The 114,041-nt window shown below is 61.0% G+C and carries 106 protein-coding genes (2 of these 106 running past the window's edge); 73 read left to right on the top strand and 33 right to left on the bottom strand.

Going from position 1 to position 114,041, the window contains the following annotated elements; translation table 11 throughout:
• From WBP06_RS25610 to WBP06_RS25550, 13 genes are all read left to right on the top strand, one after another.
• Window positions 1-2,226, top strand: partial view of a LuxR C-terminal-related transcriptional regulator gene (locus tag WBP06_RS25610; RefSeq protein WP_395335238.1) — the 3' portion only. It extends 456 nt beyond the left edge of the window; only the last 2,226 of its 2,682 coding nucleotides appear in the window; the start codon falls outside the window, past its left edge; the stop codon is at window positions 2,224-2,226.
• A gap of 82 nt (window positions 2,227-2,308) precedes the next feature.
• A complete protein-coding gene (locus WBP06_RS25605) occupies window positions 2,309-3,238 on the top strand; it encodes a 3-keto-5-aminohexanoate cleavage protein (RefSeq protein ID WP_395335235.1) in 930 nt (309 codons plus the stop codon).
• Complete coding sequence (locus WBP06_RS25600) at window positions 3,238-4,344, top strand: CaiB/BaiF CoA-transferase family protein (protein WP_133085056.1); 1,107 nt, start codon at window positions 3,238-3,240, stop codon at window positions 4,342-4,344. Before WBP06_RS25605 ends, WBP06_RS25600 begins: the two co-directional genes overlap by 1 nt.
• Window positions 4,345-4,545: 201 nt before the next feature.
• A complete protein-coding gene (locus tag WBP06_RS25595; RefSeq protein WP_395335232.1) occupies window positions 4,546-6,927 on the top strand; it encodes a TonB-dependent receptor in 2,382 nt (793 codons plus the stop codon).
• A 54-nt stretch (window positions 6,928-6,981) separates the two neighbouring features.
• Complete coding sequence (gene cofH / locus WBP06_RS25590) at window positions 6,982-9,321, top strand: 5-amino-6-(D-ribitylamino)uracil--L-tyrosine 4-hydroxyphenyl transferase CofH (RefSeq protein ID WP_395335229.1); 2,340 nt, start codon at window positions 6,982-6,984, stop codon at window positions 9,319-9,321.
• Entirely contained in the window at window positions 9,318-10,148 is an 831-nt protein-coding gene (locus WBP06_RS25585) for an SDR family NAD(P)-dependent oxidoreductase (protein WP_133085059.1), read from the top strand. Before cofH ends, WBP06_RS25585 begins: the two co-directional genes overlap by 4 nt.
• Complete coding sequence (gene npdG, locus WBP06_RS25580) at window positions 10,145-10,804, top strand: NADPH-dependent F420 reductase (RefSeq protein WP_133085060.1); 660 nt, start codon at window positions 10,145-10,147, stop codon at window positions 10,802-10,804. The genes WBP06_RS25585 and npdG overlap by 4 nt, the downstream gene beginning before the upstream one ends.
• A 9-nt stretch (window positions 10,805-10,813) precedes the next feature.
• On the top strand, window positions 10,814-11,551 hold the full coding sequence (gene cofE / locus WBP06_RS25575) for a coenzyme F420-0:L-glutamate ligase (protein ID WP_133085061.1): 738 nt from the start codon (window positions 10,814-10,816) through the stop codon (window positions 11,549-11,551).
• A gap of 58 nt (window positions 11,552-11,609) precedes the next feature.
• Window positions 11,610-12,185 (top strand): 2-phospho-L-lactate guanylyltransferase, encoded by a 576-nt coding sequence (gene cofC / locus WBP06_RS25570; RefSeq protein ID WP_133085062.1) that lies wholly within the window; start codon window positions 11,610-11,612, stop codon window positions 12,183-12,185.
• A gap of 88 nt (window positions 12,186-12,273) precedes the next feature.
• The gene (locus WBP06_RS25565; protein ID WP_133085063.1) at window positions 12,274-13,194 is read left to right on the top strand and encodes a TIGR03619 family F420-dependent LLM class oxidoreductase; all 921 of its coding nucleotides are present in this window, start codon (window positions 12,274-12,276) and stop codon (window positions 13,192-13,194) included.
• Window positions 13,139-14,920: an FAD-dependent oxidoreductase gene (locus WBP06_RS25560; RefSeq protein ID WP_395335224.1), complete on the top strand. Its 1,782-nt coding sequence runs from the start codon at window positions 13,139-13,141 to the stop codon at window positions 14,918-14,920. The genes WBP06_RS25565 and WBP06_RS25560 overlap by 56 nt, the downstream gene beginning before the upstream one ends.
• 810 nt (window positions 14,921-15,730) lie before the next feature.
• Window positions 15,731-16,885, top strand: coding sequence for an oxidoreductase family protein (locus WBP06_RS25555; protein WP_236549398.1), 1,155 nt, complete (start codon window positions 15,731-15,733; stop codon window positions 16,883-16,885).
• A gap of 2 nt (window positions 16,886-16,887) precedes the next feature.
• Window positions 16,888-17,700: an SDR family NAD(P)-dependent oxidoreductase gene (locus tag WBP06_RS25550; RefSeq protein ID WP_236549397.1), complete on the top strand. Its 813-nt coding sequence runs from the start codon at window positions 16,888-16,890 to the stop codon at window positions 17,698-17,700.
• A gap of 86 nt (window positions 17,701-17,786) precedes the next feature.
• Here WBP06_RS25550 and WBP06_RS25545 read toward each other — a convergent pair whose 3' ends face one another.
• Entirely contained in the window at window positions 17,787-20,225 is a 2,439-nt protein-coding gene (locus WBP06_RS25545; protein ID WP_395335221.1) for a TonB-dependent receptor, read from the bottom strand.
• A 383-nt stretch (window positions 20,226-20,608) separates the two neighbouring features.
• Between WBP06_RS25545 and WBP06_RS25540 the strand changes: the two genes are divergently transcribed.
• Genes WBP06_RS25540 through WBP06_RS25530 form a run of 3 tightly spaced genes read left to right on the top strand, consistent with a single transcriptional unit; the run spans window position 20,609 to window position 22,955 of the window.
• Complete coding sequence (locus WBP06_RS25540) at window positions 20,609-21,850, top strand: acyl-CoA dehydrogenase family protein (RefSeq protein WP_159831189.1); 1,242 nt, start codon at window positions 20,609-20,611, stop codon at window positions 21,848-21,850.
• A gap of 22 nt (window positions 21,851-21,872) precedes the next feature.
• Window positions 21,873-22,241, top strand: coding sequence for a hypothetical protein (locus tag WBP06_RS25535; RefSeq protein WP_395335218.1), 369 nt, complete (start codon window positions 21,873-21,875; stop codon window positions 22,239-22,241).
• A gap of 6 nt (window positions 22,242-22,247) precedes the next feature.
• Window positions 22,248-22,955, top strand: a complete 708-nt coding sequence (locus WBP06_RS25530) for a TetR/AcrR family transcriptional regulator (RefSeq protein WP_133085066.1) — start codon at window positions 22,248-22,250, stop codon at window positions 22,953-22,955.
• A 353-nt stretch (window positions 22,956-23,308) separates the two neighbouring features.
• On the opposite strand, the gene WBP06_RS25525 is transcribed toward WBP06_RS25530, so the two are convergent.
• From WBP06_RS25525 to WBP06_RS25515, 3 genes are read right to left on the bottom strand one after another with little or no spacing between them, the layout of a single operon-like run.
• Window positions 23,309-24,388, bottom strand: a complete 1,080-nt coding sequence (locus WBP06_RS25525) for an LLM class flavin-dependent oxidoreductase (RefSeq protein WP_395335215.1) — start codon at window positions 24,386-24,388, stop codon at window positions 23,309-23,311.
• Window positions 24,389-24,448: 60 nt separating this feature from the next.
• Window positions 24,449-25,534 carry an aromatic ring-hydroxylating dioxygenase subunit alpha gene (locus tag WBP06_RS25520; protein WP_395335212.1) on the bottom strand — a complete coding sequence of 362 codons (1,086 nt, stop codon included), beginning with the start codon at window positions 25,532-25,534 and terminating at the stop codon, window positions 24,449-24,451.
• A gap of 14 nt (window positions 25,535-25,548) precedes the next feature.
• Window positions 25,549-26,487, bottom strand: coding sequence for a Rieske 2Fe-2S domain-containing protein (locus tag WBP06_RS25515; protein WP_395335209.1), 939 nt, complete (start codon window positions 26,485-26,487; stop codon window positions 25,549-25,551).
• A gap of 68 nt (window positions 26,488-26,555) precedes the next feature.
• Between WBP06_RS25515 and WBP06_RS25510 the strand changes: the two genes are divergently transcribed.
• Entirely contained in the window at window positions 26,556-27,221 is a 666-nt protein-coding gene (locus WBP06_RS25510) for a TetR/AcrR family transcriptional regulator (protein WP_133085069.1), read from the top strand.
• A gap of 25 nt (window positions 27,222-27,246) precedes the next feature.
• Here the strand turns inward: WBP06_RS25510 and WBP06_RS25505 are convergent, their stop codons facing one another.
• The 3 genes from WBP06_RS25505 to WBP06_RS25495 all read right to left on the bottom strand — a co-directional run bounded on the left by WBP06_RS25505 (window position 27,247) and on the right by WBP06_RS25495 (window position 29,491).
• A complete protein-coding gene (locus WBP06_RS25505; RefSeq protein WP_395335207.1) occupies window positions 27,247-27,750 on the bottom strand; it encodes an ester cyclase in 504 nt (167 codons plus the stop codon).
• A gap of 42 nt (window positions 27,751-27,792) precedes the next feature.
• Window positions 27,793-28,110: a 2Fe-2S iron-sulfur cluster-binding protein gene (locus tag WBP06_RS25500; protein WP_133085071.1), complete on the bottom strand. Its 318-nt coding sequence runs from the start codon at window positions 28,108-28,110 to the stop codon at window positions 27,793-27,795.
• 91 nt (window positions 28,111-28,201) lie between these two features.
• Window positions 28,202-29,491, bottom strand: coding sequence for a sulfotransferase family protein (locus WBP06_RS25495; protein WP_395335203.1), 1,290 nt, complete (start codon window positions 29,489-29,491; stop codon window positions 28,202-28,204).
• 148 nt (window positions 29,492-29,639) lie between these two features.
• Here WBP06_RS25495 and WBP06_RS25490 point away from each other — a divergent pair, with 148 nt between their 5' ends.
• The 12 genes from WBP06_RS25490 to WBP06_RS25435 all read left to right on the top strand — a co-directional run bounded on the left by WBP06_RS25490 (window position 29,640) and on the right by WBP06_RS25435 (window position 40,659).
• The gene (locus tag WBP06_RS25490; RefSeq protein ID WP_133085073.1) at window positions 29,640-30,509 is read left to right on the top strand and encodes an AraC family transcriptional regulator; all 870 of its coding nucleotides are present in this window, start codon (window positions 29,640-29,642) and stop codon (window positions 30,507-30,509) included.
• A 119-nt stretch (window positions 30,510-30,628) separates the two neighbouring features.
• The gene (locus WBP06_RS25485; protein ID WP_133085074.1) at window positions 30,629-31,414 is read left to right on the top strand and encodes an SDR family NAD(P)-dependent oxidoreductase; all 786 of its coding nucleotides are present in this window, start codon (window positions 30,629-30,631) and stop codon (window positions 31,412-31,414) included.
• 63 nt (window positions 31,415-31,477) lie between these two features.
• Window positions 31,478-31,990 carry a VOC family protein gene (locus tag WBP06_RS25480; protein ID WP_133085075.1) on the top strand — a complete coding sequence of 171 codons (513 nt, stop codon included), beginning with the start codon at window positions 31,478-31,480 and terminating at the stop codon, window positions 31,988-31,990.
• 4 nt (window positions 31,991-31,994) lie between these two features.
• Window positions 31,995-32,759 (top strand): tyrosine-protein phosphatase, encoded by a 765-nt coding sequence (locus WBP06_RS25475; protein WP_133085076.1) that lies wholly within the window; start codon window positions 31,995-31,997, stop codon window positions 32,757-32,759.
• Between the two features lie 109 nt (window positions 32,760-32,868).
• Window positions 32,869-34,062 carry a DUF1214 domain-containing protein gene (locus WBP06_RS25470; protein ID WP_133085077.1) on the top strand — a complete coding sequence of 398 codons (1,194 nt, stop codon included), beginning with the start codon at window positions 32,869-32,871 and terminating at the stop codon, window positions 34,060-34,062.
• Window positions 34,063-34,074: 12 nt separating this feature from the next.
• Window positions 34,075-34,530: a nuclear transport factor 2 family protein gene (locus WBP06_RS25465; RefSeq protein ID WP_133085078.1), complete on the top strand. Its 456-nt coding sequence runs from the start codon at window positions 34,075-34,077 to the stop codon at window positions 34,528-34,530.
• Between the two features lie 61 nt (window positions 34,531-34,591).
• Window positions 34,592-35,674 carry a TIGR03857 family LLM class F420-dependent oxidoreductase gene (locus WBP06_RS25460; RefSeq protein ID WP_133085079.1) on the top strand — a complete coding sequence of 361 codons (1,083 nt, stop codon included), beginning with the start codon at window positions 34,592-34,594 and terminating at the stop codon, window positions 35,672-35,674.
• Window positions 35,675-35,676: 2 nt separating this feature from the next.
• Complete coding sequence (locus WBP06_RS25455; protein ID WP_133085080.1) at window positions 35,677-36,804, top strand: phosphotransferase family protein; 1,128 nt, start codon at window positions 35,677-35,679, stop codon at window positions 36,802-36,804.
• Between the two features lie 220 nt (window positions 36,805-37,024).
• Complete coding sequence (locus WBP06_RS25450; protein WP_395335198.1) at window positions 37,025-38,068, top strand: sulfotransferase family protein; 1,044 nt, start codon at window positions 37,025-37,027, stop codon at window positions 38,066-38,068.
• 22 nt (window positions 38,069-38,090) lie between these two features.
• On the top strand, window positions 38,091-38,867 hold the full coding sequence (locus tag WBP06_RS25445; RefSeq protein WP_133085082.1) for an SDR family NAD(P)-dependent oxidoreductase: 777 nt from the start codon (window positions 38,091-38,093) through the stop codon (window positions 38,865-38,867).
• Entirely contained in the window at window positions 38,864-40,129 is a 1,266-nt protein-coding gene (locus WBP06_RS25440; protein ID WP_133085083.1) for a hypothetical protein, read from the top strand. The genes WBP06_RS25445 and WBP06_RS25440 overlap by 4 nt, the downstream gene beginning before the upstream one ends.
• Window positions 40,129-40,659 (top strand): VOC family protein, encoded by a 531-nt coding sequence (locus WBP06_RS25435; protein WP_255490519.1) that lies wholly within the window; start codon window positions 40,129-40,131, stop codon window positions 40,657-40,659. The genes WBP06_RS25440 and WBP06_RS25435 overlap by 1 nt, the downstream gene beginning before the upstream one ends.
• Window positions 40,660-40,733: 74 nt before the next feature.
• Here the strand turns inward: WBP06_RS25435 and WBP06_RS25430 are convergent, their stop codons facing one another.
• Entirely contained in the window at window positions 40,734-41,006 is a 273-nt protein-coding gene (locus WBP06_RS25430) for a PRC-barrel domain-containing protein (RefSeq protein ID WP_133085085.1), read from the bottom strand.
• Between the two features lie 146 nt (window positions 41,007-41,152).
• Between WBP06_RS25430 and WBP06_RS25425 the strand changes: the two genes are divergently transcribed.
• From WBP06_RS25425 to WBP06_RS25415, 3 genes are all read left to right on the top strand, one after another.
• Entirely contained in the window at window positions 41,153-42,472 is a 1,320-nt protein-coding gene (locus WBP06_RS25425; RefSeq protein WP_133085086.1) for an MFS transporter, read from the top strand.
• A gap of 125 nt (window positions 42,473-42,597) precedes the next feature.
• Complete coding sequence (locus WBP06_RS25420; RefSeq protein WP_133085087.1) at window positions 42,598-43,446, top strand: NAD(P)-dependent oxidoreductase; 849 nt, start codon at window positions 42,598-42,600, stop codon at window positions 43,444-43,446.
• Window positions 43,443-43,838, top strand: coding sequence for a carboxymuconolactone decarboxylase family protein (locus WBP06_RS25415; protein WP_133085088.1), 396 nt, complete (start codon window positions 43,443-43,445; stop codon window positions 43,836-43,838). Before WBP06_RS25420 ends, WBP06_RS25415 begins: the two co-directional genes overlap by 4 nt.
• Before the next feature lie 60 nt (window positions 43,839-43,898).
• Here the strand turns inward: WBP06_RS25415 and WBP06_RS25410 are convergent, their stop codons facing one another.
• Window positions 43,899-45,191 (bottom strand): MFS transporter, encoded by a 1,293-nt coding sequence (locus WBP06_RS25410; protein WP_133085089.1) that lies wholly within the window; start codon window positions 45,189-45,191, stop codon window positions 43,899-43,901.
• A 254-nt stretch (window positions 45,192-45,445) separates the two neighbouring features.
• Between WBP06_RS25410 and WBP06_RS25405 the strand changes: the two genes are divergently transcribed.
• The 3 genes from WBP06_RS25405 to WBP06_RS25395 all read left to right on the top strand — a co-directional run bounded on the left by WBP06_RS25405 (window position 45,446) and on the right by WBP06_RS25395 (window position 49,758).
• On the top strand, window positions 45,446-46,324 hold the full coding sequence (locus WBP06_RS25405; protein ID WP_133085090.1) for an AraC family transcriptional regulator: 879 nt from the start codon (window positions 45,446-45,448) through the stop codon (window positions 46,322-46,324).
• A gap of 159 nt (window positions 46,325-46,483) precedes the next feature.
• Window positions 46,484-48,877 (top strand): TonB-dependent receptor, encoded by a 2,394-nt coding sequence (locus WBP06_RS25400; protein ID WP_133085091.1) that lies wholly within the window; start codon window positions 46,484-46,486, stop codon window positions 48,875-48,877.
• 80 nt (window positions 48,878-48,957) lie between these two features.
• A complete protein-coding gene (locus WBP06_RS25395) occupies window positions 48,958-49,758 on the top strand; it encodes an SDR family NAD(P)-dependent oxidoreductase (RefSeq protein ID WP_133085092.1) in 801 nt (266 codons plus the stop codon).
• Window positions 49,759-49,794: 36 nt separating this feature from the next.
• Here the strand turns inward: WBP06_RS25395 and WBP06_RS25390 are convergent, their stop codons facing one another.
• Window positions 49,795-50,160, bottom strand: coding sequence for a hypothetical protein (locus WBP06_RS25390; RefSeq protein WP_133085093.1), 366 nt, complete (start codon window positions 50,158-50,160; stop codon window positions 49,795-49,797).
• A 117-nt stretch (window positions 50,161-50,277) separates the two neighbouring features.
• On the opposite strand from WBP06_RS25390, the gene WBP06_RS25385 reads away from it, so the two are divergent.
• Window positions 50,278-51,510: a cytochrome P450 gene (locus WBP06_RS25385; RefSeq protein ID WP_133085094.1), complete on the top strand. Its 1,233-nt coding sequence runs from the start codon at window positions 50,278-50,280 to the stop codon at window positions 51,508-51,510.
• A gap of 200 nt (window positions 51,511-51,710) precedes the next feature.
• Here WBP06_RS25385 and WBP06_RS25380 read toward each other — a convergent pair whose 3' ends face one another.
• The 5 genes from WBP06_RS25380 to WBP06_RS25360 all read right to left on the bottom strand — a co-directional run bounded on the left by WBP06_RS25380 (window position 51,711) and on the right by WBP06_RS25360 (window position 60,454).
• Window positions 51,711-53,201: an aldehyde dehydrogenase family protein gene (locus tag WBP06_RS25380; RefSeq protein ID WP_159831187.1), complete on the bottom strand. Its 1,491-nt coding sequence runs from the start codon at window positions 53,199-53,201 to the stop codon at window positions 51,711-51,713.
• Window positions 53,198-54,820: a GMC family oxidoreductase gene (locus WBP06_RS25375; RefSeq protein WP_133085096.1), complete on the bottom strand. Its 1,623-nt coding sequence runs from the start codon at window positions 54,818-54,820 to the stop codon at window positions 53,198-53,200. The genes WBP06_RS25380 and WBP06_RS25375 overlap by 4 nt, the downstream gene beginning before the upstream one ends.
• A 441-nt stretch (window positions 54,821-55,261) precedes the next feature.
• Window positions 55,262-56,485: a cytochrome P450 gene (locus WBP06_RS25370; protein WP_133085097.1), complete on the bottom strand. Its 1,224-nt coding sequence runs from the start codon at window positions 56,483-56,485 to the stop codon at window positions 55,262-55,264.
• Between the two features lie 467 nt (window positions 56,486-56,952).
• Entirely contained in the window at window positions 56,953-57,816 is an 864-nt protein-coding gene (locus tag WBP06_RS25365) for an NAD(P)-dependent oxidoreductase (protein WP_133085098.1), read from the bottom strand.
• Window positions 57,817-57,934: 118 nt separating this feature from the next.
• The gene (locus tag WBP06_RS25360; RefSeq protein WP_395335185.1) at window positions 57,935-60,454 is read right to left on the bottom strand and encodes a TonB-dependent receptor; all 2,520 of its coding nucleotides are present in this window, start codon (window positions 60,452-60,454) and stop codon (window positions 57,935-57,937) included.
• Between the two features lie 347 nt (window positions 60,455-60,801).
• On the opposite strand from WBP06_RS25360, the gene WBP06_RS25355 reads away from it, so the two are divergent.
• The 8 genes from WBP06_RS25355 to WBP06_RS25320 all read left to right on the top strand — a co-directional run bounded on the left by WBP06_RS25355 (window position 60,802) and on the right by WBP06_RS25320 (window position 69,954).
• Window positions 60,802-61,629, top strand: coding sequence for a hypothetical protein (locus WBP06_RS25355; RefSeq protein ID WP_395335183.1), 828 nt, complete (start codon window positions 60,802-60,804; stop codon window positions 61,627-61,629).
• Window positions 61,626-62,216, top strand: coding sequence for a cytochrome c oxidase subunit 3 (locus tag WBP06_RS25350; protein WP_395335181.1), 591 nt, complete (start codon window positions 61,626-61,628; stop codon window positions 62,214-62,216). Before WBP06_RS25355 ends, WBP06_RS25350 begins: the two co-directional genes overlap by 4 nt.
• An 11-nt stretch (window positions 62,217-62,227) precedes the next feature.
• Window positions 62,228-62,485 (top strand): cytochrome C oxidase subunit IV family protein, encoded by a 258-nt coding sequence (locus WBP06_RS25345; RefSeq protein ID WP_395335179.1) that lies wholly within the window; start codon window positions 62,228-62,230, stop codon window positions 62,483-62,485.
• A 1,129-nt stretch (window positions 62,486-63,614) separates the two neighbouring features.
• Window positions 63,615-64,187 (top strand): RNA polymerase sigma factor, encoded by a 573-nt coding sequence (locus tag WBP06_RS25340; protein WP_395335177.1) that lies wholly within the window; start codon window positions 63,615-63,617, stop codon window positions 64,185-64,187.
• Window positions 64,180-65,160, top strand: coding sequence for a FecR domain-containing protein (locus WBP06_RS25335; RefSeq protein WP_395335175.1), 981 nt, complete (start codon window positions 64,180-64,182; stop codon window positions 65,158-65,160). The genes WBP06_RS25340 and WBP06_RS25335 overlap by 8 nt, the downstream gene beginning before the upstream one ends.
• Window positions 65,161-65,262: 102 nt before the next feature.
• Window positions 65,263-67,536 carry a TonB-dependent receptor domain-containing protein gene (locus WBP06_RS25330; RefSeq protein ID WP_395335173.1) on the top strand — a complete coding sequence of 758 codons (2,274 nt, stop codon included), beginning with the start codon at window positions 65,263-65,265 and terminating at the stop codon, window positions 67,534-67,536.
• Entirely contained in the window at window positions 67,418-67,831 is a 414-nt protein-coding gene (locus tag WBP06_RS25325) for a TonB-dependent receptor domain-containing protein (protein ID WP_395335171.1), read from the top strand. The genes WBP06_RS25330 and WBP06_RS25325 overlap by 119 nt, the downstream gene beginning before the upstream one ends.
• Window positions 67,825-69,954, top strand: a complete 2,130-nt coding sequence (locus WBP06_RS25320; RefSeq protein WP_395335169.1) for an Atxe2 family lasso peptide isopeptidase — start codon at window positions 67,825-67,827, stop codon at window positions 69,952-69,954. The genes WBP06_RS25325 and WBP06_RS25320 overlap by 7 nt, the downstream gene beginning before the upstream one ends.
• On the opposite strand, the gene WBP06_RS25315 is transcribed toward WBP06_RS25320, so the two are convergent.
• The 7 genes from WBP06_RS25315 to WBP06_RS25285 form a co-directional block, all read right to left on the bottom strand.
• A complete protein-coding gene (locus WBP06_RS25315; RefSeq protein ID WP_395335167.1) occupies window positions 69,945-71,705 on the bottom strand; it encodes an asparagine synthase-related protein in 1,761 nt (586 codons plus the stop codon). The two genes, WBP06_RS25320 and WBP06_RS25315, sit on opposite strands and share 10 nt — an antisense overlap.
• Entirely contained in the window at window positions 71,705-72,376 is a 672-nt protein-coding gene (locus tag WBP06_RS25310; protein ID WP_395335164.1) for a lasso peptide biosynthesis B2 protein, read from the bottom strand. The genes WBP06_RS25315 and WBP06_RS25310 overlap by 1 nt, the downstream gene beginning before the upstream one ends.
• Window positions 72,377-72,450: 74 nt before the next feature.
• A complete protein-coding gene (locus WBP06_RS25305) occupies window positions 72,451-72,570 on the bottom strand; it encodes a benenodin family lasso peptide (RefSeq protein WP_132392713.1) in 120 nt (39 codons plus the stop codon).
• A gap of 169 nt (window positions 72,571-72,739) precedes the next feature.
• Window positions 72,740-73,351 carry a GntR family transcriptional regulator gene (locus WBP06_RS25300; RefSeq protein ID WP_395335160.1) on the bottom strand — a complete coding sequence of 204 codons (612 nt, stop codon included), beginning with the start codon at window positions 73,349-73,351 and terminating at the stop codon, window positions 72,740-72,742.
• Window positions 73,348-74,223: a phytanoyl-CoA dioxygenase family protein gene (locus tag WBP06_RS25295; RefSeq protein WP_395335157.1), complete on the bottom strand. Its 876-nt coding sequence runs from the start codon at window positions 74,221-74,223 to the stop codon at window positions 73,348-73,350. The genes WBP06_RS25300 and WBP06_RS25295 overlap by 4 nt, the downstream gene beginning before the upstream one ends.
• Before the next feature lie 13 nt (window positions 74,224-74,236).
• Entirely contained in the window at window positions 74,237-74,848 is a 612-nt protein-coding gene (locus tag WBP06_RS25290) for an acyl-homoserine-lactone synthase (protein WP_395335155.1), read from the bottom strand.
• An 89-nt stretch (window positions 74,849-74,937) separates the two neighbouring features.
• Complete coding sequence (locus tag WBP06_RS25285; protein WP_395335153.1) at window positions 74,938-75,672, bottom strand: LuxR family transcriptional regulator; 735 nt, start codon at window positions 75,670-75,672, stop codon at window positions 74,938-74,940.
• A 269-nt stretch (window positions 75,673-75,941) separates the two neighbouring features.
• On the opposite strand from WBP06_RS25285, the gene WBP06_RS25280 reads away from it, so the two are divergent.
• A complete protein-coding gene (locus tag WBP06_RS25280) occupies window positions 75,942-76,538 on the top strand; it encodes a transcriptional regulator domain-containing protein (protein ID WP_395335150.1) in 597 nt (198 codons plus the stop codon).
• The gene (locus WBP06_RS25275) at window positions 76,426-76,716 is read left to right on the top strand and encodes a DNA -binding domain-containing protein (protein ID WP_395335148.1); all 291 of its coding nucleotides are present in this window, start codon (window positions 76,426-76,428) and stop codon (window positions 76,714-76,716) included. The genes WBP06_RS25280 and WBP06_RS25275 overlap by 113 nt, the downstream gene beginning before the upstream one ends.
• Before the next feature lie 38 nt (window positions 76,717-76,754).
• Here the strand turns inward: WBP06_RS25275 and WBP06_RS25270 are convergent, their stop codons facing one another.
• The 4 genes from WBP06_RS25270 to WBP06_RS25255 all read right to left on the bottom strand — a co-directional run bounded on the left by WBP06_RS25270 (window position 76,755) and on the right by WBP06_RS25255 (window position 79,090).
• Window positions 76,755-76,928 carry a hypothetical protein gene (locus WBP06_RS25270; RefSeq protein ID WP_395335146.1) on the bottom strand — a complete coding sequence of 58 codons (174 nt, stop codon included), beginning with the start codon at window positions 76,926-76,928 and terminating at the stop codon, window positions 76,755-76,757.
• Between the two features lie 48 nt (window positions 76,929-76,976).
• Window positions 76,977-77,345 carry a hypothetical protein gene (locus WBP06_RS25265; RefSeq protein WP_395335144.1) on the bottom strand — a complete coding sequence of 123 codons (369 nt, stop codon included), beginning with the start codon at window positions 77,343-77,345 and terminating at the stop codon, window positions 76,977-76,979.
• Between the two features lie 158 nt (window positions 77,346-77,503).
• Window positions 77,504-78,247 carry a hypothetical protein gene (locus tag WBP06_RS25260; protein ID WP_395335142.1) on the bottom strand — a complete coding sequence of 248 codons (744 nt, stop codon included), beginning with the start codon at window positions 78,245-78,247 and terminating at the stop codon, window positions 77,504-77,506.
• A gap of 183 nt (window positions 78,248-78,430) precedes the next feature.
• Entirely contained in the window at window positions 78,431-79,090 is a 660-nt protein-coding gene (locus WBP06_RS25255) for a MucR family transcriptional regulator (protein WP_395335140.1), read from the bottom strand.
• A 445-nt stretch (window positions 79,091-79,535) separates the two neighbouring features.
• Between WBP06_RS25255 and WBP06_RS25250 the strand changes: the two genes are divergently transcribed.
• The 4 genes from WBP06_RS25250 to tnpC (WBP06_RS25235) all read left to right on the top strand — a co-directional run bounded on the left by WBP06_RS25250 (window position 79,536) and on the right by tnpC (WBP06_RS25235) (window position 82,792).
• Window positions 79,536-80,156: an SOS response-associated peptidase family protein gene (locus WBP06_RS25250; protein ID WP_395335138.1), complete on the top strand. Its 621-nt coding sequence runs from the start codon at window positions 79,536-79,538 to the stop codon at window positions 80,154-80,156.
• A 132-nt stretch (window positions 80,157-80,288) separates the two neighbouring features.
• On the top strand, window positions 80,289-80,732 hold the full coding sequence (gene tnpA, locus WBP06_RS25245; RefSeq protein WP_395335101.1) for an IS66-like element accessory protein TnpA: 444 nt from the start codon (window positions 80,289-80,291) through the stop codon (window positions 80,730-80,732).
• Window positions 80,729-81,082, top strand: a complete 354-nt coding sequence (gene tnpB, locus WBP06_RS25240; RefSeq protein ID WP_395335103.1) for an IS66 family insertion sequence element accessory protein TnpB — start codon at window positions 80,729-80,731, stop codon at window positions 81,080-81,082. Before tnpA (WBP06_RS25245) ends, tnpB (WBP06_RS25240) begins: the two co-directional genes overlap by 4 nt.
• A 129-nt stretch (window positions 81,083-81,211) precedes the next feature.
• Window positions 81,212-82,792, top strand: coding sequence for an IS66 family transposase (gene tnpC / locus WBP06_RS25235; RefSeq protein ID WP_395337545.1), 1,581 nt, complete (start codon window positions 81,212-81,214; stop codon window positions 82,790-82,792).
• A 30-nt stretch (window positions 82,793-82,822) separates the two neighbouring features.
• Here the strand turns inward: tnpC (WBP06_RS25235) and WBP06_RS25230 are convergent, their stop codons facing one another.
• Window positions 82,823-83,350, bottom strand: a complete 528-nt coding sequence (locus WBP06_RS25230) for a hypothetical protein (protein WP_395335106.1) — start codon at window positions 83,348-83,350, stop codon at window positions 82,823-82,825.
• A gap of 216 nt (window positions 83,351-83,566) precedes the next feature.
• Here WBP06_RS25230 and WBP06_RS25225 point away from each other — a divergent pair, with 216 nt between their 5' ends.
• Window positions 83,567-84,016: a LexA family protein gene (locus WBP06_RS25225; protein ID WP_395335136.1), complete on the top strand. Its 450-nt coding sequence runs from the start codon at window positions 83,567-83,569 to the stop codon at window positions 84,014-84,016.
• A gap of 3 nt (window positions 84,017-84,019) precedes the next feature.
• Window positions 84,020-85,282, top strand: a complete 1,263-nt coding sequence (locus tag WBP06_RS25220; protein ID WP_395335134.1) for a Y-family DNA polymerase — start codon at window positions 84,020-84,022, stop codon at window positions 85,280-85,282.
• Between the two features lie 37 nt (window positions 85,283-85,319).
• Here the strand turns inward: WBP06_RS25220 and WBP06_RS25215 are convergent, their stop codons facing one another.
• Window positions 85,320-86,981 carry a DUF6119 family protein gene (locus WBP06_RS25215; RefSeq protein WP_395335132.1) on the bottom strand — a complete coding sequence of 554 codons (1,662 nt, stop codon included), beginning with the start codon at window positions 86,979-86,981 and terminating at the stop codon, window positions 85,320-85,322.
• A gap of 952 nt (window positions 86,982-87,933) precedes the next feature.
• Between WBP06_RS25215 and WBP06_RS25210 the strand changes: the two genes are divergently transcribed.
• The 4 genes from WBP06_RS25210 to WBP06_RS25195 all read left to right on the top strand — a co-directional run bounded on the left by WBP06_RS25210 (window position 87,934) and on the right by WBP06_RS25195 (window position 91,856).
• Window positions 87,934-89,043, top strand: coding sequence for an ArdC family protein (locus tag WBP06_RS25210; RefSeq protein WP_395335130.1), 1,110 nt, complete (start codon window positions 87,934-87,936; stop codon window positions 89,041-89,043).
• Complete coding sequence (locus tag WBP06_RS25205; protein ID WP_395335128.1) at window positions 89,040-89,444, top strand: DUF2958 domain-containing protein; 405 nt, start codon at window positions 89,040-89,042, stop codon at window positions 89,442-89,444. Before WBP06_RS25210 ends, WBP06_RS25205 begins: the two co-directional genes overlap by 4 nt.
• A gap of 116 nt (window positions 89,445-89,560) precedes the next feature.
• Window positions 89,561-91,453, top strand: coding sequence for a ParB/RepB/Spo0J family partition protein (locus tag WBP06_RS25200; RefSeq protein WP_395335125.1), 1,893 nt, complete (start codon window positions 89,561-89,563; stop codon window positions 91,451-91,453).
• Between the two features lie 193 nt (window positions 91,454-91,646).
• Window positions 91,647-91,856: a hypothetical protein gene (locus WBP06_RS25195; RefSeq protein ID WP_395335123.1), complete on the top strand. Its 210-nt coding sequence runs from the start codon at window positions 91,647-91,649 to the stop codon at window positions 91,854-91,856.
• 356 nt (window positions 91,857-92,212) lie between these two features.
• Here the strand turns inward: WBP06_RS25195 and WBP06_RS25190 are convergent, their stop codons facing one another.
• The gene (locus tag WBP06_RS25190) at window positions 92,213-92,443 is read right to left on the bottom strand and encodes a hypothetical protein (protein ID WP_395335121.1); all 231 of its coding nucleotides are present in this window, start codon (window positions 92,441-92,443) and stop codon (window positions 92,213-92,215) included.
• Window positions 92,444-92,911: 468 nt separating this feature from the next.
• On the opposite strand from WBP06_RS25190, the gene WBP06_RS25185 reads away from it, so the two are divergent.
• From WBP06_RS25185 to WBP06_RS25150, 8 genes are all read left to right on the top strand, one after another.
• Window positions 92,912-93,232, top strand: a complete 321-nt coding sequence (locus tag WBP06_RS25185; RefSeq protein WP_395335118.1) for a DUF736 domain-containing protein — start codon at window positions 92,912-92,914, stop codon at window positions 93,230-93,232.
• Between the two features lie 292 nt (window positions 93,233-93,524).
• Window positions 93,525-93,836 (top strand): helix-turn-helix domain-containing protein, encoded by a 312-nt coding sequence (locus WBP06_RS25180; RefSeq protein ID WP_395335116.1) that lies wholly within the window; start codon window positions 93,525-93,527, stop codon window positions 93,834-93,836.
• Complete coding sequence (locus WBP06_RS25175) at window positions 93,829-94,401, top strand: S26 family signal peptidase (RefSeq protein ID WP_395335114.1); 573 nt, start codon at window positions 93,829-93,831, stop codon at window positions 94,399-94,401. The genes WBP06_RS25180 and WBP06_RS25175 overlap by 8 nt, the downstream gene beginning before the upstream one ends.
• Window positions 94,402-94,502: 101 nt before the next feature.
• Window positions 94,503-95,177, top strand: coding sequence for a lytic transglycosylase domain-containing protein (locus tag WBP06_RS25170; RefSeq protein ID WP_395337581.1), 675 nt, complete (start codon window positions 94,503-94,505; stop codon window positions 95,175-95,177).
• A gap of 99 nt (window positions 95,178-95,276) precedes the next feature.
• Entirely contained in the window at window positions 95,277-95,900 is a 624-nt protein-coding gene (locus tag WBP06_RS25165; RefSeq protein WP_395335112.1) for a hypothetical protein, read from the top strand.
• Between the two features lie 361 nt (window positions 95,901-96,261).
• The gene (gene rlxS / locus WBP06_RS25160) at window positions 96,262-98,265 is read left to right on the top strand and encodes a relaxase/mobilization nuclease RlxS (RefSeq protein WP_395335110.1); all 2,004 of its coding nucleotides are present in this window, start codon (window positions 96,262-96,264) and stop codon (window positions 98,263-98,265) included.
• A gap of 195 nt (window positions 98,266-98,460) precedes the next feature.
• The gene (locus WBP06_RS25155) at window positions 98,461-98,784 is read left to right on the top strand and encodes a lipoprotein (protein WP_395335108.1); all 324 of its coding nucleotides are present in this window, start codon (window positions 98,461-98,463) and stop codon (window positions 98,782-98,784) included.
• A gap of 245 nt (window positions 98,785-99,029) precedes the next feature.
• Window positions 99,030-99,557, top strand: a complete 528-nt coding sequence (locus WBP06_RS25150) for a hypothetical protein (protein WP_395335106.1) — start codon at window positions 99,030-99,032, stop codon at window positions 99,555-99,557.
• 30 nt (window positions 99,558-99,587) lie between these two features.
• On the opposite strand, the gene tnpC (WBP06_RS25145) is transcribed toward WBP06_RS25150, so the two are convergent.
• The 3 genes from tnpC (WBP06_RS25145) to tnpA (WBP06_RS25135) all read right to left on the bottom strand — a co-directional run bounded on the left by tnpC (WBP06_RS25145) (window position 99,588) and on the right by tnpA (WBP06_RS25135) (window position 102,091).
• A complete protein-coding gene (gene tnpC / locus WBP06_RS25145; protein ID WP_395337545.1) occupies window positions 99,588-101,168 on the bottom strand; it encodes an IS66 family transposase in 1,581 nt (526 codons plus the stop codon).
• A gap of 129 nt (window positions 101,169-101,297) precedes the next feature.
• Window positions 101,298-101,651: an IS66 family insertion sequence element accessory protein TnpB gene (gene tnpB, locus WBP06_RS25140; protein ID WP_395335103.1), complete on the bottom strand. Its 354-nt coding sequence runs from the start codon at window positions 101,649-101,651 to the stop codon at window positions 101,298-101,300.
• On the bottom strand, window positions 101,648-102,091 hold the full coding sequence (gene tnpA / locus WBP06_RS25135) for an IS66-like element accessory protein TnpA (RefSeq protein WP_395335101.1): 444 nt from the start codon (window positions 102,089-102,091) through the stop codon (window positions 101,648-101,650). Before tnpA (WBP06_RS25135) ends, tnpB (WBP06_RS25140) begins: the two co-directional genes overlap by 4 nt.
• Window positions 102,092-102,363: 272 nt before the next feature.
• Between tnpA (WBP06_RS25135) and tnpA (WBP06_RS25130) the strand changes: the two genes are divergently transcribed.
• The 3 genes from tnpA (WBP06_RS25130) (at window position 102,364) to tnpC (WBP06_RS25120) (ending at window position 104,876) form a co-directional block, all read left to right on the top strand.
• On the top strand, window positions 102,364-102,822 hold the full coding sequence (tnpA, locus tag WBP06_RS25130; RefSeq protein WP_395334614.1) for an IS66-like element accessory protein TnpA: 459 nt from the start codon (window positions 102,364-102,366) through the stop codon (window positions 102,820-102,822).
• A complete protein-coding gene (gene tnpB, locus WBP06_RS25125) occupies window positions 102,819-103,172 on the top strand; it encodes an IS66 family insertion sequence element accessory protein TnpB (protein WP_395331926.1) in 354 nt (117 codons plus the stop codon). Before tnpA (WBP06_RS25130) ends, tnpB (WBP06_RS25125) begins: the two co-directional genes overlap by 4 nt.
• A 129-nt stretch (window positions 103,173-103,301) precedes the next feature.
• A complete protein-coding gene (gene tnpC, locus WBP06_RS25120) occupies window positions 103,302-104,876 on the top strand; it encodes an IS66 family transposase (RefSeq protein ID WP_395334018.1) in 1,575 nt (524 codons plus the stop codon).
• Between the two features lie 17 nt (window positions 104,877-104,893).
• Here tnpC (WBP06_RS25120) and WBP06_RS25115 read toward each other — a convergent pair whose 3' ends face one another.
• Window positions 104,894-105,235 (bottom strand): hypothetical protein, encoded by a 342-nt coding sequence (locus tag WBP06_RS25115; RefSeq protein ID WP_395331924.1) that lies wholly within the window; start codon window positions 105,233-105,235, stop codon window positions 104,894-104,896.
• Window positions 105,236-105,402: 167 nt separating this feature from the next.
• Between WBP06_RS25115 and WBP06_RS25110 the strand changes: the two genes are divergently transcribed.
• The 6 genes from WBP06_RS25110 to WBP06_RS25085 form a co-directional block, all read left to right on the top strand.
• Window positions 105,403-106,143 carry a DUF5131 family protein gene (locus WBP06_RS25110; protein WP_395335099.1) on the top strand — a complete coding sequence of 247 codons (741 nt, stop codon included), beginning with the start codon at window positions 105,403-105,405 and terminating at the stop codon, window positions 106,141-106,143.
• Window positions 106,143-107,309, top strand: a complete 1,167-nt coding sequence (gene tcmP, locus WBP06_RS25105) for a three-Cys-motif partner protein TcmP (RefSeq protein ID WP_395335097.1) — start codon at window positions 106,143-106,145, stop codon at window positions 107,307-107,309. The genes WBP06_RS25110 and tcmP overlap by 1 nt, the downstream gene beginning before the upstream one ends.
• Before the next feature lie 99 nt (window positions 107,310-107,408).
• Window positions 107,409-107,729: a hypothetical protein gene (locus WBP06_RS25100; RefSeq protein WP_395335095.1), complete on the top strand. Its 321-nt coding sequence runs from the start codon at window positions 107,409-107,411 to the stop codon at window positions 107,727-107,729.
• A gap of 53 nt (window positions 107,730-107,782) precedes the next feature.
• Entirely contained in the window at window positions 107,783-108,565 is a 783-nt protein-coding gene (locus WBP06_RS25095; RefSeq protein WP_395335093.1) for a DUF5131 family protein, read from the top strand.
• Window positions 108,566-108,584: 19 nt separating this feature from the next.
• Window positions 108,585-109,814, top strand: coding sequence for a three-Cys-motif partner protein TcmP (locus WBP06_RS25090; protein WP_395335091.1), 1,230 nt, complete (start codon window positions 108,585-108,587; stop codon window positions 109,812-109,814).
• A 138-nt stretch (window positions 109,815-109,952) separates the two neighbouring features.
• Window positions 109,953-114,041, top strand: the 5' portion of a protein-coding gene (locus WBP06_RS25085) for a sacsin N-terminal ATP-binding-like domain-containing protein (RefSeq protein WP_395335089.1). It continues 174 nt past the right edge of the window; 4,089 of the gene's 4,263 nt are visible here — the first part of the coding sequence; its start codon is at window positions 109,953-109,955; its stop codon lies beyond the right edge, outside the window.

Below are 114,041 nucleotides of genomic sequence, written 5' to 3'. Positions count from 1 at the left end.
GCCCGCGGCGCGATTGGGCTTCCGCTGGCGCGTATGCGCGCATTGGGTTTCCTCAATGAAGTGGGAAATGCCGATCTCTCACTCACGATCGCGGAAGCGGCTCAGCTGGTAACCCAGAGCATCGGAACGCCGATCGACTCCAAGGATCTTCAGGATATCGTGCGGGACACGCAAGGTTGGGTATCCGGCGTTGTGATCGCCTGCGACTTGTACCGCCGCGGCAAACAGGGGGCCGGCAGTCCCAGGTTGACGGGCTTGCGTCCGGAATTTGCAGAGTACTTCCATGAAGAGGTGCTCAGCCGTCAGCCAGAGGACGTTCGCCGCTTCCTTGTCGATACGTCGATCCTGGATGAACTGACCCCTTCTGCCTGCGCGGCGGTCACCGGCGACGAAGATTCTCGCGCGATGCTTGACCATGTGTTCCGCCAGGGGCTCTTCCTGAACGCGATCGATCAGGAACACAGTCGATACGCGTATCACCGCCTGTTTCGTGAGATGGTCCTTGGACGCCTGATGGACAGGGCGCCCGCACGGGCGGGCCTGATGCATTGCCGTGCCAGCGACTACTTCGCCGCCAACGATCAGGCAGTCCTGGCCATCGAGCATGCCCGACTGAGCGGCGATCAAGCATTTCTGGCCCGCCAGCTCGACCAATTGGCGGAACAGCTGACCTATACCGGCTATCTCTATCGCATCGACGAGTTGGGCTCCGCCTTGCCATGGGCGGAACTGGCCCAGCACCCTTATCTGTTGTTGGCTCTGGCATGGCGGCGCATTCGCCAATTGTCTTTCACCGCCGCCCAGCGCTTTATCGACGCAGCGCGCGCTATCCTCGAGACCAAGGTCTCCGAAGGAAGGGTCGATGCGCACGATGCGGATCAGATCGATCTGATGATCCGTCATCGCCTGGTCATGCTGGCCGCCGCGCGCGACGACATGGTCAAGGTTGAAGCGGACGCGGAGCCGCTTTTGGTCGAGATGGCCGAAAGCCATGCCTATCTCAGCTGTACGTTGCTTGCCCAGCTCATGTCGGCACGGCGCGAACTCTACCACTTTCAGGACATGCTCAAGCTGGAAGCGGAAACTCGGCGGGCGCTGTCCAGGCCGGGTTCGGATTTTGCCTCGATTGCGCTCAAGGCCTCCGTTGCCCCGACATTGATGGCACAAGGCAAAACGCCCCTTGCCGAGCGCTTCCTCGAAGAAGCCTTTACGCTTGCGAAAGGGTTACATGGCGAGGGCTCGGGACTGGCTGCCTTGCCAGCGCTCCCGCTTGCGGAGCTGCTTTACGACGCCGGCGATCTAGATCGCGCGGCTGACCTGGTCGAACGGCACTTGCCCGTCGTGCGACAGTGGGGATTCGCCGACCAGATGGCATCCGGTTATCTCGTCGATGCTCGCCTTCGCGCGGCGCGCGGCGACCTTCCCGGCGCGCTTGTCACTCTCAATGACGCGCATCTCGTTGCGATAGAATGCGGTCTTGATCGCATGCGCGCCTTCATTGTTGCCGAAGAGGTCCGTCTGCTCGTCAAGGCGGGCCAAATCGAGGAGGCTGAGCGGCACTTCCTGGCCGGCGATCCGCAGATCGACGGCGAGCCCATACCGACGCTGCGGCCGACGCGTCGTAACGAGTGCAATGCGATCGCCTGGTTGCGCATCGAAATGCAGCATCACCGATTGACCCGGGCGCGCAAGGTGGCCCATCGCTGGCTGGAGTTCGTAAAGCGCGCCGGGGCCATTCGCTCGGCCGTAACCTTCGAATTGCTCCTTGCCGAAATCGCGGTGCTCCAGGGCAATCGCTCCGAGGCTCGCCGCGCTGTGCGTGCGGCGGTGGAAATGGCGGAACCTGCCGGCTGGATGCGCACGTTTATCGACGAGGGCGAAGTCATTTCCGCTCTTCTTACCGAGGCCTATTCCCACGGTCCTGAACTCGAAACACCTGCCGACCGGTTCGCGGTTCACTTGGTCTCCCTGATGCGAAATGGCCCGCAGATCGAGACAGACGAGGACGAGGACGACGATTTCGGGCTGACCGGTCGCCTTGCCAACCGGGAGGTGGACATTCTTACCATGGTGAGCGGCGGTCTGCGCAACCGGGAAATCGGCGATCGGCTGGGACTGACCGAGGGAACGGTCAAGTGGTACATGCAGCAGATCTACGACAAGCTCGGTGTTCGCCGTCGCCCTCAGGCGGTTCTGCGCGCCCGCCAACTCGGAATCCTTCCCTGACGAGCCACCTCACTGCCTATCGAAGGATAGATTGCGGGCGGCGAGCCGGCTGCCATCGAGCGGCTGCGGGAAAGGAAACATCATGGCCAAACGAAAAGTCATCATCAGTTGCGCAATCACCGGAGCGATCCACACACCCTCGATGTCACCCCATCTTCCGGTGACGGCTGACGAGATCGCGGAATCTGCGATTGGCGCGGCCGAAGCGGGCGCAGCGATCATCCACCTTCACGCCCGCAACCCCACTGACGGCCGGCCCGACCAGGATCCCAAGCTTTTCGAACCGTTCCTCAAGGTCATCCGCCAGCGCAGCGATGCTGTGCTGAACCTGACGACCGGGGGACATCCCTCGATGACCGTCCAGGAACGCATCCGTCCCGCCCAGACTTTCGCGCCGGAAGTCGCCAGTCTCAACATGGGCACGATGGGTTTTGGATTGTTCCCGATGCTGGACCGCTTCAAGGAATTCAAACACGCCTGGGAGCCAGCGGCGCTGGAAGCATCGCGGGACTTGGTATTCAAGAATACCTACGCGGATATCGAGCATCTGCTCGGCACGCTTTCGCCTCTCGGCACGCGTTTCGAGTTCGAGTGCTACGACACCAGTCACCTCTATAACCTGAAGTACTTCCTGGACCGGGGCTTGGTAAAGGCACCGCTCTTCATACAGACATGCTTTGGCATTCTGGGCGGGATCGGCAGCCATCCCGATGATATCATGCACATGAAACGCACAGCAGATCGGCTGTTCGGCGATCAGTATCAGTGGTCGGTGCTCGGCGCGGGTGCCCGCCAGATGAGTGTCGTCGCGATGGCTGCGTCCATGGGAGGAAACGTGCGCGTCGGATTGGAAGATTCTTTGTGGGGCGGCCCCGGGCGTCTGGCCGAGACCAATGCTGAGCAGGTGCGCAACGCGCGCCAGATCATCGAGGGCATGGGGCTGGAAGTGGCAAGTCCGGACGAAGCTCGTGCCATTCTCGACCTGAAGGGCGCGGACCGGACAAATATCTGATGCCGGAACGGTCAGGGCCGCTGGTCGGCGTGCGTATCATCGAGATCGATGCGATCGGCCCGGTGCCGCTGGCAGCGATGCTGCTGGCCGACATGGGGGCGGACATCGTTCGGGTCGCGCGGCCTCCCTCCGCTGGACCCGGTGACTGGGAGGACGTGGGCGGTGATATCCTTCATCGCAGCCGAATGGTCACTTATCTCGATCTCAAAAACGAGAGGGACCGCAGCAGTCTGCTCGACCTGATCGAGCATGCAGACGGTCTGATCGAAGGCTATCGGCCAGGAGTGATGGAGCGGCTGGGTGTCGGTCCGGATGTCTGTCTTGCCCGTAATCCCAGCCTTGTGTTCGGGAGGATGACCGGCTGGGGACAGAGCGGGCCGATGGCCATGCGCGCGGGACATGACATCAACTATCTCGCAATCACAGGGGCGCTGCATGCCATGGGCAAGACCGGGGAGCCGCCGCCAGTCCCTCTCAATCTCGTCGGTGATTACGGCGGCGGCGCGATGTTCCTCATATTCGGAATGTTGAGCGCCTTGCTTTCGGCACGGCGGACGGGGGCGGGCCAAGTGGTTGATGCCTGCATCACGGACGGCGTCGCGTCGCTCATGAGCCTGTTCTACGCTTGGCAGCCGAAGGGCCTTTGGAATGATGCACCCGCATCCAATCTTCTTGACGGCGGTGCGCCGTTCTATCGATGCTACGCCTGTGCCGACGGCAAATTCGTGGCCGTGGGCTGTCTGGAACCCAAGTTCTTTGCGCAGATGCTCGAGGGTCTGGGCCTTGCAGGTCGCGGTTACGATCAACATGAGCGGGCGGGGTGGCCTGGGATGGAAGCCGATTTCGAAGCGGTCTTCCGGACGCGTACGCGCGACGAATGGGGCGAGACCTTTGCGTCGACCGATGCCTGCGTGACGCCGGTCCTAAGCATGGCCGAGGCTCCGGCGAGCCCTCACAACAACGCCCGAGATACTTTCGTCACCCTGGGCGGCGTAACGCAGCCGGCGCCATCGCCCCGTCTCACGGGGACTGTCCCGGCAATCACCGCCGGGACTGAGGCCACCATCGCGGACCTCATTCGGGCTTGGGCGCAGCCGCGTTATTGAAACTCGCAGTGACCATACGCCTCGCAGGTGGCGGTGGTAAGTATCGGCGGAGCCCCGGCTGCCCAGTCCATAAAACTGAACAGTTTTGCCCTCTTTTGTATCATTTCCTCTCCGAAGATAGGTGGTGAAAGACCGTGAATAGCGGCCATTCAGAGTGCTTTGAAAAGCCTGCGAAGAGACAGGCGGCGGGAGAGAGAGTTGATGAAATCGCGTTTGCTGAGACTTGCGCTGTTGTCGGCAGGAACGACCTTGGCCGTCCCGGCGTGGGCGCAGGATGAGAACGCTTCTGCCCCTCAGATGGAAAGCGCGGCGACGGGTGACATTATTGTCACCGCTCGCCGGCGCGAGGAGCGACTGCAGGATGTTTCCGTCTCCATTTCAGCGTTTTCCGCTGAAGCGCTCGAGCGCAGCACGGTCCAGACAGTGAGTGATTTGAGGACAATTACGCCAGGGTTCACGTTCTCGGCTGAAGGCGGTAAGGACAACGTGGCGCTGACGCTTCGCGGCATTGGCCAGCTCCCACTGGGTGAAGTAACCCCGGGCGTCGTGATCTACGTGAACGATACGCCGCTCCCGGCTGTGGGATCGAACGTGCCGACTTACGATATAAGCAGCATTCAGGTTCTGAAAGGCCCCCAAGGCACGCTGTTCGGGCGCAATACGCTCGGCGGTGCGGTGGTGATCGGCACGCAAAAGCCGACATACCGTTTCGAGGGCTTTGGCGAAGGCACATACGGCCGCTTCGACTATCGGGAGCTGCAAGGCGCGATCAACATCCCCATCGTCGAGGACAAGGTCGCGTTTCGCGCCGCGGGTCAGATTCGCCGTCAGGACCCGCGAACGATCGCCTTTGACGAGGGCCCCGGGTTCGACAATATCCATCAGGACGCCTTCCGGCTTTCGCTGCTGATTGAACCCTTCGATGGGTTCACCAGCACCACCGTATATGAGTATTTCAAGGGCGACGAGCTGGCTGGCGGGCTCTATCTTTTGCGTCAGAATTTTCCTTTCGCGGCGCTGGGCCTCGCGGCCGTCGATCCTCAAGTCGATGCCGCGTTGGCAACCCAGGCTTCCAATCGGCGCGGATCGTTCGACGGGGGAATCGACGGAGGTGCCTCGTATCGCAAGGCAACTGCGATCACCAACGACACGTCTTACAGTTTCGGCGACATGACGGTTCGGAACATCTTTGGTTATCGGAAGAACTACAGTTACCAGCTGATCAATACGGGCGGCCTGCCGATACTCCAGATTCCCACCGGCCTCTCCGCCCCGCTGCCGGCATCGGTGCCATTCACGCTGTTTACGGCGTCGTCGGTAATTGACCGCCAATATCTCACCAACGAGACACAGCTGCTCGGCAACTTCGGCGCGTTCAATTTTATAGCGGGCGTCTTCTACAACAACGACAAGCCCCACGGGCCCACCGGATCGCAGTTCACCGCGTTCTCGGTGGGCGGGGTTCCCGCTCCTGCGGTCACGTCCCATGTCCGTAACCGAAACTGGGCTATTTATGGGCAGATCGGGTACGACATAACCGACAAGCTGAAATTGAACCTGGGGGGACGCTACAGCTGGGACAAGGTTTCAGCGTGCGGCGGCACTATCGGGACCAGCTATGTGGACGAAGCGACTTGCCTGGCAACCGCGAACACCGGGGCAATTGATGGCGTGGGCACAGTATCGAACAAGGGGCAGGAGCCCAGTTGGACGGTCGGCCTCGACTACAAGGCGACGCCCGATTGGCTGCTCTATATCGTATCGCGTCGCGGCTATCGTGGTGCCAACGTCAACACGCCGAAATTCGAAACCGTCTATACGACTGGTGGAACCGATCCTGCTTGTGTCGCAACCGGAGGTGTTTGCCCCGATCTCCGGCCATTCCAGAAGACCAACGAAGAGACGATTACCGATCTCGAAGTCGGTTCCAAGTATGACTATCGCGTGGGAACCGCGCGGGGCCACCTCAATATTGCAGCTTACTATAGCAAATACAAGAATGCCCTCCAGTTCCTGAATACGCAGACGACCGTTCCCAACGGAACGCCGGATTCTCCTTCGAATGGTTCGCTCGCGGTCAATGCGGCGAACTTGCGGATCTGGGGCGTCGAACTCGAGGCCTCGATAAGCCCGGCACGCAGTGTAACCGTCGGCTTTAACGCGGCCTATACGAACGTGACGGTCGAAAGCCTTACCCTTCCCGCTGATTTGCCGCCGACGATCGTGCTCGGAAAGGATCAGATCAACAAGTATTCACCGAGCTTTTCCGGTACGGCCAGCTTCAACTGGATCCTCCCGGTGCGGCCCGCGAATGGCGAAGTCAGCTTCAATGCCGACGTATTCATGACCGCCGATTACGGTGGCCAGAACGGCGAGAAGCTGCCCGGCTACGAATTGGCGAATGCGCGCCTGGACTGGCGGGGAATTGCGGATACCGGGATCGATCTCGGAATCTTTGTGAAGAACGTTTTCAACGAAAAGTATTTCTCGGCCGCGAGCGTGCTTCTCCCGTCCTTCCCGACGAGTTCCGTTTATGCCGGCGACCCCAGGATTTGGGGCGTGTCGGCAAAGTACACGTTCTAGAGCGGCCGGAGCGACCGGTATGAAAATCGGCCTCGAACTATCACGGAGAATGTTGTGATGCTCGACCAACTGCACCTGAGCCACGATGATGCAAATCGCATTTACAGCGCTCTCACTTCGATTTCCCTCAACGAAATGATGGCCACGGCGGAGGCGATGACGCTCGCCGCCCATGGTCCGCGCATGACATATTCGCGCAAGGTCTTCATCCCGCTGACCAAACTGTGCCGCGACGTCTGCCACTATTGCACTTTCGCCACCACGCCCGGTCGGATCGACAAAGCCTACCTGGCCGCGGAGGATGTACTGGCGATAGCGCGCGCCGGTGTGGCGGCAGGATGCCGCGAGGCGCTTTTCACACTCGGGGATCGACCTGAACTTCGCTACGGAGCCGCACGCGACGCCTTGGCCAGATTGGGGCACGAAACGACCCTTTCCTATCTCGGCGAAATGGCAGCGCTCGTCTTGAACGAAACCGGGCTGCTTCCGCACCTCAATCCGGGGCTGATGGGTGCTGCCGACTATGCCTCACTGCGTCCGCATGCGGCCTCGATGGGCCTGATGCTTGAAAGTAGCTCGCAGCGCCTGTGCGAGAGAGGAGGGCCGCACTTTGGATCGCCCGACAAGGAGCCGGCGCGGCGGCTTGAGTCGATTGCTCAGGCAGGGCTTGCCAAGGTTCCTTTCACTACCGGCCTGCTGATCGGCATCGGCGAAACGTGCCGCGAGCAGGTTGATGCACTTGTCGCCATCCGCGACCTGCATCGCCAATACGGGCACATACAGGAAGTCATAATCCAGAACTTCCGCGCCAAGCCCGGCACGCAGATGGTAGATTTCCCAGAGCCGGCATTGGATGACCATCTCTGGGCCATCGCGGCTGCTCGTATCATCCTCGGCCCCGAGATGACGATTCAGGCTCCGCCAAATCTTCAGGAAAGCCATAATTTCGCTCCGCTGCTTCGCGCTGGCGTCAATGACTGGGGAGGAGTCTCTCCGGTAACGCCTGACCATGTCAATCCGGAAGCGCCTTGGCCGCACCTCGACATGCTCGAACGCGCCACCAATGCCGCCGGGCGCACATTGCACCAGCGCCTTGCGATCGGCCCCCGCTATGCAACGGCCGCAAGGCAATGGGCCGCGCCGCCTGTCGCGGCAACCGTTCTTCGGGCAATCGATGCTCGCGGACTGCCAAAAATCGACGATTGGGCCGCGGGCAGAGGCGATGCTGCGCCGCAGCAGATCTCGGCGGGTGGATTTGCGGTATCCCCGCGCATATCGTCGATACTTGACAGCGTGAAAGCCGGCCACGTGCTGGGCGAAGCGGATATCGTGTCGATGTTCGATGCCGAAGGAGCCGACTTCACAGCGATCGTGAACTTCGCCGATCGCCTTCGCAGGGACGTAGTGGGCGAAACGCTGACTTTTGCGGTCAACCGAAACATCAATTACACCAATATCTGCCTCTACAAATGCGGCTTCTGCGCGTTTTCCAAGGGTAGTACCAAGGCCATGCGCGGGCCGGCATATCGGCTCGATTTCGCCGAGATTGGCCGCCGGTCCGCCGAAGCCTGGGATCGCGGGGCCACCGAAGTCTGCCTGCAAGGCGGTATCCACCCCGATTACGACGGTAACACCTATCTGGATGTACTTCGCGCAGTGCGTCAGGCGGCGCCGGATATCCATATCCATGCCTTCTCCCCGCTTGAGGTGACGCACGGCGCGAGAACATTGGGGCTACCGCTCGAAGACTTTCTGGCCCGTCTGAAAGCAGCCGGGTTGTCGACGCTGCCCGGCACGGCCGCCGAAATCCTCGATCCCGAAATCCGCGACATCATCTGCCCGGACAAGGTTACAGCGGACGAGTGGATCGAGGTCATGCGTGTCGCCCATGGCGTTGGACTGCGCAGCACCGCCACGATCATGTTCGGCCACGTCGAGGGATATCGTCACTGGGCACGTCATCTCCTGTCGATCCGATTGCTTCAGGACGAGACAGGTGGGTTTACCGAATTCGTCCCGCTGCCTTTCGTCCATATGGAAGCGCCGATCTGGCAAAAAGGCCTGGCACGGTCGGGTCCGAGCTACCGCGAGGCGGTGCTGATGCATGCCGTCGCCCGTATCGTGCTGCATCCCGTGATCGCCAATATCCAGGTCTCGTGGGTCAAGATGGGGCCTGAGGGCGCAGCGGCGATCCTGCAGGCAGGTGCAAACGACATGGGCGGCACCCTGATGGACGAGTCGATCACCCGTGCCGCCGGCGGCGTCAACGGGCAAGAATTTGGGCCGACGCAAATGCGGGCGCTCGCCGCTTCCGTCAACCGGCCCGTGCGCCAGCGCACCACTTTGTATGAAGATCCGCCGGTTCGTCACGGCCATTGCATGGAGACGTTATGATCGATCTATCCTTTCCGTTGCGCGACAAGGTGGCTCTCGTCACCGGAGGCGGCAGCGGCATCGGGCGCGCTACCGCCCGCATGTTCGCGCAGCGCGGCGCCATGGTCGCCGTCGCCGGCCTCGACGAGGCGCCGCTGCTTCTGGTTGCCGAGGAAATTGTCGCCGCCGGCGGGCAGGCATTGCCGATTGTCATGGACGTGACGAGCGAAGACGCGATCGCAGGGGGCGTTGCGCGCCTCGCGGATCGCTTCGGCAGGCTGGATATTCTTCACAGCAATGCGGCGCAGACCGGCGAACTGCAGGAGGATGGCCTCATCGATGCAATGGACGCGGACTTTTGGGACCGCACGTTCTCGATCAACCTGCGCGGATCCATGCTTTGCGCCAAGCACGCCATTCCGCTCTTGCTGACGAGCGGGGGGGGCTCGATCATTTTCACCGGCTCCGGCAAGGGTCTCGCCGGCGATCTTGATTACCCGGCTTACGGCACGTCAAAGGCGGCCTTGCTGGGACTTTCGCGCTACATCGCGACCCAGTACGGGAAGCAGGGCATTCGCTCCAATGTCGTTGTCGTGGGCCTAGCCATGACCGAGGCGCTTGACAGGAACATGCCCGAGGCGGCGCAGAAGCTGATGACCGAGCACAATCTGGTCGACCACCTCGGCAGGCCCGAGGACATTGCCGAAGTGGTCGCATTTCTAGCTTCCGAGCAATCCCGCTACATCACGGGAGCAGCGATCGTCGCTGACGGCGGCTTCACTTCGCACTCGGCCGTCTATGCGGACATGCTGCGCTTTGCAGCGATGGATACCGGAGCCAAGGCATGACGCAACCTTCTATTGCCGTCGTTGGCGGCACGGGAAACCTTGGTGCGGCTATTGCCTGGCGGCTTGCCCGAGCAGGTTATGAGGTCGTAATCGGATCGCGAAATGCCCAAAGTGCGCAGGACGCGGCATCGGGGTTGGGGCACGGACTTCGCGGCGCGAGTAATGTCGACGCGGTGGCAGGAGCCGATATCGTGATCGTCACGGTTCCCTTCGCCGCGCAGCAATCGACGCTTGCTGATATTGCGCCGCATGTCGCAGGAAAGCTGGTGGTGGATACTACCGTTCCCCTAGTTCCTCCCAAGGTCATGCGCGTGCAACTGCCCGATGAGGGATCGGCAGCCATGAGAGCGCAAGCGGCTCTTGGCCCCAGTGCCGTGGTCGTGTCGGCGTTCCATAACGTCGCTGCGCACAAGCTCGCTCAGGACGTCGATGTCGGCTGCGATGTCCTCGTATTCGGAGACGACAAGGAAGCGCGCGGACGGATTGTGGACCTTGCCGATGCCATGGGGCTTCGGGGTCTTCACGGCGGCGCGCTTGTCAATTCCGCCGCAGCCGAGGCGCTGACCTCCATCCTCATTTTCATGAACAAGACGTACCGTGTCGACGGCGCCGGCATTCGGATCACGGGCGAGCTTATCCCGCCAGATCAGCAATAGGCAGCGGCGATGATCGAAATAGTCGAACTGAGCGGCATCGGCGAAATCGCGCCCGGCGACGACCTCGCAGCGATACTTCGAGATGCCCTCCAACGGTGTGGATCGCCGCTTCGCGATGGGGATGTACTCGTGGTAACCCAGAAGATTGTCTCGAAGGCCGAAGGACGGCAGGTCGATCTTGAGCAAGTCGAACCGGGTGAGCCGGCCCGCGAACTGTCCCAATTGACGCGCAAGGATCCGCGCATGGTTCAACTGGTGCTCGACGAATCGAGTGAGATTGTGCGAGCGGTTCCCGAAGTGCTGATCACGCGGCACAAATTGGGTCACGTCATGGCCAACGCGGGGATCGATCGTTCCAACATCGGTCCATCACTGGGCGCTCGTGCACTGCTGCTCCCCCTGGATCCTGACGCAACAGCGGCGAATTTGCATAGCGCGCTTGGAGTGCCGGTAGTGATCTCGGACAGCTTTGGAAGGCCCTGGCGCCTTGGTGTGGTCTGTGTTGCCATCGGCGCAGCGGGCCTGCCGGCTCTCCACGATCGCCGCGGCGAACTCGATCGCGACGATCGCCCTCTGGAAGTCACTCAGGTGGCGCTGGCCGACATGATAGCCAGCGCGGCAGGGTTGGTGACGGGTGAAGGCGCAGAAGGCATACCGGCCGTTCTCGTCCGCGGATGCCGCCTTGAGGGGATGCCGCGCAAAGCCGCCGAACTGGTACGCCCGAGGCGCGAAGACCTGTTTGCATGAACGGGGCGCCTGCGCGCGCCTTCGTATTTGCAATTAGCTCCGCCGCAGGACTTGCACGATGAGAAACTGGATCGCTGTGGTTCCCTGGAAACAGGGGAGGGAAACGAAGTCGCGACTGGCCCCGAGCCTGAGTGCGAGAAAGCGGCAGGCGTTGGCCTGCACGATGGCGGCGCACGTCGTGGGCTGCCTTTCCGGGATCGAGGCAATCGAATCGACTTTCGTCCTGGCGCCTGCCAGCGTGGAAGGTTGGCCGGTGCAATGGCTGCGCGACAGCGGCTTTGGTCTCAACGGCGAACTGAACAGGATCCGCGAACATTTCGGCAGTCGGCCGCTCCTTGTTATCCATGCCGACCTGCCTGCGTTGGTCGGTGAAGACGTGGAGGCCCTGCTTGCCGCGGCGCGGGGGACAGGACGCGCATTCGCCCCCGACCGGCATGGCAAAGGCACCAATGCAATCGCTCTTGCGGACTCGGGCTCTTTCACCTTCGCATTCGGTCCTGGCAGTCTAGCACATCACCGGGCGCAGTCGCCTGCTGCCGCCATTGTCGAAAGGGCGGGCCTGGGTTTCGATCTCGATACTCCGGCCGATCTCGAACACGCAGTTTCCCGACGCCTGATCAGGCAAGCCGCATGAGCCTTCGCCGCTCGCTCCCCTTCCTAAGGAAAGGTGCGAGCACGCCGCCGCGCTTCACTATCCGCCCGACATCGTGAGAGGACAGCAGATGAAACTGAACGTCAGTGTGCCCAACAGCATGCACGTGGCTGCGATGACCCAGCCCTGGGAGCATGCCCTGACGGGCGACGATATTGGGCATGCGCTGAAAATTGCAGACGATCTCGGCTTCAACAAGTGCATGCTGGGCGAGCATTTCATAATTCCCCGTGAGCACATCGAACTGTCAGGCGACCATTACGTTCATGGAACAGTGGCTCTCGCATTCCTTGCCGGCCGAACCTCCAGGATGAAAGTCAGCTCTTCGGTCACGATCCTGCCCCTCCAAAACCCGATCGTCCAGGCCAAGGCATGGTCTACGCTCGACTGGTTGAGCGGTGGGCGGGCGACCGCGCTGTTCGGCGTGGGATGGCTCAAGGAAGAGTTCGACATGCTGGGAGTGGATTTCCATAACCGGGGACGAATGGCCGACGAGTACGTGGCTGCGATCATCGAGCTGTGGACCGCTGACAATCCGGAATTCGACGGCGAGTTCGTGAAATTCAGCAATGTCGGGTTCGCACCGAAGCCGGTCCAAAAGCCGGGCCTGCCGATCTGGTTCGGCGGCGACGCGGAAGCTGTTCTCAAGCGCGTGGCAAAGTTTGGCGACGGTTGGTCTCCGTTCAGGACACCGCCCGAAAAATTCCCGGAGTGCCTGGATTTCATCCGGTCCCAGCCCGAATATGACGGGCGCCCCATCGACTTGTTCTTCGCGCTCGAAATGCTCAATGTCGGTGCGCATCACGAAATCATGGACGACCCGCGCGCGCCAGGAACTCGCGACGCGCAGAAGATCATCGACCAGATCGGATGGCTTCGCGACCTGGGTGTCAACGAGACGATCGTCCCTCTGCCGCCAGGGATTGGTGGAATGGATGAATACGTCGAGCGGCTGCAGTGGGTCGCGCAAGAGATCATGCCGAAAATCTGAACTGGGCCGTCGGAACGACGGGTTTGGTGAGCGCCGTTCCATCCAAATCGAAAAACGGGAGGTAGCAATGACCCAGTATGATGTGGTCGTGGTGGGTTCGGGCGCGGCAGGCATGACTGCCGCGCTGCGCGCGGCGGCGGCGGGGAAGTCGGTGATCGTTCTCGAGAAGGCATCGCATTTTGGGGGAACGACCTCGATCTCGGGCGGCGGTATCTGGGTTCCGGTAAGCCCGCAGGCGCGGGCCGCCGGGGTCGACGACAGCAAGGACAGGGCGCGGCAATACGTCCTGGATGTCATAGGTCCCTCGGCCGAGCCGGCGCTCATTGATGCCTACCTCGATGCAGGGCCCCGGATGGTGGAGTGGCTGGAAAAAAACAGCCGGGTCGAATTCCTGCTCTCGCCGCCGAGCAGCGATTGGTATCCCGAAGTTGACGGCGCAGCCGATCACGGTCGTTTGCTCGCCCCTAAGGAGTACGATGGCAAGAAGCTGGGCGAACACTTCGCGCAGCTGAGGCCCGCGCGGGAAGAGTTCAACGCGCCGGGAGGCTTCATGATCGACCTGTTCGATCTGCCATATCTTGCGCAAATGCCCTCGGCAAAATCGCTCGTGCACTTCGGCAAGCTGGCTGCCAAATTCGGGTTCGACAAGCTTCGCCGCTATCCTCGCGGCACGCGTCTCACGATGGGAAATGCACTGGCGGCCCGTCTCCTTCGCTCCGCGCTCGACGCGGGGATTACGCTGCGCACCAATGCGCCGGTCGATCATTTGCTGGTGCAGTCCGGCCGGGTGACCGGCATTCGGGTAGGTGACGAAGAGATCGGTGCAAGGCTGGGCGTCCTGCTGGCATCGGGTGGATTTTCCGCCAGCGAGCAGCTTCGCAAGGCTTATATCCCTTTTGCCGAAAACCATGTCTCGATCCTCCCCTACGAAAACACGGGCGACGGCATGAACATGGGATTGGAGGCAGGCGGCGCGCTTGCCGAGGAAAATCTGGTCAACGCGGTATGGGCGGTGGTCTCCAAGCTCACGCGGCCCGACGGATACGTGGCACGCTATGCCCATCTCATCGATATGTCGAAGCCCGGATGCATAGCGGTCAACGCCAAGGGCGAGCGCTTCGGTAATGAAGCATCTGTGCATTTCGTTGAAGCGATGCACCGTGACGGAGCTGTTCCGGCCCACATCATCTGCGATGCCGATTTCATCAAGAAGTACGGCATGGGCATGGTCTATCCCGGCGGCGGCGGTCTCAAGAAGCTTATCGCAGCAGGCTATGTGACCGAGGGGCGCAGTCTTCGCGAACTCGCAGAGAAAATCGGCGTAGAACCGGACGGCCTTGTCGCCAGCGTGGCCAAGATCAACCGCTATGCGGAGATCGGGCATGACGCCGACTTCGGAAAGGGAGAGACACAGATCGACATCGAGATCGGCGATCCCCGGAACAAGCCCAATCCCTGCCTGGGGCGCGTCGAGCGGGCTCCATTCTATGCGATCAAGATCTACCCCGGCGATGGCTCGACGACCGTGGGCCTCAAGGTCGACGCGCAGTTTCGCGTGGTAGGGGGAGACGGCACACCTGTTCCCGGTCTTTATGCTGCCGGGTTGGATGCCAATTCGATCTGGCGAGGCAAATCGCCTGCGCATGGGTGCAACGTAGGTCCTGCCATGGTCACCGGCTTTATTGCGGGCAATTCGATGGCGCAGGCCCTGACACTCGCAAACTAGCTCTCAAGTCACATACACGGCGCTTCTCGTCCCGGCGGGAAGCGCCCTGTGCTGTGCATTGCCGGAGGGCAGCGGCAATAAGGCTGCCGAGGCGGCCCCCGCGACGCATCGGTTGATTGACCATAATCGCCGCCATCCGGGGCGGAGCGCGCAGCAAGGAACGTGACGAAGGTCGACGGCTAGCGCGCTATGCGGCAACGCCGGTTCATTCGGCACAGAATTTGGGCCGCATCGCCGCACCGTGAACGCTCCCCAGCCTCGTGCCGTCGGACGCGTCCCAATACCCACGCCAGAACCAGACCCGCCCATCGAAGTCCAGATCGAACACCGCCGCGACGAGCGCTGCCGAGCGCCGTCAATCCCAAAGCCGGCGCGCTGTGCCTAACCATTCCGTAGAGACGGGGCCGGCGTCGTGATTTCCCGGACCACGCAGTAACACTCATCGTACAGCTCACTTCGTCGCGCCAGCTCTCGGCAGATCGGATCGGCACCCTGGCGCAGCGGGGCGACTGGAAGGGCCGATTGATAGTTGGCCCTCGGTGGCAAGCGCCACGCGCAATTGGCTTAGGTCGAGATGGGGACCATGGATGAGCGCCAAAACCTGCAAAAAGCCGTATGCCAGGTCTCCGTCGAAGGTCGGGGTGGTCCCTCTCTTCGGGCAGGTTGCGCTTCGGTCGCGCCTGCGATGCTCGGTATCCCGGATGCAGCGTAAAATCGGTCCGCAAAGCCGGCAAGCTCCCTCGGCCCAGGTTCGAGGGCCTTCGCCGGGACGGACGACGCTGTAACACAAGAACACATCAGGAGAGTTCGATGGACCCACAAGCCCAACCGCAATACCGCAATGCGACGGTCGATCCTGATTGTGTGCCTCGTCCTTATCCTACCCGAACTGGTCATCTGCCGACCTCGATGGAGGGGATCGATGCCGCGTGGTTGGGATCGATTATGGCCCACAAGTATCCCGGCGTCGCGGCACGCAGCATGGAAACGGTCCAGCTGCTGAACAGCCACACGACCAAGTGGCGCGTCAAAGTGGATTGGAACGAAGCGGGCCTTGCCGCCGGGCTCCCCGCGAACCTGTGCCTGAAGGCCAACTGGTCGGGCAGCTTCGACAATGTCGATATCCATGCCGTCGAGGCCCGGTTCTATCATTTCCTCGCCAAGGAAATGAAGGTTCCCACCGCGCAGTGCTATTACGCCGACTGGGACGACGATGGCAGCGCTCACGGCCTGCTCGTGCTGGAAGACCTCAATGATCGCGGTGGACACTTTGGTCACAGTACGCAGCACTCCGGCATCGACATGATCGCCTCCAACCTCGAGGGACTGGCTGGTCTTCACGCCAGTCTCTGGGGAAGCGAAAAAATCTCCAAGGCCAATGCCCCGTGGCTGCAGACGCAGATGGATACTCCGGTCGACAGCGACCAGGTCCGCATCATGTGGCAGTGGATCGACGACAATCTGAAGGATCCGAATTTCCGCGCGATCGCGCCAAAGCACTATCTTGACGATCCGCGCCGCGTCGAGCGCGCATTCGACCGGCTGGGCGAACTTGAGCGTGCCTATGACGCGCCCTATTGCATCGCACTGGGTGATTGCCACCAGGGGAACACCTATATCCTGCCTGGCGGGGAAAGGCTTTGGTTGGATTGGCAACTGGTGCGACGTGGACGTCCGTGGCGTGATCTTACTTATTTCCTAGTCGGATCGCTGACCATCGAAGAGCGGCGCGCCCATCACAAGGATCTGCTCAAGCAGTATCTGTCTTACCTGACCGCGACGGGCGTTCCCGGAATTCCCAGTTTCGAGGAGGTCTGGGAGCAGACGCGCTTGTGGGTGATGTACGGAATTCAGGCGTGGGTCGCCAACCACGACTCCTGGGGGCAGAACGGGTTGCCTATGAACGAGCGGTTCTTCGTCGCGGGCGAGGAACTGGGGACCTGGAAGATACTGCTGGGAGAGTGAGGATGGGACTGGTTCAGGGAAAAATCGCCGTCGTCACGGGATCGGGATCCAACATCGGGGAAGCATGCGCTCGCAAGCTCGCTTGCGAGGGCGCTAAAGTGGTTCTGGCAGACATTAATCTGGCGGGAGCAGAGCGCGTGGCGAAGAGCATCCGCGCCGCCGGTGGGGAGGCGATGGCATGTCCGCTCGATCTTGCAGAAGAGGCGAGTATCGCTGCATTGGTCTACGCAGTGATCACGGCTCATGGCCGGATTGATGTCCTGCACAACAATGCCGCCAACACCGCCGTCAACCAAATGGCCGCTGACGGTGCTCTGGTCGATATGGACGCAGCGGTTTGGGATGCAGCGTTTCGTATCAACACGCGCGGCACGATGCTGATGATCAAACACGTCGCTCCCCACATGATCGCCGCGGGCGGTGGGTCGATCATCAATACAAGCACGGGCGTTTCGATCCTCGGGGATGTCTTCAACCCGGCCTATTCTTCCTCGAAAGGAGCGGTGAACAGTCTTACGCGCAACACTGCCGCCCAGTTGGGCCGCCAGAACATCCGCTGCAACGCAGTGATGCCCGGTTTGGTTCTTACACCGCAGGCGCGCGAAATGATGCCTGCAGAACAACTGCGCATGATCCAGCGGCATGTCCTGTTGCCACGAGAAAGCGTGCCTGACGATATCGCCGGGGCCGTGCTGTTCCTTGCCTCGGATCTTTCGGCATTCGTCACGGGCCAAGTCTTCTCGGTCGATGGCGGTATTTGCCACCACACTCCATATTTCGGCGATGTCATGGATATGCAAGCGGCCGCACACTAATGAAAACGGAGCGGTCAGTCGCAGACTGACCGCTCCCCACAAGATTACCTGATCGGCTCCGCGGATAACGCGGAGCCGAATTGATTTCAGAACTGGACCTTGGCAACGACCCCGTAAGTGCGCGGATCGCCTACAGCTACCGAATTGACCGGGAAGCTCTTGAGCAGGACATCCGCAGCCGCGAAATATCGCTCCTTGGTCAGATTGCGGACGAAGAAGCTGAGATCGACGCCAGTATGAGCGATGTTCTCCCAGTCCAGGCGCATGTTGACGAGATTGTAGCCTGGCAGCTTTTCACCATATTGACCACCGAAGTCCGCAGTCATGAACAGGTCACCGCTCAGCACCAGATCACCATCCGCCGGACGGACAGGCAAAGTCCAGTTCGCGCTGAAAGTGCCGGAAAAGGTCGGCGCGTATTTGTTTACGTCGGAAGAGGTGAAGGAAATTCCCTCCACGTCGGGCAGCGTGAGCTTGTCTACCCTCATGTGCGTATAAGCGCCGTTGAAGGAGACCGTCAGGTTTCTGCTGGGGCTGACGGCGGCATCCAGTTCCACGCCATAGATCGACAGGTCTGCGGCGTTCACGCCGAACGAACCGTTGGTGGGACTGTCCGGGGCGGAAGCGGGAATCAATGTTTGCGCGTTCAGAAATTGCAACGCGTTTTTATACTTGCTGTAATAGGCTGCTGTGTTGATGTGACCGTGGGCACCGGCGATGTTGAACGTCCATTTCTCGCCGATCTCGATATCGGTAAGCGTCTCTTTCCCGGTTTTCTGGAATGGCCGCAAATCAACGCATTGACCCGAGCCGGATCCGCAGGCGGGGTCGGTTCCCCCGGTCGTAAAACGCGTTTCGAACAGCGGCGTGTTTACATTGACACCGCGGTAGCCGCGACGGCTTACCACATAAAGCAGGAGGTCAGGCGCGGCCTTCCAATCCGCACCAATCGTCCAACTGGGCGCGGAGCCGCGATTGGATACCACGCCGATGCCGTCGGGAAGATTGAGCTCTGCAAGCGACCGGCAGGTCGAATCCTCGGCATAGGAAGTTCCGATGGCGCCGCCGCAAGCCGACACACGGTCCCAGCTGTAGCGCAGGCCGGCGTTGAGCGTGACGGCGTCCGTCACCTTGTAGGAGATCTGTCCGAACGCAGCGTAGTTGGTGTTCCTGACATTGGCGGTGACGACTGCGGCAGGTGTTCCGGGCGTGGTGAATGCGGAGAATGTCGAACCGGAGGGACCATCGGGTGTGTCATGGCTATAGAAGCCGCCGACAATGAAATTGAATCGGTCGAAGCTGCCAAGGAACTGCACTTCGTCGGTCAGATACTGGCGCTGAATCAGCGCAGCCGCATGGAATACTGTGAAGGGAACATCCACCGGACTGCCCAGTGCGGCGCCCGGCAGGTACATTGGGCCGAGAGCAGAAGTGTTGATCAATTGGTCGCTGCGATTCTTGCGATAACCGAAAATGTTTCGCAGCGTGAATTGGCCGAAACTTGCGGATGTGTCGTTCGAAATGCCCCAGTTGCGACGATTGGCCCGGCCGGATCCCGAATCGTCCGTGAAAGCACCGTAGAAATTCTGCTTCTGCAACGCGAGATACTGCGCTGTCTGAGCATCAAGGGAAGCGCCGATCAGTGACCCCGCAGCCGCGCCGACCGACGGGGCGAACAGGTCCGTAAAGCTGAAGTTCTGGCGAAGCAGATAATACCCTGAAGCAGATTCCCTGGCTTTGAAGTAGTCGAAAATGGTCGTGCTCTTCAGCCAGTCGGCGGGCGTGAAGAGTACCGAGGCTCGTGCGCTGTCCTGACGGACGTCATTGAACCCATCGCCGCCGGTGATCGAATATGTCATCGGATCGCGCCGTCTGATCTGTCCTGCAACGCGGATGGCCAGAACGTCCGCGATGACCGGGACATTGAGGGCGCCCTGAACTTCGCGATAGTCGTAATTGCCGTAAGTCCCCTGCAGATAGCCGCCAAAGTCCTGGCCAGGTGATTGCGGGGATATCAGAACTGCACCGCCAAGGGTGTTGCGGCCGAACAAAGTGCCCTGCGGGCCCTTGAGGACCTGGATGTTGCCGATATCGAACGTCGGCACGTTCGAGCCGAGCGAGGCAAGGGGCACGTTCGCGAAATAGGTAACTACACCGGGCGTGACTTCGCCAGTCGGTATCTGCCCGATCCCGCGAAGTGAAACCGAGGTGTTGTCCTTGCCGCCCTCCGAACTGAATGTAAGACCGGGCGAGATAGTCCGAATATCGGCAATCGTCTGGACGCTGCTACGTTCAAGGGCGGTATCGGAGAATGCTACGACCGATACAGGCACGTCCTGAAGCCGCTCCTCACGCCGCCGCGCTGTGACGACGATCTCGCCGGTCAGGGACGGGGCGGCGGAGGACTGCGCTTCAGCGGTCTGGTCGGGCGTGGGCGGGCCATCGGCGGCCCATGCCTGAACAGGAAGCACGCTCATTGCACAGAGCCCGGTCCCCGCTACGATGCGGACGAATTTAGTTTTCATGTATCGCCTCCCACTTGCGTCCGGCTTCTTGCGCCGCGCGTAGATATTCCCCGCTGCTAAAGAACGGGCAGACGGCGGGAGCTATAGAGATCTATCTCGTTTCGATTCCTATCTTCGGAGGGGGCGAGGCCCAAATTGGTTTCGGTTTTTCTGGCGCAAGGATCTGCCTTCGAAACAAGCAGATTCTGGTCGGTGACGAACATTGAGCAGAACGTCGCTTTGCTGGCTTTCGCTCAGTCTCGGCACTTCGCGCTTCACGGAATATCGGCATTCTTCCCCGTCGAGGTTATGCGCGGCGAGAATTCTTAGCCCGTTCTTGACAACGCTGTTTGCAAATCGCCTGAAATTGAATAATGACGAATTTGTCATTATAGGAGACAGGGATGCAAATCGGCAAGTTTGACACTGGCAAATTGACTGTCGCCTGCGTCGAGAATCCTGTGAACGCGGCTCGCGCATTACGCCCATTGCTCGCAGCAAATGCCGACAGATGCGAAAAGGAACGCCGCATCGTCGCGCCGGTGATAGAGGCTTTGCGCAACTCCGGCTTGTTTCACATTACTGCACCCCGGCGCGCTGGAGGGCCGGGGCATAAACTGATCACCCATATTGAAACGGTGGCGGAACTCGCTCGTGCCTGCCCGGGCACCGGCTGGGCCTACGGTTTGCTGAGCGGAATAACCGGTACTGCTCTTGGATTAGGGCCGTCGATGACAGAGCTGCTTTTTCGTCATGGGGGTGAACTGTTCTGCAGCGCATCGGCGCCCAGCGGCAACGCGACGGGAGTACCCGGCGGTTACCTCGTCTCGGGACGGTGGGGATACGGTTCCGGATGCCTTCATGCCGATTGGGCGCTGAACGGCATCATGCTTGATACAGCGGTTGGCGCGCAGCCAGCCATGGCATTCTTGGACCTTCATGATCCGGCATGTTCCATCGAGGACAACTGGCATGTTGCAGGTATGGCCGGCTCGGGGAGCAACATGATCGTTGCCGAAAACGTGTTCGTGCCGGAAGAGTTGATCCTGAAACCCAGTGATACACCTCCACCAGAAGTGCTCCTCGAGATGGAAGGTCTCGAGGCGCGGGACCGCTGGCCGATGGAGCCGTTGTTCCCGCTGGGCGTGTTGGCGCCGATGCTCGGCGCAGCAATGGCGATGCTGGAGCACGTAGTAGAGGTGATGGACCGGCGGCCGGTCGTAGGCTGGACTTTTACCACTCAGACTGCCTCCGAAGCCTTGATCGGAATGACAGGACGCGCGGCAATGGAAATCGACTCGGCCTGGCTGCACGTCCGTCAAGCTGCCGCGATGCTGGACGAGGCGGCACAGCAACGGGTCTTGACTGGGTACGACAAGGCGCGGATCCAGGCGGACTGTGGTTATGCCATGGAACTACTGCGTGGGGCAGGCGAGCGGCTGATGGACGTGGCCGGACCTGGTGCCTTCGCGTTGTCCAATCCCTTGCAGCGCTTCTGGCGCGACCTCAGCGTGGGCACGCGCCACAACGCGCTCAATAGCCATTTGTCCCTGGAGCTTTACGGGCGGGCAATCACGGGCCGTGCATCGAACATCCGCCTCATTCCCGACATCGGGCCGGTGCCTGTCCTTTCAAACGACCGATAACCCTTTCACCACAGGAGAGAAAATGATGCCCATTCCAACACCTCAGGCAATCGCGACCTTCCTCAAAGAGCAAGCCGAGATGTTCACCGCCGGGCGGCTCGACGATTTTCTGGCGGCGTTCAGGGCTATCGCGCCTGGAGGGTTTAGGGTGCAGGATCCAGCAACAGGTCCGATCCAGGAAGGGTGGGACAAGCTGGAGGCACTATGCCGTGAATATGCGGGCTGGAAGCTTTTCGTGGAAGATGTGAAAGTCAGCGGCAACGAAGCCGTAATCTACGTCCGCAACGAAGGGGAATATCTGGGGCAAGCCATCACTGCGTATAGCATCGAACAGTATGTGTTCAGCGATGATGGCAGCCTGCTTGCGCGCTATTTCCATCCCGTGCAATAGGACAGCATGTCCTCGGTTGCCTCCCACCTTCAAGAGCCGGATCCGCGCAGCAAGGCAGCAGCGCTGCGGCGCGAGCGGATGCGGCAGAGGCTGATTGAGGCGGTACTTGAACTCTACCAGCCAGGCCAGGCCGCGCAGCATGTCCTCATCGACGACGTGATCAAGCTGGCGGACGTCTCGCGTGGGAGTTTCTACAAGTATTTCGAATCCATCGATGCGGTAGTCGAGGAGTTGGCAGAGGCGATGACGGTGGGCATGATCGCCGATTATCGCCGCTTGTTCGAGGATATTTCTGATCCACTGGTGCGGGCCGTGGGCGGTGCGATGATGGTGATGCTGCGCGCGCTACACGATCCGCGGTGGGGAGGCTTTACCTGCCGCATCGACTTTGTGGATTATTTTGCGCGCGAGCGAGCGTTTGACCTCATGGTTCGCGATGCGCTGGAGGGTGCCAGGGATGGTGGCCAGATAATGTTCACATCGGCGGACGCCGCCGTAGACCTCATCGTGGGAATGACTGTCGAAGCTCGGCGGCGCCTCGTTCGCGGAATAAGCGATCCGCATGACTATATGGACGAGATGATCCGATGCACATTCTGCGGGCTGGCGGCAGCCCCCGACGTAGTGGCTCTCGCATGCGAGCAAGTACGGTTTCGCATTTTCCAGGAGGCAACCGAGTTGGACTGGTGGTCAAGTTCGATCGCACATGGGTGATCTGCCTTATTCGATCGCCGTCGGCCGTTCTTGAACCAGGCGTTGGCGAGCCGCACATCCATTCAGTATTTTCGCGTTGAGAGTACGCTTTGCGTCGCCAAAATCCGGTCGCTCCGTCGCCGCCAGCAAACCGCAATCGAGCCTTCATCGCACCAAAGCCTGCCAATCTGATGGTCCGGATTCCGCAGCAGGCAGCGATGACAAGGTGGGCAGCGCACACATCCGCTGCGTACCATGGCCCGGTGGAACCAATTTCGCGTTTCGCCTGCACGGGCATGCGCGGGGGCAATCTTAATCCCCGACGCCGGCCCGTGGCATTCTTTCTCGACAAATGGTGCAATAGGCTACGCTGATCAGGCCGGCGCCGGAATTGCCGTGCCTGCTCGTGTCTTAGCGGCAGCGACCAATTGGAAGAGGCCTGAATTGTACTGGGTCAACTGTTCCAGCGTTAGATCGCGGTAAGGCGTCATCGGGCAAAGCGAATCGACCACCTCCCAGAAGGGTTCGATCTTCTCAAGCACCTCATCGACCGGTCCGCAGGTGACGAACGCCTCCACCATCTCGTCGGAGACATTGCCGATCACTTTTGCAATGTCTCCATGTTCGCCGAGGCTCAGTTGGCAGGCCCGTGCCTGATCTCCAAAGCCGATCGCCTCGAAGAATGGCTCATATTCCTTGTAGCCGGAATAGGCGGCAACCGTAGCCCGGCTGTCGTTGATCGCCTGCTGTTTGTCGTCGTTGACCGCGATCCAGGGCCACGCATTAATCTCGATATCCTGACGTCTGCGGCCGTGCTTTGCCAGTGTCTCATTTATGAAGGGCAATTTGCTCCTGGTATAGGCCGCAGACCAAAGGGCGTGCACCATGAGCCCGTCGCCGATTTCGAGCGCCAGCGCGGTCATCTTGTCCTGGAGCGCCGCGATCCAGATCGGAACGCGCTCGCGAACCGGCGGCGGGGTCAGCATCATTTCCTCGAAATCGGCGGTGAAGTATTCGCCCTTGATCGGATCGAGGCCCTTATGCGCATTGGCGATCACGTAACGGATGACGCCGACGCTCTCCCGCAGGTGCGTCAACAGCTTGCGTTCCGGCTCTCCGTACATGCCGGTCACGCAGCTCTTGATGCTGGAGCCAAGGCCCAGCACGAAGCGCCCTTCGGAGATTCGGTCAACTTCTATCGCCGCATAGGCCGTTTCGAGAGGACTGCGCGTGCCGACGATAGCCACGCCAGTGCCGACCTTGAGGCTACGGGTCAGTGCGGCAGTCGCCGTCATCGGAATGAACGGAGGGCCGTAAATCTGCAGAGAGAAGCAGCCTTGGAATCCGACCTGCTCCATTTGCTGGCCAATGCCGGCCATGATCGGGGCGGAAAGAGTGGGCATGACGCCCCACCAGCGGCGCTCCGCGCCAACGGCATTGACAAGCTCGGGCATGAGTACTCCGAAGATAAAAAAAGGGCGGACACTAATGTCCGCCCAAGGGGAGAGGTCAGGTCAGAACCGGAAGAGTTCGTTGCGAAGTCCGATGATCTCGCTGCAATCTGCGCTGACGTTGTCGCGATAGGCGAAATCGCCGTTGGCTTGCCGATCGGCTAACTCCATCATCGCCATGCGGTAACGCTGACCAGCCTGGTCTAACTTGCTGTGGAGGTCCTTGCGGTCGGTATGACGCATGTAGCGCGGGCTTTGCGGGGAGGTCATGTAGCTGTCCTGGCGCGAGACCTTGTAGCCAGCTTTGGGCATGACATGACGGAACATGAGCCCGGCATTGGTCGTGTTCATCACCATTTCCATGCGCGTGCGATCCCGCGTTTCGGGCGTGCACGGATGGAAAAGAGGGACGTCGTCCCCTGGGCTGAACCGGCCATAGGCGATCGCGCAGTGCGAGCGGAGGTAGATGCGAATGACCTGGCGCACGTTTTGCGTGGGCTGCCTGATGCCGCTGAAGAACTTCATTACCGGCGCGACCGACTTGTTCACGCAGGTGCGAACCATAGTGACTGTTTCGCTGTCGTAGAAGGTTTCCACTGTCTCGCTGTCCGATCGCTCATCCCCCACGACATCGGCATGAAGGAAATCGGCGTGCGTAAGGTCGATCAGGTTTTCGAGGCTGATCGGTGCAGCGCTCTCAAAGCGTACCGTCGCGGTCATGTGCCGCGGAAGTCCGCCGTCCGGCGGCAGGAACGGCAGGCTCGGAAGGTGTACCGGATCTGCTGCGAGCGGATTGCCGAACCAGACCCACACGACGCCGTAGTGCTCCATCACCGGATAGCACCCGCGGGCGTCGGTATATTCGCTCTTGTCGCGCGCTATCCGTTCGTTCGGATGGAATTCACTGGCGATCACGGTGCCGTTCTCGCGCCAGAGAAAAACCGGATAGGAATAGACCGCACGTCGGACGGGCTTGGCCGTCACAGAATAATTGTGCGCGACTGGAAACCACGTATCGCGCATGACGATATTGTGGGGCACCCAGCGATTGATCGCATTCAGCGCGATCTGACCGGAGCCGGTGCCGGTGCCGGTGCCGGAAGGGGGACTTCCGTCGTGTTCGGCGGAACGATCAGCGACTTCAAGCATCTCTAGTTTCTCCTTCAGGCCGCTTCGGTCTTGTCGCGCACGAGCGGTGTCTGTTCGAGCATTGCGCTGCGCAGGTCCTCGCCGTGCAGTGAGACGGTGGGTTTCGTGGCACGCAGCCTGGATCCGTCTACCGATGACAGTACCGAAAGCGGATTGACTCCCCGCAGAATTGCGCCGTGCAGGCCGGGTTGGCGCACGCCCAGTGCAGATCTCCAACGCACAGCCGTGACGCCCCGCGCCGAGGGAACGGGACACAGCATCGCTCGCATTAGCTCGTTGAATTGATCGTCCCGCAGGATGAGCGTGGTTTGACCGGTCTGCGGGTGCGTTCGCGTCAGCAACGTCAGCGGAAATTCCGACACAAAGTGCGATGGCCAGTGCGGCGTGCTCCACTGACAATTGCGCTCCATCACCAGCATGCCATCTTCTTCATGAAGTTCAGACATGAGATATGGCGTGAAGCGGACTCCCCTGATCTTGAGGATCAGGCTGGGATCGTCATAGAGCGCATTGAGATACTCCTGATGGCTGCAACTCACGTTTGCAGTGCCGCAGTAGTTATACTTGTCCTCGGCTATTAGTGGAACTTTCGCCTTCGGGTCCAGGCACACACGTACAAAGCCGCCTTGTTCGAACACGCCGAACGCGTTGGCCTTGTAGACCGGCGGAAACTTCTGCTGGTCCTTCATGTTCGGGATTTCCTTCAGGCGCCCGGTCTCGCCGTCATAGCTCCATCCGTGATAGCCGCACTGAATCCAGCCATTGTCGCGGATGCAGCCGAGCGAGAGAGGAGCCCTGCGGTGCGGGCAGCGATCCTCGAGCGCGCGCGCAATGCCCTGGTTATCCCGCCACAGCACGAGCGGCTGATCGCCAATATCGACCGACAGGGGCTTCTGGGAGGTCACTTCCTCGGAACGGGCTACCGCCCACCAGAGATCATTCTCGAGACTCATAACGTCTATCCACTCTCCCTTTTGATTAAATTGACGCGTGACAATTTATAAGTCAATGACTTTTGAATATGGCCTTCCAGATGCTCGATAGACCTCAGCGCGCCCGCGGCCGTCCTGCCCAGAATGCCGACCTGGCGCTGGATGAGGACAAGCTTCTGGGCCTTGCGTTCGCCACATTTGCAGAGCGCGGATACGAGGCAACGACCTTGCGCGACCTCTCGAAGCGGCTGGGCGTCAGCCACAATCTCCTGAATGTACGTTTCGGACGAAAGGAGGATCTGTGGGTCCGTGCGGTCGATTGGCGGATGGCCCAGGCCTCTCCCTTCGTTGAAATTGCTTTCGACGAGCAGGCTGACGCCGAAGTGCGTCTGCGGCACCTGGTGGAGCGGTTCTGTCTGTGGGCGGCGAGAAACGGCGACATAGTCGCGCTTACCAACGTCGAAGGTTGCCGTTCGACCTGGCGACTGGATCACATCGTCGAGCACTTCGTGCGGCCATTCCAGCGAAGGCTGGACGATCTTCTCGATGCGGTTAGGCGCCAGCGGCCCGTCCACGGCCTTTCGACGGCTGCCCTGATGGCCCTGCTTGTGCAGGGCGTTGGATACTATTTCTGCGCGGTCCCGATGCAGCAACGACTGGGCGCCGGGCATGAGGTCGACGCGGACCACGCCGACCAGCAGGCAGCCCATTTGGCCACTTTTCTGCTGGCGGCCTTGCTCCCGCCTGTCGAGTGAACAACGCGGCGGGAGCAAGTGCAAATCACTTGTAGGGGTCGACGGGCTGCGGCACGTCGATCACACCGATGTCCTTGAGCATCGAGAGAACGTCCGAAATGCTGAAGATCCTGACGATCTTTTCGTCCTTGAACTTGACGATCGAGAACCAGTTCACCTGGAACTCGTTGCCGGTCGGTTGCACGCCCATGTACGGGCCGCCTACGTGCTTGCAGTAGTGGGTCGCATAGATCCAGATCTCGTCGTCGCCCTTGCCTACCGCGTCGATGGTCTTGTAGGCGGCGGGGAAGAAGGTCTTGTACAGCGCAACCGGCGAGGTCTTCCACTGATCGTAAGTGCCAAGATCCGGCCGGTTGGGGTTTCCATACCGAAAGTCGGAATGGAAAAAGCGGTCCATGCCATCGAAGTCACCCGCGTTCAGGGTTTCCTGAAGGTCGGTCCAGTGCTTGACCATCTTCTTCTGGGCATCGGTGAGCAACGGGGAAGCGGACACGTCCAGTTGTTCGCGAATTGATTCTTTCCAGGCCACGTTTGTCCTCTCTCTCTTTCTCTGTTCAGTCTATTGGTATTATCAATCCTCGGGCGCGATAGTCACGGTAAGACCGGACAACGCATCCGTCATCATCAGCTGACACGACAGTCGTGACCTGTCGCCGCGGTGAGGCGACCCATCCAGCAAGTCGCTTTCATCCTCCGTCACCGGAGGCAGCGTCGCTGCAAACGAGGGATCGACGTAGACATGGCATGTCGCACAGGAGCAGCAGCCGCCGCAAAGAGCCAGAAGTTCGTCGAGGCCGGAATCGCGAATGGCTTCCATTACCGATGCATTCGCGGAAGCCGCGATCGTCTGCTGCGAGCCGTCACGGGTAATGACATTCAATTCAGGCATGGCATTCCTCTGCTGGAGTCTGGTCGATGCATGGCTGTTAGCGAGCGCGCCTCGGCTCACGACCTGCCGAAAGACAGGTCGGGGAAGGAAGTTACGTCACTTCAACCTCGACATCGAAGCGGTCGAAATAGAACCCGAACGGCCGGCGCAGCTCTTCCGCTGTGACAAGGAAATCTCGTTCCAGGTCGTAGACGATCTTTCCTTTCGATTGTTCGCCGTGCTCGGCGAGATAGCGATGGAGTTCAGCCAACGCTTCGTCCGTCAGCTCAACGCCTGCGATGCGATAAATCTCTCTCAGTATCCGGTCCGGGGCTTGCGTCCATTCATCGAAATAGACATCGATTGTCTGTTCCGCTGGCAGGACCTCGCGGTCCCTGACGCAGGCACGCAGCAACCTCTGATACCGATCGGGCCAGTAGCCGAGCGGTTCCGCGATATCGACGGTCTTGCGCAGCATCCGGGCAGCGTAAGTGTACATCGTAAGCTGCGAGCGGATTGAGCCGACGGGATCGCGATGGGTCAGCACGAAAGTCGCATCCGGGAATGTCTTGTAGAGGGCCGGTAGCTGTTCCATGTGCTGCGGGCACTTGATGACCCACCGATTAGGGCCGTTAAGAAACGTCAGGATTTGCATGCATTTGCGCAAATAGGCGTAGGTTCCGGACTGATCGTGGCTGAGATAGTAGTCCCGCCAGCGCGGCACGAGGGCAAGCCATTCTATGAGATAGGAGGAGAAATCGACTGCCTGCAGTTCGATGTCCTCGCTGATGTGGTCGGGCGAGAATTCGTGCATGATCGCCATGTAGGGCAGTATCGATTCCATTGTGCGCCAACCTTGTTCGGCCTTTGTCCAGCGCGGGTTGGAATCTTGGGGTGTGGGGGTTTCATCGGGCGCTGCTACTGGCGCGATTGCCTCCCACCAAGGCAGGGAACGGAACCGGCGGTCTGCCGCAAGCAGTCCCAGCAAGTGCGTCGTACCGGACCTTGGAAGGCCGGCAACAATGATCGGACTCTCGATCGGTATTTCGAGAATCTCGGGGTGTCGCTTCACGATATCCTCGACGCGCAGACGTGTTGCTGCATAGCGGATCATCATCTGGAACAGATTTGCCCGTGTCACGGCAGAGGCATTTTCGTCCTCGTCGATGGACTGGCACCAGACCGCCAGACGTTCCTGAAAGTCCTGGGCGCCGAAATCCGAAAGGCCCGTCTGCGCCATGGCGGCTGCCAGAATGACCTGCGGCTCGAACACAATATGTGCAGCGGCAGCTTCGGCGCCGGCGAGCACCTGCTTCTGGATTTCGTCGAGCACGGGATGATGAAGGTCGGTGATATCTATAACGTTGGGGTGCGTTGCCCCCTTCTGAGCGGAATCGACCATGTCACTCTCCCTTGGCCTTTGCCGCATTTAAGGAGATGGACCCTGTCCTAGGCAAGGTGATCGGGCATCGCAGCTCTGCCAAATCCTGCTTCATAACGCCAGTCGCCGTGCGCGGCGGATTTCGGGAAAGGGCGCCTGGGAGAGTTTGATGGACACCGTTTCACAAATCTACGACCTGCCAGCCACTCCGGAGATGGAGTGCAGGGTCGAAGGGCGCATCGAACTTCCTGGCGTGGTGATGGAACTCCATCGCTACCGTTTTTTCGGGCGGCAGGAAGGCATCTTCACTTCGCATCGCGGGTTTCTGGATCTTGCCTTGTCCCCGCGGCCAGGCCGTCCGCGTGGCGGCTTTGAAAGCGGCGGGGAGGGAGCGCTAGGCGAAATTATCTTCGTTCCTGAGGGAAGCAGGTTGCATACGCGCTGGGGTGACGGTGAGCAGAAATCCATCTGTTGCGGATTTGACGGAGTCGGTTTCGACCTCGCGGACGCGCGCCGTCCAACAGCCGATTTGGGTTTGGCATTGCTCGACGTTCGCAGCGCGGCGGTGCGCGCAGCTCTGAGGCGTATTGCGGGCGAAATTGCACAGCCCGGGTTTTGCAGCGAATTGCTGGTGCAGGCAATGTGGCTCGAGGCGGCTATAGAGTTGCAGCGGTATTTGCGGCTGAATACGGGCGATCGAAGCGCGCGCAGCGCACTCTCGCGCCGTCAAATGGAGCGAATTAACGAGCGGATCGAAATGCCTGGAAAGCCGCCCTCAATTGCCGAAATGGCAAAAGATTGCGGTCTTTCCACGCGTCATTTTTTCCGATCGTTCCGAGCTGCCACCGGCGAAACGCTCACCAGCTACGTCACCGAGCGCAAAATCTTCAGAGCCAAGGAGAGGCTCAGCCAGACCGAGATGGCTATCAAGGTCATCGCGTGGGAATGCGGTTTCGATAGTCCCGCGGCGTTCTCCGCCGCATTTCGCAAGGCGACCGGAGTGACCCCGCGGCAGTTCCGGGATGCCCTGATGCACTAAGGCCGTTTGGCGATGGCTTTGGCAGGGCTGCGAAAGTTCCGATTGTTGATGTGAAGGCCGCAACGGGCAATCTTTCGCCGAGCGGGCCAGACTTCAAAGCGGTCACAGGGAGATAGAGCGTGCCGGAGAACCTGTTCGACCTCAGCGGCAAAGTGGCACTGGTCACAGGGGCAAATTCCGGGCTTGGCTTCGGCTTCGCGCGGGGGCTTGCCCGTGCAGGCAGCGACATCGTGATCTGGGGACGCCGGCGGGAGAAGAACGAGGAGGCTGCTGCGGCCCTGCGCGCCTATGGAGTCCGGGTCTTTGCTGACAGTGTGGATGTGGCCAGTGAGCCGGCCATCGTCGCCGGGTTCTCACGCGCGCTCGAAGCCATGGGGCGGATCGACACGCTCGTTGCAAACGCAGGCATCGCAAGCCAGGTGCCCTTCACCGAAATGGACGTTACACGGTATCGTCAGCTGATCGACGTCAATCTCGACGGCGCGGTCTTCACGCTGCGCGAAGGTGCACGCCACATGAAGGCCCGCGCCGAGGCTGGCGATCCGGGGGGCTCCCTGATCATTTGCGGCAGCGGCTCGATCTTCCAGGGTGTGCCGACAATGGCGCATTACGGTATCGCCAAGGGGGCGCTCAATGCGCTTGCCAAGGCGCTGGCAGCGGAGCTCGGCCACTTCGGTGTGCGCTGCAATGTCATAGCGCCCGGCTTCATCGAGACGGAAATGACGTTCGCGGACCCGGAGATCGGCCGAAAGATCGCCGATATCGTCGCATCGAAAGCGCCGCTGGGAAGGGCAGGAACCCCGGCCGACCTGGAAGGCGCTGTGGTCTATCTGGCGAGCGACATGGCAGCATACCACACCGGTGACACGCTCGTCGTCGATGGCGGGAAGATGTCGGCCAACTGACCGGACGGCAGGTGCGAGAGGGTATTTCGCCGCCAGTCTGGAGCCTAACATCAGGAGGATTGCATGTTCGCCCGGCCAAACAGCCTGCACAGTCAGGTCGCCTACGTCACCAATGACCTGCCCACTGCCATGGCGAGGCTCAAGCAGGAATACGGTACGCCCGGCTTCTTCGAGATGTGCAACATCCAGCCAGGGGAAGATCCCACAGGCAAGCCGGTGCTCAAGATCGCCATTGCGGTCGTGGGGGGCGTCGAAATCGAACTGATCGAGCCGGTGGGCGACACTGCGCCGCTGTTCAGGGATTTCCTGCCGCAAGGGGATGAGCTTGCTATCCGCTTCCATCATATCGCGACCCGGATCGGCGGGCCAATGGCGAATTGGGAAGCGCATCTGGGCTCGATCGATCAGGAGCGCCACCCGGTGGTGTTCGAAGGCGCGGTCGGAGACATGCTGCGCTATGTCTATACCGACGAGCGCCCAACGCTCGGGCATTTCGTTGAACATGTCTGGATGTCTCCAGAATTGCTTGCACAAATGCGAACGCTGATCCCGAGCTTCCCCCCGGTGGAGGGCTGAGACGATGACCCTCGCGCTATCCCGCCTGAACTTTCGCGATATCGGCGGAACGCCTACCTCAGACGGCCGAAGGGTTCGGCACGGCATTCTTTTCCGGTCCGAGGGGCCGGCCAGTTTCGTGGAAGATCACCGCGAAGAACTGGTGAGGCTTGGTTTTCGCAGCGTTGCGGATCTGCGCTCGGACATTGAACGTCAATCGGCACCACACGATTGGTGCGGACCGGATTGCAGGCTTCTCAATCTCGACATGAATACCGACCTGCGCGCGCAAGGGGAGGATATGTGGGCATCGCTCGGGCAGGAGCCGAGTGCCTCGCGCGCGTCGGAAGTAATGGCGCATAACTATGGCCTGATGCCCCAGGCTTTCCTGCGCCATTTGCCGACAATGGTTGAGGCACTTCTTTCCCGCGAAACACCGATGCTGGTTCATTGTACGGCCGGCAAGGACAGGACCGGGGTCGTCGTGGGACTACTCTTGGAACTTCTGGGCGTTCCGCGAGCGGTGATTGCCGAAGATTACCGCAAGTCCGATGTCTTCGGGGAAAATCTGCGCATGTCGGATCATCTCAAGCGTGACCTTGAAAAGACGTTCGGCTTCGTGCCGCCCGACGAAATGGTCGCGGTGCTGATCGGCGTTCAGGACAGTTTCCTCGCGCGCGCCTTTGACGAGATGGAGAGCCGGTGGGGCGGCGTCGACGGTTATTTTGCCGCTGCCGGAATCGATGAGGAACAGCGCGCGGCGCTGCGCGCGCTGCTTGTCACTGACTAGGCGCGAGGTTCGTGCGGGGATGACGACAATCGCGGCCTTGACGACGATGCCGGAAAGCGGAGCGACCCAAGGTGCAGCATGGATCGGTCGCAGAAAGGTGGAGAGCGATATGAGCGATAACGGCGTATTCGAATGGGAAGACCTTCTCGACCAGCTTCGTCCGCTGGGTCAGCAGATGCGCGATCGCATTCCCGAGCGTCTCCGCAGCGATCCGCATGTCATGCAGGAATCGATGCGGCTCTTGCTCTCCGGAGTGCTCAGGACCGCGAACGATGCGATCATGCACGATCGTAGTCATCCGATCTTCGTCCCCGAACTCAATATCTGCCAGAACATCTTCCAGCCCAACGCAGACACCATTTACAAGGCGGCGCTGATCGAGAAGGGCGGCACTTACCGCATTCGCGGCGATCGCGGCACCACGCGAATGATGATCCTGGCCCAGCTCGGTCCCGACACGCTCCGCACGGGGAAGCATCATCCCGCCCAGGATGCGAATGATTTCGATGACCTGCGGATTGCGCCTGACGGCAGTTTCGACGTTATCCTCTCGCCGCAGCGTCCCGCCGATTATGACGGCGACTGGTGGGAGCTCAAGCCCGAGACGGAAAAGTTGATGGTGAGGATCGTGGCCTGCGACTGGGGTTGTGAGCGCGAGCCTCGCTTCGGCATCGTCCGCCTGGATGCCGAACATGCCGCCAAGGGAAGACCAAGCCTCGCCCAGCTCGCGCACCGGTTCGCGGAGATTCCCATGACGGCGGCGGTATGTGCGATGGCATTTCCCGACAAGGTCCAGAAGCTGCGGGACGAAGGGTTGATCAACACTCTGAAAGTGGCTGATTTCTCGCAGATGACGGGTCTTGCTCGGCAGTCGTACTATGAAGGCGCCTACGAACTCGCCGAGGACGAGGCCCTCATAACCGAAGTGCGGATCCCGAAGGAGGTCGGGTACTGGTCCTTGATCCTGACCAACGAGCTCTACGAAACGACTGACTGGTATCACAATCAGTCCAGCCTCAATGCTGCGCAGGCCGTGGTCGACGTCGACGGCGTCTTTCGGGCTGTTATTTCCGCGCGCGACCCGGGCGTGCACAACTGGCTCGATACCTCGGGCTATTCCAGCGGCGCGGTGCAGGGACGGTGGTTCAACACTGACGAGCGTCCAACCCCCAGCATGAAGAAGGTGAAATTGAACGAGGTCCGCCAGTATTTGCCGGCAGGCACCGTTTTGGTGGCACCGCGCGAACGCGCCGAGGCAATCCGCGAGCGGGCGCTGCGAGCGCATACCCGCATCATCTGGTGAAGGACGGATGCGATGAACGATGCACTTTCGATGCTGCTCGATTACGAGGCGATCCGCAACGTCAAGGCGCGCTACTGCCGCATGCTCGATACCAAGGACTGGGAGGGGTTCATCGACCTTTTTACCAGCGACGCGGTGATGGACGTACAGGAGGATACCGGACACGCGCCGATCACCGGCCATGAGGCGATACTCGACCAGGTGCGGTTTGCAGTGGCGGATGCCCGGTCGGCCCATCAGGTTCATTCCTCTGAGATCGATCTCAAAGGGGATGAGGCGAACGTCGTGACTGCTATGCAGGACCGCGTCGTCTGGGCGCCGGGCAAGAGCCCAATACCCGGCGCGCAATCCATCACCGGATTTGGTCATTACACGGAGCGTTACGTCCGCCAGGCCGGGACATGGAGGATCGCCTCGCTCAAGCTGACACGTCTTTATGTCGAGGTTCATCCCGAGCCTGTCTTTTGACAGGTTGCAATCAAAGTCGCGGCCGCAAATCTGCGGCGCATAACGAACTGAGAGGATTTCAATGACGCTGGCGGTGGAACCGGGAGCACAGGCGCTTTTCGACAGGTTCGGCACGTATATTCTGCCGGGGCGTGTCAACGACCCGCGGCGCGGCATCGAAGAAGCCCGGGAAGCCGAGCGGATCGGCCTGGGGTGCGTGTGGATCTCCGAACGCTATGCGCTCAAGGAACCGGCTGTGCTCTCGGGCGCTGTGGCTGAGGCCACATCGAAGATCCGCATAACGGGAACCATGTATGCGACGATGCGCCATCCGCTGGTGACTGCAAGCGTTGCGGACATGATGCAAGCGATGAGCGGGGAACGCTTCCGCCTCATGTTCGCCCGCGCGGTACCGGCCTATATGAAGATGCTCGGATCCCCGCCCATCACGATGGAGCGGCTTGCCGATCTGATCACGATCTGTCGCCGGCTCTGGGCCGGTGAAAAGGTCGATTACGACGGCATACTCGGCAAGTTTCCGGCCATCAACCTGACCGATCGCCACGGAGGAACGCCCCCGCCGATCATTTTCACGGCGATCGGGCCAAAAAGCCTCGAATTTGCAGGCGAGCACTGCGACGGCGTGCTGCTTCACCCCTTCGTTTCGGCGCAGGGCGTGAAGAACAGCGCCAGAATCGTCCGCGAGGCCGCGGAAAAGGCAGGGCGCGACCCGATGTCAGTGCGCATCTACCATAATATCATTGTCGCTCCCGATCTGCCCAAGGACGAGGAAGAGGCCGTCGTCGGCGGGCGCGCGATCACCTATTTCGAACTCCCCGGTTTTGGCGACCTGATCGTCGACATCAACGGCTGGGACAAGAAGGTGCTCGACGACATCCGCGCCCACCCCAAGATTGCAGGGCTCAACGGAAAGCCCGCCGACCAGGCCTATACGCGTCAGGAACTCGTCGATGTAAGCCGTCTCATACCCCAGCAGTGGCTGGACGAGGGGGCTGCAGTGGGAACGGCAGCGCAGTGCGCCGATCAGCTGATGTCCTTCCTTGATGCAGGCGCCGACGAAATCCTACTGCACGGCTCCTCCCCCAAGGACATGGGTCCTCTCACGAGCGAACTGAAGCGCGCATTGGCTGCAAAGGGACTGTGATCATGGACGTGCTGACCCCCGATCGCATTACCGTCCAGTTGCAGGATTGGCTGGCCGGGCAGAAACCGCAATGGCGCCAGATCCATGTTCGCCCCCTCGACGTGACATTGGGGGCGGGCTTCTCTGCCGACATCTTCTTCGTGGAGGTCGACTATGTCGACGAGGCAGGCCCCCAGGCGCAGACACTTGTGGTGCGCCGCCAGCCGATGGACCTGGAAGTCGTCTTCGGCAGCAGTCTGGCCCTTCAGGGGAAAATGATGGCCGCGCTCGATGCGCGCGGAGATCTCCCCGTTCCGCCATGGATCGGGATGCACCTCGATCCCGAGATTCTCGGCCTGCCTTTCCTCGTGATGGGCAAAGTGGCGGGTGAATGCGCCAAGCAGACGCCGAACTACAATCTTGAAGGCTGGCTGGTCGACATGGCGCCGGAGCAGCGGCGCGCGGCCTTTACCAATGCCATATCGGCGTTTGCCAGCCTGGCGAGTATTGACTGGCGCGACGGGTTCGAATTCCTCGCACAACCCGAAAACGGTGAGCCGGGCCTCGATCAATACGTCGGTGCATTGGAAGCGTGGCACAAGGCCGCAGGACGCGGGCGGGCAATGCCCATTGTCGATACGGCAATGGCTTATGTGCGCGCCAACATGCCGCAAGATGCGGCCGTCAACGTACTGTGGGGCGATCCCACACCGTCCAACGTCATGTTCGCGCCCGATGGCCGCGTCAACGCGCTGATCGACTGGGAACTGGCAGCGTTAGGACCGGCCGAGCTCGACCTCGCATGGTGGCTTTACTTCGACGACCTGTTCGGTCGCCGGTTCGGCATTACCCGGCTTGAAGGGCTGCCCAGCAAGCAAGAAACGATCGCGATCTGGGAGGAGACCACCCGGCAGACGGCGAGAAACCTTGAATACTACGATATCGTCGTCGCACTGCGCATGGCGCTGGTGGCGATCGGCGCGTTCGACCGCCAGGTTGGTATCGGCAATATTCCTGAGACCAACAAGTCGCTGAATGACAACTTCATGACGCTCTACCTCGCGGAACGTCTGGGTTTGCCAATCCCTGAATTGGGTCCGGATTTCGTTGCTTTCATGAAGAACCTGACACCGGTCGAAGACAAGGCCTGAGCGACCGGATTCCATACCGGATCGCGGCACCTGGGAGAAGTACGGCAATGGCGCAGCACCGTGAAAAGCGGCCTGCATGAACGCGGGCTCTTGTGAAGCGGCGGTTTTGGAACCGCAAACCCTGATCGCGCGCGCGCGCGATCTCACGGGCCTTACGGATTTCGGAAATGACCTTTCGTTCATGGCCGGCTTTCAACGTCTGGTCGAGGCGGTGGAGACGATGGATCCGCCGCCGCAACTGCGCCAGACAGTAAGTGAGAAGATTGTCGGCCTGCTGGCGACCCGGCTGCGCTACATCGAGGATGAGAAACGCCACCCGGAGATTACGCAGCAGGATCTCGGCGACCCTCTCATAGTCTGCGGTCTGCCGCGCACAGGGACAACGATCACCTACGATCTGCTCTGTCTCGATCCGTCCGCGAGGGCGCCGCGCGAGTGGGAATGGTATATTCCCTGGCCCGCTCCTGAAGAAGCAAATTTCGAGAGTGATCCGCGCATCGGCCAGGTCCAGGCGATCTACGAGAATTGGCTGAAGCATGCCCCGCAGCTGGCCGACATCCAACGGATGGATTGTACCCAGCCCGGTGAATGCAATCACGGGATGATGCTGCATTTCGCCAGCACCAATTTTCCGGCCGAACTCGGTGTTCCCGATTTTGCGCGCTGGCTGCAGGAAACCGTGCCCGACGGGCAATATCGCACGCATCGGAGAATGCTGCAGCAATTCCAGTGGAAAGGTCCGAAGGGACGGTGGACGCTGAAGTCGCCGCAGCATCTGATGGACCTGCCAGGCCTGCTGCAGGCCTATCCCGGCGCGATGCTGGTCTGGACCCACCGCGATCCGGTTCTCACCTTCTCCTCGCTCTCGAGCATGATTGCAGGTTTCCTTGCTGCTGTGGGCGGCGCGAACGACCTGGCGGCAATCGGGCGATCGGTCGTCGACACCTGGTGTGCGGCGATGGCGCGCGCGACAGAAGCACGGTCGGGCGATCCGGCGTTGGAAGGGCGCATCGTTGACCTTGCTCACCGCGATGTCGTCAGCGATCCAATGGCTGCAATCGAACACATCTACAGCCGGTTCGATCTGCCATTTTCGGTGCAGCACCGCGATCGCATCGCCCGCTTTCTTGCCGAGAATCCTGCAGCGAACCGGTTGGGGAGGCATCGGCACAGTCCGGAGCAGTTCGGGATTGATCCGGCCGAGGTACACGCGCGCCTTGCCGGATACTACACGCGCTACGGCCATCTTTTCGACCATTCATAGGCCTGACCTGGGGAACGAGACCATGGGCATTCTCGACCGTTTCCGCCTTGACGGGCGCACTGCAATCCTGACCGGCGTTGGTCCGGGAGTGGGGGAACATGTTGCGCGGGCTTACGCCGAACTGGGGGCGAATGTGGTGATCTCCGCCCGTTCGGGGGATCGTCTCGAACGGCTGGCAGGAGAGATCAATGCGGCCGGCGGCGGCCGCGCTGCCGCCATTGTCGCGGACGCCGGGAAAAGGAGTGATCTTGAGCGGCTCGTGGCCTGCGCACGCGAAGCCTTCGGTCCGATCCACATCATCTTCAACAATGCTGCAGCCGGGGTCGTATATGCCGCCGATGGCGGGCTTTGGGCGAACACCGACGAAGTGTGGCGCACCGCGTTCGACGTCAACGTCATGGCGACCTGGTGGCTGGCCGAACTGACCGAAGCCGACATGAAGGCACATGGGAAGGGTAGTATCATCTCGGTGCAAAGCTGCGGCGGTTTCACGCCCATCCCGCCGGCTGTCGCCTATGGAGTATCGAAAGCAGCGCTCCACTTTCTGGTGAGGGAACTTGCCAAGTCGCAGGCCCCGCACACGCGCGTGAACTGTCTGTGCGTCGGTTCCATGAGCCCCGATGGGCAGGAAGCGGAAATCCACAAGGGTCTGGGGCTGGCAGAGCGGAACGCCATCAAGCGCTTCGGTGCCGCGGACGAAGCTGTCGGGGCGGCCATCCTGCTTGCTAGCGATGCCTCCAGCTACACTACGGGAAGCACGATCTTCGCTGAAGGCGGTAGGGTGGGAACGATATCATGACGGTCAATCCGCTATGGACGGAAGATCAGGCTTCAGCCGAGCGGCTGGCCCTGCGCCTCATCGAACGGCCTGACGTTCGCGCTGCGCGCGAAAGCGCACGGCAGATTCTGCTTGGCGATCCGCTATCAAAGACGCTCGATGGGCGAATTGGCCTCGATCGTGCGCTGGATCAATGGGTCCTCGGCCTTGCTATGCGGGAAGCTAACGGCGATCCCGCCGATCCCAAGGTCGTGTGGAATATCAGCAATGCGCCTCGGGATTGGTTCGGTCACATATTTCCCGGCGCCGCCGTCGCGATCGATAATCCGGATAATATCAATCGCGAGATTCCGATCGACGGCGATGGCGGGTACGCGGTCCAAATCCGCTTCTCCGCCGATCCGCCCCAATTCAGCATCGTTGCGGAGGTCGAGCCCGAACACCATGCCGGCCTCGGTCGAAATCTCGGTGCGCTCACTCTTCAAGACCTGTTGCCGCTCTGCGATTCAAGTCGGCGCGTGACGGTCACGGTGGGCCCTGGGGACGGCGGGCCGGCCCATCTGAAAACCGAGAGTGGTGCGCGCATTCAGGTCTACACGCGCGACAGCCAATGCGGCTGGGAACAGGTACCCGCCGAAGTCAGGGTCAGTCGTCTCGACCAATTGCATGCATCGATGCCACGCAGCGAGGAGGATATCGCCCGCGCCATCATTGCCGACATGCCAGCCTGGGTGACATTCTGGTCGCGCTTCAAGGACGACTTTCTCGGGTATCCGCAGCCCAATCGGCTAGTCGGACCTCAGGGGCGGGATGGTGACTGGGGTTATCTTGCAGGAGGTCGTTTCGCGCTCGGGGACGGCGAGGGGCTGCTCATCACCATTGATCCAGCAGGAAGCCGTTACACGGGTATCCAGGTTGCCGACCCCTGGACAATATCGCCCGATCCAATGCTGCGCACGGTAAGTCTTGCTAGCTCACAGGTTGCGCCCTCCGCCGACGGCACGATCACTTATGTCCTCGCCGGCGTGGATGCCGGTATCGCCAACTGGATCGACACCGCAGGGCTTGGGGAAGGCTGGGTATTGCTGCGCTGGCAAGGCGTGCCGGAGGGAAGCGATCCTGCGGCATTCATCCGCGACGTGCGCGTCGTCGATCTTGCGACGCTTGGGGATGGTGAAGGACGGCTGCCGCCCTCGGATATCGCGCTGCGGCGCAGGCAATTGGTTGACCGGGCCCGCAGTCACGGGCTGCGGACCGCCGCAGCGAAGTGGAGTAAGGGCTGATGCAACCCAATGGCTCGATTCTCGAACTATGCCAGGTCGTACGCGACATGGACCGTGCGCTCGACCACTGGACGAGGGTCATCAAGGCAGGACCTTTTTTTGTCTTCGACGTGCCGGTGTTACCGGGCCAGATCTATCGAGGCGAGCCAACGCAAGTTGCACTGAAGGTCGCCTTCGGGTTTTCCGGCGGCCTGCTGATCGAACTTCTTCAGCAGACGAACGAGAGACCATCCGTCTTCACCGAGATGCTGGATCGCAGCGGAGAGGGCTACCATCACGTCATGCTGCGGATTCCCTACGAGGAGGGCGTTCAGCGGCTCTCGGCCGAAGGTCATGAAATCGCTTTCAGCGGCACGATGCCTTCGGGTGAGCGCTTTGCATTGTTCGATACCCTGGCCGCCAACGGGGGGTTCATCGAATTGATGGAACTGTCGGGAGCCATGGAAGCATCGCTTCAGAGGATGCATGCAGCCCATCTCGAATGGGACGGCATTAGCCGGCCCATTCGCGCCATCGCCGATCTTGCGTGAACCTGCTGGCAAGAGCCTCGGCCCGTTCGCCTCAAAAAGTCATGGCTCGCGGCGAGACCGACCGGTAAATCCGCCTAGAGCTTCTTGATGTCGTCGGTCGACATGCTCGTTGTGACGCCCTTTTCACCGGCGGTCAGCGTGGCGACAGGGATCGTGATGAACTTGCCGCGGAAGATGATGCGCACAGCGGTCGCGGTACCGTCGCTATCCGTCAGGACCCGCTCAACTTTGCCGATCCGTGTGCCGTTCGCGGAATAGACCGCGTCGTTCCGCTTTACCGCTGCTCCGTCGGCAAGCGCAGGAACGGACAGGCCAAGTGCCATGAGTGCGATGATTATCTTCTTCATGCAATAAGATCCCCTCAATCAAGGTTGGCGGCGTGGTGGCGCAGGTCTTGCCGTCGATCAAGTGAAAAATGATACACTTGAGAGAAAAAGTGTTCTACCTGTCTCATGCGAGGCAAAAAGTCCGCCTAGGGAGAGCTGCCAAACCTATGTCCAGTTTCACGATGCGTGACCGTTGGTTTCTGCTGCTTCTGGGCGGAATCTACATGCTCAATTTCATCGATCGCACCATTATCGCGGTGGTTGGCGAGGCGATCCGCCGCGATCTCAAGCTCACCGATCTCCAGCTTGGAATGCTTGGAGGATTGGCCTTCTCGCTCTTCTACGCAGTCCTTGGAATTCCACTTGCCCGTCTTGCCGAGCGGTATAGCAGAGTGAAGATCATCGCGGCCGTCACTGTCATCTGGTCGCTGATGACGGCTCTTTCCGGCATGGCGGGGAGCTACGTTCAGCTCCTGATCTGCCGCATGGGAGTAGGGGTGGGAGAGGCAGGATTCACGCCGGCCCTCGTTTCCATGATTTCCGACAGGTTTGAGGCCAGCCGCAGGGCGGTCGTGTTCTCGCTCATTGCGCTGGGGGTCCCTATCGGCGGCGCGGTTGCCGCAATTGCGGGAGGGGCGGTCGCCCAGACATTTGGCTGGCGCCTTGCCCTGGTCTGCGTTGGATTGCCCGGGATTCTTCTGGCGGGCATGCTGATAACGACGATCCCTGAGCCCGCTCGGATCGATGCCGGCAAGAGCGCCGATACGCCAAAATTCGGCGCTGTTCTGCGCAGGCTGGGCCGTTCGCCCGCTTTCCTCTTCCTTACCGCCGGGAGCGGATTTGTAGGAATGGTCGGCTTCGGTACCAACCTCTTCCTGATTCCGCTGCTTGTACGGCGATATGAATTGTCCTTGTCGCAAGCCGGGCTCGTCTTTGCATTGTCGTTCAGCCTTGCCACGATGGTGGGACAGGCAAGCGGCGGATATGTCATCGCGAGCCTTCTTCGCCGCGACCTGCGTTGGGGAGGCTGGGCACCGGCGGCGGCCGTTGCTCTAGCCTTTCCACTCTATCTGCTCGCTATCTACCAGGACGACTGGCGCTGGCTCGTGGGCTTCCTGTTTGGTGCGACGGCCCTGCTTTATGCCTTCACGCCCGCAATAATGACAATAACCCAATCCCTCGTCGAACCCAGGATGCGCGCTTCGGCAGCGGCACTTCATTCCTTCGGCCAGACCGTGGCGGGGCTTGGACTGGGGTCAGTGCTCCTGGGCTATCTCAGCGATCACCTTGCCGCCTGGCGCTATGGGGCCGGTTACGCGAGCGATTGCGTGGGCGCCGCGGGAGGTTCGATGACTCGAGCCTGCCTTCAGGCTGCGGCCGGCGGGTTGCAGCTCAGCATGGCGGCAACAGCATTTGTGCTGGTTTTGGCGGTCTTTCTATATTTACGCGCTGCAACAAACCTCCCCGCCGAAGCAAATGCATCGTGAGAAGCTGTAAATTTGTCGCGTTTCGGCCAACGGGCAGCTGTCAGGATGACGTCGACGGCCCAGCTATGCCACGATTTGAAACATGTCGATCAAGTGGCCGAGGCGCCGCGCATGAGAGGTAGAAAATGGGAAAAGCAGGAGTCATCGGGTTGGGTCAGATCGGTGCCGGCGTTGCCATATGCCTGGCACGATCTAAGCAACTCGCGGCAGTCTACGACATCCGGCCGGATGCATCCGATACGCTGGACGGCGTGCCCGCGGTAGAGAGCTCCCCTGCCGCTGTTGCCGAGCAGGCCGACGTGATCGTCATCGCTGTCGTCGATGCAAAGCAGACGATCAGCGTGCTCACCGGCCCCGATGGAGTGCTTGCGCGGGCGCGTCCGGGCATGACCGTCGTTCTCGTGGCGACCGTCTCGATCGAGGACTTGAACGCCATCCGCAGGCTTACGGAGCAAGCCGGAGTGGAGTTGGTGGATTGCGGCGTGACCGGCGGCCCGAAATCGCGCGAACACGGGCTCGTCTGTCTGGTGGGCGGCAGCGATCAAGTGATTGACCGGGTTCGGCCGGTGCTTGACGGCTTTGCCAAGCACGTTGCCCATATGGGCGGTCCAGGTTCCGGCATGGCTGCAAAGATTGCACGAAACGTCATTGTCTTTGGGGGACTTCGCGCAGGATACGAAGCGTCGATATTGTGCCGCAACGCCGGCGTCGACATCCGTCAGCTCAACGAGGTGATCGAGGCCAGTTCCGACAGTGTAGGGGGGCCGCTGATGCTGGCCATTCGCGACGACCCGTCGTCGAGCAAGAGCGAAGCGGCGGTGCGCGAATATACCCGCTCACTGATGGTGAAGGATCTCGACGCCGCGATCGACCTTGCGCAGAGCTACGGGATTTCGCTTCCGCTTATCGAACTGACCCGCCGCACCGACCTGGCGGTTGTCGGCCTTGAAGCAGTATTGGGAGAAAAGGCATGAGTATCGACGAAACACAGTGGCAAAAGGGTCTCGAAACCTTTGATCAGGTCTATGGGCCGGGTTCCTCGGACATGGTGCTGCCATTCCGGAACTCATCGTTCAACCAGGAGATCGTCGGTAATCAGTTCGCCAACCTTTGGGCAAGCGATGTCCTGTCGATGCGCGAGAAGCGTCTGCTCGTGCTCGGTGCAACAGCCATGCTCGGCCGCACTGATCTCGTGGAAATTCAGATGAACGGCGCCTTGATCAACGGGGAGTTCACTGACGAAGAGCTCGATTTCATTCCCCTTTTCACGCTGTTCTATGCCGGCGCAGGCAATACCACGGCGCTCTTTAGGGGGATCGAGGCCGCCAAGGCCCGGCGCCGCGATCGCGTCGAAGCGGCCCAATAGGGAACAGAGATTTCAAGTTTTCGGGAATGGCCCGGCTCGCACGAGCCGGGCCATAATTCTTTAGGCGATTTGTTTCTTCTGCGCGCGGCGAATGGACCGCGATGCCAGCAACAGCACCAGTCCACCGGCAAACGTGAACAGCATAGCCGTCCCGATGCCCCATGCGACTCCCTCGGTCCCGCCCACGAAGTCGCTGACAGCTCCGATCAGATAGGTCCCGGCGCCAACACCGATCAGATTTGCGCCAAGTTGCACAAGCGATACGGCAAGACCGCGCAGGCGCGGGCCGGCTATCGTGACGATCACCGCATAGATCGGGCCGTTGTAGGAGGCGCTCAGGAAGCCGCAGGCCATGAGGAGCGCTTGCATGGGACCAGTTTGTGAAACGACCACCGTGCCGATCCCGGTCAGGGCAGTAAGAATGGGGATCACCGCGCCAAAGAGGGCGGTTCTTGCCGGATCGAAGCCGCCGCGCTGGCGATTTATCTGATCGATTGCCCACCCGGCAAGGAAACCGCCCACCGAGCCGAGGCCGCCGTAAGCAATGGCGATGGTGACGCCCGCGCGCGAGATCGGCATACCATGAACGCGAATGAGGAACGTCGTAAGCCAGGTGCTCATCCCGTAGATGCCGGCCGCAATCAGAATGATGGCGGCTATGCACAAGAACAGTCCCGGCCGCGCGGCGAGTTGAAGGATGCGTGCGGCAAGACCGGGCTGGCCCTCGGCTGGCCGTGCAGGCACCGGATCGTCGTAGGCGCCTCGCTGCGGCTCACGAACGGTCAGGAACAGGATCGGCGCCAAAACAAGGCCGGGCAGTCCAGCTGCGGCAAAAGCCCATCGCCACCCACCGACCTGAACGATGGCCCCTCCAATCAGGAAGGCGAGGGCAAGACCGATGCCCGAACTCAGGTACCATATGCCGATAGCCGTCGCCCGCCGTTCCTCGCCGAAATAGTCGCTAAGGAGTGACATTCCGGTGGGAGAGCCGGCAGCTTCTGCGGTGCCGACCGCGGCCCTGCCGAGTAGGAGCGTCCAGAAACCGGATGCCAGACCGCATAGCGCTGTTGCGCCGCTCCAAAGCGCGAGTGCGATCGCCATCAGGTTGCGCCGGTTCAGGCTGTCCACCGCGATGCCGAAAGGCAGCGCGGCCAATGCGAAGAATATCCCGTATGCAAACCCGGCCAGAATGCCAAGCTGACCGTCGGTGAGTGAGAATTCCTTGCCTACCGGTGCGAGCACCAGACCGATGATCGCGCGGTCGATCCCATGGCAAGTCTGCGATAGTGTCAAGATGCCAAGCACATACCAAGGGTAGCGATCGGCGGATTTGACTGGGTCCGGAGCTCTCATCGCACGGACCCGGTTTTGACCGAAAGGTTATGCATAGGTCTCCCCGTTGTGACGAGAACAGCCTAGTCCCCGGGAAACGTTCCGCCATCCACGGCCAATGCCGTCACTCGGCCAGATCGTGTCGCGCATGGGCCAACGGATAAATTGCCGACAGCACTTTCGGGCATCTTGACGACCTACCCGAAGATAGAGGAACTGGAGGCGGCACAGGTATCTGATGCCCTCATAAAAAAAGAGAAGAGGCAGAGGTAACGATGTTTCGTCCGGAGAGCGATTGGACCGGCCAGGACAGGTTCGGCGTCGATGATTTCTACATCGAAGCGTTGGCATCGGTGAACGATGCCCGCGTCGATATCCGGCACTTCAATTGGGTGCGGCCCTGCAGCGGCGTGTTCAGCCCTGAAAAGCATTACCTCGACTATTCCCTCAATACCCAGCCTCGTCGCAGCATGCTTTCGATGGGGCGTTCGGACGGGTTCGTGGCGAGTGGCGACATGCTCTACATGCCGCCTCACCGTCAGTACGTGGGTGAGCCGGCCCTGCAGGAACGTCATCTCGTTTGCGTCGCGCTCGGCGAGGCCTTCCTCGAAGAACTTTTCGATGGCGAACGCCCCTTCCACGGGCTGGAACCTTGTGCCGATGTTCAAAATATCGCGATGAGGCGCTTTTTCGAGGGGCTGGCGGCAGAGCTTCGTGTACCCGGATTCGCAAGCCAGGCCTTGATCGAATCCATGCTCATGGGACTTGCCGTGGAACTCGTTCGGCATGTGAGTACACAGGAATTCGGCGCCGGCAGCCCACGTAGTACACGGCAAGTGCGCCATATCGTCGACTATGTGATGGATAATCTGGCGGCGCCGCTCGGAGTTGCTGACATCGCTCGTGGTTGCAATATGAGCGTGCGGCACGTGGCGCGCGTGTTCAAGGACGGTACTGGCGTAAGTCTGGGGGAATTCGTTGCGCGCAGCCGGATTGCTCTCGCCAAGGAACTGCTGCGCGGCGACGGCACGCGGATCAAGGAGATCAGCTGGCGCTGCGGCTTCAGCAGCACCTCGGCTTTTTCGGCCGCGTTCCGTGTGGCGACCGGCCAAACGCCCAAGGACTTTCGCTGCCAGCCGCGGCAGGTTCACTGACAGACGCCTGAACATATCGAGCGACGGCCAAAACATGTCGCGCCGCAGTCATTAACTCCGCAACCACTATGGAGGAAAATCCCCCGCGCTTAGGCTCCCCCCCGCGTCAACGTGCCGAAACAGGCACGGAGCAAAACAAAAACGACGTGGGAGGAACGGATGACCAAGGCTGTCATACTGGCGACTATAGCGACAGGCGCGTTGATTGCTGCGTGGGGGCAACCCGCACACGCGCAGCAAACACAATCAAACGAAACTACCGGGATCCAGGACATCATCGTTACGGCTCGCCGGATCGAGGAGAGTCTTCAGACCACGCCGATTGCGGTAACGGCGCTCAGTTCCCAGGCACTGACGACTGCCAAAGTCGAAAACGTCGTGGATCTTCAACGTACGGCGCCCGGCCTGGTGATCGGCCGCGGTTCGGCGGGCGGCGATGGCATCGTGTTCGTGGCCATTCGCGGACAAGGAAACCTTCAACCGATCCTCGCCAACGATCCGGCAGTGGCGACATACGTCGACGGTGTCTACATTCCGCGCCCTTCGACCGGCATGACCGACATCCAGGATGTCGAGCGCCTTGAGGTGCTGCGTGGACCTCAGGGCACGCTCTTCGGGCGGAACACGACCGGCGGGGCTATCAACATCATCACCAAGGATCCAACCGACCAACGCGAAGGCAGATTCAAGGCGGAGTTTGGGAACTACAACAACCTCGGTGTTCAGTCCACGATCAACCTCCCCTTGGCCGAAGGGCTGGCGATCCGCGTCAGCGGCGCGATCAACGATCGCGATGGCTACGGGAACAATCCACTTACAGGTCGGGATTTTGCTGACAACAACAGCAAATTCCTGCGCGGTAAACTCAAGTACATTGGCAATGGCTGGGACGTCACTCTTTCCGGCGACTGGAACCGCCAGCGAAACAGCGGGCAGCAGATTGCTCTTTGGACCTTCAATCCCGCAATTGTCCCTGCTCCCTTTCAGCCGGGTCTCACCGCAGGTCTGCTGACCAAGGACAACTGGTGGGACAATACCGCTACCGGTACCTCGGTGCCGGCAGGTATTGGCAGACTCACGCCGCAGGCGCAGGCTCTCTATGGGGTGCAGCCGTTCAACACTCTGGAAGTATACGGTTTTTCCGGCACCGTTAATGTCGAACTGGGCCAACTCAATCTGAAGTCCATTACTGGCTATCGTCATTCGATGAACTACGGCCTGAGCGATACCGATGGTACCGCGGTTCCCTTGCTCGGGACCTTCGCTGGATCGGGGTCCTATTACCTTTCCCAGGAACTCCAGGTTTCGGGTAACGTAACGGACGGGCTCAGCTTCATCGCCGGTGCCTACGCCGGGAAAGAAAGCGGCTACGAGTTCAGTCGATCCCAGATCTTCGGCGGCCTCATTCGCGATTCCAATGCGGACGTTACCAACAAGACGTTCGGCTTGTTTGCGCAAGCCTACCTGGAGCTGACCTCGAGCCTGCGCGCCGTCGGTGGCTTCCGCTACACGTGGGACACCAGGGACAGTGTTTTGCACAATGCCCAGATATATGGCCTGCCCTATGACGTGCCGGTCGCAGGCACGCCCACCGGCATCAATTGCACGGTCACTCCCACCGAACCGGTCACGGCCACGACCTGTAATCAGGACCAGAATGCCAAGTTCCACTATCCTGCATGGAACCTCGGTCTCGACTGGCAGGCAACGGACGATCTCTTCCTGTATGTCGCGACACGCGGCGCGGCGAAGGCCGGCGGCTGGAACCTGCGGGCAGGCGGGCTACCGGCATTCTCGCCGGAAAAAGTGAAGGATGTCGAAGGAGGTCTGAAGGTGGATCTCTTCGATCGGCATCTGCGCTTCAATACGGCGGTCTTCCATACTTGGAAGAGCGACAACCAGGCGATCGTCAACAGCTTCGTTCCCGGGATTGGCGTTACGCAGTATATCCAGAACAACGGCAAGGTGCGGATCTGGGGTGTCGAGGCCGAAGCAACTGCGGTTCCCTGGAAGGGTATGACCGTCAGCCTCAACGGGTCGCTTCAGGACGGCAAGTACGTCAAGGGCACATTTAACGAAATTCAGGTGGTCCCGGGCAGTGGCTGTACCAACGGATCGGGCGTGACAAACGGCTGTGTTGTCGACCTGAGCGGATTGCCGCTGCTGCAGCTGCCCAAGGAGCAGCTCAACGTCAGCGCGACCCAGAAGGTTCCGCTGGGTGCGGGCAGCTTCGCTGTTACGGGCGCCTATTCCTATATTGGGGCTCAGCATTTCGACGCGGTGAGGGCGGCCGATCAGGCATCCGCTGCGACCAAGGCCGCCTACGACACTGAGAACAGCCTCGGACGCGTGCCGGGATATGGTGTCTTCAACGGCCGGATCGCCTACCAGTTCGACAACCCCGACATCGAAATAGCCGTCTACGGACGGAACATCACCAACAACAAGTATCTGCTGCGAAGATTCCCGGATCTCTATCGAACCCTTGGAATTGTCGCAGCCTATGTCGGGCAACCGGCGACCTATGGGGTGGAATTGACGTTCAACTACTGATCGGCCGCGTCGAGGCGAACTATTGAGTAAGCGAGGGGACAACTTGGTCCCCTCGTACACGTCCGGGAGAATTGTGAGAGATGAAACGGCTAGAAAACAAGGTCGCAATTGTGACTGGCGGCGGCGGCGGCATCGGTACGGGTGTTGCGCGGCGGTTCGTTGAGGAAGGCGCGCTGGTCGTCGTCGCAGATGTTTCCGAAGAGGCCGCGGCGCGCACTGCTGCATCTTTGGGAGAAAGGGCGCTCGCCGTACAGTTCGACGCGGCCGCGCCGAAGTCGGTCAAGGCCATGGTCGACAAGACAGTCGCGCACTTTGGCAAGTTGGACATACTTCACAATAATGCGGCCATGACGGATCCGGTCAAAAGCCCGCAGGATACGACCGCAGTCGATATCCCGATCGAGATATGGCGCGAGATCCTCGACATCAATCTCACTGGCTACCTGCTCGGATGCAAATACGCGATTCCGCACATGGTGGCTGGTGGCGGCGGCTCGATCATCAATACCGCCTCGAATTCAGGCTCGGCAGGAGATCTGGCCCGTATCGCCTACGGTTCATCCAAAGCCGGTATCATTGGGCTGACGCGGTACATCGCGACGCAGCACGGACGCGACAACATTCGCTGCAACAGCGTGGCCCCCGGTGTCGTGCTGACCGAAGCGCTGGAAAAGACGGTGCCGGGTCTCAAGGAGATCATCCAGCGGCATATATTGACGCCCAATTTCGGAACACCTGAAGACATCGCTGCGCTTGTGGCGTTCCTGGCGTCCGACGAGGCTCGCTACATTACCGGTGAGAACATCTCCATTTCTGGCGGCGGCCTTGTCCATCAGCCGCATTATGCGGATCTGCTTGCCTTCATGCAGGCAGCGGACTGATCGATGCCCAAAACCCGCATTCGGACCAGGAAGCTTCTACCGGGCAGTCCGATGGAAGTATCTAATAGCCAACCGGCCGCCGGCAACTTTGTAGGTCTCGAGGCTGGTCAATCTGACCGTGCCGCTATCGGTCTGAAGGTGATTGGCGACATAGGCGGCGCCTTCCGTTCCATTGACTATCACATCAAGAAGTTCGGTGGTGCATTTGCCCCCGTATTCCTTCCACATGGCGGCCATCGCGGTGGGGCCGTCGACTGCGGAGGATCCGACATATTCGATCGTGAAACCTTGGGGCCCGAGCGAGCGAAAAAGCGCATCGAGCTCTTCGCGCTTGCCTTCGTTCCACAACCGGTAGTTGTCCCTGATCGCCTGCTCGAGATCCGGAGTGATTGCGTCGCCCATTTTCGTGGCCTCCATTGGCTGCGGATATTCCGCCCCGCCGCATTCGCATCCGTGCAGCGGGCGACGCACCCATCTTTGGCAAGGGTTGCCACTTTCCGTTGAGCTCTGGAGAATACCATGACTTCACTCGCCAAATCCTCGCTCCCCGCCCATGTTCCGGCCGAATTGGCGTTCACGCTGCCTCTCTTTGCGCGCAAGGTCGTCTATGAAAATCCGCAGGAAGTTCTGATCCCGGCAATGCACGCCGAGCTTCCACCCGTCTCTTACGTCACTAACATTTTTCCGGGGGATCAACCCGGCTGGCTGCTGAAAAACGCCGAAGATGTTCAGGCGATGCTCCGCGATCCGGACAACTTTACCAAAAACGGCATGGGAAAATGGGCTCAGAATATTGGTGAAGACTGGCTCGTGATCCCAACGGAGGCCGATCCGCCGATCCATACCCAGTACCGCAAGGCGCTGAACGGCCATTTCGCGCCGCAGAAGATGTTTGCAATGAAGGAACAGGTCCGTGAACGCGCGCGGTCTCTCATCGGCGCCTTGCGAGAGCGGGGACAATGCGACTTCATTGCCGACTTCTCGGAGAAGTTTCCCATCTACATCGTCCTCGACCTTTTGGGCCTGCCGCAGGGACGAATGACCGAGTTCCTGAAATGGGAAAAGGAACTGCTCCATTCCAACGACTGGGAAGTGCGCGGAAATGCCGTGCGAAAGGTAAAGGCCTACCTGCTCGAGGAAATCGCAGCGAGGCGCGAGCAGCCACGCGACGATTACATCACCAAGGTGCTCGACTTCGAAGTAGACGGGCGGCCCTGGAATGATGACGAGGTCTTGGGGCACTGCTTCAATCTCTACATCGGCGGCCTCGATACGGTCACGTCCCTGCTGGGCAACATCTTCAACTATCTGGCATCGCATCCGGAAAAGCAGAACGAACTCCGAGCCGATCCTTCGCTCATCGTTTTGGCTGTTGAGGAGTTCCTGCGCGCCTTCGCACCTGTCACCGTGTTTCGCATCGCGACCAAGGAGATCGAAATTCACGGCCAAAAGATCATGCCTGGAGACTATGTGGCCTTCAGTTCGCCGGTTGTGGGTCGCGATCCGGTATTTTACGATGAACCGCAGGAAATCCGGTTCGACCGCAAGGCGGCGCACATGTCATTGGGAAGCGGCATCCACAAATGCCTGGGCATGCATCTCGCCCGGCTAGAGTTGCAGATAGCAGTGGAGGAGTTTGTGACGACGCTGCCCGAATTCAGAATCAAGGACGGCTTCAAAGTTCCCTATTACGTCGGCAACATCTTGCACGTGCCCGATCTTCATCTTCAATGGGATAGCGCATCGGCCTGACAGCTGAGCGTCCGGGAAGCCTTGTTGGGCCTCCCGGACGCTCAGGAGTATCAGCCATCCAGCCTAATACTCTGCGCGTGCCGATAGCGAATTTTCCAGCCTAGAGCGGTTGATCCGACTGCATCGGATCAACCGCTTTAAACTTCTGGTTTGGCGCGTTTTCCGAGTCATCAGGTGGTTCCACCTGATTAGTAAACGCTCTAGCGACCGATTGGGTAGAACACGGATTTCTGGTTCTGATATTCGTGAAGCCAATCCGGACCATACTCGCGGCCGATACCTGACCTTTTGTAACCCCCGATCGGCGCATAGGTCATCCGCCCGGTCCCGCCATTCAGCATGACGCTGCCTGCGCGAATCTGCATTGCCATCTCATACCCTTTGGCAGCGTCAGCCGTCTCGATGCCGCCGTTGAGACCGTATCTGGAATCGTTGGCGATGCGGATGGCCTCGTCATCACTGTCGAAACCGATCACGCAGCCGACGGGCCCGAAGACTTCCTCCTGCGCGATGTTCATCTGGTTGTCGACATCGTCGAAGATCGTGATCTCCGTAAAATAGCCCTTGTCGAGCCCCGCCGGCCGTCCGCCGCCGTGAACGAGCCTTGCGCCTTGATCGCGGGCCTGGGCGATCATGCGTTCGACCTTGCTACGCTGGCTCTCGCGGATCAGCGGGCCCATCGTCACCGTTGAATCGCTGGGGTCGCCGATCCTGAACTGGCGGGCGACAGCGCAGACGGCCTCGACGAATTTGGCCCGCACACTGTTGTGCACCAGAAGCCGCGTGAGCAGAGCGCATCCTTGTCCAGCATTGACCGACAAGACAGCGGCGGCCATTGCCGCGGTTCGGGCAATATCGGCATCGTGCCTGACGATCAGCGCCGACTTGCCGCCTAGTTCTAGATGAACGCGCTTCAAGGTCGGGGCCGCCTGCGCCATGATCGCAGCGCCCACGGTTTCTGATCCCGTGAAACTGACAAGATCGACGCGCGGGTCGGTAGTCAACAGCGACCCCACGTCTGGTCCGCCGGTAACGATATTCAGCACGCCCTTGGGCAACCCGATTTCTTGCGCGATCTCGCCGAACAGCAGAGCGGAAAAGGGCGTAAATGGGGACGGCTTGAGCACCAGCGTGTTGCCTGCCAGCAAGGCAGGTACGATTTTCGCCAGGTTGAGCAGAAAAGGGAAATTGTAGCCGGTAATCCCTGCAACGACGCCAACCGGTTCGCGGACTACCGTCGTGCCGCCGATTTTCTTTGGGCCCTGGGGATCAAATGGATCGGGAGTCACGTCGATCGGTAACCGGACACTGTCGTCCCGTGCCGAGTGGTTCAGCGCAGCAAGCAGATGGTCGAGCGGGTTGCCGACCTGCATCGTATGGGTGACGCGTTGCGAACAGCCGACCTCTGCCACGATTAGCGTCGCGATCTGGGCTCGCCGACCATCCAATGCGGCATGCATCTTGCGAAGGTATTCCGCGCGCTCGGCCATCGCCATGCGGGGCCATACACCGTTATCGAATGCATCTCGCGCCGCGGCGATGGCTGCGTGTGCCGCGATGCTATCGCCCACGGGTGCCCGGCCGATTACCGCCTCGGTTGCCGGATTGAGGATGTCGTCCCGATCGCCGGCGGCTTCGGCCCAGGCGCCGTCGATGTAAAGACCATCGAAACTGGTGAAGGGAATAGTCAAAGTCCATCATCCTGCTGGGGCCGCAAAATCATTTCCGCGGCGTTGAGAGCGATCGCCATGGCCGGCGCGTTGGTATTGCCCGACACAATGGTCGGCATGATCGATGTGTCCACGACCCGTAGACCGGTGACGCCGCGAACGCGCAGCTGCGGGTCGAGCACCGCACCCGTATCGCTTCCCATCCGGCAGGTCCCGCAGATGTGGAACGATGTGCCGCCAAGCCCGATGGCATTCGCGAGGATGTCCTCGTCGGTTTCGAGGCCCGCCGTGGCGCCGGTTTCCTCGATAATCCAGTCCCGCAAGGCCGGCTGCCGGGCAAGGTTGCGCAGCCACCTGAACAGAGCCAGGAACCGCTCACGATCGTTGGCGCTCGCAAGGTGATTGGCATCGATGGCAGGCGCAGCATCGGGATCTGCCGAGGTAATCCTCACTTCGCCCAGACTGTCGGGCCTCATGTAGTAGGCGATCACCGTCAGGCCGGGGAATGGGTCGAGAACGACCGCGCCCTTTTCATCGGTATGAAACGAATAGAGACCCATGCCCACTTGTGCGTCGGGTCGCTCGAGCTGCGCTTCTGTCTTGATGAAGCCGCCAACTTCGTGCGCCGAATGGGTGAGGGGACCGCTCGAGGCAAACAGGTAGCGAAGGAACGATGCGACCAGACCAGCGCCCGACAGTCGCTGGTTCAGACTTTGGCCGCGAACCCGGAAAGTGAAACCCAGATATCGGTGCTCCTGCAGGTTGGCGCCCACCCCGGGTGCATCGACTACGACCGGAATACCCAGCCCCTCCAACAGGCGGCGTGGGCCGATACCCGAGAGCTGCAGAAGTTTCGGACTCTGGATCGCACCCGCACATACGATTACTTCGCGCCGTGCTTGCACCTCGAAAGTTTGACCGGCCTTGCGCGCGACAATACCGCAGGCCCGTTTGCCTTCGAACAGGATGCGCAGGACATCGGTGCCGGGCGTAACGTCGAGATTGGATCTCCCACGCACGGGTTTCAGAAATGCGCGCGCAGCCGAAAAGCGTTTGCCATTATGCGTCGTGGTCGGCTGATAGCCCATACCGCCGTCGGTGACCGAAGGGATGTCGTTCATGTCTGCGACCCGAGGAATTCCGGCTTGCTCACTGGCCTCCAGGAACGCTTCGCAAAGCGGATCGCCCGCGGGATGAACACTGACTTTCAGTGGACCGCCGGTGCCGCGCCATTCATTGGCACCAAGCGCGTGGTCCTCGAGTTCGACGAAATGCCGGCCCATTTCCGTCCAGCCCCAGCCATGACAGCCCGCCCGTTCCCACGCGTCGTAGTCGGCCGGAGCGCCCCGGACATAGACCATACCGTTGACGGAACTTGAACCGCCAACCGCTCGGCCCTTGAGCCACACTTCGTGTGACGCGTTCCCGCCCGGGGATACTTGATAGTCCCAGACATGCGGGTTTCCCGGGGCAAGCAGTTTGCCGATGCCGCGCGGCATCCTGATCAGAGGACTCTTGTCGTCAGGGCCCGCCTCGACCAGCAGCACCGAAACGTCGGGATCGGCAGACAGCCTGTTTGCCAGAACGCAGCCGGAGGATCCGGCGCCGACAATGATGTAATCATAGATTTTTTGCTGCATGCCGCGGAGTGAACATGCTGGCACGCTACGCCCACCTGTCTGAAGGAAGGTCGGCGCACCTTCTGTCCAAGAAGCTGAACGTTTGCGGGCTAATTTCCTGGCAGTCGCCATATCGGGGCGTCTACATTGGCGTAAGCCGCCTCCCGCCGCCAAAGTGGAGAGGGCTGGGCCGGGCAACATGTTCCAGGCCACGATCCTGCGTTGGCATTCGCGGGAAATCTGACGAAATGGGGTGCACACCGATTCCCTGCGCCGGTGCGCAGGTCACGGTCTGAACGGCCCAAGTGGCTGGTTTAAACCGGCTATCAAACACTGACCGGAATGGCACAATATGCCATTCCGGTTTGCTGCAGTTCGCATGCGTTGCGTCAGCTTGAGGCTGGCTTCGTAACTGGAACGGGTTCCACGCGCCGATAGTGCGTCAAGAACGCACAGCGTCTCTTAGTTCCACTGAAGTTCGAGGCGGGGCACGAAAGTGATATTGCCCACGAAATATTTCGGTTCGAAACCGTCTTTGAATCGAAATTGCGGAATTTCTTTCAGAAACAGTTCCAGGGCAGTCTGCAGTTCGAGCCGGGCGAGATGCATGCCGAGGCACTTGTGGATACCCCCGCCGAGCGCCACATGCGCGGCCTTGCGATCGAAACGGACCTCCGCTGGGTCTTCATGGATCTTCGGATCCTGGTTCACGACGGGCGTGCTGACCGAAACATATTCGCCCGGCATGATCTTCTGCCCGTGAATCTCGATTTCGCGCGAAGCGATACGGAATGCCGTAACCGGCCCGTAGACCCGAAGAAACTCCTCGACCGCCAGGACCATTCGATCCGGATTGTCGCGCAGTTCCTGCTGCTGATCAGGATGGCGTGCGAGATGTGCGAAGATATTGCCCAGCATGGTCGTGACCGTGTCGAGGCCGCCGAGAAAAAGATTGAAGCAATGGCCGAGGACCTCTTCGTTATTCCACTTGCGGCCGTCTTCGGCTTCGAAGTCGAATATCTTGGTGATGTAGTCGTCCTGAGGAGTACGGCGGCGAGCATCGATCTCGGACTGCAGATATGCCACGACCTGGCGCACCGCGTTGCTGCGCACCTGCCAGTCATTGGTGTGCAACATCTCCTTTTCCCAGACCAGGAATTCGGCCATCCGTTCCTGCGGAAGTCCCAGGAGGTCGAGAACGATGAAGATCGGGTAGCGTTCGGAAAATTCGTTCACGAAATCGCAGTGGCCGCGGTCTTTGAATGCCCCGATGAGATCGCTTGCGCGTCGCCGCAGCTCGTCTTTCATCGCGGCCATCTTCTGCGGCGAGAATTGGGGGTTCAGGGCCTTGCGGTAGAAACTGTGCATCGGAGGATCCACCTCCGTGGGCACGACCAACCAGTCTGCGCCGATGCTCTGCGACCATTGGCCCATGCCGTTCTTGGTGAAATTGTCGGGATCGCGCAGCATGGCCATGGTGTCATCATAGCCGGTGAGCAGCCAGCCGGGCTTGTCTCCGGGGAAGATGTTGGTGACATACGTAATGGGTCCCAGGGTGCGGTGCATCTCGGGAATGAGCGTTTCCTGAGGGCACTCCTTCACTTCCTCACGAGCGAAATAGGGCAACCACTTTGCCATCTCGGCCGGTACATGGGGAGGAATTTCCTGTGTGGGTGCGCTCGCCATCAAATCTTCTCCGAATCCTCTTTGCCCCGCTGGCCAGACCGCTCGCCTGTGCGCTGCCATTCTGGTTTACCGAAGCGTCTAGTCCTGTTTCGCGCTGCGATCAGACGATGGGAAATGCGTCAACGCGTGGCCTGCGCAACCTTCCATAAGATAGGCGCCGGGCCGCCGTTCGCTGCGAACCGGCGCCCTGTCGCGTCGCAGTCACGTCAGAGCGGTTTGGCCGGTTGTTGAGGTAATACCGCCGGCTCGCATTCACAGGGGGCGTCGATGAAAGACATTGGCCGCGCCCCTGGTGGCCGGGAGTACCTGCGCGGCGGCGCCGGACGAAATCTGCGAAAGCATCTCGCTTCACTGCTTCCGGCGCCTTGCGTGTCGGCACTTCGGCTACCCCTATCAGACCGCGCGACGACTATGGCGAATGGGCTGAGCCATATCCGATTGGTCGCCCGCGGCCTGGTTAGGGGCACTCAGGCGCCGATTGGTTGGCCGAGCGGATATTCCAGTCCTGATGTGGAAGCGGCGTTCTCCCGGATCAGTTCTACCATGGGAAGACGGACGCCGAAGCGAGCCGCCTCGGCAATCGCGACCTCCAGATCCTTCACCATGAGCATCTGGAAATATTCGCGTAGCTTCGTCTCGTCGGCATTCCCAGCCGCTTCGGGACGTCTCGCCATGGCAAGGGCGCCCTCAAGCCCGCCGCCGGCGGTCGGGTCGCCTGACAACGCGAGAGTGAGCTGATCGAGGCTGACGCCATAGTTGCGCGCAATAACTGCCCCCTCGTAACCCGCTCTCATGCAGCCGAAGTACGTGGTGTTGCGAGCGATCTTGGCGGCCATGCCGGCTCCCGGGCCGCCCATGTGAAGGACCTGCTGCGCGAATCCGTCGAATACGGGTTTGGCGGCCGCCAGATCACCGTCTTCGCCGCCGGCCATACAAATGAGGCCGTTTTCGGCAGATTTCGGTCCGTTCGTGACCCCGCAGTCGATGAGGATAACGCCGGCATCCTTGCACATCGCCTGCGCTCCGGCGAGATCTGCCATATTGATCGTCGACAACAGAATGACGGTCTGGCCGGGTTTGTTTGCCGCGAGCACTCCGTCCGGTCCGGAGAGGACTGCAAGGGTCTGCTCCCCGTTGAGGACCGCGATCAGCACGCAGTCCGAAGCCTCGGCCAAGGCACGGGGGCTAGAGGAAATTGGAGGTGCACCCTTAACGCGATCCGCGGCTGCCGCCTGAACGTCATAGATTGCTGCAAGCTGGCCGGATCGCTGAAGGCATATGGCGACGCCTCCGCCAATCGATCCCAAACCGATAACGCCGCCGGTCTTCATCACTATTCTCCTGTATCGGAAAAACACTGGTGCTGCCGAGGGGGGCTCGACGCTTCCAGGATAATTCAAAGTCAAAAAGGGGCGGATCGCGTCCGCCCCTTCATGGTTGTTCCGGCTATCAGAACCTGTAGGTCGCCTCGACGCCCCAGGTGCGCGGAGGGCCGAGATAGAGGCTGTTATATGGGGCATTCGGCAAAATGACCGAAACGCCCGCCTGATATTGAACGTCAAACAGGTTCTTGACGTAGAAGCCCAGGTCCAGCCCCGTGCCGGCAATTCCCTTGACGTCGATACGCCCGTTGGCGAGGGAATAGCCCTTCAGCTGGTAGCCTTGCTGGCCGCCGTAGTCGGCCGTCATGTAAAGATCGCCGCTGATGATGACATCTGCATTTGCCGGATGGACTGGCGTAATCCAGCTGGCCGTGACGGTACCGGAGAATGTCGGTGTCAGCCTGTTGATCTGATCTGCGCCGAAGGATCCGACATTTGGTCCGAGTTCGCCATTCGTATTGATGGGAAGCAGCTTTGCCACGTCCGTTTTTGTGATGGCGCCATTAAAGCCCAGAGTCAGGTTGCGATCAGGCGACACACTGGCATCGATTTCCACACCGTAGATGTTGAGATCGGCTGCATTGATGATGATCGAGGAGGGCGGCGCGTCCAGGGTTCCGCGAGGAAACAGGAAGTTGCCGGAATTCGACAGGAACTGCGTGGCGTTGTCGTAGCGCGAATAGAAGGCCGCGACATTGAGCCGTCCTTGTGCACCGGCCACATTGAAGCTCAGTTTCTCGCCGATCTCGACATCGGTTACCCGTTCCTGCTTGATTGTCTGGTACCCACGCAGATCCACGCAGGACATCGAGTACGCCTGGGATGGGCAGGTCACCGGAGGAGATTCGAACAGCGGGAAATTGAGGTTCTTGGGGCGAACGCCGCGGCGGCTCGTGATATAGACCATGAAATCCGGGCTGATCTTGTAGTCAAACCCAACGGTCCATGTCGGATAGTTGTCTTTGACCGATGCCTGTCCGAAACCGTCGCTGAATTCGGTCGGCGTCCCCACCCGATCGGCGATATTCTGCTTGCACTGTGAGAAGTCAACAGATGCGAACGTGGCCGTATTGCCAGGATTGTAGCAGAATTCCGACTTGTCCCAGCTGTAGCGACCGCCGATGTTGAAATTCAGCTTATCCGTGAGCGGAATGCCAAATTGCCCGTATACCGCAAGGCTTTGATTTTTCACATGAGTGGTGGTGGGCGGAACGCGGCCAAGCGACGAGAACACGGTAAACTGGTCGCCGGAGGGGCCGGCCGGGCCATCCACACTGTAGTAGACGCCAAGAATACCGTTCAGTCCGCCCGAACCCTTGTAGATGAACTGGAAGTCGTTGTCGATATAGTCGCGAACATAGCGTTGTTCGGCGTAGTAGGTAATGAAAGGCTGGGTAACAAGGCCGCCCAGGAACGGATTCGCTACGCCTCCCTGATCCAGCACCGGCACGGCAGCAGTGTTGATCGACTGGCCATTCGTATTCTTGCGATAGCCGAAAATGTTCCGGAGAGAGAAGCTGTCGCTCAGCTCAACGTCGGTCGTGTTGACGACCGCGATCGACTTTCGATAAGCCCGGCCTCCGTCGATCCCGCCGTCGAACGCGCCGCGAGGATGCGCCTGCGCGTAAGCCTCGGCGAGGCTTGCAAGCTGGACGGCGGTGGCAGCCCGACTGGCGCTACCAAGGAGCGGCAGGAAAACGGCCGACTGGAGCGGCGCGAAATCTGCCTTGTAAAGGTAGAGACCGGATGCCAGTTCGTCGGCCTTGAAATATTCGGCGACCGTCGTGTTCGTGATCCCCTCGGTCGGGGCGATTGTAAGCGACACACGAACGCTGTCGTTCTTGATGTTCTCGAAGCCGGGATAGCTGTTGGCTTTCGGATCCGTAGCGCCCAGGGCCTTCACTTCAGGCAGCGCGAAGAAGTCTGCGTCCAGAGAGCGGATCCTGGGGTCCTGGCGCCGTATCTGGCCGGCAATGCGCAACGCGATCTTTTCCGACACGATCGGGACGTTGACCGCCCCTTCGATCGCCCAGTAGTTCCAGCGGCCATACGTGCCTTTCACGTAGCCTCCGAAATCGTACAGGTCCGGTTGAACGGTATTGACGAGGATCGCGCCGCCGAGCGTCGATTTACCGAACAGAGTGCCCTGCGGTCCCTTGAGAACCTGCACATTCGCGATGTCGTAGGTAGGAATGCTCGACCCAAGGCTGGGAATCGCGATGTTGTTGAAATAGGTTACAACACCTGGGGTCGTAAGACCGACGGGAAGCTGGCCTACGCCGCGCAAGCTCACATTCGTCGTGCTTTTCCCGCCCTCCGAATTGAAGTTCAGGCCGGAGGCGATTGTCCTGACATCCGAGAGTTCCTGTACAGTCGAGCGCTGGAGAGCGCTGCTGTCAAATGCGGCGACCGCAACCGGAACATCCTGCAATCGCTCGGCGGTTCGCCGAGCCGTAACGATAATTTCCCCGGTACTTTGTGCGCCGGCGGTGTTTGCCGGAGCATTGTCTTCTTCCGCCCAGGCCTGGCCCGAACAGATCATCAGGGCGCTCGAGCCGAGCAATACCCTACAAATGCCCTTTTTCATTTCCATCTCCCTGCCGACTCCGATTTTCTTGCAGTCTACTGGTGGTCCGCCGCAGGGCTACCTATCGAAGGGTGGGGCGGTCCTGTTTCCATTTAGGTTGCGCAAGATCTCCGACCTGAAAATACGCAATAGGTGAGGTGTCACTAGACTGCCGCAATGTGTTTGGGAATCCGAAGCGCGGGGCACATTTTCGCTGTTTCCGGCGTGCTAGTCTTTCAGTCGCAAGGCGATCACGGGCCGTGCGTGAGCACGCCGGACAAATGTGTCGAAGCGGTCTCTCTCATACGAATGGTTGAAAACACCTCGGGTGCAATATGGCGGATCGATGCTCCGATGGCATTTAGCAAATGGTCCTTCAGAAGCACCGCCTTCCGCAGGTGAAAGCCGTCTCATCCGGCAAACCCTATCCTCGGGTGGGTGCTCTTCGCATGGGCGCTACTCACGATCCAGGAGAACAAATCCGCGGAGGGGTGATGGGTAGCCAGAGCACGACAATGAAGCTGTGCACTTACATGGGCGCGATTGCAGGAACAATGATGTTCCTGGGAATCTGGCCGGTTGCACACCTCTTTCCGCCGCTCGCGCCTTCAATGCCATATGCTCAAGTAGCCCAATACTATCGCGAGCATCAGGTCGGGATATTGGTCGGTGGCATTCTTATAACCTCGGCATCGGTCCTGTTTTTCCCATTTCTCGGCGCCTTGGCGACATTCATGAAGAAAATTGAGGGTCCAGTGTCTCCGTTGACCTGGTCGTTCGTGATGATCGTTGCTTATGGGTTTGTAACACTGTTTTTCGCGGGGCTTTTCTTCACCGTCGCGGCCTATCGGCTGGATCGACCAGACACCGAAATCGTCATGCTGAGCGACATTGCGTTCTTTCTGTTCGTCATGCCCGCCGTCCCGGCGTTCGTGCAGAACATTGTCACCGGTATCGTGATCCTTCAGGATCGGAAGACGGCCCCGACGCTTCCGCGATGGCTGGGTTACCTGAACCTGTGGACTGGTGTCCTGTTTCTCCCCGGCCTCGCGGTCGGCTTGTTCAAGTCGGGTCCTTTTGCGTGGAACGGCGTTCTTGCTTTTTGGCTTCCAGCTGTCGTTTTCGGCATATGGTTCAATGTGATGATCTTCGCCATGCTGGCGGCGATCAAGCGCGGTGCATTGGCCGGCGAATGACGGACAAGCAACAAACAACACCTGCGATCAAGACTCCCGCCGGTCGTATACCGGGGGAGGAAGGCGTGTGGGTCTTCATTGGCGGCGACCTCATAGTCTTCGCAGTATTTTTTATAACCTACGCTGTCGCACACCGGCAAGAATCGGCCCTCTTCGAGACATCCCAGCGATTGCTTGATCGCCACCTCGGCTTGCTCAACACGCTACTGCTGCTGACCAGCAGTCTTTGCGTAGCGCAAGCCGTCACGGCTGTCCGAAAAGGCGATCGGCGCGCGCGCCACTTCCTGCTTGGCGCGATTGCACTCGGTATGGGTTTTGTCGCGGTGAAGGCTGTCGAGTACTCGGCAAAAATCGCTGAGGGCTTTACGCTCAATACCAACGCATTTTCGATATATTATTACATGTTTACCGGTATTCATCTGGTCCACGTCGTGATTGGCATCGGTGTACTGTGTTTTGCCGCATCGCAGATCGAATCGTCCGGTCAGATGCGCGGGAGCGTGGCCCTCATTGAGGGGAGCGGCGTGTTTTGGCACATGGTCGATCTCCTGTGGATCATTCTCTTCGCGTTGCTCTACTTGTTGTGAGGGGAGCCCTGATGCCTTCAGTTCTGCAAAATCGCGCAATCATTGTCTGGACGATCTTGGTCGCTGCGACCCTCCTTTCGTTCGAAACGATGGTCGTGGGGCGTGATGGAGCCGCCCGCTGCGTGATCCTTATCGTCGCGTTCGCCAAGGTGACTCTGGTCGGGCGTGAGTTCATGGAGCTCAGGCACGCACCGAAGTATCTCCTCTGGCCGTTTCAAATATGGGTTGCGGTCCTCGGCGTGGCGCTCGTCGTCTTGTTCCTGGCTTGATCCAGAATCCGGGCCGGACATCTTGTTCATCTGACGCCCGTTATCGGCCCCGTCCCTAGGGAATAACGGCATTGTGCGGCATTGATGAATTACGGTCTCAATATGATTGTATTGCAGCCACTAAATTGAAAAATCGCCGGATAGAAAAATAAAACTTCGATAAAAATTAAAAAAGTGCGGGAAAGGATTTGTATGTTGATGGTTCGCTTAAGTGTCAGTTTAAGTTTTTTGACCGTTATTCCAAATTCGACTTGTGCTGAACGATCCGATTTCGTTCTGACGTCGCTTGAGCGGCCGGATTTGCCGCGAGCTTACGCGTCGTACGCACCCACTTGCAATAGTCCGTGTGGCTGGGCGGCGCTCCCCTTCACGCGCTAAGTTCCGTATAGGCTGTCGGTGTCGATCGTATCGCAGTGGGAACTTTGATGGGCAATGAACTTCGCCGCTGTCCGGCTGGCGGTGGCGATAAAACCCCATGAGTGAGCGCGTTGAAGGAAGTGCCTTGCGGGGCAGGTGGATGAGACATCGTCTCAAGCCATGGAATGCAGGCCGGGCATGTTCGGTAGAGATGTGAGGCATCGAAATTTATTCGCGCGCTCTAATGGCATCATCAATAGCGCTGACGAGCCCGTCGCTGGGGATTTGCTGCATTGCGTAATGTGGAGGGTGATTGAACGATACGTAGGCGCTTTGCCCTACTGATTTTTCGGCGGCCGAATAATTTTTCTATCCATTCCAAGTTAGGCATCAATTGGATGGCGTCTGGAAGGTGGCGGGATACGGCCAATCTGGTGTTTTAGGCAGTGTGTGAATTGTGTCGATCATGCCACATATGACAAAGTTGTAATTTCGTTCTTGAAGATCGTCTCGCATATAGTACCTTTTGCAAGCATCGTTCTTTTGTTCGATGCCGAGGCGTGAGAACCTCACAAGTGAATAGGGATAGTCTCGCCTTGCGGGAATAGACCGGATGGCTGATGCATATGTCCAGGACCCTTTGCGGTCTAAACGCGTCGGCGCATGTGCTTGCATGTTCTCAACATCCGGTTCCTACCGGCTCCGCCTCGCTAGTCGAGCGGAGCCGGTAGATGTTTTCCATGACTGATCTTGGTTTACCTGGCAGCAAGTCATGCGATTTGCCTTAGGGTTTGGTAGCGTCCCGCTCGGTGACGATGAACCTCTTCCCCCTGATGACGACCGGGTTTGCGCGGCTAGCGAGACGCTCGACCGAATTTACCGCGTCGAGCGCTCGGGGTTGCTGCGTTTCGTGATGCGCCGATCGCGTCGGGAAATTGCGGAAGATGTCGTCCAGCAAGCCTTCGCGCGATTTGCGGCACGCGGTAATGTGCATCAGATTGAGAACCCGGGAGGCTATCTGCGGCAATCGGCGGTCAACCTGCTGCGTGACAACGCCCGGCTGGCAATGCGCAATCCGGCGCCGTGTTCCGAGGTCATGGACGTTGCGGAAATTCCCGATTGCGATCCTGTGGCGGCACTCGAGGCCCGTGACCGTCTTCGCCGCATCGAAGCCGCGGTGGGCAAGCTCAAGCCTCTGACACGGCAGATATTTCTGGCGCGAAGGGTCTATGGTTATAGTCTCGCCGAAATCTCGAAGCAGACGGGTCTGAGTCAAAAGGGGGTCGAAAGGCACATGGGCATTGCGATCAAGAAGCTCGGCCAGCACTTGTGTAGCCATGACTGACCGGCCTCCGTACTCGCTCCCGGAGCGGCTTTACGAAGAAGCGAACCGATGGGCTGAGCGCTGCGATGCGGGTGAGCCTGGCGTAACGGAAAGCCTCGCGGCCTGGCTCGCCTCCGATCCACGCCACCGTCAGGCCTATGAGGAAAGCAGGGCCTTGCTGGGCGAAGCGCGGATCGTCCCCAAAGGTCTCGGTGGTTTTGACGGAAACCTGACGAAGGCTCCGTTCTACGCACGCCAAAGTACCCACATCGCGCTAGGGACTGCGGCGGCGGTCTTCCTTGTCGGTTTAGCGACCGTCTGGGCCAGCGGCCATCATCTCTTGCCCCAATTGGTGACCCCGGCCGAGGCGGCGACGTACGAGACTGGAATCGGGGAAATCAGGACGTTCCGCCTCGCCGATGCGAGCGCGATCACCCTCGATACCGATACCCGAATTTCGGTTTCACTTTCCGGAGGGATTCGTGACATCGTTATTGCGAAGGGCCGAATCAGGGTGGAAAGCGCGCCGGGTTCAGGCAGTTATGCGGTGAGCGCGGGCACAAACAGCGCGACGGTCCAGGGCGGTGTCTTCGATGCCTTCCTGACAGGTGCAGTGCTGCGAATTGCCGCTCCGCATGGGGCGGTCGAACTGAACGCGGCCGAGCCGCCAACGGGCGCGCCGCGGCAGATCGCTGCCGGTTCGCAGATCGAGATCGGATCGCCGGCAAGCACTTCCTCCGTTCCGGGGCCCGACGTTGAATGGGTTTCCGGGATGCTCGCGCTCAATGGTACCCGGCTTGATCAGGCTGTGGAGGCGATCAACCGTTACAATCGCGCCAAGATCCGCCTGGGCGCCGAAGAGCTGGGATCGCGCAAGCTCAGCGGCGCTTTTCCGGTAGGCGATCCCGAGGGGTTTGCCGAGGCGGTCGGCAAGATGCTGGATCTGCATGTTGACTTGTCAAATCCTGCTCAGATTGTCCTCTCGAAACAGTAAGAATTAGTTTCCAGAAAATGCGCTGAAAAAAGCGTAGGGCAAAGTCTCGTCCCATCGTTCCCCTCATGACCAGCCAATTCGTGGCGGAGGGGAAACAAAAAAATGGAAAAGAGAGCATATTCGGTCACGCTTTGGCTGGCGTCGACGTCACTTGTCGCATTTGTAGCCTGCCCTTCGGTCGCAATAGCGCAGCAAACTGTGCAACTATCCGTCGATTTGCCAGAGCAGCGCCTGGCGGATTCGCTTAGGGCTCTTGCGCTGCTCTCGGGCCGGACGGTCCTTGCGGATGACGGGAGCGTTGCCGCGAGGCGCGCTCCCGCTCTGCATGGAACCTTCACGCTCGAGCAAGCTCTTGACCGTCTTCTCGCAGGTTCAGGTCTGAAAGCGGAGGCTGCGGGCAACGGTTATGTCGTCCGCGGCGCGGCGCGCGGCGGCAAGGAGAGTGCTGCTGGGGGCGACGATATCGTCGTGACCGGTACGAGACTGCGCGGCACCGAGGTCGCTTCCCAGGTCATCGTCCTTGGCAACCAGACGCTTCAGGATTCCGGCTTCGGCGACCTTGGCGATGCTGCACGCAATATTCCGCAGAGCTTCGGCGGCGGGCAAAATCCCGGGATCGGCCTCAACGTCCCGGCTTCGGCGGGCGCAAATGCCGGTGGCGGTTCGACCGTCAACTTGAGAGGGCTCGGCAGCGACGCGACGCTGACCATACTCAACGGCAGGCGGCTTCCCTACGACACGGCGCTACAGGGCGTTGATATCTCGGCGATTCCGCTTGCCGCAGTCGACCGTATCGAAGTCGTCGCCGATGGATCTTCGGCGATCTACGGGTCTGATGCTGTCGGCGGCGTGGTGAACGTGATCCTGAGGCAGGACTACGAAGGCCTGCAGACCCGCGCCCGCATTGGCGGCGCAACCGAGGGCGGTGATTTCCAGCAGCTTTACGGGGTGCTTGCAGGACATCGCTGGAACGGCGGCGGCATGTTCGTGACTTACGAATACAACCGCAACACGGAGCTCAATTCGAATCAGCGCGACAGTACGGTCTCGCACCCGAACATGACGCTGCTGCCTGCAAGCCAGCGCCACGCCGTGGCGGCGCACGTGCATCAGGATCTGGTGACTGGCCTCACCTTTGAAGGCGACGTTCTCTACAACGAGCGAACAGGTTCGCTCACTTATCCGCTCAATGCGGCCTCCGATCCGCATGTCAGCCGTGTCGACCAGTCCTACAATTCCTACTCGCTCGCGCTGGCCGGTGCGCTTCACTACCGGCTCGGTCACTGGGACGTCACGGCAGCCGGGACATACGGCAAGGGGCGCAACGACCTTCTGGCCGAATACGTCTATAGCGATGTCACGGGGCTCACGTCCGCAAAGCGCTACCGCAATCGGTCGACCACCGGCGAACTTGCGGCCTCGGGTCCGGTGTTCCACCTGCCCGGCGGCGATGCCCGGATCGCGGCGGGGCTGGGCATCCGCGACAACGGTTTCGAGATCTATGCGGGGCCGGGAAATTACCAGAATGCGAAACCGAGCGAGACGGCCCGCTATGTCTTCGGGGAGCTCAACCTGCCGCTCATCAGTCCCGATCTTGGCGTTCCCCTGGTTCGCAAGCTGTCACTGAGCGGAGCGCTGCGTCACGAGGATTACGATACGGTCGGCCAGATCACGACGCCCAAGCTGGGGCTTATCTATGCGCCGGTGGACGCGCTGGAGCTCAAGGCTACATGGGGGCGCTCGTTCCGCGCGCCGAGCTTCTATGATCAGTACGGTGCCCAGACCGCCAGCCTTTACGCCGCCTCGCGCCTGGGCGGAATCGGCTATCCGGCGAGTGCGACTGCCATCCTGCTTGGTGGCGGCAATCAGGACCTGAAGCCCGAACGGGCGAGGAGCTGGTCGGCGACGGCCTCGTTCCATCCCGCTGCGCTCGCAGGCGCGAGGTTCGAAGTGACCTATTTTTCCACGAACTACGTGAACCGCGTCGTCACCCCGATCACACTGACGGCGCAATCGCTGTCCAATCCGATCTACGCGCAGCAAGTCACCTTGAACCCGAGCGCTTCCCAGCAGGCGAGCATCATTTCCGGTGTCGACCAGTTCTACAACTTCACGACGGGGGCGTACGATCCCTCGCAGGTCGTTGCCATCATCGACAACCGCAAGGTCAATGCCGGCCGCCAGACCGTTCACGGCATTGACGCGCTAGCGCAGTATTCGGCCAAGCTGGCGGGAGGCACAGCCGCGTTCGATCTCAATGCCACTTATCTTGTCAGTGAGCGCCAACTCTCGGACGGCCAGCCGATCGAGAACTCTCGCAGGCTATCTCTACAATCCGCCGCACTGGCGCGGACGGGCAGCGGCAAGCTGGGATGACGGTTCGTGGCGCCTGACAGGAACGCTCAGCTATATCGGCGGGGTCGTCGATACGCGTGCAAGTCCGCCGGACAAGGTGCACGGCATGACCACGCTCGACCTCTCGGCGCGCTATCGCTTCATTCGCGAAGGCAGCGTGCTCGATGGTCTCGAAGTCGGGGTGTCGGCGAACAACCTCTTCAATGCGATGCCAGCCCAGATCACCACCACGACCTGGGCCGATACGCCCTACGATTCGACAAACTACTCCCCGGTGGGGCGCTTCCTGGCTCTCGAGGTCGTCAAGAAATGGTAACGACGACTTCTTCCGTACTCGCATTGGCGAGCGCCGTGTTGGGGCTTTCGATCGCCACTCCGGCTGCCGCCGCAGACCGGTGCTCGGATCTCCTGCCGCCGGTCGTGCGGTCAGCTGGGCCCAAGCGCGACATCACGCCCGAGGATCTGGTCCGGCTCCGGCAGATCGGGCCGCTCGAGGCCGTAGTTCCGGCCCCGTCGGCACTTGCCGTCTCGCCAGACGGTCGCCAGCTGGCTTTCGTCATCACCCGCGCCGATCCCGCAACCAACAGCCATTGTGTCGGGCTTGCGGTTGTGGATGTGGCGGGTCGAAGTCCGCCCCGGCTGCTCGACAGGGGCGGCCAGCTCGCGCTCGTTTCCAACGAGTACCGAAAGCGGATCTGGGGCATCGGATATCCGCTGACGATCACGCCGCATTGGTCGCCCGACGGCAAGTCGATTGCCTGGCTTCGCCGGGACAATGACCTCACGCAAGTCTGGGTCGCCAATGCCGCTTCGGGACAGGCACGGCAGATCACGCATTCCCCGGTGGATGTCGAAGCGCTGGCATGGAGCCGCGATGGCAAGACGATCGTCTACGCCGGGCGCCGAGGGCAAGTGGAGGAGAGGGCGGCCTTTGCGAAGGAGGGGCTGACCGGATTTCACTACGATACCCGCTACGTGCCGATCATGTCGAACAAGCCGATGCCCGACGCGGCCATTCCCTGGACCGCTTATGTCGTCGATCCGCTCACGGGCGAGGAGCGTTCGGCCAGTCCGGAAGAGGCGGCGCTCCTTCCGCCAGACATGATCGGCAAGGTCGAGCCGCCGCCTCGAGCAGCAAGCGCCGAGGGGTTGCTGGCGGAGACCCACCGGAGTTCTGCCAATCCGGTCAGTCCGCTGCTCCTCTCGGTCCACGCGCCCGGCGGCGCCCCGATCGATTGCAATGCGGATGCCTGTCGCGGTTCGATCGACAGCATGTGGTGGACGGGGGATGGGAGGGCCCTGATCTACCTTCGGCGCGAAGGCTGGGCGCGCGGTGACAGCGCGCTCTATCGCTGGGTGCCGGGCGAGGGCGCGCCGCGTCAGCTGCTCAGAACGAGAGATCTTGTCAGCAACTGTGCGATGGCGCCGGACGGACTTGTCTGCCTCTATGAGCGGGCGACCGCACCGCAGAGGGTTGTGCGGATCGATCCCGCAACCGGGGCGATGCGCGACGTTTTCGACCCGAATCCGGAGTTCCTGGGCATCCGGTTCGGGCAGGTCCAGCGTCTCGAATGGCGTAACGACCAGGGCGCCGAAGTGCGCGGCGATCTCGTGTTGCCGCCCGATTATCGCCCCGGAACGCGGCTGCCGCTGATCGTCACCACCTATATGAGCAACGGCTTCCTGCGCGGCGCGATGGGCGACGAATATCCCATCCATGCCTTTGCGGCGGCGGGGTTTGCGGTGCTGAGCTTCAACAAGCCGCGCGCCGTCGCCGACGACAATCCGGGCCTCGATACGATCAAGAAAGTACAGGGTGACGGGATACGGAACTGGGCCTGGCGGCGCGAGGTCCAGTCGGCCATCGACCGCGGCGTCGACAAGGTGATCGCCATGGGCATCGCCGATCCGAAGCGGATCGGCATCAGTGGGCTAAGCGACGGGTCGAGCACCGTGCAGTTTGCGATGATCAACAGCCATCAGTTCGCCGCCGCTTCGATGAGCACCTGTTGTCTCGAGCCGTGGGCGGTCAATGTGGGTTACGGACCGGCATTTGCGGCGCATATGCAGGAGCAGGGCTGGGGCGCGCTCACTGCCGACGACCGCACATTCTGGGCACCGGGCTCGATCGTGCAGAGCGCGGCCGCTACCGACACCCCGCTGCTGATGCAGGTGGCCGATCGTGAATATCTTGGCGGGATCGATGTCTTTGCCGCGCTCCGGGAGCAGCACAAGGCGGCCGACATGTTCGTTTTCCCGGACGCCTATCACTTCAAGTATCAGCCCGCGCAGCGGCTGGCCGTCTATCGGCGCAATCTCGACTGGTTTGCATTCTGGCTCCAAGGCAGGATCGATCCCGATCCCGCCAAGGCCGCGCAATATGCGCACTGGCAGGAACTCGCCAAGGAGAGGGAGGCAGCTCAGCGCCCTCAGGATTGAGGGCGCTGGGCCGCAAGCCAGGCCTCGACCTGTGAGAGTTGGAGCAGACGCCTGTGGGCGGTGTCCCTGATTGGCCCCGTGTCGCTTGTGGCGCGTTCGACCGCATCGCTATCGATGAGGCCGAGCCGCCGCAGGTTACCGTCGAGCAGCATCGATCGCACGGTTTCGCGGTTCTTGCAGTAGACGTCGGCGACGAAGCTTTCGGGCGATCCCTTCGATTGCCGCATGACGATCTCCCTCGGCAAGCGGTCGGCGAAAGCGTCCCGGGCGATGATCCGGCTGCGGCCATCGCGGAACCACCACCAGCTTGGAACCCGAAGGCATGCCTCGACGACCGGCTGACTGGCGAGCGGACTGATATGCCGGACCGGACTGAGCAGGTCGCAATCTTCCGCCCATCCCTGAGCAGCGGCGATGACCGCCACGTGGGCGGCTGTGCCATGCTCTGCCTTGCCGGGGGCGCTGAGCCATGCGTGCGGTGCCTGCGATGCCAGATTGGCGATTGCATCAGGGGCAAGAAGGGCAAGGTCAGGCCTCCACCGAAACGTGGCGGATCGCCGGAACCGGCGGCGTGCAGCGCGCCACAGCACTTCGAGCGCGCCGGCCTGTCCGAGCGCGGCAACTGTCCTCGCGCACGACCACACCGTTTCGTAAGTGTCGGCATGGCGCAAGGCATCGGTGACTGGCGCCACCGAATTGAGAGCAAGGAACACGTTGTCGCCGCCCCCGCCATCGAGAGTGAGGTCGGCGCCAATTGCGTTGGCTGCGCTGGCGAGCGCTGCATTCGTCCCCTGCATGAAGACCCGCGAGCCGGGGAACGGCAAGTCCGCGCTTTCGGACCGCGTGACGTCGACAGCGCTCAGCGGAAAATCGAATTCTTCGAGCTGGCAGCCGAGGTGCCGCGCGACCATCCGGGCCCAGTTGCGCTCGTCGCCGGAGCTGTCCTCATGGACGAAGTTGGCGCAGCGATATTCGCCGCCAAGCGACGACAGGCAAGCGGCGAGGATCGACGAGTCGATACCGCCCGAGAGCATGAGGAGCGTCTTCGCCGCATCTCCCCTGAGAGCGCGGAGCGCCTGGTAAATCGCGCTGCGAACTTCATGCTGTGCCTGCTCCATGGTCTCGTACCACTGGGCGCGCTCAGCATGGGGCCAGGGGGACCAGGCTTCTCCCGTGGATGCGCCGCCAGGCCCGATCAGCAGTGCCGCGCCGCCCGGCAGGTTGCCGATCCCCGTCAGGCACGTGCCCTGTCCAGGGAGACCCGGGAACGCCAGCCGCTCGGCAAGTGCGCGGGCGTCAGGATTGCCCACGCCAACGCCGGCAATTGCGAGCGCGGCGACATCAGATGCCGCTATCCTCATCCCGTCCTTGAAGCCATAGAGGCAAGGCAGTTTGCCGAACGGCGCGCGAAGGACCGTGATCTCGCCGCTTCCGGGTGTGCGCAGCAATGCGACGTAGTTGCCCCAGAACCGGGTGACGAGGTGGTCCGCATCGACCGGCCGCTCCGCCAGCATACGACCGATGCTTTCTGCCGAGCTGGCGAGGTTGGTGCCGCGCGAGAAGACCTCGCCAATCACCATGCCGCGATCCTCGCCGAGATGATGATGAGTCAGTGCCGCCGAGACCGCAACAAAGAGGCGCGCGTCGCTGTGGCAGATTTCCAGACCGGCCGTACGCGCGCCCTCGGCAATGGCCTCGCGATCGGGGATCGGCCGATCCGGCGTGCCAATCACAGCGAGATAGCGTCCCATCATACGACCAGGATCGGGACATAGGGAGCGACAGTTCCGGCATCCTCGCATACGAGGCCCGAACCCACTTCCACCCAGCAATGCGCACTGAATGGCCCCAACTGCACGCCCATGACCATCCGGGCGCAAACGCCGGCTTTGGCAAGATCGGTCATGAGCGCCATCGAAGTGGGTAGGCAGCGCCCTCGGGGCGATCGGATGAGGCCGGCGTGGCGATAAGCGCTGGCAACACCTTGCAGCGCGGCGGCCGCATCATGTGCGGGCTGCAGGTTTTCGCGTCTGCTGATGACGTCCGCGATGTTTGCGGCAAGGGCTCTCGTACGGACCCGTCGGTTCCACAGGGACCTGTTTGCAAGCGCCCGCGCGGTGCCCAGCGGCGCAAGGCGTGAAACGGATGCAGACGCACCATCCTGCGCCTGCGCACTTGCAGTGATGGGGGTGCGGCGCGTGCAGGCCGTCAGCGGATAGCCATGCCCCATCGACAGAACGCCGATGCGTTGCAGTGCCTGCCTGACCGGGGTTTCCACCTCGCCAGTTTCGGCGAGCCGGTGAAACTGGCGGTCGAGGGGCTGGGGCAGGCAGAAGTAGCGATCCGCCTCGAGATCGAGGAAGATGTATCGCTCGCCAATGGCGCAGAAGCTCACGCCGCGGCGAAGTCCGTGACCCGACATGATCGTCTCCAGACACGTTGGCCCGATGATCTTGAAAAAGTGGCGCGCAGCCTGAGCTGCGCGCCACCTTGGACTCAGTCGTCCGACAGGCCTGCCTGCGGGCTGCCGATGCCGACATCGAGATCGTTGGGCTGCACGCCCTTGGTTTCGGTGCTGGCGGTGCCGAGTTCGATCGGCGTGTTTTCACGGTCCATCGTCTTTGCTCCTTCAACAAGCTGCCGGGATTGGCAGCAGAAGAAGCCTACGAATGAGCTAGCGATATACGAAATATATAGTGACTCTATATCGAGAATATATCGACTCTCGCGCGTTAAATGCGTTTATTGACTGTCGGTATATCGATCTTCGTGAAGGCAAGTGTTGCTATTCGTATGGTTTAAAGCGTCTCCATCGACGAATAAGCTCAAAAGCCGAGCGATGGCGGCGTTGATGATAAGACTTCAAAACTTTGCCGATTGAGTCTCCTGGAACCTCGGTAAGCGCAATTTTGAGTTCTTCGAATTCCCCGTCGACATCTTCCAGCAGGTCAGACTCGATATGACGAATCGCATGAAGGTTCGCATTGAGGCGCCGCATGGCGATGCGGTACTGCGAGTTGTTCGAACTGTAGACGAGGTCCGTGAGAAGGCTTGCCACGCGATCCGGATAATCGTCGCCCCGGCCGAGCCTGGCGGGATCGCGTCCCGCGAGCGTTCCGGATCGCAGCGAAAGACCGATGAGCGTGCGTGACCAGGTATAGAGATCGCGCAACGCCGGCTCATCGAGGGTGATAACGAAGAAGCCGCCTGGGACCAATGTTTCCACCATGCCCTCGCCGACGAGGCGATTGAGCGCCTCGCGAACCGGAGTGGCGCTGGCTTCCAGATCCTTGGCGATCGCTTTGGGGTCGAGGCGGAAACCGGGACGCATATCGCGGCGGGTTATGAGAAGCCGGATGTGCTCGTAGATCCGGTCCGATGTCGCGCCTGCGTTCATGACGCGCCTCCCTGCACGGCGGTGCGATTGTCGATCAGCGCTTGCTGATCGGGCCGGAGCGCGTCGATCGCGGCGAGCGGCCGGCCGAGATCGTAGTCCTCATCCAGCAGGATCGAGGGGCACTGGCCTTCGTAGTTGCCGAGGTTGGGCCGGTGCTGGCGGTAGCCCACCAATGCGGCAAGTTCGGGATCGAACTTGCGCGCAATCCCAGGTGGATAGGCGAGCCACTGCGCTTCGTACGGTTTGAGCCAGCCGAGCGAATAGCCGACGATGATACCGCGACGAACCTGGCTGGTACGGTTGCTGCCTGCGCCGTGCAGCGTCGAGCCGAGGAATAGGAGCGCGGAGCCCGGCGGGATTTCGACGGCAACCGGGTGGCCGCTCGGTTCCGGATCGAGAGCGGCGCTGCCATGGCTTTGCGGCCAGACCAAAGTCGCGCCGTTCTCGGCCGTGAACGGTGTAAGTGGCCACATCACATTGACAAGGTACTCGGCCGTGCCCTTGGCCGCGGACCACATGTCCTGGTCACGGTGCGGCAGTTGTGCGGGCGCACCGCCGTGGACGGCGATCGCCTGCGTCGTATTGAGCTGGATGCAATCACACCAGGGGAGCAGGATCTGCTCGACTATCGAGACGATGAGGCTGTGGCGCACTAGCGTTTCGGCGTGCGGTGAGCGGGCGAGGAGCCGGCCGAACCGCTTGGTCGTGGCGCCGTAGAATCCGCCCTCACAGAACGGCGTGCGATGGAAGCGAGGCGCGATGTCATCATCGAGCGCGGCAATGGTCTCGGCCGGAAGCGCGTTCTCGATCACGCAATAGCCGTGCTCGCTGAGATCGGCGGTGTAGCGGGCGACTTCGGAGAAAAGATCCATGATCGCGGTCTCCTCAATTCGCCCCGCGGTCGGAGCCGCGGTGGTTCGTGGTGATGCCGGCTGCCGCCAGTTTGTGAGGTGTGTCGCGGTCGATATCGATACGGATCGCTGCGAGCATTTCACTTCCACTGAAACGGGGAGGGCCGAGCGGACGGCAGTCCCATCCGAACTGCAGCACCTGTTTGAACCAGCCGGCGGATGCGATTGCGGTGTAAGTGGTGATCCCGTTGATGAGCGCGTGGTCGACAAGCGCGCAAATCAGCGCATCGCGCGCTTCGCGGCGTTCGGCTGCGCACAGTCGCCGATCAAGGCAGAAGCGCGTAATCTCCTTGATCGCGGCGCCGCGCGGCACTTCGTTCTCGCAAAACTCGGCGTAGAAGCTGTCGAGGATATGCGGCCGTGTCGTCGGCAATAGCCTGGCCGAAGCATAATGTTCGCAATCTGGCCCGGCCAGAATGACGTAACGGGCGTAAGGGTCGTCGAACTGATCGAGTTCATACCGCTCGGCAAGTACCGGCAGGTCCCATTTCAAAAGGTCGACGAAGACGGATTTGCGAGCCGCCCACATGGCGCGCAGCGCCTCGTCGGGAGCCTCGCGATTTTCGTAGCTTTGGACGTTGAGCATGGGGTCATTCCCTGGCCGTGACCATTCGCGGTCACGTGCCAAGGGTCATCCGGAACGGCCGTTCCAGGCCATACCGGAAAAGGGGTATGTTACCGCCGCAGGATATCGGTGAAGGTCAGGTTTCCATCGAGCAGAGCCCGGATAACCGCCAATGTCCGCTTGTTCACTCCATATCGTCCGCAAACATTCCTGACATGAAGCGCGATCGTTTCCTCGCTACGGCCGAGATATTTCGCGATCTCGCGATCGTTCATGCCCCATGCGACAAGGACCAGGATCTCGCGCTGCCGATCGGTGAGCCTTGCGGGTTCGATCAGGCGGCTTGCCCCGCGTCCGAGCCACAGTCCTCTCGCCGCATCGAAAGCGAAGAGGGCGATCGACTGGACGATCGGCAGAATTGGATCGTAGATCGGAACGGAGACCGAATTCACGAAGGAAAGCGATCCGCGCCATTCGCCCGGAACATAGCCCGGAACCGTGTACCCGTGGACTATTCCCTGTTCGCGCGCCATCGCAAGAACGCGCCGATCCCCCTCCGTCATCGGGATCAGATGGGGAATGCGTTCCCAGCGGAAACCCAGGTTCGTGACGTTGCTCGCCCGGTGGACGGGGTCATTGAGACCAAGACCGAATTGGTCGTAGAACTCCGCCCACTGATCGGGATAATTGTGAATCCGAAAAGTCTCGCCCGCGGGATCCAGAAATCCCCCATGGTGCGAGAGCGCAAAGCGCTGAAAACCGAGTTCCTCTGTCGCTTCGCTCATAGCTTCGGTCAGATCGTCGATGCTGCCGATAGTCTCGAAGATGCTCACGAGGTGCGTCATGAGCGCCAAAATTCGTGTGCCCAATGTTCGACTTCGCGATCGTCGGCGGCGTTGCTTGTCACCGTCGGTCCGGCGATCGCCCTTCCTGCTTCGTGGCCGTCCAGCGGGTTCTCAATCCGCCATCGGGCAGGTTGTGTCGCAAAAGTGTCATATCATTCCATGTGTGCACTCTGGAATGGTCTAATTCGGACAGAATGTCCGTATATCGGTGAAAATTTGTTAATTGCCTGCGAACACGTTTCTAAATTCATCTCGGACACCTTGTTCAAATGAGGGTGGGTGTTTCTGCCAATTGGCAAGATGCTGAGTCCTATGCATATCTAAAGAAGGCTGATCGTACGGGTTTGATGTGGGAATGGCTCCGCAGGGATCCAGCTTATCTTGCATGGCACGCCAAAGCTTCTCTCCTCACCGGCGGACATTCGTCAGAGCCGTTGAATTGGGGGCTTCACTTTCGCGGAAGAGCCGGACCGGGATTGTCTCTCGGCCCGGATAATCTGGCATGCCCTTCACGATCCATCGACACTGAGCGTCGAGGCGGGGCCAGGAACGCCCGGCGACGCGGGATGCCTCGATGTCGAGAGGATCAGACCTTGGCTGACTGCGATTCCAACCGCTTCAGGCGGCGAACACGCGGTATTGTCCGACGGGAGTCATCATATCAGGCTGGACGTGATCGCGGGATCCCTGAGCCGGCATTCCACCGTCCGGTTGCGCTTTTGCTTCGATGGCGTGACCCGGGCCGAACCAGGCGTGCTCTCGCTCCAGCGACTCCTGGCACTCCATCGCCACGGTCGGTTTGGAAAGATGCTCTACCCCCGCGACCCTGCTATCGCGCGAGGTGTCGTGTTGCTGCGCGTCCATGACGCATTGAGCGATGGTGCCAGCCTTCGCGATCTCGCCTGCGCCATGGTCGGCGGGGATGTCGTCGAACAGGACTGGGGTGATCCCTCCGATTCCCTGCGCTCGCGCATTCGCCGCCTCGCGCGGCAAGCACGCGAGATGGCGCTGGGGGGATACAAGGAACTCCTGCTTGGCAAATGAGACCCCGCCGAAAGATGCGCAGGAAATGAGCGCGGCTCTTAGCGGGACTTGGTCGATCCGGGGACCAGACGCGCGGCTGCGAGAGCGCCGATCATGTATGGACCATCGTCACGCTTGCCGCTGCGGATTTCCCTTAGAAACTTGCGGTTGTCGAGACCCCGGCTTTCAAGTTCGCTTGCGACTGCGTCGCGGATCTGATCGATGCTGTCCATACGCTCCGTCCTTGAGGGCGGAACATATATAGAACAAAATTGAACCGATCAAGTCCGGCGCGGACGCCCCCGCTTCTTCGCGGGAGGGGCAAGCATCAGGTCGACGAGCTCGATGCTGCGTACCGCGATCGGCGGATCTTTCGAAATCTGCACCGGCTCGCCGCCGTTTAAGTAGATGTCCTCCCAGTAGGTGATGCGCCGGACGAACTCACTTCGGAACTGTTTGGCGAGGTCCCGCTGGGACTCGGAGGACCCGAACTGCGTGCTGAGGACGGCGTGCTTGGCGGCATAATCGGCAGCAATCTTGACGATATCGAGCGGCGTGAAGGCGATGCCGGCGGCCGACAATGCGTCCTGCGCTGACTCCGCCGCCTGGATGACCTGCTCGCGGGCGAGGGTCCGGGTTGATTTGGCCATAGGAACGATCTCTCAGGAATTGTCATCGTCCGTAAGCTGACAAATGCGACCGCTTCGCGGACGCTCCTGTCCTCTATTCGGCGACGTCTCGATAATCCCTCTCGATCCCGGCGCTTCCCGGGTTGGGAGACTTTCCGCGCAATTTGTGCATGGTCGCTTCAGTTTTTGGAGCCGTTGATCCTGGTCTCGGAAGTGCCGGACGTCGCAGGGAGACTATACCGGTAATCTGCGCGGGGGATCTGCAGGACGCCGCCCGAGCGCCTCGCTATGAAAGCCGCCTTGCTGTCGGTGACGAGCGTGATGCCTTCGATGGCGTCCGGACCATAGAGCGCGCAAGGGCAGTTGTCGGATTTCAGAGTCTTCCGTTCATTCTTTGCGCGCTGGGCGCCAAGTTCCCGAGCGGCCGCAGGGAAAGTGAACATCGCCGCTTTCAGCGCGATACCAACGGTGATGATGGCGACGAGGAGAAAGGTCATGGCGTAGACTTCGCGCAGCGAGGGCTCGATGTGGAAGAACTTGCGCGCGCGTTCCGGATCCGAGCTGTACTTTTCGACGAGATGCTTGATGAAGCCATACACGATCAGCACCAGCAAGATCGCAGGGACCGCCAGCGCGTAGAACTTGGTGCTCTCGGCCGATGCAAGCACGATTTCCAGCCCTTTTGTCGCCAATCTCGTACTTGGCAGGCTGAATGTTCCTTCGGGAAGCCCGAACCCCTGTCCGTAGCTGTCGTAGTACTGCACGCCGAGATAACTCAGCCACGCATAGCCCGTACTACCCAGGAGGAGGTGGATCGCGCCTAGGACCAGGGCCGTGAGTGTCAGCTCCTGAAGTCCCAGAAGACTGGTCAGGGAGAACGGCGCTTTTGTGTCGCTCGGAGTGGGTGTTGTGGGGGCAGACATCTGTAGCTTCCGGTTTTGGTGCAATCGGTGCGCACCGCTTCTGGAAAGTCATGCCTTTGATGCAATAGGAAAAATTTACCCACCGACGGATTTGGCCATCGGTAAGCGCAGTTCGGTTCCGGCTGGCGCCTGGAGTGCGGGAGCAAAGTACTGCGGCCCGCACTCCAGACGAGGTACGCGCTGTTATTCGGACGGCGCCGCATTGGTTGCCGACTTCGGCTTTCTCGCAGTCTTGCCGCCGGTGGCCGCCGTTTTCGCGGGGGCTTTCTTGGTCGGAGCCTTATCGGCCGGCGCGCTCGCGGAAGGCGCAGCAGCGTCTGCAGGCGTGTCGCTGGGAACGGGGGCGGAGTCGGGTGCCGCATCGGCGACTGCGGAGTGTGCCTTCTTGGCCTTGACCTTCACGCCCTTCTTGCGCCCGAGGCCGATCTCCTTTGCAAGCGCCCGCCGGCGCTCGGCATATTCCGCCGCGACGAACGGATAGCTCGCAGGCAGATTCCAGCGCGCCCGGTAATCCTCGACCGAAAGCTGGTGGTCGGTGGTGAGGTGCCGCTTGATCGTCTTGAACTTGCTACCGCACTCGAGGCAGACGATGCCATCCGGCTTTACCGAAGCACGCACGGAGACTGCGGGTGTAAGCGATTCCGGCTGCGGCGCAGGAGCTTGTCCAAGGGACGCCAGCGATCCGTAAACCGCCTCGATCAACTGGGGAAGCTGCGCTGCGGGAATCGAATTATTGCTGACATGCGCGCTGACGATGTCAGCCGCCAGCGTAAGTAGAGCTTGGTCTGCCATGACGTATTTACGTGCCCGAATTTCTTTTTGTGGGCGTTTCGTTTCGTTCATTGTCATCGCGGACGCAAGCGGGATTGCAGGCAATGCGGATCAATTCTTTCCCTCGCCGTGATCCCGATCCCGCACCGTTTCCCAAACCGCTCATGTGGCCCGGCATTGAAAGCGGTGTGATCGGACAGTGCTTCTCCCGAAGTCCAGACGGCCGCCAATACGCCGCTGCCGCTTCCGGGACTGAGGCCACGATATCGATTGCCCGCCGTCCGCCTCCACAACGCGTACCCCTGGCCTCCTCGTCCTTTTTGGCGGCGTGCAGGCAAGCGTTACGAATTGGGTCAGGGACTACGGGCGGTGACCGGCGTCTTCGGCGCCGCCGCCCATATACGGTACTGCCGCAGGCATGATAGGTTCGAGTGCCGGGCGGGTCATTGGGCAGGCTTGGTCGGTACGGGCAACAGCCACGGCAGAGGAGAGGGCCGCCATGTGCAATTGAGCCAGAATGCGCGGTGAGCCGGAAACCCTGTTCGGCTCGGCCGCCCACCTGTTCACCGAGCGTCCGCGTGACAATCGCTTCGATCCGCAGGAATTGCGGCCGAAAGGACGCAGCTATGTGATCCGCGAAGAGGGCGAGATGCGCGGATGGGATATCATGACCTGGGACGTGCTCGGCGGAAAGGCGGCCTGGCCGATGACCAATGTGCGCCAGCTCTCGCTGCCGCAATGGCGCCGGCTCGCGGAGAAGCCGGAAAACCGCTGCATCGTGCCGCTCACCGAATTCTGCGAGTTTACGCCGGAAAAGCACGATCTCGGTGATGGCAAGCCGCCGCTTAAGGGCGAGATGTGGTTTGCAGTCACCGACCAGCCGGCGTTTGCCGTTGGAGGCTTCTGGCAAAGGACCGAGACTGGCAACGGCTTCACCATGGTGACCTGCGATGCCAATGCACTGGTCGCGCCTATCCACCCGAAGGCCATGGTGACCATCCTCGATCCAGGTGACGTGACGACCTGGCTGCGCGGCAGCTACGACGAGATCGTTTCGCTGCAGCGGCCCTACGATCCAGCAAAGATGGTCGTGAGAGGGCCGATATTCCCGACGCGGCAACCCCAAGCGGAAATCTGAAAAGCGTGATTTAACAGCGGGTTGATCGGTTTACCCGTAAGCGCTCGGTCTGGGCCGTGTTGCGTCGATAGTGCCCGGTCGCGATGAGCTTTCCATCAGGAGTGTCCTTCGGCACTGCGTAAGGAGAGTGCGTTGGACAGGATCGAGGTCATCACGGGTGTTGAGCGGCAGCGGCGATACTCGGACAAGGAACGAGCGGCGATCCTGGCGAAGTGTGATGAGCCCGGCGCGACAATCGTGGGGGTTGCGAAGCTGCTGGGGATTTCACCGAGCCTGATCCACGGTTGGAGGCGGATGCGGCGGGAGGCAGAGAAGATTGCCAGCGAACCGGTCCAGTTCATTTCCTATGGCACTGTGCCCGAAGGCACCGGTAGCCCTGTGGCTCCGCCGTTATCGACACCTCCTCCATCGCCCCTGACGCCGACACCTGCGGAAGAACTTGTTCGCCCCTATCCAGGTGCCCGGCCCGGTTCGATAGACATCGACCTGCCCGGGGGCACGCGCCTTTCAGTGGACAGCTATGTCAACGAGAAGGCGCTGGCACGCGTGCTGCGTGCGTTGCGGGATGTCTCATGATCTCGCTGGCGCCGGGGACGAAGATTTATCTCGCGAGCAAGCCGGTCAGCATGCGGCTCGGCTTCGATGGCCTGGCAGCGCTGGTACGGCCGCTGTTTGCGGTCGAGCCTTACGGCGGTCACGTCTTCCTGTTCCGCAGCAAGAGCGGCAATTACCTGAAGGCGCTGCACTGGGACGGCACGGGCCTGTGCCTTTTCGCCAAGCGCCTGGAGCGGCATCGTTTCGTCTGGCCGCCGTTGCTGGAGGGCGGTGTCGTGCTGACTCCGGCGCAGTTCGCGTTGCTGATCGAGGCGATGGATTGGCGGCGCACGGTGGCGCCTGAACCACCGCGCCTGCCGGTGCAGATTTGAGGCAACAATCGGAGTAATTCTGGGCTTTTTACTAGGGGCGGTGAAGCGATTCTGCTAGGGAGAAGCGTGTCTCCCGGCGATCTCGAACTCCCTACCGATCCGGCTGAACTGCGCGCGATTTTCGAAGCGATGCAAGCGCGCCTGGCTGCCTCGGAACAGGCGCTCGAAGCCGAGCGGGCCGCCCATGATGAGACCCGCGAACAGCTTGAGACGGCCCACAACTCGATCAAGCTGACCGCACTGCAGATCGAGAAGCTCAAGGTCCAGCTTGCCCGTCTTCGGCGCATGAAGTTCGGCCAGTCCTCTGAACGGCTTGCCTCGCAGGCCGATCAGCTCGAACTGACGCTGGAGGATCTGGAAGCCGAACAGGCCCATACCGAGTGCGTGATCGAGGGCAATGTGCCCGAGGATGCGCCGGGCAAGGCTCCGGCCCGCAAGCCGCGCCGCGCGCCACTGCCAGAACACCTGCCCCGCGATGAGGTGGTCCACGCCGCCCCCGATGCCGGTGATTGCTCCGTCTGCGGCGGCACGATGGGCAAGCTCGGCGAGGACGTGACCGAAGTGCTGGAGTATGTCCCCGGCCGTTTCCGCGTCGTGCGCCATGTCCGCCCCAAGCTTTCCTGCAATCGCTGCGATGCGATCAGTCAGGCGCCAGCTCCCGCACTTCCCGTGCCGCGCGGCCGTGCTGGCCCCGGCCTGCTCGCCCATGTCGTCGTCTCCAAGTTCGCCGACCACCTGCCGCTCTACCGCCAGTCACAGATATATGCCCGAGAGGGCTTGGAGATCAGCCGTTCGACCATGGCCGACTGGCTGGGCCAGGTAAGCTGGCTGTTGCAGCCGCTGGTTGACCGGATCGCCGATCACGTCATGGCCAGCCCCAAGCTCCATGCCGACGACACGCCCGTTCCGGTCCTGGCGCCGGGCACCGGCAAAACGCAGACCGGACGATTATGGGTCTATCTGCGCGACAACCGGCGATGGAGCCCGCTCGACAAACCGGCGGCGCTGTTTCACTATAGTCCCGATCGCAAGGGCGAGCGCCCGCGCGAGCACCTCGCGACCTTCGCAGGATTCCTGCAGGCCGACGCCTATGCCGGTTTCGAGAAGCTCTACGCACCCGATCGCAAGCCGAGGGCGATTACGCCTGTCGCCTGCTGGGCGCATGCCCGGCGCAAGCTGAACGATGTCTACAAGGCGGATCCGAACTCGGCCGCGTTCCAAGGCCTGCAGATGATCGCCGAGCTTTACAACGTCGAGCGGCAGATCGTGCGTGAACCAGCGGATTTCCGCCGCAAGGCTCGCAAGCTCTCGAAGCTCAAGGCACTGGATTTCTTCGTCTGGGCCGACGAGGTGCTGTCCAGGGCTTCAGCCCGGTCACCGCTGGCCGAGGCGCTGCGCTATGCCGTGAAGCTGAAGTCGCAACTGCTTGCCTATACCGAGGACGGAAGGCTGGAGATCGACAACAATCCGGCGGAGAATGCCCTGAGGAGCATAGCCATAGGCCGCAAAAATTGGTTGTTCGCTGGAGCCGACTGCGGCGGGGAGCGCGCCGCCGCCATGTATTCGCTGCTGGAGACGGCCAAGCTCAACGGCGTCAATCCGCAGGAATGGCTTGCCGACGTGCTTGACCGCATCGGCAAGGGCCATCCCATCAACCGGATCGATGAACTGTTGCCTTGGGCGTGGAAGGCAACGGATCGAGTCACTTGAGATGAGGCCGCCAATTATCCGGTGACGGACCTAATGGTGGTTCATGGTCTGATCGTTGCCGCATGCAATTTCCAGCATCGTTACGCCGTCTCCAGTTTGAGTAACTGGCGTCCAATCTTGACCTGATGGGACAAGTTTGGGGTCGTGCAAATCCGTCACGATATAGGTGTCGACGAGCATCATCCGCCTAGCGCAATCGAAGTGTTCGCGTCGCTTTATAACGGGTTCCATCCTCAACTCGGTGTCGACGGATGCAACGTCGCCATGCCGCTGCGTTGAGGAGAGATCGATAAAGCGCGGCCCCTGATCTGTTTCAGACAGACGACGCCAGCGCGCCACCGATCCTAACGACGTGGTCAGGCACTCATAGTCCTCCGCGAGCAAGCCAGATCGGCCAGGAATCAGCTTATACTCGTTATTGCATCGCGCACCGGCAACATTCTCGGCATCAGAACGCGCGTCCCACTCAACAAATCTTTTCGCGTAGCGATCGGCGGGATGGCTGCATCCGCTGATCGCCATAAGCATCAACAATAAAATCGCAGGCCGCATTTCCACTGCTTGCCTCCGATCCAATCAACAGCGCAACGAAAATCGTGGCTCCGGGATGACCTCTCAGCAACTCCCCACACTGAACGCCCGTTGTCTTCCGGAACGAAACCCAAAAGCATGTTCCATTCGCGGAGACCGGACGCTTACGTTTACCCGTCGAAATTGCTCCGTCGTCGTTTTCTTATGTTCCCAATATGTTCCGAATCGCGTTATTGGGACGGCATGTCTTCCGGCTTTGCCTTGCCCCCTTCGATTCCTCTGCCGCTCGGCGAACTGCCGCGTGAGTGGTGCCTTCGCGTTATAGGCGCAGCCGGCGCCGGCTTTCCCTCGCCGGCCCAGGACTGGGAAGAATCCGCGATCAATCTCGTAGAGCTGCTCCGGCTCGATCGCGCTGCCAGCTTCGTATTCCGGGTGAGCGGGCAGTCCATGGTCGATGCGGGGTTGTTCGATTCCGATGTCGTTGTGGTCGACAGGGATGCCAAGCCCGTGAACGGGCGCATCGTCATTGCCGTGGTCGATGGCGGTTTTGTCGTTCGCCAACTCTGCTTTCGCCACGGTGTCCCGATGCTCGAGGCGCGCAATAGCCGCATGCACTACGAGCCGGTCGTGGCGGACGAGACCGTGGAAGTCTGGGGCGTCGTGCGCGCGAGCGTGCGCAACCTTCAGGCTTAGCCCATGACCTGGGCCATCCTCGACATCGAGAACTTCTACTGCAGCGCTGAGCGCGTCTTCGATCCTTCGCTGCGCGGTGTGCCGCTCATCGTGCTCTCGAACGGGGACGGCTGCGCCATCGCGCGCTCGGCTGAAGCCAAGGCGCTCCATATTCGCATGGGCGCGCCCATGTTCCAGATCCGCGATGCGGTGGCGAGGCACGGCATCCAGTGCCGTTCCTCGTCCTACGAGCTCTACGCGGACATGAACCGGCGTTTCAATGCGGTGATTGCCGAGTTCACCGATACGGTCGAAATCTACTCGATCGACGAATCCTTCTTTCGTCTGCCGGTATTGCCGAGCGGCCTCGGCGACGTCGAAATGGCGCACCGTGTCCGCGCGGCCGTCAAGCGCTCGGTAGGCCTCCCCACCCGCATTGGCCTCGGGCCGACCCGCACACTCAGCAAAGTGGCAAACGCCCTCGCCAAGGCGTCCGAAAAGGTATGGGGCGGGGTCGTCGATCTGCATGACGAAGGCCTGCGGCGCCGGCTCTTGGCGGCCTGGCCGATCGAGGAAGTCTGGGGCATCGGACCTGCATTGGCGAAGCGACTGCGGCCGCTCGGCGTCCGGACGACTGGCGAGCTTGCTGCACTTCCCGCAAAAGTGGCGCGCGACGTGGGAACGGTCGTGCTCGAGCGGCTGGTGCGCGAACTCAACGGCATCGAATGCAGCGATTTCGAGCCGGAGCCGGCTGCGCTAAAGTCCACGGCGGTCACGCGCAACTTTGGCGAACCGGTTCGGGACGTCGAGGCGCTGCGTGAAGCCATGGTGCGGCGCGCCGTACGCGCGGCCGAGAAAATCCGTAACCAGCGGTTGCAGGCGAGCCGCCTGATTGCCTTCGCACATGGCAGTCGCTTCAAGCCGAACGCGCCTTCGGCCTCGCGCGTCGGGCGGCTTTCGCCTGCCAGCAACGATCCGCGCGTCATTGCCGGCATGGCCGGCAGGATGGCCGAGGCCATGTTCGAGGTTGGCGCAGTCTACACCAAGTGCGGTGTGATGCTCGAGGGACTGGAGCAGGAGGCGCAGGGGCAGCTCGACATGTTTGCCGCGCCCGATCCCCGGTCGCCGAAGCTGCTGGCCGCGCTCGACGAGATCAATACAAGGTTCGGGCGCCAGACCTTGCGGCTGGGTTCCGAAGGGATGGGCGTGAAGGCCTATGATACCAAGCGTGCCTTGAAAAGCCCCTCCTGGACCACACGGATCGATCAGGTTCCGGTGGCGCGGTGAGACTGCCGGCCCCCCGTGTAATGATCGAGCTGGTTGCTTACGTTTTCTCGATGAGGTGAACCTCGACGGTGAAGCCCATGAGTTCGAGCCTATTTGCCGCAGCCCTCAGGCTGACTTTGCTGAAGAAGGGCAGATCGACCTTTTTCGATCGCTTATACGGGTGGCGCATAATCCCGTAGACGATTCGATACTCGGCTGTCACCGGCTTCTTCTGTCGTCCGTCGGGAATTACGGCCTCGAAGCCGAACTTGCCCGTTGCCTTCTGTCTTTTCAGTGCCTTCGTGCGCATCTCGCCGCGGAACGTCGGGTCGCGGACGAACGATTCCGCCGAGACCACACCTTGGCTCCACAAGTGGCTGATAAGATCCGACGCATGCCCATCCTTCAAGTGGATGAAGGCCTTGTCGCGTGACAGAAAATCGCAGGGTTCGAGATTGGCACGGCCCGCACCCGCGGGCGACACCTTTACTTGATCGAGCATCAGCAGATCGGGCTTCTTATCAAGTTCGGTGATCAGTTCGCGCTCATTGATCGCCGTCGTTTTAGCTACGATTGGCGTTGCGCTTACGAGCTTGCGGAAGTCGGCCTCGACGCCCTTGTAGAAATTGCTCTCTACACAGTACCAGTCTCCGGCAAACAGAACGTAGGTCGTGCCATTGTGCACGGTCTCGAAGACCATGCAGTCGTAAACTTTGCGCTTGTGCGATTTCTGCCCTTGCCCGTCGACGACGACCCGGATTTCATGATTTGCCTTGATGTCCTCGATGCTGGTGATTTCGCTTGGCCGGCCTCCAGCAAGTTCGGCAACATAGTCTTCGATCGTCATTTCGCTGTATCCGGTCTTCGTCCCGGAGCGAAAGCCCACGCCAAAGTATCCGATTTCGTGGGCACGTTCAGGATCGATGATCTCCGGGAGGGTGAAGTGCAGATCGGACGGTTGTCCGTCCAGCAGCCCCTCGATCTCGGCATAGACGAGATTGTCCAAGACCTCGACGACATCGGTTTCCCGCACGGGAGTGACGTAGTCGATGAAGGCATAGTCCTTCTTATAGTCTTGCGCCTCGAAGAGTTCGAGCGCCTTCTTGCACTTGTCGGCAATTGTAGCAGGGAGAACTCGCGAGTTGAGCGTAAGTGCATCGCGGCCCGCGAGGGAGCTGGCGAAGTCGCTGTCGGTGGGGACGCCGCCTGCCAGGCGGAAAAGATCGCGCTCAACATCGATACCGAATCCGCCGAGGTCGGATTTGCGGCTGGCCTGGAAGCGCTTCTGGAACGAGGTGGCGTCCAGCGTGGCGACGTCGATATTCTTGAGATTGGCCCGGGCAATCGAATTAAGCGCGACTTTAAGTCCAAAGTTGCGTTCAAAGGCATTGGCCTGAAGCGAAAGGTGGGCCGCCCCGAAGGCGAGGGCGAATGTACGTTTGGCTTCCTTGCCCACGGGAACCTCGAGGAACAGCACCGCCGAACAGCTCTGGTTCTGTAGCTGGAGTGGGTCTCCGTCGACGAATGCGTTGACGAAGCCCAGCCAGCCAGGCGCGGTGCCGACAGTCTGTTCATGGAACAGCCTGCCGTATTTTGCTGCCTGTTCCTTCAGTTTCTTGGGATTACGAATTACCTCGTCGACCGTCCAATCCTCGCGGAGGAGCCGGATTGAAATCGTAGGCGTAGATTCAGGTGGAGCTTTCGTTCGTTTCGCAGTCATCGCCTTGCCTCGCTTCGTCGCACGTTGCAGGGACAGGTAGAAAGCGAATTGTCGGATTTTAAGGCGTGGTTCTTATTGAACTTCACTGTGTTCTATTTTGGGTCACGGCTCCACAAGATTGTGAAAAAGTCGGGGTTCGTCAAATTTACGCCAATCGTTTGCAAGATTACTTCAGATGCTGTCTTTGGGGTTGATAATGGCGGGACTGCTGAAATAGTTCTTCTCGCATGCTTCACAGCTTTTGCTGCGTTCGCTCCAGCTTGTTCGGCGGGACGAACACAGATTACGGATATCAGATTGGGCGCCGGAAGAGTGTCCCGGCGTGTGACCTAAGCTTGCCGTTGCGCCGCAGAAACTGCTCGGGCGCCTCGCGCCCGCCGGCGCGACCGCGCTCCATGCCGCACCCGGGCGGGCTGAGCGCCCTTAAGCCCCGCGCGCAGGCACCGAGCCCCGTCCCGGGTCTCGGCCTGCCGGTCAGGATCGCTGGCGCGGATGAGGGCGAGCATGCTCGCCCTCATGTGGACGCTCACGTGCTTCGCCCGCGAGCGGCGCCATTTGTGAGCCTCTCCCGGGCAAAGCCGGGGGTGGGCTTGACGCCCGTCTAGGCCCGCCGCCGGCCCCTGCAAGCCGCTCGTTCCTCGCCGGCTCCTCCACTGCGTTACGGCCCTTGCCACCCCGATCCTGCGGATCGGGGCCCCGGCTGCGGGTGCAGGCGCCACCTGGACGCGGGCCTTGTCGGTCGTCCGGGCCGCCCACCCCCGTCTTTTCCGGGGAGGCCATGGTGGTTTTTGGGCAGGCTTGGAGGTGAGACATGCGCAGCAATCGCAAGGCCTCGCAATGTGCGAGGTCGCAAGTTCGGGTTCTCAGTGAAACCGGTTCAGGCCAAGGCAGTGCAACCGGTCGTCCCCGGCCAAAGCGGCTGGGGACATCGGAGCGCGGGCGGCCCGGCGATGTGGACAAGCCGGTTCATAACTGCCGGGACAAGCTTGGGGGTAACTCTGCTGTCAACCGTTCCCGTGATCGGGAGTCTGGGCAGGAAAGTGAGGCAAAATCCCGATCCTCGCTTTACGACGAGGTCACCGCGCGGATCGTGGCAGAACTGGAGGAGGGGCGTTTCCCTTGGGTGCAGCCGTGGTGCAGTGCAGCTTGCGGGGGCAATCCCGGCGGCGGCGGGGTGCCCTGCCTGCCGCGCAATGCGCTGACCTTGCGGACATACTCGGGCATCAACATTCTCCTGCTCTGGGCATCGGCGCTTGCCCACGGCTGGGAGCGCCCCGGCTGGCTGACCTTTCGGCAGGCGCTCGCGGCGGGCGGGAATGTGCGCAAGGGCGAGCAGGGGACGCAGGTCGTCTATGCCGATCGCTTTACGCCCGAAGCCGAAAAGGAACGCGCGCGGGCGAGTGGTGACGAGGCCAAGTCCGTTGCCTTCCTCAAGCGCTTCACCGTTTTCAATGTGGCGCAGTGCGATGGATTGCCGGATGATCTCATTCCCCCGACCGTCGCCTTGCCCGAACGCGAGATCGTTCCGGTGGGTGAGGCGGTCATCGCCGCAAGCGGGATCGATTTTCGTATAGGCGGCGACAAGGCGTTCTATTCGCCGGGGCGGGACTTCGTGCAGGTACCCCCGCAGCAGACCTTCCACGATCAGGTGAACTTCTATCGGACGGCGCTGCACGAATTGACGCACGGCGTCGGCCATAGTTCGCGGCTCAATCGGAACCTGACCGGCGCATTCGGTTCGAAAGACTACGCACGCGAGGAATTGATTGCGGAATTGGGTTCGGCGTTCCTTTGCGCGGCGCTCGGGATCGTGCCGACGGTGCGCCACGCCGACTATTTGGGGGCGTGGCTTGAAGTCCTGCGCGAAGACAATCGCGCAATCTTCCGGGCCGCCAGCATGGCGAGCAAGGCAGCGGACTGGCTGCTCGCGCGCCATGCCGCCGCCGAAGCCGAAGTGGCGGCCGATCTCGCTGAGGAAATCGGGGCTGCGCGAACCGGTGCGCCAGCATGCGCGCGCCGCACCGATGTCGTGCCTGCAGATGAGGGGAGGGCCGGGGCATGACGATCATTTCCCAATCGACCCGCGCGATGCTGAGCGCCAACTTCGAGCATAGCATCAAGAATCCCAAGTTCGATCCGCTGCCGCTGGTCCGCCTGTTCAATCCGATGGGCCGCGCGGTCTGGCTTGCGACCGAACTCTATGCCGACGACGACACGCTCTACGGGCTTGCCGATCTCGGCTTCGGAACTCCGGAACTCGGCATCTTCTCGCTTCGCGAGATCGAGGCCATCCGCCTTCCGCTCGGCATCCGGATCGCTCGCGACCTCGGATTTGCCACCCGGCATCGTTTGTCGATCTGGGCCGAGGCGGCGCGCCTCGCAGGGTCCATACCCGACGCCGCCGACCTCCTGAGCCGCCTTACCCGCGAGGATCCCGGCGCAATCAGACTTCTGCCCCGCTGAGGGGCCGATGACGCAGGCGGTCGGTGCAATCCCGCTCGGGCGCCTCAACCTAAGCCGGTCCACCTTATCCCATCACGAACTCGGTGGACCGGCACTCACAATCAGGAGTGCTTTCCATGAAACTCGAATTCATTGCCTTGGGCAACCTTGCCGTCAGCAAATCCAATATGCGTTACGCCCGTAAGGCCCCCGACGTGTCCGACATTCTTCCGACCGTCCGGGCGCGCGGCGTAATCCAGCCGATTCTCGTCCGGCCGAACTGCCAGCCAGGGCACTACGAGATCGTTGCGGGCGCGCGCCGCTTCCATGCCGCGCGGATCGTTGCCGACGATACCCGAGCAAATGCCGAGAATGGGGAGGGGGCGCGACCGGACGATGGCGCCGACGAGGCCGAGGCGATGATGCTTCCCTGCGCCATTCTCGATGAGGGCGACGACGCCGATGCGATCGAGGCATCGCTGATCGAGAACATCGCCCGGCTCGATCCCGACGAAATGACGCAGTGGGAATGCTTCACCCGCCTGATCCGCGAAGGCCGCAAGGTCGAGGAAATCGCGATTACGTTCGGGTTGCCGGACCTTGCAGTCAGGCGCGTACTGGCGCTCGGTAATCTGCTGCCGCGCATCCGCGATCTCTATCGCCGCGAGGAAATCGACGTTGCGACCGTCCGGCAATTGACCCTCGCCTCCAAAAGCCAGCAGCGTGATTGGCTCGCGCTGCGCGACGACCCCAATTCCTATGCTCCCTGCGGATATCAGCTAAAGGCATGGCTGTTCGGCGGTCAATCGATCGCCGTAAGCCACGCGCTGTTCCCGGTCGAAGACAGTGGCCTTTCCACGGTATCGGACCTATTCGGCAGCGAGGCCTATTTTGCCTGCGGCAAGACATTCTGGCCGCTCCAGAATGCCGCCATCGAGGCGCGGTCTCGGCAATATCTGGAGCAGGGCTGGGTTGATGCAGTCGTGATCGGACCCGAGGCCAACTTCCACTCGTGGGAATACGAGAAGACCCCCAAGCGCAAGGGCGGCCGCGTCTATCTCGATGTGCGCGCGAACGGTGAAGTCGTGATCCATGAAGGCTACCTCTCGCGCAAGGAAGCGGCCAAACTGGCCCGCAGCGAGGCCGCGGGAGCAGGGCAGAAACCCGTGCGACCGGAAGCAACGGCCATTACCGGCACCTATGTGGACTTGCACCGCCATGCCGCCGTGCGCGCGGCGCTTATCGGGCATTCCGGCCTCGCGCTGCGCATGATGGTCGCCCATGCGATTGCCGGGTCTCCGCTCTGGCGCATTGTGCCCGAGCCACAGAGCGTCAGGAACGATGCCGTCAAGGAAAGCGTCGAGAATTGCCTCGCCGAGGCTGTGTTCGACGAGCGGCGGCGCGCGGTTCTGGCGCTGCTGAACCTGCCCGACGACGAACCCACGGTGATCGGTGGAACCGGCTATGGTATGCGTGGTTCCGGGAGGGAATTGTGCAGGCTGTTCGCCCGCCTCGTCGAACTTCCCGATGGCGTTGTCATGGAAGTTTTGACCATCGTCATGGGAGAGGCGCTGGCCGCTGGCAGTCCGGCGGTGGAGACGCTCGGTGTCGAGATGGGAGTTTCCATGGCCGATTGGTGGGAAGCGGACGCCGCTTTTCTCGAGACGTTGCGCGACCGCGAGGTGCTTCTGGCAATGGTTCGTGAAATCGCCGGTGATGTCGTGGCCGAGGCCAATGCCGGGCAAAAGGGCAAGACGCTCAAGGGGATCGTCCGCGATCATCTGGCCGGAAACGGCGGTCGGGAAAAGCGCGAGGGCTGGGTGCCGCGCTGGATGACCTTCCCGCCTTCCGCCTATACGGCGCGGGGCGGTGTGGGCACCGTTGAGGCGCATGTGCGCGCCATGCGCGCGCCGGAGCCCGACGAGGACTACGGTGAAGGGGAAGGGGCCGAAGCGGAATCGCCGGACGACGATTTCGTTGCCGAGGAAGGCTGCGAAGTCGGGACTGGCGACGACCGGGAAGCTGCGTGAAATAATCGGGCGGAGGCGGATTTACCGCCTCCGCCCGATCCCCTTGCGAGGGTTCGAAATTTTTGCGGCGGGGCCGCGCCCTGAAAGGCGCGGCCCCGCCGCCTATACCAAATGTTCATTGCCCGGAGCCATTCGCGGCGGCACGGTTTATCCAAATCCGGGCGCCGGACCGGCGATCATAAAGGGCAGGACCATGACCGAACTTCACGTTATCGAAAAGCTGGTCACCCGCCTTTCGCCCGAGCCGGTCTGCGACGATTGTATCGCGCAGACGCTGGGGCTTCCTCCATCCGAGAACGCGGAGCAGGCAGTCCGCGAACTTGTCGGTTCGAACGGCTTCGAGAGGATAAAGGATATATGCAGCCTGTGCGGTGAGATGCGCCCGGTTACCCGGCTGAAGTAACCTTGCACCTGCCTGTTTCACGGATGGGCGGCAGGCAAGGCCAAGGTCTCCGCTCAGCGCCACACGGGGCCGGCATTTGCAAATATTCGTGCTACAATGGGCGGACGATCCGGTAGAGCGCAGACCGTCCCGGAAAACTCTGCCGTCTTCGGGGACGGAGACTGCCGAACCGGCATCGCCGAACCTCAAGAATGATCGATTTCATAGCGGGAGATCGCCTTTCGATCAGCGTCGCGGCCCGCCCTAACGATCCGACCCGGCGCACCTCAACTGTACTTGCTGGAACCGGCTTCCGCGCTCTCCGATAGTTTCGCAGCGCGCGCGGTACGTGGCTCGCGAAAGCGCCATTGCCCCGCCTAATGGCGTTTCGGAGAGTCCCTGCCGTCGACCGCCGCCTGCACGGAAACCGCCCAGGCCCTCAGATAATGCGCGCGGGTCTTGTACTCTTCGCCGGCCTTGAGATGCACCATGGCGGCCCGGCCCAGCGACTGCGAAATCTCGGTGGCGGTACACACACCCTTGTCCTCAAGTAGCCCCGCAATCGCGGCGATCGCACTCCCGAACGCGAACACGGCATCTTCGTCCATGGCGTCTCTCCCGGCACCGACTGGCGCCGGTCCAGTCTGCCTTGTCCCGCAACACAAAGCCAGCGTCGGGAGCGAAGCCGGATGGGCGTCGCCGGCCTCGGGTTCGGCGTGTAAGCTCCCGAAATCGGGCGTTCATCTGCATCGTCCGCGATCTGCCTGAACCTGCCGTCACTCAGGGTGGACCGCCGAGCGGGAAGTCATCTCGCAGGCGCATCGTGCCCGACCAAATCCGGGTCCCGGGGCATCGACCTGGGACAGGCGCGACATTCCCGAAACCATCGCGGATCCGAACTATTTCCCCGCCCGCCAAGGCGGGCTCCTCGCGGCCGCTGCGCTTCAAATAGGTCGGCCCGCTCCGGTCCTCTGCTGCGCGTCGGCCTGACGGTTCGGAAAGATCGCTGAGCCCGTCCCTCCAGGTCTGCCCATCGCCCGGAAATGGTTCGGGCGGACTTTGGCAGGAGATGAAAAATGCCCGCAATCGGATATGTCACCCGCGACGGCCGCAGCTTCAAGGGCCAGCTTCGCACCCTCTCGATCCGCGCGGATATCGAGATCATGCCCAACACGCGAAAGACCAGCGACGCCCAGCCGGACTATCGGGTTTCCTCAGGCGGCGTCGAGGTGGGAGCCGGCTGGCTGCGGCGCAGCGAAAGCTCGGGGAACGACTACGTTTCGCTCAGCCTCGCCGCTCCGGAATTCGGACCCCGGCGGCTTTACGCCAACCTCGGGCGCGCGGCCGGTCAGGACGACGAAGACGCGTTCGCGATCATCTGGAATCCCGCCGACTGAGTGCCCGTTCCGCCCTCGCATCCGGCCCCGCATCCTGATGGATGCGGGGCCCCATCGGCGCTTCGTACCGAGGCGGTCGGTTACGTTTCGGGCACCATTTGGGAAGGCTTTCAAAGCATGACGGCGGGTTGGATCGGCGCGGGTGCGCTGACGCAGTTCGCCTGGTGATTGCAGGCACCGGCCAGGGGGGGGCGAAATCGCACAGGTCGATTTTCGCCCCTGCCGCATCGTGTCCATGGCCGTCATCACTCCTCCAGGCGGCTCATCCGGGACGCCCGAAGGGAGCGAAATCATGATGGATAGTCGCGATCGCAAGGCGTGCGCCGCGGGCCATGGAAGACCTCAAAATCTGCGGCCAAGAATGTCGTCCACGAGGACGAAATCCAACGTCGAGATACGCGCCCGCGAAGCCCGGGAGACCTGTCCGTTTCTGACCACCAAGGAGGCTGCCTTCTTCCTCGGCCTGGCCGTCGTCACGCTGGCGGCAATGCGGCGGAAGGGCACCGGGCCCAAGTGCCGCAGACATGGACGGGACTGGCGCTATCACATCGACGACCTCGAGGCATGGTCGCTCTCCGACACAGTGGGAGGCGCGCATGACTGACGCCCGCAATCTGCCGCTCTTCGCCTGGGGCGAGGCACTTCGCAGCGCCCGCGCGCGCCGCCGTCTGCTTCGTCGGCGAGCGGCTCTGATCGGCGCCGGGATCGCAGCGCTCACCGCCACGCTGGCCTTTCCACCGGTCCCCCGCCTGATGTGGAACCACAGCGCCAGCGCGCCGATTGGTCTCTACCTCGTGACGCCCGGCGCTCCGCTTGTTCGCGGCGATATGGTCGTCGCCTGGCCGCCCGAGTCGGCGCGCACGCTGGCAGCGCATCGCCATTATCTGCCTGCCGGCGTGCCGCTCGTGAAGCGCGTGGCTGGTGCGGCCGGGGACACCGTTTGCGCCCATGGCGACATGGTGACGGCGAACGGGCAAGCCATTGCGCGCCGGCTTGGCTCCGATCCTTCGGGCCGTCCGTTGCCGCGCTGGGAAGGGTGCATTCGGCTGCGGCAGGGAGCCTACTTTCTGTTGATGACGCTGCGGCCGGACAGCTTCGATGGCCGCTACTTCGGCGCCACCCGAGAGCGCGATATCCTCGGCAAGGCGCGTCCGCTGTGGCTGCCCTGATGCGTGCGTACAGGGCTTATGCAAGGCCCACATCGTCGGCTTTACGGCCCAAACGATGGGTTCGGTTGCCTACAGCGATGCTGGTGCTCCCGGCGCTATTGATGGGCCCGGTATTCTCTTCATCCACGCAGGCGAAAGAAGCCGACGCCGTCTCCCATTGGCGCGCGGAGATCGGGGATGCATCCGCCCGCTTCGGGATCCCCGCGATCTGGATCGAGCGGGTGATGCGCGCTGAAAGCCGGGGGCATACAACGCTGGACGGCAGGCCTATCATCTCGCGCGCCGGTGCAATGGGGCTCATGCAGCTGATGCCGGATACCTGGGCCGAGCTGCGGCGGCGGCTCGGTCTCGGGAGCGATCCGCACGCGCCGCGAGACAACATCCTGGCGGGGACGGCCTATCTCCGGGACATGTACGATCGCTTCGGATATCCGGGCCTCTTCGCCGCCTATAATGCGGGGCCAGCGCGCTATGCAGCATCGCTTGCGAACGGACGTCCACTTCCGGCCGAGACGCAGGCCTATCTGGCCTCGGTCACTGGCGGCGACAACGGATTTTTGCGCCGGGATAGCACCGAGGGTGCGCAAACGATCCTCGCGCCATCCTCGCCTTCAGGCCCCATCCGGCAGTCGATCTTCATCGTGAGGTCCTCGGCAAATGCCGGGACCTCACCTGACGTAGCATCGGACCGCCACGCGCCATCCCAGTCTGGCGGGGCGGCCGAGATCGACCCGCTTTTCGCTGTCCGCATTCTCGGGGCCGGACCGGCCCGCTGACAAACGCGCTCGCAGCATCGCCGCGGGAGAGAAGCGGCACCTGACTGCGGGTGTCGAGCGAGGACGAGAGGTAGACAGCCCTCCTCGGATCTGCCGAGCGTGACGGCCTCTGCGGCGGCTGTAAAGGCCGGCGGCACCTCCAATTTTGCCGCAGAAATAGAGCGCGCTACGCGCGCGAGTTTGTTTGTTTTCCTGGGGCAAAATCGGCTCCTCCGCCGCCGCTTCGCGGCGCACCGACAAGCCGGCGCGGCCCTGACAGCCACCGCGCCGACCGTCGGGCGACAAGGGTCCTCGAAGGTCGGGGACGCTCTAGCGAAGGAGGCTGTTATGGTTGCTCAGGTAAGCATCGGCGTTGCGGCGCAGCGGGTCATGGAAAAGCTGGTGGCAGGGCTCGAGATCGAGTTTGGACATGGAGCGGGCGCGGCGCTGGCAGCACGGTTCATGGAGGCAGAGGAGAGCGATTTCGTGTGGGACGCACGGGTGTGCGAGCGTTGGCTTGGCACGTTGATGTGCGATGGTGATTGCGGATCGGTTTGCGATTGCAAGGGACCGGATGGCGAGTGGTTCGAACTCGACAGGGTTGCGATCGTGGGGTGCCTGGATGGGGCTTGGTACGCGGCGGTTAGCATCGTCGACGGCGATGGCCGGGCGCACGGATTGATGGCGCGGCGGGCATGCGCGAGCGAAGGCGAAGCACGCGAAGCCTATGCCGCATTGCGATGAGAGGGAGGTCGGTTTCCAGCCGGGATGTGGGTGCACTTCGTTGCCTCGCACCCCGGCTTTTTTGTGCTCACCAGGCAAGCGGGGCTGGGCGTCGGTGCGGGTGAGGCGGAGGGAGCAGGGGAGGGCGGGATATGCGGCTGAGAGGTTAGGGGCGCGTAAGGCAAGATAAAGCTATGGCACTGCCGCGCCATAACTGATTGTCTGCACATCGTTTTTTGGGAGATCGGATGGCACTGTGCGGGCGCGGACAGTGCCGTGAGCGAGCGATGCGGCGGGTTTAAGCGGGTTTGGGCGGCACCGGTTTTCACAGATGCAGGAAAGCCGCATGCTCGGTCCGCAACCTTTGTTCGGACGATCTTTCATGGCCGACGACGATGATTTTCAGCCGAGACTTGGCCGCCAGAATGCGCGTGGCGGCAAAGGGCAAAGGCGCTATCTTGGCAGGGTTCTCGCTGCAGCTAATCTCGCGCGCGGCGGGCCGCGCCGCAGTGGGCGTAAATCGGGCTTCACAGGCGCCAGGTCCGGGCGGGGCGCCGGCATCGGCCGAATGCTTGCCAGCAGGGGCGGTTTGGGCGGTGGGCATCGCCGCCGGGTCGTGGTCAAGACGAGCATCGTCAAGCTGGCTGGAAAAGGCGCAGCGAGGGCGGCGGCGCACCTTCGATATCTCCAGCGCGACGGCACCACCCGGGACGGCGAGCGCGGAACGCTTTATGGGCGCGATCTTGATGCGGTGGACGGGAAGGCTTTCCTGGAGAACGGCACGAGCGATCGTCACCAGTTCCGCTTCATCGTCTCGCCCGAGGACGGCGACCGCTACGAGGATCTCAAGCCGCTGACCCGGCGCCTGATGGCGCAGATGGAAGAGGATCTTGGGACGCCGCTCGACTGGGTGGCAGTCGATCATTTCAACACGGCCCATCCGCACACGCATATCGTGGTCCGGGGCAAGGACGCCCAGGGCAAGGATCTGGTGATTGCCCGCGACTATCTGACCAGCGGCATCCGCGAGCGTGCGGCGGACCTCATCGAACTCGACCTTGGACCGCGATCCGATCGTGAGATAGCCGACACCCTCTGTTCCGAAATCGACATGGAGCGCCTTACCTCGATCGACCGCGCCCTGATCGCGCAGGCCGGTGTCGATCGCGAGCTTGTGTCCCGCGCCGCCGATCCGCTGGAACAAACGGCACGGGCAGGGCGGCTCGCGAAGCTCACCCGAATGGGTCTGGCCGAGCATCTCGGTGGCGACCGGTACCGGTTGGCGGAAAGCCTGGAAGCGGACCTGCGTGCAATGGGGGAGCGCGGTGACATCGTTCGGACCATGCAGCGCGAATTTTCCCGGCTGAAGGTCGAGCGCGCAGCCATCGATCAGATCGTCTATGACCCTGGAGCCAAGGGTGCGCGACCGTTGGTCGGCCGGGTATTGTCGCGAGGTCTCGCCGACGAACACGATGACCGCCATTTTCTAATCGTCGACGGTGCGGACGGGAGGAGCCACTATGTCGCCATCGGGAAGGCCGACTATGGCGGACTTGGCGGTGCGGCGGGCGAGGGTTCGGCACCAGGATCGATCGTCAGGATCGAACCCCTTCGGGCGCAGGTTCGCGACGTCGATCGCACGATCGCCGCCGTTGCCGCCGCGAACGGCGGATCCTACGAAATCGACCTGCACCTCCGCCAAGACCCCGGCGCAACGCAGGCTTATGCTGAAACCCATGTCCGGCGCCTTGAGGCGATGCGCCGCGAGAGCGGGCTCGTTGCGCGAGAACCGTCCGGGCGCTGGACCATTTCTCCGGACTATTTGCAGCGCGTTGCCACGTGGCAACAGGGCCGCCTCCGCGACCGTCCTGTCGGCATCGAAGTCCTGGCGTCAGAGCCTTTGACCACGCTCACCACAATGGAAGCCGCAACCTGGATCGATCGCGATCTCGTTTCGGATCACACGGAGCCTGCGCGTGCGACTGGCTTCGGGCAGGAACTGGGCGAGGCTCGGAGGCTGCGGAGGCAGTGGCTGTTCGCTCAGGGCCTGGCAACAGAACAGGGCGGCCGCACGGTGTTTGCCGATGGCATGCTCGATGCGCTGCGACGGAGGGAGTTGCTGCGCGTTGCCAGCGACCTCGAAAGCGAGTTTTCCCGACCCTATCGTGAGGCGCGGCAAGGGGAGCGGATCGAGGGCATCGTTCGTCGCTCCGTTGATCTCGTGAGCGGCCGTCACGCCGTGATCGAACGTAGTCGGGATTTTACCTTGGTTCCCTGGCGATCTTCGCTGGAAAAGCAGGTGGGCAAGAAGGTTTCAGGTTTGATGCGGGGCGACGGCGTCAACTGGACGATTGGGAGAGGGCGCGGTGGACCCGGCATTTCTTGATGTGCGTGTTCGGCTTTGCCTGAAATCGAATGGTCGCGAATATAGCTGGAATATGGTTGGGCGGCTGCCGAAGAAAGATCTCCGGAAGTGCCTAGATATTCAATTGACCTTTTTGTTGTAATTCGATCAAATTGCGTCGCGACGTTCGGTTTGGGCTTTATTTTTGGCGGGGTCCGACCTGGTGAAGGTTTGGCGATGAAAAAGATGTTTCGATTGACTGTAGCTTGCGCCATGCTTCTGGCCGGATGCGGTCAGAACGGCAGTCAGTTTCTGGGTACGTGGGCCAATACCAAAAACAAGAAGAGCACGATGACGATCGAACGCAACGGAGATGCGTTCATCGTTCGGCGCCACAATTGGGATTTTATCGGCTACAAGGACGACAGTTTCCCGGCGACCTTGCAGGACGACATGCTTCACATGAACGTTGGGATTGGTGTGATAGATTTCGCGATCGATAAATCGACCCAGCACCTTGTCGGCGGCGGGGTGGACTATATCAAAGAGGGCGTGAAGTGAGCTCCGGCTGATCTAGCCAAAGCGATCTTTGTGGAAAAGCGGGGCGGTAGAGCTCGTAACTGGGCGAAGGAGAGAGGATGGCGAGGGTTTCCTTCCGACCACCAGTAAGCGTCCGGTCTCCGCGAATGGAACATGCTTTTGGGTTTCGTTCCGGAAGACAACGGGCGTTCAGTGTGGGGAGTTGCTGAGAGGTCATCCCGGAGCCACGATTTTCGTTGCGCTGTTGATTGGATCGGAGGCAAGCAGTGGAAATGCGGCCTGCGATTTTATTGTTGATGCTTATGGCGATCAGCGGATGCAGCCATCCCGCCGATCGCTACGCGAAAAGATTTGTTGAGTGGGACGCGCGTTCTGATGCCGAGAATGTTGCCGGTGCGCGATGCAATAACGAGTATAAGCTGATTCCTGGCCGATCTGGCTTGCTCGCGGAGGACTATGAGTGCCTGACCACGTCGTTAGGATCGGTGGCGCGCTGGCGTCGTCTGTCTGAAACAGATCAGGGGCCGCGCTTTATCGATCTCTCCTCAACGCAGCGGCATGGCGACGTTGCATCCGTCGACACCGAGTTGAGGATGGAACCCGTTATAAAGCGACGCGAACACTTCGATTGCGCTAGGCGGATGATGCTCGTCGACACCTATATCGTGACGGATTTGCACGACCCCAAACTTGTCCCATCAGGTCAAGATTGGACGCCAGTTACTCAAACTGGAGACGGCGTAACGATGCTGGAAATTGCATGCGGCAACGATCAGACCATGAACCACCATTAGGTCCGTCACCGGATAATTGGCGGCCTCATCTCAAGTGACTCGATCCGTTGCCTTCCACGCCCAAGGCAACAGTTCATCGATCCGGTTGATGGGATGGCCCTTGCCGATGCGGTCAAGCACGTCGGCAAGCCATTCCTGCGGATTGACGCCGTTGAGCTTGGCCGTCTCCAGCAGCGAATACATGGCGGCGGCGCGCTCCCCGCCGCAGTCGGCTCCAGCGAACAACCAATTTTTGCGGCCTATGGCTATGCTCCTCAGGGCATTCTCCGCCGGATTGTTGTCGATCTCCAGCCTTCCGTCCTCGGTATAGGCAAGCAGTTGCGACTTCAGCTTCACGGCATAGCGCAGCGCCTCGGCCAGCGGTGACCGGGCTGAAGCCCTGGACAGCACCTCGTCGGCCCAGACGAAGAAATCCAGTGCCTTGAGCTTCGAGAGCTTGCGAGCCTTGCGGCGGAAATCCGCTGGTTCACGCACGATCTGCCGCTCGACGTTGTAAAGCTCGGCGATCATCTGCAGGCCTTGGAACGCGGCCGAGTTCGGATCCGCCTTGTAGACATCGTTCAGCTTGCGCCGGGCATGCGCCCAGCAGGCGACAGGCGTAATCGCCCTCGGCTTGCGATCGGGTGCGTAGAGCTTCTCGAAACCGGCATAGGCGTCGGCCTGCAGGAATCCTGCGAAGGTCGCGAGGTGCTCGCGCGGGCGCTCGCCCTTGCGATCGGGACTATAGTGAAACAGCGCCGCCGGTTTGTCGAGCGGGCTCCATCGCCGGTTGTCGCGCAGATAGACCCATAATCGTCCGGTCTGCGTTTTGCCGGTGCCCGGCGCCAGGACCGGAACGGGCGTGTCGTCGGCATGGAGCTTGGGGCTGGCCATGACGTGATCGGCGATCCGGTCAACCAGCGGCTGCAACAGCCAGCTTACCTGGCCCAGCCAGTCGGCCATGGTCGAACGGCTGATCTCCAAGCCCTCTCGGGCATATATCTGTGACTGGCGGTAGAGCGGCAGGTGGTCGGCGAACTTGGAGACGACGACATGGGCGAGCAGGCCGGGGCCAGCACGGCCGCGCGGCACGGGAAGTGCGGGAGCTGGCGCCTGACTGATCGCATCGCAGCGATTGCAGGAAAGCTTGGGGCGGACATGGCGCACGACGCGGAAACGGCCGGGGACATACTCCAGCACTTCGGTCACGTCCTCGCCGAGCTTGCCCATCGTGCCGCCGCAGACGGAGCAATCACCGGCATCGGGGGCGGCGTGGACCACCTCATCGCGGGGCAGGTGTTCTGGCAGTGGCGCGCGGCGCGGCTTGCGGGCCGGAGCCTTGCCCGGCGCATCCTCGGGCACATTGCCCTCGATCACGCACTCGGTATGGGCCTGTTCGGCTTCCAGATCCTCCAGCGTCAGTTCGAGCTGATCGGCCTGCGAGGCAAGCCGTTCAGAGGACTGGCCGAACTTCATGCGCCGAAGACGGGCAAGCTGGACCTTGAGCTTCTCGATCTGCAGTGCGGTCAGCTTGATCGAGTTGTGGGCCGTCTCAAGCTGTTCGCGGGTCTCATCATGGGCGGCCCGCTCGGCTTCGAGCGCCTGTTCCGAGGCAGCCAGGCGCGCTTGCATCGCTTCGAAAATCGCGCGCAGTTCAGCCGGATCGGTAGGGAGTTCGAGATCGCCGGGAGACACGCTTCTCCCTAGCAGAATCGCTTCACCGCCCCTAGTAAAAAGCCCAGAATTACTCCGATTGTTGCCTCAAATCTGCACCGGCAGGCGCGGTGGTTCAGGCGCCACCGTGCGCCGCCAATCCATCGCCTCGATCAGCAACGCGAACTGCGCCGGAGTCAGCACGACACCGCCCTCCAGCAACGGCGGCCAGACGAAACGATGCCGCTCCAGGCGCTTGGCGAAAAGGCACAGGCCCGTGCCGTCCCAGTGCAGCGCCTTCAGGTAATTGCCGCTCTTGCTGCGGAACAGGAAGACGTGACCGCCGTAAGGCTCGACCGCAAACAGCGGCCGTACCAGCGCTGCCAGGCCATCGAAGCCGAGCCGCATGCTGACCGGCTTGCTCGCGAGATAAATCTTCGTCCCCGGCGCCAGCGAGATCATGAGACATCCCGCAACGCACGCAGCACGCGTGCCAGCGCCTTCTCGTTGACATAGCTGTCCACTGAAAGGCGCGTGCCCCCGGGCAGGTCGATGTCTATCGAACCGGGCCGGGCACCTGGATAGGGGCGAACAAGTTCTTCCGCAGGTGTCGGCGTCAGGGGCGATGGAGGAGGTGTCGATAACGGCGGAGCCACAGGGCTACCGGTGCCTTCGGGCACAGTGCCATAGGAAATGAACTGGACCGGTTCGCTGGCAATCTTCTCTGCCTCCCGCCGCATCCGCCTCCAACCGTGGATCAGGCTCGGTGAAATCCCCAGCAGCTTCGCAACCCCCACGATTGTCGCGCCGGGCTCATCACACTTCGCCAGGATCGCCGCTCGTTCCTTGTCCGAGTATCGCCGCTGCCGCTCAACACCCGTGATGACCTCGATCCTGTCCAACGCACTCTCCTTACGCAGTGCCGAAGGACACTCCTGATGGAAAGCTCATCGCGACCGGGCACTATCGACGCAACACGGCCCAGACCGAGCGCTTACGACCACCACAATGTCTCATTGCGAGAGCGAATTGAGCCGGCACTGGATTTGCGGCTTCCATGCTGAATAATCGGCGGGATGGTAAGCGTACGGCCTCCGGCGTGTTGTCGCATCCGGCGTTGGCGCTGATGGACTTCCGCTAAGGAGTCTCTTTCTGGACTCCAGAAGGAGGCCGAGTGAAGGACCGGGTAGAGATCATCACACGCACCGAGCGGCGCAGAAAGTTTTCGGATGCCGAGAAGACGGCGATCCTCGCCGAGGCAGATGCAGACGGAGTATCGGTCCGTCAGGTCGCAGAGCGCCACGAGATTGCCGAGAGCCTAATTTACAACTGGCGATCGGCGCGTCGTCAGGCGGCGGCCATCGCCAGCGAGGCGCTCGAGTTCATTCCCTATGGCGCGATCATAACGGCGGAACCTGCGGCCGCGCCGGCGGTTCCCGAGCCCCAGAAGGCGCCGCGACCTGTTTCGTCGCCGATGCCGCCAGCGCCGGACGAACTGGTCCGACCGCATCCCGGCGCTCGCCCCGGCGCGATAGACATAGATCTGCCCAGCGGCGTTCGCCTGTCGGTGGACAGCTACGTCAACGAGAAGGCATTGGCCCGCGTTCTACGGGCATTCCGGGACGTGTCGTGATTTCGCTGGCGCCCGGAACGAAGGTCTATCTGGCGAGCAAGCCGGTCAGCATGCGGCTCGGTTTCGATGGGCTGGCTGCATTGGTCCGCCCGCTATTCGCGGTCGAGCCCTACGGCGGGCATGTCTTCCTGTTCCGCAGCAAGAGCGGCAACTACCTGAAGGCACTGCATTGGGACGGGAGCGGGCTTTGTCTGTTCGCGAAGCGTTTGGAACGCAGCCGTTTCGTCTGGCCGCCGCTCATCGACGGCGGTGTCGTACTCACCCCAGCGCAGTTTGCGCTGCTGATCGAAGCAATGGATTGGCGGCGCACAGTAGCCCCTGATCCGCCCCGCCTGCCGGTGCAGATTTGACGCGATAATCGCCGCATTTCCGGGCTTTCTGCTTGGGCGGAAGGCCGGATTCTGCTAACGGGAAGCGTGTCTCCCGACGATCTCGAACTCCCTACCGATCCCGCAGAACTGCGCGCTTTTGCGGAGGCCATGCGCGCACGTCTGGCTGTTTCGGAGCAGGCGCTGGAAGCCGAACGGGCGGACCATGACGCGACCCGCGAGAAGCTTCAGACTGCTCAAAACTCGATCAAGCTGACGGCGCTGCAGATCGAGAAGTTCAAGGTCCAGCTGGCCCGCCTCCGGCGCATGAAGTTCGGTCAATCATCGGAACGCCTTGCCCTTCAGGCCGACCAGCTCGAGTTGACGCTGGAGGATCTCGAGGCCGAGCATGCCCATGCGGAGTGTGTGATCGAGGGGCATGTGCCCGAAGATTCCCCGGCTAGGGCTGCCCCTCGCAAGCCTCGCCGTGCTCCGCTGCCCGATCATCTTCCTCGCGACGAGGTCATGCACGCAGCGCCGGATGCCGACGGCTGCTCCGCGTGTGGGGGCACGATGGGCAAGCTCGGCGAGGACGTGACCGAAGTGCTGGAATATGTCCCCGGCCGCTTCCGCGTCGTCCGTCATGTCCGGCCCAAGCTGTCCTGCAACCGCTGCGATGCAATCAGCCAGGCACCGGCCCCGGCGCTTCCTGTGCCGCGCGGCCGTGCTGGTCCCGGCCTGCTGACCCACGTTATCGTTTCCAAGTTTGCCGATCATCTGCCGCTGTACCGCCAGTCACAGATTTACGCTCGCGAGGGCGTGGAGATCAGCCGTTCGACCATGGCGGACTGGCTCGGCCAGGCAAGCTGGCTGCTGCAGCCGCTGGTCGATCGGATCGCCGACCACGTCATGGCCAGCGTGAAGCTCCACGCCGACGACACACCCGTCCCGGTATTAGCGCCGGGGACCGGGAAGACGGCGACCGGCAGACTATGGGTCTACCTTCGCGATAACCGACGATGGAGCCATCTGGACAAGCCGGCAGCGCTGTTCCGCTACAGCCCCGATCGCAAGGGCGAGCGACCGCGTGAGCACCTCAAGACATTCGCAGGCTTCCTGCAAGCCGATGCCTATGCCGGTTTCGAGCGCCTCTACGCGAGTGATCGCCAGCCAGCCCCGATCACGCCCGTCGCGTGTTGGGCGCATGCGCGGCGCAAACTCAACGATGTCTACAAGGCGGATCCGCACTCAGTTGCGCTCAAGGGCCTGCAGATGATCGGCGCGCTTTACGACGTCGAGCGGCAGATCGTGCGTGAGCCGGCGGATTTTCGTCGCAAGGCCCGTAAGCTCTCGAAGCTCAAGGCGCTGGAGTTCTTCGTCTGGGCCGATGACGTACTGTCCAAGGCATCGGCCCGGTCGCCGCTGGCCGAGGCGCTGCGTTATGCCGTGAAGCTCAAGCCGCAACTGCTCACCTACACCGACGACGGCAGGCTGGAGATCGACAATAATCCGGCGGAGAATGCCCTGCGGAGTATCTGCCTCGGCAGGAAGAATTGGCTTTTTGCTGGCGCCGACTGCGGCGGTGAGCGAGCTGCCGCCATGTACTCATTGCTCGAAACGGCCAAGCTTAACGGCGTCAATCCGCAGGAGTGGCTCGCGGATGTGCTCGATCGCATCGGCAAGGGCCACCCGATCAACCGGGTCAATGAATTGCTACCGTGGAACTGGCCCACCCCGCTGGAGTGAGCGCCCATTTTGAGTGGTCAGCTGCCGTTCCTGCGGAGAGTCTTGTCGATCATCCAGAAGTGAAGAAGCTGGATGAGAACGAACAAAGCACCAATCCCGATGAGTGTCGGAACTACCATGCCCTCTTGGCCTGGCCTCGGTTGCATGTTGAGTGACAAAACGACAAAACTCAGAAGCACACAGAATGCCAGCGCCGGAATAAAAGCGAGGGCCACTAGCCGCGGCACCGACCAGGTCACGTTCCCGTCTAGCCACCACTGCATCGGCAATCGATCTTCAAGGCGGAACCGGGCATTAGCCGATCGAGCTAGGCCACAAAGCGCCAAAGCAAAGAGAACCGCAATGATGACTAAGGTCATGCGCCAACCTCCGAGACTGGATAGCATCCTACCATGCAACAGCGGTTAGGGGGGCATTTTTCTGCGACCGACCTTTAAAATCGGACGCTTACGCGGGATGGCGCATCGGCGTTGCAACGCGAATAGTGCTGTGGCATTGTTCTGTATATGTTCTCATGGGGGGTGGAATGGCAGACGGCAGCGCAATCGAATGGACTGATGCGACATGGAATCCGGTCACGGGTTGCACGAAGATCACCGCTGGCTGCGACAATTGCTATGCCGAGCGCTTCTCTGAACGTTGGCGCGATATTCCTGGGCATCCTTTTGAACACGGCTTCGACTTGATCCTACGGCCCGAACGCCTGGAGCAGCCGCTGGCGTGGAAGCGTCCACGAATGATTTTCGTCAATTCGATGAGCGACCTGTTCCACAAGCATGTGCCGTCCGAATTCATTGATCGTGTATTTGAGACTATGGAGAAGGCAGACTGGCACGTGTTCCAAGTGCTGACGAAGCGTAGCTCACTCATGCGCGACTATCTCAGGAGCCGCTACCGCCATGCCTCACCACCGGCACACATCTGGTTGGGTGTCTCAGTCGAGAACGGTGGATCGTGCGCGCGCATCGACCACCTCCGCCAGTCGCCCGCGGGTGTTCGCTTCCTATCCGTTGAGCCGCTGATCGGCGCCATCGGTAAGGTCGACCTCTCCGATATTCACTGGGTCATCGCGGGTGGTGAGAGCGGACCGGGGGCGCGCCCGATGGCGATCGAATGGGCGCGCGAGGTACGCGACCAGTGCGCAGCCCAAGGCGTCGCCTTTTTCTTTAAGCAGTGGGGCGGCATTCGGCCCAAGTCCGGCGGGCGCGAACTTGACGGGCGGGAGTGGAACGAACTTCCTGTGGCTGTTGAGTCGCGGGCTGCCTGATGCGTCCCCATCTGTCGAATTACGCGGGCCGCGAACAGGCCTATGTGAAGCACCATTTCCTTGCCGACTACGTCGAGCGGCTGGTGTTCAAGGTCGCGAGCGTCTACCGGGACGTGGTCTACATCGACGGCTTCAGCGGTCCATGGAAGGATCAGGGACAGAGTTTTGAAGATACGTCCTTCGGCATCGCTCTAGAAGCTCTTCGAAGGGCTAAGGCGGAGTGGAAGCGCATCAAGGGGGTGGACGTCACGATGACAGCGCTGCTCGTCGAGCGCGATCCAGAGGCATATCGTAGGCTGCTGGAGGTCATTCCCCTCTATCCGGACATTCGGATCAAGACGTTTTCGGGTGAGTTCGTTCCTCTCGTCGATGACCTTATAAAGACGATACCACCCGGTGCATTCACCTTCGTTTTGATGGACCCGAAAGGGTGGAAGATCGACATGAGCGCAGTGGCGCCGCTCATCGGTAGATCGAACACCGAAGTCGTGCTCAACTTCATGTTCGATTTCATCAACCGGTTCGCGATGATGGACCAACCCGCGATCCAGGCGGGTCTCGATGCCCTACTTCCTGCGACGGACTGGAGGAAGCAACTCGCAGAACTTGCCGCGGATCCGATGGATCGCGGCGCGAACGCGCGGAAGGACGTCCTGGTGTCGGCTATCAGCGAAGTGATTGCTCGGCTCGGTCGGTATCCGCACGTCATGGAAACGCCGGTCTTATATCCCACGAAGGATCGTACGTTCTACTCGCTTATCTATGCGACCCGAAGCGATGTCGGGATCGAAGTCTTTCGCGAATGCCAGCACGACGCTCTTAAAGCGCAGGATCTGGTCCGTGACCAGCTCAAGGCCGATAAGCGCGCGCAAGCGACGTTGATGGACGACATGTTCGCCGGCACCCCGACCGGGAACGAGTTTGCCGCGAAGTGGATGGCGGAACAGGAAGTGGCGGCGCGCGCCGCATTGATTGCTATGATCCCTGAAGGTCCAGCATCAGTCCGGTATGGCGACGTTTGGCCAGCTGTCCTGGCCAAGCATGGGGTGCGCCGGCGGCGGCTGGCCCGCCTCGCGGCGGAGCTGCGTGCAAGTGGAACGCTTAAGTTTCTCGACTGGGCGCAACGCAAGCAGGTGCCCGACGACGACTACAGGGTACAACGCTGAAATAGACGTGCGCCCGCACGCCAAGGGACTAATAGGGCAACGAATGACGCGAACGGCTTTTACATCATCCGATTTCCCTCTGACTTTTCGATGGACGCTATGAGTCAGATCGCATCGGGGCTAACCGCCGAGGCGCCGGCTATCGGTCAGCTTGAGCGAGCGTGTGGTGGAAGGGGCAAGTCGCGCTTGATAGACCTTATCCGGTCCGCGCTCCGCCAGCACGTCGGCGGCAACGCTTGCAAAACCAAGCCGACAATTATCGAAGTGACACGAGTCGACAAGGCTGGCAATGCAGGTGTTTCCTGTCTGGCAATGCGAATTTCCTATGTTTCCAAACTCGTCACCACCTCGGTTGTTCACGTTTCCGTTATCGGTGAGAAATGCGAGTCGTCAGTTTGGACGGGGCATCGCTTTAGCTGAGACCTTGTTCACGGCAGTTATCTCAGAGTCAGGAAGCACGTGGGAGCGGGGCCGTGGCTGAAACGCAAATCGAATGGACGGACGCGACCTGGAACCCAGTAGCTGGCTGCACGATTGTTTCGGCAGGCTGCACCCATTGCTATGCCATGGAGATGGCACGCCGGCTGGAGGCGATGAAGATTGAGAAATATGTCGGCCTCACACGCAAGAGCGGCAAGCGCACCATCTGGACTGGCACTGCGCGCGAGGACCACGCTTCGCTTGACATTCCGCGGAAGTGGAAAAAGCCCCGCAAGATCTTCGTCAATTCGATGAGCGATCTGTTCCACGACGATGTCAGCGACGATTTCATTGCACAAGTTTGGCGGGTCATGCGCGAGACGCCGCGCCATTCCTATCAGATACTCACCAAGCGGCCCGAGCGTATGGTCCAGTTACTTGGCCGGATGCCGGGCGTGGTGCTGCCCAACGTCTGGCTCGGCACCAGTGTCGAGGATGCCGACGCCGCAGCGCGGATCGATTATCTGCGCCAGGTTCCTGCCTCAATCCGCTTCATCTCGTTCGAGCCATTGATTGGGTCCGTTGGACCGGTCAATCTCTCCGGTATCCATTGGGCGATCGTTGGCGGTGAAAGCGGGCGATCGGCGCGGCCAATCCGTGAGGAATGGATTGACGAGATTCATGAGCAATGTTGCGATTACGATACGGCATTCTTCTTCAAGCAATGGGGAACCTGGGGGAAGGACAATAAGCGGCGCTCGAAGAAGGCCAACGGCCGGATCTATCGAGGGCAGACCTGGGACGAGATGCCCCAGGTAGCGCAAATGCATATCTGAGAAGGGCTGCTGGGGGCGAATGGTCGAAAAGGCGTACGAATGGGTCGATGGTGCAACGCTTGAGGAGCACTCGCGGCGCAAGCATCGGATTCTGCGTGAGTATTTTACGGAATACCTGAAGGTTCGCTTGGGTCATCCCCAGCAGACCAAGTTTCGGTTTTCGATTGTCGATGGATTCTCCGGCGCCGGCATGTACAAGTGTGGGGCGCCGGGGTCCCCGCTGATTTTTGTTGAGGTGCTTCGCAGCACGCTCAATGAGGTCAACATTCGGCGCGCAGCCGAGGGTCTCGCGCTGGTTGAGATTGAGTGCCTCCTCATCCTCAACGACGGCGAACGTGATGCGGTCGAGCTCCTGAAGCAGAACATGGCCCCTGTGCTCGCGCTGGCGCGCCAGGAATGCCCCAAGCTCCACATCCGCACCGAGTTTCTCAATGGTCCATTCGAGGCAATCTATCCGCAGATTGAGGCCACGCTCTCACGTGAGGGCTACGCGAATGTCGTCTTCAACCTCGACCAATGCGGTCACAGCCACGTACAGCTAAACACCATCATGGCGATCATGCGCTCGCGCCGATCGGTCGAGATTTTCTATACATTCATGATCGAGGCGCTGCTCGCTTTCCTGCGAAAGAACAATCGTATGCTGCTGGCTCGCCAGCTCAGCTATCTCGATCTGTCCCCTGACGATCTTGCCGCGCTCGAGGGTGCGATGAGCCGCAAGGAATGGCTTGGCGCCGCCGAACGCATTGTTTTCGAAGCCCTCGGAAATAGCGCGCCGTATGTCAGTCCGTTCTCCATCCACAATCCCAAGGGCTGGCGCTACTGGTTCGTCCATTTCGCAAACTCCTACCGCGCACGGCAGGTTTACAACGACATCCTACACAAAAATGCCTCGCAGCAGGCACATTACGGCCGGCCAGGCCTACACATGCTCAGCTATAATCCGAGGGACGAGGGATTGCTGTATCTCTTCGACGAACTGGGCCGCCAACAAGCCAAGGACCAGTTGATGGAAGACATACCTCGGCTGATCTCCAAGGCCGGCGATGCGCGGGGCGTTCTCGAATTCTATGAAGATATCTATAATCTGACGCCCGCCCACACGCATGACATCCATGCCGCGCTAATCGACAATCCTGACATCGAGGTCATCACCAAATACGGCGGTTCACGCCGCAAGGCGAACGCAATCAACGTAAATGACACCGTTAAGTTGAAGCCCCAGAGAAGCTTTTACCAGTTGTTCTGAGCGCCGCGACAGTGTCGTTGAGACTTGACGACGGCTTCATGACTTTCCTCCTTTCATCGGATTCGAATTATTCTGGAAAGGAGGTGGCCATATGGCGACATCTTCCTGGGCGACGGCTTGAGCGGATGGGGCAGACTGATGCACGGCGAAACGATGACAACACATTCAAATGAGATGCCTGACCTCCACGAAGTAGAGATAACACCTCAGACCGTGGTTGATTGGGAGCGTTGGATCGCGGAGCGCGTGGAGGACACCGAGAACGGCTACCGTTCGAAGCCCGACCTACTCAAGCACGATGCCAATGCCGAAAAGTCGATCGCGCGTGACTACGCCAATCGAGAGCTTCTTGAACTGGTGCAGAATGCTGCCGATGCTGCTGCGGAACAGGGAGGCAATGGCCGCGTGCACATAGAGATCCGGGCGGACGGATTCTGTGTCGCTAACACCGGCATGCCGTTTCGAGCGGGTGGCGTGCGTTCCCTGATGACGGCGCACTTGAGCGACAAACCCGAGCGCGGCGCAGAACTTATCGGCGCCAAGGGGTTAGGCTTCCGCGCGCTACTTAATTGGTCTTCGGAGCCCTTTGTCGCGAGCGGCCCGTTGGAGATCGGCTTTTCACAGGCTCATGCGGCAGCCCAGGTCGCCCAGCTGGCACAGGCGGATGCGCGTATCCAAAAGCTCATCAATCGCAGTCGTCGTACGCCAATTCCAATTCTGCCGTTTCCTGCAAGCGGCAGCCTGCTAGAAAAAATTGCGGACCCAGCGCGCCAACGGTTGATAGCCCGCGCACGTGCCTTGAGAGCACAGGGCTATGATACCGTCGTCGCCGCGCCGTTCAACGACGAGATGGCGCATGAACGGGCCCTCAAGCAACTCGCCGAGTTTCAGCCCGACTTCCTGCTCTTCGTCGAAGCGATCAGCGAAATCACCCTTGACGATGGCAACGAGGCTCCCCGTTGCTGGACTAAGCAGGCTAAGGGTCATGATCGGTTCACGCTTAAGGTTGCCAGTGGCGAAACCGCAAGCGAGCAGGATTGGCTAGCCCTGCGCACCAGGGGAACCTTGCCGGACGCCGATGAGCCGGGTGGGCTGCGTCGGTACGAGCTGGCGATCGCTGTGCGTTGCGGTGTCCCGACACCGCCAGGGACTCTACATTGCTATTTCCCGACGGATATTCAGCTTCCTTACCCGGCGCTGTTCCATGCTACACTCGAGCTGGACTCAAGTCGTAAGACGTTGAATGCGAACTCCGACGTGAATGCAGGCGTATTAGCGGCGCTCTCACGTTTCTACGCGGACGCGCTCTTGGCGTTCCGAGACGATCCCGAGGTGCCGCACCCGCTTACGCTCCTTGCGCGCACGGGCCTGTTCCCTGATTCGCTCAAATCATTCGAGGTACAGGTCTATGCGGCCGCCCGCGCCCGCCCGCTGATCCCGATCAATGATGGTACTTTTGCGACCGCAGAGGAGACCAAGGTCGAGCCTTCCGCCTATTCCACTTATCTGCCCAGCCGCTTCTTCCCCGCATTGGCGCGCAGCCGAAGCGAGGCGGATCGCGCCGTGATCGAGCGCCTTTCTGTCGATGTATTAGAGCAGGACGACATGCTCGCCGTGCTCCGCGGAGCGGAGATGACAATTGACGAGCGGGCCAGCGCCATCGTCGGTATCGCCAAGTCAGTCCGCATAGATCTCCATGATCGCTCGCTCCTTCTGGACACCGAGGGAAAGCCGCTTACTCAGAACAATACGTCGTTCCCGCCGCCGGCGTCGGGGACGCCTCCGGTGCTGCCTTGGTGGGCAAAGGCGAAGTTCCTTCATTCTGAACTGTGGAACAAGATCAGCGCTGGTCTGGGGGGCGTCATGCGTGACCGCTTCGACAAACTGCAGGCTTTTGGGGTCAACGAATTCAGCGCGTCCGGCGTGATTGGATCGCTGCGACGCGAAGCCAATAAGGTGATCCGGCGGCAGCCTGAGCGCACTGATACCGTAAAGCGGGAACTGCTCGAGGCGTTATTTGGGCTTCGGCAGACCGCCGTCGCGCGCGAGGCGGTTTTTCCGGCGGGTGCGACTGAAGTGATTTGTGCTGACGGTACCTGGCGTGACGCGAGTCGCGTCCATCTCTCGGCACCGTACGGGGAAACGGGGGGCATCGTCTCGGCGCTATATCAGGGGCAATCGGGCTTCCTTGTAGCTGGGCCGGAATCCTATCCCTTCTCGTCTGACGTAACCGCGCTTCGGGAGTTCTTCCGATGGATCGGCGTCCATGGCTGGCCCAAGGGCGTCGAGGAGCCGGTTCCGGCGGCGTATCGCCCGCTGGTGATCGACGCACTGCCCGATGTATTCGACGTCGTCGACGGCAATCACCGCAGTGTACTGACTAAGGCGGAACTCGTCTGGGGATCGACCTATTTGGCTAGGTTCGATTCTGTCGAGGGCTTGGCCGGGATTCTGGCCAATGCACCGAGCGCGGCAATTCTGACCTGGCTCGCCTTCGATCCGCGTTTCGACACGCTCAATCCGAAGCCCTTTGCTACCCGGCTCACCGGGCGGACGGGCCGAGCGAACTGGAAGCCCTACTCGGGCCAACTGCCAGACCTTGTCCGGCATATGATCGCGATGCGACCCTGGCTAACGGTGGCGGACGGCGAGAAGGTTGCGCCTTGCGATGCAATGGTTTCGCCTGGACCTCTCGCGACGCTTTTCAAAACTCCGGCTAGGCCCAGCGCTGTTGAAGAAGCGCAGTTCGGATTGTCGAAGGCCATCTGGGCCCGTGGACTGATTCATGCGCAGGTCCCAGACAAGTTGTCCGATCTTGCCGAATTGCAAATCTATCGGCTCCTCTCAGGCCTCGAGAAGCGTCAGCCAAGCCCCGACGTCGTACGCCGCTTGTACGGCCAGATACTTCTGATCGATGATTTCGATCCGTCACGTGGCGGCGACGTTGAAGCCCGCTTTCGCGCCACAGGGACAGTGCAGGCCCGCAAGGGTGGTGCGATCGCTTGGGCACACGTTGGAGACGTTCTCTATCTCGACCGCGATAATTTTCCCGCGGCTGCGCGCGATCACCTTGCGCTGCTCGACCTGCCGACGCGTAGGAATGCGGCCGAGATCGCGGCGCGCTTCGGAGTACGGCCGCTGAGCAAACAGAACTTCAGCTTGACGGTTACGCGCGCAGTGCCGGAAGAAAGTGGCATTGCCGGCCATCTCCACACCCGCCTTCAGGACAGCCTGCCGTTCATCAAGACACTGCGCCTGGCAAACTCTGTTGACACGGGCAAGCTCGCGCGCTTGGACGGATTGAAGCTCGAGATCGTCAAGGAAGCGGTATTGGCATTCAGCTTAGGCGAAGCCGTGTATGACGGCGAACTCGAACCCGGCAAATATCTCCTCGACGGCGACCGACTGCTGATCCGGATCGATCCGCAGGAGAATATGGACGAAATCGTCATGCGCGCGCTGACTGCCATTGGGGATGGGCTCGCGGAATTCTTCGAACTGCAGAACGGTGACGATTTCGAGAAGCTGCTGATGGCGACTAACAACAACTTGCGCATGCTGCAATTGCGTCGGATGCTCGCTAACCAAACCTCGGACGAGATCGATGCTTTGCTGGTCGCGATTGAATCTGAGATTGCGGCGCCCGATGAACCCTATGCAGTGGATGCGGCCACGCTGGCTTTGGCGCTCACGCCACCGGCACCGTTGTCGCTTCTGACCGCCGCGCCACCGGGTGTGGTTGCGGCGTCAAATGGCGTGCCGCCGACGATGGCACCGCCAGCATCTGTGGAACAAATGACGCCGCCCGTAGTCATGCCAAGTCCATCGCCAGCCTCCGTCTCCCGGCTGCAAAAGGCAACTGCGGTCACGGTAGTGGATCTCGAACCGAGTGCCCGTTCCGGGGGCGGCGGTGGTGGCGGAGGATTGCGGATTGGCAGTTTTCCGGGCGAATCGTCGGCCTGGCAGGACGTTTCGGCACCGAACGATGCTGAAGAATGGGCGATGCTCTTCGAAGAGAGCCAGGGCCGTTTTCCTCTCCGCATTTCTCGGTTGCAAGGAGAAGGGAGCTATGGCTGCGATTGTCTGAGCTTTGCAGGCGACGCCGATCGCGCGGCGTTCAAGGAGGCGCCTGAAGCGCATTCCGACAAAATTCTGCGCTTTATTGAGGTGAAGACGGGGGCGGTGTTATTGACGCGCAATGAGCAGATTTCGGCGCAGCGAAATCGC

This window comes from Novosphingobium mississippiense, from assembly GCF_044029535.1.
Classification (GTDB): domain Bacteria; phylum Pseudomonadota; class Alphaproteobacteria; order Sphingomonadales; family Sphingomonadaceae; genus Novosphingobium.
The sequence above is the reverse complement of the archived record's forward strand: the minus strand, read 5'-3'. Positions and strand labels throughout refer to the sequence as shown.

Excerpts from the sequence above, each read along its gene's own strand:
- WBP06_RS25345 (WP_395335179.1), top strand. The coding sequence starts at position 62,228 with ATGCCTTCAGTTCTGCAAAATCGCGCAATCATTGTCTGGACGATCTTG.
- WBP06_RS25385 (WP_133085094.1), top strand. The coding sequence starts at position 50,278 with ATGACTTCACTCGCCAAATCCTCGCTCCCCGCCCATGTTCCGGCCGAA.
- WBP06_RS25375 (WP_133085096.1), bottom strand. The coding sequence starts at position 54,820 with ATGCAGCAAAAAATCTATGATTACATCATTGTCGGCGCCGGATCCTCC.
- WBP06_RS25540 (WP_159831189.1), top strand. The coding sequence starts at position 20,609 with ATGCAAATCGGCAAGTTTGACACTGGCAAATTGACTGTCGCCTGCGTC.
- WBP06_RS25370 (WP_133085097.1), bottom strand. The coding sequence starts at position 56,485 with ATGGCGAGCGCACCCACACAGGAAATTCCTCCCCATGTACCGGCCGAG.
- cofC (WP_133085062.1), top strand. The coding sequence starts at position 11,610 with ATGAGAAACTGGATCGCTGTGGTTCCCTGGAAACAGGGGAGGGAAACG.
- WBP06_RS25290 (WP_395335155.1), bottom strand. The coding sequence starts at position 74,848 with ATGCTCAACGTCCAAAGCTACGAAAATCGCGAGGCTCCCGACGAGGCG.
- WBP06_RS25110 (WP_395335099.1), top strand. The coding sequence starts at position 105,403 with ATGGCAGACGGCAGCGCAATCGAATGGACTGATGCGACATGGAATCCG.
- WBP06_RS25200 (WP_395335125.1), top strand. The coding sequence starts at position 89,561 with ATGAAACTCGAATTCATTGCCTTGGGCAACCTTGCCGTCAGCAAATCC.
- WBP06_RS25565 (WP_133085063.1), top strand. The coding sequence starts at position 12,274 with ATGAAACTGAACGTCAGTGTGCCCAACAGCATGCACGTGGCTGCGATG.
- WBP06_RS25170 (WP_395337581.1), top strand. The coding sequence starts at position 94,503 with ATGGGCCCGGTATTCTCTTCATCCACGCAGGCGAAAGAAGCCGACGCC.
- WBP06_RS25470 (WP_133085077.1), top strand. The coding sequence starts at position 32,869 with ATGAGCGATAACGGCGTATTCGAATGGGAAGACCTTCTCGACCAGCTT.
- WBP06_RS25185 (WP_395335118.1), top strand. The coding sequence starts at position 92,912 with ATGCCCGCAATCGGATATGTCACCCGCGACGGCCGCAGCTTCAAGGGC.
- tnpC (WP_395334018.1), top strand. The coding sequence starts at position 103,302 with ATGCGCGCACGTCTGGCTGTTTCGGAGCAGGCGCTGGAAGCCGAACGG.
- WBP06_RS25180 (WP_395335116.1), top strand. The coding sequence starts at position 93,525 with ATGATGGATAGTCGCGATCGCAAGGCGTGCGCCGCGGGCCATGGAAGA.
- WBP06_RS25225 (WP_395335136.1), top strand. The coding sequence starts at position 83,567 with ATGTCTTCCGGCTTTGCCTTGCCCCCTTCGATTCCTCTGCCGCTCGGC.
- WBP06_RS25490 (WP_133085073.1), top strand. The coding sequence starts at position 29,640 with ATGGACACCGTTTCACAAATCTACGACCTGCCAGCCACTCCGGAGATG.
- WBP06_RS25215 (WP_395335132.1), bottom strand. The coding sequence starts at position 86,981 with ATGACTGCGAAACGAACGAAAGCTCCACCTGAATCTACGCCTACGATT.
- WBP06_RS25090 (WP_395335091.1), top strand. The coding sequence starts at position 108,585 with ATGGTCGAAAAGGCGTACGAATGGGTCGATGGTGCAACGCTTGAGGAG.
- WBP06_RS25545 (WP_395335221.1), bottom strand. The coding sequence starts at position 20,225 with ATGAAAACTAAATTCGTCCGCATCGTAGCGGGGACCGGGCTCTGTGCA.
- WBP06_RS25400 (WP_133085091.1), top strand. The coding sequence starts at position 46,484 with ATGACCAAGGCTGTCATACTGGCGACTATAGCGACAGGCGCGTTGATT.
- WBP06_RS25280 (WP_395335150.1), top strand. The coding sequence starts at position 75,942 with ATGAGGGTGGGTGTTTCTGCCAATTGGCAAGATGCTGAGTCCTATGCA.
- tnpB (WP_395335103.1), bottom strand. The coding sequence starts at position 101,651 with ATGATCTCGCTGGCGCCGGGGACGAAGATTTATCTCGCGAGCAAGCCG.
- WBP06_RS25355 (WP_395335183.1), top strand. The coding sequence starts at position 60,802 with ATGGTCCTTCAGAAGCACCGCCTTCCGCAGGTGAAAGCCGTCTCATCC.
- WBP06_RS25515 (WP_395335209.1), bottom strand. The coding sequence starts at position 26,487 with ATGAGTCTCGAGAATGATCTCTGGTGGGCGGTAGCCCGTTCCGAGGAA.
- WBP06_RS25360 (WP_395335185.1), bottom strand. The coding sequence starts at position 60,454 with ATGAAAAAGGGCATTTGTAGGGTATTGCTCGGCTCGAGCGCCCTGATG.
- WBP06_RS25335 (WP_395335175.1), top strand. The coding sequence starts at position 64,180 with ATGACTGACCGGCCTCCGTACTCGCTCCCGGAGCGGCTTTACGAAGAA.
- WBP06_RS25455 (WP_133085080.1), top strand. The coding sequence starts at position 35,677 with ATGGACGTGCTGACCCCCGATCGCATTACCGTCCAGTTGCAGGATTGG.
- WBP06_RS25300 (WP_395335160.1), bottom strand. The coding sequence starts at position 73,351 with ATGAACGCAGGCGCGACATCGGACCGGATCTACGAGCACATCCGGCTT.
- WBP06_RS25560 (WP_395335224.1), top strand. The coding sequence starts at position 13,139 with ATGAATACGTCGAGCGGCTGCAGTGGGTCGCGCAAGAGATCATGCCGA.
- WBP06_RS25190 (WP_395335121.1), bottom strand. The coding sequence starts at position 92,443 with ATGGACGAAGATGCCGTGTTCGCGTTCGGGAGTGCGATCGCCGCGATT.
- WBP06_RS25430 (WP_133085085.1), bottom strand. The coding sequence starts at position 41,006 with ATGAAGAAGATAATCATCGCACTCATGGCACTTGGCCTGTCCGTTCCT.
- WBP06_RS25205 (WP_395335128.1), top strand. The coding sequence starts at position 89,040 with ATGACGATCATTTCCCAATCGACCCGCGCGATGCTGAGCGCCAACTTC.
- WBP06_RS25255 (WP_395335140.1), bottom strand. The coding sequence starts at position 79,090 with ATGAACGAAACGAAACGCCCACAAAAAGAAATTCGGGCACGTAAATAC.
- WBP06_RS25155 (WP_395335108.1), top strand. The coding sequence starts at position 98,461 with ATGAAAAAGATGTTTCGATTGACTGTAGCTTGCGCCATGCTTCTGGCC.
- WBP06_RS25555 (WP_236549398.1), top strand. The coding sequence starts at position 15,731 with ATGGACCCACAAGCCCAACCGCAATACCGCAATGCGACGGTCGATCCT.
- WBP06_RS25440 (WP_133085083.1), top strand. The coding sequence starts at position 38,864 with ATGACGGTCAATCCGCTATGGACGGAAGATCAGGCTTCAGCCGAGCGG.
- WBP06_RS25270 (WP_395335146.1), bottom strand. The coding sequence starts at position 76,928 with ATGGACAGCATCGATCAGATCCGCGACGCAGTCGCAAGCGAACTTGAA.
- WBP06_RS25535 (WP_395335218.1), top strand. The coding sequence starts at position 21,873 with ATGATGCCCATTCCAACACCTCAGGCAATCGCGACCTTCCTCAAAGAG.
- WBP06_RS25305 (WP_132392713.1), bottom strand. The coding sequence starts at position 72,570 with ATGGACCGTGAAAACACGCCGATCGAACTCGGCACCGCCAGCACCGAA.
- WBP06_RS25310 (WP_395335164.1), bottom strand. The coding sequence starts at position 72,376 with ATGTCGGGTCACGGACTTCGCCGCGGCGTGAGCTTCTGCGCCATTGGC.
- WBP06_RS25510 (WP_133085069.1), top strand. The coding sequence starts at position 26,556 with ATGGCCTTCCAGATGCTCGATAGACCTCAGCGCGCCCGCGGCCGTCCT.
- WBP06_RS25460 (WP_133085079.1), top strand. The coding sequence starts at position 34,592 with ATGACGCTGGCGGTGGAACCGGGAGCACAGGCGCTTTTCGACAGGTTC.
- WBP06_RS25500 (WP_133085071.1), bottom strand. The coding sequence starts at position 28,110 with ATGCCTGAATTGAATGTCATTACCCGTGACGGCTCGCAGCAGACGATC.
- WBP06_RS25525 (WP_395335215.1), bottom strand. The coding sequence starts at position 24,388 with ATGCCCGAGCTTGTCAATGCCGTTGGCGCGGAGCGCCGCTGGTGGGGC.
- WBP06_RS25260 (WP_395335142.1), bottom strand. The coding sequence starts at position 78,247 with ATGTCTGCCCCCACAACACCCACTCCGAGCGACACAAAAGCGCCGTTC.
- tnpB (WP_395335103.1), top strand. The coding sequence starts at position 80,729 with ATGATCTCGCTGGCGCCGGGGACGAAGATTTATCTCGCGAGCAAGCCG.
- tnpC (WP_395337545.1), bottom strand. The coding sequence starts at position 101,168 with ATGCAAGCGCGCCTGGCTGCCTCGGAACAGGCGCTCGAAGCCGAGCGG.
- tcmP (WP_395335097.1), top strand. The coding sequence starts at position 106,143 with ATGCGTCCCCATCTGTCGAATTACGCGGGCCGCGAACAGGCCTATGTG.
- WBP06_RS25495 (WP_395335203.1), bottom strand. The coding sequence starts at position 29,491 with ATGGTCGATTCCGCTCAGAAGGGGGCAACGCACCCCAACGTTATAGAT.
- WBP06_RS25595 (WP_395335232.1), top strand. The coding sequence starts at position 4,546 with ATGAAATCGCGTTTGCTGAGACTTGCGCTGTTGTCGGCAGGAACGACC.
- WBP06_RS25465 (WP_133085078.1), top strand. The coding sequence starts at position 34,075 with ATGAACGATGCACTTTCGATGCTGCTCGATTACGAGGCGATCCGCAAC.
- WBP06_RS25600 (WP_133085056.1), top strand. The coding sequence starts at position 3,238 with ATGCCGGAACGGTCAGGGCCGCTGGTCGGCGTGCGTATCATCGAGATC.
- WBP06_RS25320 (WP_395335169.1), top strand. The coding sequence starts at position 67,825 with ATGGTAACGACGACTTCTTCCGTACTCGCATTGGCGAGCGCCGTGTTG.
- WBP06_RS25220 (WP_395335134.1), top strand. The coding sequence starts at position 84,020 with ATGACCTGGGCCATCCTCGACATCGAGAACTTCTACTGCAGCGCTGAG.
- WBP06_RS25550 (WP_236549397.1), top strand. The coding sequence starts at position 16,888 with ATGGGACTGGTTCAGGGAAAAATCGCCGTCGTCACGGGATCGGGATCC.
- rlxS (WP_395335110.1), top strand. The coding sequence starts at position 96,262 with ATGGCCGACGACGATGATTTTCAGCCGAGACTTGGCCGCCAGAATGCG.
- WBP06_RS25425 (WP_133085086.1), top strand. The coding sequence starts at position 41,153 with ATGTCCAGTTTCACGATGCGTGACCGTTGGTTTCTGCTGCTTCTGGGC.
- WBP06_RS25450 (WP_395335198.1), top strand. The coding sequence starts at position 37,025 with ATGGATCCGCCGCCGCAACTGCGCCAGACAGTAAGTGAGAAGATTGTC.
- WBP06_RS25395 (WP_133085092.1), top strand. The coding sequence starts at position 48,958 with ATGAAACGGCTAGAAAACAAGGTCGCAATTGTGACTGGCGGCGGCGGC.
- WBP06_RS25250 (WP_395335138.1), top strand. The coding sequence starts at position 79,536 with ATGCGCGGTGAGCCGGAAACCCTGTTCGGCTCGGCCGCCCACCTGTTC.
- WBP06_RS25330 (WP_395335173.1), top strand. The coding sequence starts at position 65,263 with ATGGAAAAGAGAGCATATTCGGTCACGCTTTGGCTGGCGTCGACGTCA.
- npdG (WP_133085060.1), top strand. The coding sequence starts at position 10,145 with ATGACGCAACCTTCTATTGCCGTCGTTGGCGGCACGGGAAACCTTGGT.
- WBP06_RS25100 (WP_395335095.1), top strand. The coding sequence starts at position 107,409 with ATGAGTCAGATCGCATCGGGGCTAACCGCCGAGGCGCCGGCTATCGGT.
- WBP06_RS25340 (WP_395335177.1), top strand. The coding sequence starts at position 63,615 with ATGCGATTTGCCTTAGGGTTTGGTAGCGTCCCGCTCGGTGACGATGAA.
- WBP06_RS25350 (WP_395335181.1), top strand. The coding sequence starts at position 61,626 with ATGACGGACAAGCAACAAACAACACCTGCGATCAAGACTCCCGCCGGT.
- WBP06_RS25435 (WP_255490519.1), top strand. The coding sequence starts at position 40,129 with ATGCAACCCAATGGCTCGATTCTCGAACTATGCCAGGTCGTACGCGAC.
- WBP06_RS25605 (WP_395335235.1), top strand. The coding sequence starts at position 2,309 with ATGGCCAAACGAAAAGTCATCATCAGTTGCGCAATCACCGGAGCGATC.
- WBP06_RS25325 (WP_395335171.1), top strand. The coding sequence starts at position 67,418 with ATGCCACTTATCTTGTCAGTGAGCGCCAACTCTCGGACGGCCAGCCGA.
- WBP06_RS25410 (WP_133085089.1), bottom strand. The coding sequence starts at position 45,191 with ATGAGAGCTCCGGACCCAGTCAAATCCGCCGATCGCTACCCTTGGTAT.
- WBP06_RS25195 (WP_395335123.1), top strand. The coding sequence starts at position 91,647 with ATGACCGAACTTCACGTTATCGAAAAGCTGGTCACCCGCCTTTCGCCC.
- WBP06_RS25285 (WP_395335153.1), bottom strand. The coding sequence starts at position 75,672 with ATGACGCACCTCGTGAGCATCTTCGAGACTATCGGCAGCATCGACGAT.
- WBP06_RS25480 (WP_133085075.1), top strand. The coding sequence starts at position 31,478 with ATGTTCGCCCGGCCAAACAGCCTGCACAGTCAGGTCGCCTACGTCACC.
- WBP06_RS25445 (WP_133085082.1), top strand. The coding sequence starts at position 38,091 with ATGGGCATTCTCGACCGTTTCCGCCTTGACGGGCGCACTGCAATCCTG.
- WBP06_RS25530 (WP_133085066.1), top strand. The coding sequence starts at position 22,248 with ATGTCCTCGGTTGCCTCCCACCTTCAAGAGCCGGATCCGCGCAGCAAG.
- WBP06_RS25115 (WP_395331924.1), bottom strand. The coding sequence starts at position 105,235 with ATGACCTTAGTCATCATTGCGGTTCTCTTTGCTTTGGCGCTTTGTGGC.
- WBP06_RS25585 (WP_133085059.1), top strand. The coding sequence starts at position 9,318 with ATGATCGATCTATCCTTTCCGTTGCGCGACAAGGTGGCTCTCGTCACC.
- WBP06_RS25365 (WP_133085098.1), bottom strand. The coding sequence starts at position 57,816 with ATGAAGACCGGCGGCGTTATCGGTTTGGGATCGATTGGCGGAGGCGTC.
- WBP06_RS25295 (WP_395335157.1), bottom strand. The coding sequence starts at position 74,223 with ATGGATCTTTTCTCCGAAGTCGCCCGCTACACCGCCGATCTCAGCGAG.
- WBP06_RS25315 (WP_395335167.1), bottom strand. The coding sequence starts at position 71,705 with ATGGGACGCTATCTCGCTGTGATTGGCACGCCGGATCGGCCGATCCCC.
- tnpC (WP_395337545.1), top strand. The coding sequence starts at position 81,212 with ATGCAAGCGCGCCTGGCTGCCTCGGAACAGGCGCTCGAAGCCGAGCGG.
- WBP06_RS25475 (WP_133085076.1), top strand. The coding sequence starts at position 31,995 with ATGACCCTCGCGCTATCCCGCCTGAACTTTCGCGATATCGGCGGAACG.
- WBP06_RS25415 (WP_133085088.1), top strand. The coding sequence starts at position 43,443 with ATGAGTATCGACGAAACACAGTGGCAAAAGGGTCTCGAAACCTTTGAT.
- WBP06_RS25520 (WP_395335212.1), bottom strand. The coding sequence starts at position 25,534 with ATGCTTGAAGTCGCTGATCGTTCCGCCGAACACGACGGAAGTCCCCCT.
- cofE (WP_133085061.1), top strand. The coding sequence starts at position 10,814 with ATGATCGAAATAGTCGAACTGAGCGGCATCGGCGAAATCGCGCCCGGC.
- WBP06_RS25175 (WP_395335114.1), top strand. The coding sequence starts at position 93,829 with ATGACTGACGCCCGCAATCTGCCGCTCTTCGCCTGGGGCGAGGCACTT.
- WBP06_RS25405 (WP_133085090.1), top strand. The coding sequence starts at position 45,446 with ATGTTTCGTCCGGAGAGCGATTGGACCGGCCAGGACAGGTTCGGCGTC.
- WBP06_RS25390 (WP_133085093.1), bottom strand. The coding sequence starts at position 50,160 with ATGGGCGACGCAATCACTCCGGATCTCGAGCAGGCGATCAGGGACAAC.
- WBP06_RS25420 (WP_133085087.1), top strand. The coding sequence starts at position 42,598 with ATGGGAAAAGCAGGAGTCATCGGGTTGGGTCAGATCGGTGCCGGCGTT.
- WBP06_RS25265 (WP_395335144.1), bottom strand. The coding sequence starts at position 77,345 with ATGGCCAAATCAACCCGGACCCTCGCCCGCGAGCAGGTCATCCAGGCG.